Source organism: Armatimonadota bacterium, from assembly GCA_028871815.1.
Lineage (GTDB): Bacteria > Armatimonadota > Chthonomonadetes > Chthonomonadales > Chthonomonadaceae > REEB205.
In genome coordinates this window covers 57,672-173,014 of the sequence record JAGWMJ010000007.1, presented here as the reverse complement: position 1 = coordinate 173,014, position 115,343 = coordinate 57,672, and the positions used below count along the sequence as shown (strand labels likewise).

97 protein-coding genes (2 of these 97 cut by a window edge) are annotated in these 115,343 nt (G+C 61.4%); 40 read left to right on the top strand and 57 right to left on the bottom strand.

From position 1 onward, the window contains the following. Nucleotides 1-2,897 carry the 3' portion of a hypothetical protein gene (locus tag KGJ62_10055; GenBank protein ID MDE2126921.1) on the top strand. 247 nt of this gene lie to the left of the window's left edge, so only the last 2,897 of its 3,144 coding nucleotides appear in the window; its start codon lies beyond the left edge, outside the window; it ends in the stop codon at nt 2,895-2,897. Further along, nucleotides 2,894-3,772 carry a phytanoyl-CoA dioxygenase family protein gene (locus tag KGJ62_10050; protein ID MDE2126920.1) on the top strand — a complete coding sequence of 293 codons (879 nt, stop codon included), beginning with the start codon at nt 2,894-2,896 and terminating at the stop codon, nt 3,770-3,772. Before KGJ62_10055 ends, KGJ62_10050 begins: the two co-directional genes overlap by 4 nt. Here the strand turns inward: KGJ62_10050 and KGJ62_10045 are convergent. Beyond that, a complete protein-coding gene (locus tag KGJ62_10045; GenBank protein MDE2126919.1) occupies nt 3,769-4,107 on the bottom strand; it encodes a hypothetical protein in 339 nt (112 codons plus the stop codon). The genes KGJ62_10050 and KGJ62_10045 overlap by 4 nt on opposite strands. Before the next feature lie 564 nt (nt 4,108-4,671). On the opposite strand from KGJ62_10045, the gene KGJ62_10040 reads away from it, so the two are divergent. From KGJ62_10040 to KGJ62_10030, 3 genes are all read left to right on the top strand, one after another. Then, nucleotides 4,672-5,082, top strand: a complete 411-nt coding sequence (locus tag KGJ62_10040; protein MDE2126918.1) for a hypothetical protein — start codon at nt 4,672-4,674, stop codon at nt 5,080-5,082. Between the two features lie 166 nt (nt 5,083-5,248). Further along, nucleotides 5,249-6,610 (top strand): DUF2961 domain-containing protein, encoded by a 1,362-nt coding sequence (locus tag KGJ62_10035; GenBank protein MDE2126917.1) that lies wholly within the window; start codon nt 5,249-5,251, stop codon nt 6,608-6,610. A 28-nt stretch (nt 6,611-6,638) separates the two neighbouring features. Next, nucleotides 6,639-7,226, top strand: coding sequence for a DUF899 family protein (locus tag KGJ62_10030; protein ID MDE2126916.1), 588 nt, complete (start codon nt 6,639-6,641; stop codon nt 7,224-7,226). A gap of 68 nt (nt 7,227-7,294) precedes the next feature. On the opposite strand, the gene KGJ62_10025 is transcribed toward KGJ62_10030, so the two are convergent. Then, nucleotides 7,295-9,031: a gluconolactonase gene (locus KGJ62_10025; GenBank protein ID MDE2126915.1), complete on the bottom strand. Its 1,737-nt coding sequence runs from the start codon at nt 9,029-9,031 to the stop codon at nt 7,295-7,297. A gap of 107 nt (nt 9,032-9,138) precedes the next feature. Beyond that, entirely contained in the window at nt 9,139-9,897 is a 759-nt protein-coding gene (locus KGJ62_10020) for a hypothetical protein (GenBank protein ID MDE2126914.1), read from the bottom strand. A 338-nt stretch (nt 9,898-10,235) separates the two neighbouring features. Between KGJ62_10020 and KGJ62_10015 the strand changes: the two genes are divergently transcribed. From KGJ62_10015 to KGJ62_09970, 10 genes are all read left to right on the top strand, one after another. Beyond that, on the top strand, nt 10,236-11,213 hold the full coding sequence (locus KGJ62_10015; GenBank protein MDE2126913.1) for an AAA family ATPase: 978 nt from the start codon (nt 10,236-10,238) through the stop codon (nt 11,211-11,213). Further along, complete coding sequence (locus KGJ62_10010; protein ID MDE2126912.1) at nt 11,206-12,429, top strand: hypothetical protein; 1,224 nt, start codon at nt 11,206-11,208, stop codon at nt 12,427-12,429. The genes KGJ62_10015 and KGJ62_10010 overlap by 8 nt, the downstream gene beginning before the upstream one ends. Before the next feature lie 64 nt (nt 12,430-12,493). Next, nucleotides 12,494-13,150, top strand: a complete 657-nt coding sequence (locus tag KGJ62_10005; protein ID MDE2126911.1) for a response regulator transcription factor — start codon at nt 12,494-12,496, stop codon at nt 13,148-13,150. 89 nt (nt 13,151-13,239) lie between these two features. After that, on the top strand, nt 13,240-15,267 hold the full coding sequence (locus KGJ62_10000) for a carbohydrate binding family 9 domain-containing protein (protein ID MDE2126910.1): 2,028 nt from the start codon (nt 13,240-13,242) through the stop codon (nt 15,265-15,267). A 243-nt stretch (nt 15,268-15,510) separates the two neighbouring features. Further along, a complete protein-coding gene (locus tag KGJ62_09995; GenBank protein ID MDE2126909.1) occupies nt 15,511-17,241 on the top strand; it encodes a chloride channel protein in 1,731 nt (576 codons plus the stop codon). A gap of 69 nt (nt 17,242-17,310) precedes the next feature. Next, entirely contained in the window at nt 17,311-18,591 is a 1,281-nt protein-coding gene (locus KGJ62_09990) for an alpha-glucosidase/alpha-galactosidase (GenBank protein ID MDE2126908.1), read from the top strand. 186 nt (nt 18,592-18,777) lie between these two features. Then, nucleotides 18,778-19,917 (top strand): hypothetical protein, encoded by a 1,140-nt coding sequence (locus tag KGJ62_09985; GenBank protein MDE2126907.1) that lies wholly within the window; start codon nt 18,778-18,780, stop codon nt 19,915-19,917. Between the two features lie 39 nt (nt 19,918-19,956). Further along, nucleotides 19,957-21,006, top strand: a complete 1,050-nt coding sequence (locus KGJ62_09980) for a hypothetical protein (protein ID MDE2126906.1) — start codon at nt 19,957-19,959, stop codon at nt 21,004-21,006. 12 nt (nt 21,007-21,018) lie between these two features. Next, entirely contained in the window at nt 21,019-21,663 is a 645-nt protein-coding gene (locus KGJ62_09975) for a hypothetical protein (GenBank protein MDE2126905.1), read from the top strand. After that, a complete protein-coding gene (locus tag KGJ62_09970; protein MDE2126904.1) occupies nt 21,660-22,133 on the top strand; it encodes a hypothetical protein in 474 nt (157 codons plus the stop codon). The genes KGJ62_09975 and KGJ62_09970 overlap by 4 nt, the downstream gene beginning before the upstream one ends. A gap of 22 nt (nt 22,134-22,155) precedes the next feature. Here KGJ62_09970 and KGJ62_09965 read toward each other — a convergent pair whose 3' ends face one another. Continuing rightward, a complete protein-coding gene (locus KGJ62_09965; protein MDE2126903.1) occupies nt 22,156-23,313 on the bottom strand; it encodes an exo-alpha-sialidase in 1,158 nt (385 codons plus the stop codon). Nucleotides 23,314-24,127: 814 nt separating this feature from the next. Here KGJ62_09965 and KGJ62_09960 point away from each other — a divergent pair. After that, a complete protein-coding gene (locus tag KGJ62_09960) occupies nt 24,128-26,599 on the top strand; it encodes an MFS transporter (GenBank protein MDE2126902.1) in 2,472 nt (823 codons plus the stop codon). Between the two features lie 30 nt (nt 26,600-26,629). Here KGJ62_09960 and KGJ62_09955 read toward each other — a convergent pair whose 3' ends face one another. The 5 genes from KGJ62_09955 to KGJ62_09935 all read right to left on the bottom strand — a co-directional run bounded on the left by KGJ62_09955 (nt 26,630) and on the right by KGJ62_09935 (nt 35,948). Further along, nucleotides 26,630-29,662, bottom strand: coding sequence for a hypothetical protein (locus KGJ62_09955; GenBank protein ID MDE2126901.1), 3,033 nt, complete (start codon nt 29,660-29,662; stop codon nt 26,630-26,632). A gap of 164 nt (nt 29,663-29,826) precedes the next feature. Beyond that, nucleotides 29,827-30,969 carry a polysaccharide pyruvyl transferase CsaB gene (csaB, locus tag KGJ62_09950; protein ID MDE2126900.1) on the bottom strand — a complete coding sequence of 381 codons (1,143 nt, stop codon included), beginning with the start codon at nt 30,967-30,969 and terminating at the stop codon, nt 29,827-29,829. Beyond that, entirely contained in the window at nt 30,966-33,038 is a 2,073-nt protein-coding gene (locus KGJ62_09945; protein MDE2126899.1) for a hypothetical protein, read from the bottom strand. Before KGJ62_09945 ends, csaB begins: the two co-directional genes overlap by 4 nt. Before the next feature lie 201 nt (nt 33,039-33,239). Next, complete coding sequence (gene glmS / locus KGJ62_09940; GenBank protein ID MDE2126898.1) at nt 33,240-35,057, bottom strand: glutamine--fructose-6-phosphate transaminase (isomerizing); 1,818 nt, start codon at nt 35,055-35,057, stop codon at nt 33,240-33,242. Between the two features lie 15 nt (nt 35,058-35,072). Next, a complete protein-coding gene (locus KGJ62_09935; GenBank protein ID MDE2126897.1) occupies nt 35,073-35,948 on the bottom strand; it encodes a DeoR/GlpR transcriptional regulator in 876 nt (291 codons plus the stop codon). A gap of 401 nt (nt 35,949-36,349) precedes the next feature. Here KGJ62_09935 and KGJ62_09930 point away from each other — a divergent pair, with 401 nt between their 5' ends. Next, the gene (locus KGJ62_09930; protein ID MDE2126896.1) at nt 36,350-36,901 is read left to right on the top strand and encodes an N-acetylmuramoyl-L-alanine amidase; all 552 of its coding nucleotides are present in this window, start codon (nt 36,350-36,352) and stop codon (nt 36,899-36,901) included. An 8-nt stretch (nt 36,902-36,909) separates the two neighbouring features. Here the strand turns inward: KGJ62_09930 and KGJ62_09925 are convergent, their stop codons facing one another. After that, nucleotides 36,910-37,770, bottom strand: coding sequence for an NAD(P)-dependent oxidoreductase (locus KGJ62_09925; protein MDE2126895.1), 861 nt, complete (start codon nt 37,768-37,770; stop codon nt 36,910-36,912). A gap of 224 nt (nt 37,771-37,994) precedes the next feature. Between KGJ62_09925 and KGJ62_09920 the strand changes: the two genes are divergently transcribed. Continuing rightward, nucleotides 37,995-38,666, top strand: a complete 672-nt coding sequence (locus KGJ62_09920; GenBank protein MDE2126894.1) for a hypothetical protein — start codon at nt 37,995-37,997, stop codon at nt 38,664-38,666. Between the two features lie 94 nt (nt 38,667-38,760). Here the strand turns inward: KGJ62_09920 and trxA are convergent, their stop codons facing one another. Then, nucleotides 38,761-39,090 (bottom strand): thioredoxin, encoded by a 330-nt coding sequence (trxA, locus tag KGJ62_09915; GenBank protein ID MDE2126893.1) that lies wholly within the window; start codon nt 39,088-39,090, stop codon nt 38,761-38,763. Nucleotides 39,091-39,299: 209 nt separating this feature from the next. Here trxA and KGJ62_09910 point away from each other — a divergent pair, with 209 nt between their 5' ends. The 4 genes from KGJ62_09910 to rplL all read left to right on the top strand — a co-directional run bounded on the left by KGJ62_09910 (nt 39,300) and on the right by rplL (nt 41,413). Next, complete coding sequence (locus tag KGJ62_09910) at nt 39,300-39,836, top strand: inorganic diphosphatase (GenBank protein ID MDE2126892.1); 537 nt, start codon at nt 39,300-39,302, stop codon at nt 39,834-39,836. Between the two features lie 86 nt (nt 39,837-39,922). After that, nucleotides 39,923-40,177, top strand: coding sequence for a hypothetical protein (locus KGJ62_09905; protein ID MDE2126891.1), 255 nt, complete (start codon nt 39,923-39,925; stop codon nt 40,175-40,177). A 252-nt stretch (nt 40,178-40,429) separates the two neighbouring features. After that, on the top strand, nt 40,430-40,972 hold the full coding sequence (locus KGJ62_09900; protein MDE2126890.1) for a 50S ribosomal protein L10: 543 nt from the start codon (nt 40,430-40,432) through the stop codon (nt 40,970-40,972). Between the two features lie 42 nt (nt 40,973-41,014). Then, nucleotides 41,015-41,413 carry a 50S ribosomal protein L7/L12 gene (rplL, locus tag KGJ62_09895; GenBank protein MDE2126889.1) on the top strand — a complete coding sequence of 133 codons (399 nt, stop codon included), beginning with the start codon at nt 41,015-41,017 and terminating at the stop codon, nt 41,411-41,413. Between the two features lie 77 nt (nt 41,414-41,490). On the opposite strand, the gene lexA is transcribed toward rplL, so the two are convergent. Then, nucleotides 41,491-42,129 (bottom strand): transcriptional repressor LexA, encoded by a 639-nt coding sequence (gene lexA / locus KGJ62_09890; GenBank protein MDE2126888.1) that lies wholly within the window; start codon nt 42,127-42,129, stop codon nt 41,491-41,493. 219 nt (nt 42,130-42,348) lie between these two features. Between lexA and KGJ62_09885 the strand changes: the two genes are divergently transcribed. Both KGJ62_09885 and KGJ62_09880 read left to right on the top strand, forming a co-directional pair. Continuing rightward, the gene (locus KGJ62_09885) at nt 42,349-43,110 is read left to right on the top strand and encodes a glycosyltransferase family 2 protein (protein MDE2126887.1); all 762 of its coding nucleotides are present in this window, start codon (nt 42,349-42,351) and stop codon (nt 43,108-43,110) included. Continuing rightward, a complete protein-coding gene (locus KGJ62_09880) occupies nt 43,107-43,892 on the top strand; it encodes a class I SAM-dependent methyltransferase (GenBank protein ID MDE2126886.1) in 786 nt (261 codons plus the stop codon). Before KGJ62_09885 ends, KGJ62_09880 begins: the two co-directional genes overlap by 4 nt. Here KGJ62_09880 and KGJ62_09875 read toward each other — a convergent pair. Continuing rightward, on the bottom strand, nt 43,855-44,874 hold the full coding sequence (locus KGJ62_09875) for a polyprenyl synthetase family protein (protein MDE2126885.1): 1,020 nt from the start codon (nt 44,872-44,874) through the stop codon (nt 43,855-43,857). The genes KGJ62_09880 and KGJ62_09875 overlap by 38 nt on opposite strands. Next, nucleotides 44,871-45,653, bottom strand: coding sequence for a bifunctional demethylmenaquinone methyltransferase/2-methoxy-6-polyprenyl-1,4-benzoquinol methylase UbiE (ubiE, locus tag KGJ62_09870; GenBank protein ID MDE2126884.1), 783 nt, complete (start codon nt 45,651-45,653; stop codon nt 44,871-44,873). The genes KGJ62_09875 and ubiE overlap by 4 nt, the downstream gene beginning before the upstream one ends. 348 nt (nt 45,654-46,001) lie before the next feature. On the opposite strand from ubiE, the gene KGJ62_09865 reads away from it, so the two are divergent. Together KGJ62_09865 and KGJ62_09860 are read left to right on the top strand one after the other, a co-directional pair. Next, a complete protein-coding gene (locus KGJ62_09865) occupies nt 46,002-46,853 on the top strand; it encodes a prepilin-type N-terminal cleavage/methylation domain-containing protein (GenBank protein ID MDE2126883.1) in 852 nt (283 codons plus the stop codon). A 103-nt stretch (nt 46,854-46,956) separates the two neighbouring features. Beyond that, a complete protein-coding gene (locus tag KGJ62_09860) occupies nt 46,957-47,373 on the top strand; it encodes a hypothetical protein (protein ID MDE2126882.1) in 417 nt (138 codons plus the stop codon). Nucleotides 47,374-47,383: 10 nt separating this feature from the next. On the opposite strand, the gene KGJ62_09855 is transcribed toward KGJ62_09860, so the two are convergent. Together KGJ62_09855 and KGJ62_09850 are read right to left on the bottom strand one after the other, a co-directional pair. Continuing rightward, nucleotides 47,384-48,172, bottom strand: a complete 789-nt coding sequence (locus KGJ62_09855) for a hypothetical protein (protein MDE2126881.1) — start codon at nt 48,170-48,172, stop codon at nt 47,384-47,386. A 23-nt stretch (nt 48,173-48,195) separates the two neighbouring features. Beyond that, nucleotides 48,196-49,491, bottom strand: coding sequence for a hypothetical protein (locus KGJ62_09850; GenBank protein MDE2126880.1), 1,296 nt, complete (start codon nt 49,489-49,491; stop codon nt 48,196-48,198). A gap of 164 nt (nt 49,492-49,655) precedes the next feature. On the opposite strand from KGJ62_09850, the gene KGJ62_09845 reads away from it, so the two are divergent. Continuing rightward, the gene (locus tag KGJ62_09845) at nt 49,656-50,777 is read left to right on the top strand and encodes an alcohol dehydrogenase catalytic domain-containing protein (protein ID MDE2126879.1); all 1,122 of its coding nucleotides are present in this window, start codon (nt 49,656-49,658) and stop codon (nt 50,775-50,777) included. A 25-nt stretch (nt 50,778-50,802) separates the two neighbouring features. Here KGJ62_09845 and xylA read toward each other — a convergent pair whose 3' ends face one another. The 8 genes from xylA to KGJ62_09805 all read right to left on the bottom strand — a co-directional run bounded on the left by xylA (nt 50,803) and on the right by KGJ62_09805 (nt 60,276). Continuing rightward, the gene (gene xylA / locus KGJ62_09840) at nt 50,803-51,969 is read right to left on the bottom strand and encodes a xylose isomerase (protein MDE2126878.1); all 1,167 of its coding nucleotides are present in this window, start codon (nt 51,967-51,969) and stop codon (nt 50,803-50,805) included. A 91-nt stretch (nt 51,970-52,060) separates the two neighbouring features. Then, on the bottom strand, nt 52,061-53,398 hold the full coding sequence (locus KGJ62_09835; protein ID MDE2126877.1) for a hypothetical protein: 1,338 nt from the start codon (nt 53,396-53,398) through the stop codon (nt 52,061-52,063). 416 nt (nt 53,399-53,814) lie between these two features. Then, a complete protein-coding gene (locus tag KGJ62_09830) occupies nt 53,815-54,084 on the bottom strand; it encodes a TlpA family protein disulfide reductase (protein MDE2126876.1) in 270 nt (89 codons plus the stop codon). Nucleotides 54,085-54,132: 48 nt separating this feature from the next. Beyond that, nucleotides 54,133-54,981 (bottom strand): hypothetical protein, encoded by an 849-nt coding sequence (locus tag KGJ62_09825; GenBank protein ID MDE2126875.1) that lies wholly within the window; start codon nt 54,979-54,981, stop codon nt 54,133-54,135. A 37-nt stretch (nt 54,982-55,018) separates the two neighbouring features. Then, a complete protein-coding gene (locus KGJ62_09820) occupies nt 55,019-55,984 on the bottom strand; it encodes a M48 family metallopeptidase (protein MDE2126874.1) in 966 nt (321 codons plus the stop codon). Next, a complete protein-coding gene (locus KGJ62_09815; protein MDE2126873.1) occupies nt 55,981-56,796 on the bottom strand; it encodes a zinc ribbon domain-containing protein in 816 nt (271 codons plus the stop codon). The genes KGJ62_09820 and KGJ62_09815 overlap by 4 nt, the downstream gene beginning before the upstream one ends. A gap of 91 nt (nt 56,797-56,887) precedes the next feature. After that, nucleotides 56,888-59,275, bottom strand: a complete 2,388-nt coding sequence (locus KGJ62_09810; protein ID MDE2126872.1) for a hypothetical protein — start codon at nt 59,273-59,275, stop codon at nt 56,888-56,890. Further along, nucleotides 59,272-60,276, bottom strand: a complete 1,005-nt coding sequence (locus KGJ62_09805; protein MDE2126871.1) for a response regulator transcription factor — start codon at nt 60,274-60,276, stop codon at nt 59,272-59,274. Before KGJ62_09805 ends, KGJ62_09810 begins: the two co-directional genes overlap by 4 nt. A gap of 407 nt (nt 60,277-60,683) precedes the next feature. Between KGJ62_09805 and KGJ62_09800 the strand changes: the two genes are divergently transcribed. Beyond that, the gene (locus KGJ62_09800) at nt 60,684-61,526 is read left to right on the top strand and encodes a sugar phosphate isomerase/epimerase (protein MDE2126870.1); all 843 of its coding nucleotides are present in this window, start codon (nt 60,684-60,686) and stop codon (nt 61,524-61,526) included. 106 nt (nt 61,527-61,632) lie between these two features. Beyond that, nucleotides 61,633-62,079: a hypothetical protein gene (locus KGJ62_09795; GenBank protein ID MDE2126869.1), complete on the top strand. Its 447-nt coding sequence runs from the start codon at nt 61,633-61,635 to the stop codon at nt 62,077-62,079. A 111-nt stretch (nt 62,080-62,190) separates the two neighbouring features. Here KGJ62_09795 and KGJ62_09790 read toward each other — a convergent pair whose 3' ends face one another. Genes KGJ62_09790 through KGJ62_09770 form a run of 5 tightly spaced genes read right to left on the bottom strand, consistent with a single transcriptional unit; the run spans nt 62,191 to nt 68,045 of the window. Continuing rightward, a complete protein-coding gene (locus KGJ62_09790; protein MDE2126868.1) occupies nt 62,191-63,231 on the bottom strand; it encodes a hypothetical protein in 1,041 nt (346 codons plus the stop codon). Then, nucleotides 63,197-65,527, bottom strand: coding sequence for an O-antigen ligase family protein (locus KGJ62_09785; GenBank protein ID MDE2126867.1), 2,331 nt, complete (start codon nt 65,525-65,527; stop codon nt 63,197-63,199). The genes KGJ62_09790 and KGJ62_09785 overlap by 35 nt, the downstream gene beginning before the upstream one ends. Further along, complete coding sequence (locus KGJ62_09780; GenBank protein MDE2126866.1) at nt 65,524-66,432, bottom strand: glycosyltransferase family 2 protein; 909 nt, start codon at nt 66,430-66,432, stop codon at nt 65,524-65,526. The genes KGJ62_09785 and KGJ62_09780 overlap by 4 nt, the downstream gene beginning before the upstream one ends. Before the next feature lie 7 nt (nt 66,433-66,439). Then, the gene (locus KGJ62_09775) at nt 66,440-67,330 is read right to left on the bottom strand and encodes a glycosyltransferase family 2 protein (protein ID MDE2126865.1); all 891 of its coding nucleotides are present in this window, start codon (nt 67,328-67,330) and stop codon (nt 66,440-66,442) included. Beyond that, the gene (locus KGJ62_09770; protein ID MDE2126864.1) at nt 67,323-68,045 is read right to left on the bottom strand and encodes an HAD family hydrolase; all 723 of its coding nucleotides are present in this window, start codon (nt 68,043-68,045) and stop codon (nt 67,323-67,325) included. Before KGJ62_09770 ends, KGJ62_09775 begins: the two co-directional genes overlap by 8 nt. Here KGJ62_09770 and KGJ62_09765 point away from each other — a divergent pair. After that, nucleotides 68,038-69,201: a hypothetical protein gene (locus KGJ62_09765; GenBank protein MDE2126863.1), complete on the top strand. Its 1,164-nt coding sequence runs from the start codon at nt 68,038-68,040 to the stop codon at nt 69,199-69,201. The genes KGJ62_09770 and KGJ62_09765 overlap by 8 nt on opposite strands. Before the next feature lie 78 nt (nt 69,202-69,279). Here KGJ62_09765 and groL read toward each other — a convergent pair whose 3' ends face one another. From groL to KGJ62_09750, 3 genes are all read right to left on the bottom strand, one after another. Next, on the bottom strand, nt 69,280-70,911 hold the full coding sequence (groL, locus tag KGJ62_09760; GenBank protein ID MDE2126862.1) for a chaperonin GroEL: 1,632 nt from the start codon (nt 70,909-70,911) through the stop codon (nt 69,280-69,282). A 26-nt stretch (nt 70,912-70,937) separates the two neighbouring features. After that, complete coding sequence (groES, locus tag KGJ62_09755) at nt 70,938-71,228, bottom strand: co-chaperone GroES (GenBank protein MDE2126861.1); 291 nt, start codon at nt 71,226-71,228, stop codon at nt 70,938-70,940. An 830-nt stretch (nt 71,229-72,058) separates the two neighbouring features. Beyond that, nucleotides 72,059-73,174, bottom strand: a complete 1,116-nt coding sequence (locus KGJ62_09750; GenBank protein MDE2126860.1) for a quinone-dependent dihydroorotate dehydrogenase — start codon at nt 73,172-73,174, stop codon at nt 72,059-72,061. 195 nt (nt 73,175-73,369) lie between these two features. On the opposite strand from KGJ62_09750, the gene clpB reads away from it, so the two are divergent. After that, complete coding sequence (gene clpB, locus KGJ62_09745) at nt 73,370-75,964, top strand: ATP-dependent chaperone ClpB (protein MDE2126859.1); 2,595 nt, start codon at nt 73,370-73,372, stop codon at nt 75,962-75,964. Between the two features lie 103 nt (nt 75,965-76,067). Here clpB and KGJ62_09740 read toward each other — a convergent pair whose 3' ends face one another. From KGJ62_09740 to KGJ62_09690, 11 genes are all read right to left on the bottom strand, one after another. Next, nucleotides 76,068-78,278: a molybdopterin oxidoreductase family protein gene (locus tag KGJ62_09740; GenBank protein MDE2126858.1), complete on the bottom strand. Its 2,211-nt coding sequence runs from the start codon at nt 78,276-78,278 to the stop codon at nt 76,068-76,070. 24 nt (nt 78,279-78,302) lie between these two features. Continuing rightward, nucleotides 78,303-79,355, bottom strand: a complete 1,053-nt coding sequence (locus KGJ62_09735) for an MFS transporter (protein ID MDE2126857.1) — start codon at nt 79,353-79,355, stop codon at nt 78,303-78,305. Further along, on the bottom strand, nt 79,352-80,458 hold the full coding sequence (locus KGJ62_09730; protein MDE2126856.1) for a tellurite resistance/C4-dicarboxylate transporter family protein: 1,107 nt from the start codon (nt 80,456-80,458) through the stop codon (nt 79,352-79,354). Before KGJ62_09730 ends, KGJ62_09735 begins: the two co-directional genes overlap by 4 nt. Next, nucleotides 80,455-80,703 carry a hypothetical protein gene (locus tag KGJ62_09725; GenBank protein MDE2126855.1) on the bottom strand — a complete coding sequence of 83 codons (249 nt, stop codon included), beginning with the start codon at nt 80,701-80,703 and terminating at the stop codon, nt 80,455-80,457. The genes KGJ62_09730 and KGJ62_09725 overlap by 4 nt, the downstream gene beginning before the upstream one ends. Continuing rightward, nucleotides 80,700-81,197, bottom strand: coding sequence for a Rieske (2Fe-2S) protein (locus KGJ62_09720; protein MDE2126854.1), 498 nt, complete (start codon nt 81,195-81,197; stop codon nt 80,700-80,702). Before KGJ62_09720 ends, KGJ62_09725 begins: the two co-directional genes overlap by 4 nt. 13 nt (nt 81,198-81,210) lie before the next feature. Continuing rightward, nucleotides 81,211-81,834, bottom strand: a complete 624-nt coding sequence (locus KGJ62_09715) for a 4Fe-4S binding protein (protein ID MDE2126853.1) — start codon at nt 81,832-81,834, stop codon at nt 81,211-81,213. Nucleotides 81,835-82,235: 401 nt separating this feature from the next. Continuing rightward, nucleotides 82,236-83,258 (bottom strand): fructose-bisphosphate aldolase class I, encoded by a 1,023-nt coding sequence (locus KGJ62_09710; protein MDE2126852.1) that lies wholly within the window; start codon nt 83,256-83,258, stop codon nt 82,236-82,238. Beyond that, nucleotides 83,255-85,714 carry a phosphoketolase family protein gene (locus KGJ62_09705; protein ID MDE2126851.1) on the bottom strand — a complete coding sequence of 820 codons (2,460 nt, stop codon included), beginning with the start codon at nt 85,712-85,714 and terminating at the stop codon, nt 83,255-83,257. Before KGJ62_09705 ends, KGJ62_09710 begins: the two co-directional genes overlap by 4 nt. A 452-nt stretch (nt 85,715-86,166) precedes the next feature. After that, complete coding sequence (locus tag KGJ62_09700; GenBank protein ID MDE2126850.1) at nt 86,167-88,833, bottom strand: hypothetical protein; 2,667 nt, start codon at nt 88,831-88,833, stop codon at nt 86,167-86,169. A 138-nt stretch (nt 88,834-88,971) separates the two neighbouring features. Next, nucleotides 88,972-90,621, bottom strand: a complete 1,650-nt coding sequence (locus KGJ62_09695) for a hypothetical protein (protein MDE2126849.1) — start codon at nt 90,619-90,621, stop codon at nt 88,972-88,974. A gap of 63 nt (nt 90,622-90,684) precedes the next feature. Continuing rightward, nucleotides 90,685-92,340, bottom strand: coding sequence for a hypothetical protein (locus tag KGJ62_09690; GenBank protein MDE2126848.1), 1,656 nt, complete (start codon nt 92,338-92,340; stop codon nt 90,685-90,687). 136 nt (nt 92,341-92,476) lie between these two features. On the opposite strand from KGJ62_09690, the gene KGJ62_09685 reads away from it, so the two are divergent. Continuing rightward, complete coding sequence (locus KGJ62_09685; protein ID MDE2126847.1) at nt 92,477-94,651, top strand: DPP IV N-terminal domain-containing protein; 2,175 nt, start codon at nt 92,477-92,479, stop codon at nt 94,649-94,651. Here KGJ62_09685 and KGJ62_09680 read toward each other — a convergent pair. Then, nucleotides 94,648-95,406: a glycosyltransferase family 2 protein gene (locus tag KGJ62_09680; GenBank protein MDE2126846.1), complete on the bottom strand. Its 759-nt coding sequence runs from the start codon at nt 95,404-95,406 to the stop codon at nt 94,648-94,650. The two genes, KGJ62_09685 and KGJ62_09680, sit on opposite strands and share 4 nt — an antisense overlap. Before the next feature lie 226 nt (nt 95,407-95,632). After that, on the bottom strand, nt 95,633-96,298 hold the full coding sequence (locus KGJ62_09675) for a haloacid dehalogenase (protein MDE2126845.1): 666 nt from the start codon (nt 96,296-96,298) through the stop codon (nt 95,633-95,635). A gap of 240 nt (nt 96,299-96,538) precedes the next feature. Here KGJ62_09675 and KGJ62_09670 point away from each other — a divergent pair, with 240 nt between their 5' ends. After that, on the top strand, nt 96,539-98,383 hold the full coding sequence (locus tag KGJ62_09670) for a thioredoxin family protein (protein ID MDE2126844.1): 1,845 nt from the start codon (nt 96,539-96,541) through the stop codon (nt 98,381-98,383). Between the two features lie 77 nt (nt 98,384-98,460). Further along, on the top strand, nt 98,461-99,150 hold the full coding sequence (locus KGJ62_09665; GenBank protein ID MDE2126843.1) for an SDR family oxidoreductase: 690 nt from the start codon (nt 98,461-98,463) through the stop codon (nt 99,148-99,150). A gap of 19 nt (nt 99,151-99,169) precedes the next feature. Here the strand turns inward: KGJ62_09665 and KGJ62_09660 are convergent, their stop codons facing one another. Genes KGJ62_09660 through KGJ62_09635 form a run of 6 tightly spaced genes read right to left on the bottom strand, consistent with a single transcriptional unit; the run spans nt 99,170 to nt 103,027 of the window. Beyond that, nucleotides 99,170-100,093, bottom strand: coding sequence for a hypothetical protein (locus KGJ62_09660; GenBank protein MDE2126842.1), 924 nt, complete (start codon nt 100,091-100,093; stop codon nt 99,170-99,172). Continuing rightward, complete coding sequence (locus tag KGJ62_09655; GenBank protein MDE2126841.1) at nt 100,090-100,692, bottom strand: Mov34/MPN/PAD-1 family protein; 603 nt, start codon at nt 100,690-100,692, stop codon at nt 100,090-100,092. The genes KGJ62_09660 and KGJ62_09655 overlap by 4 nt, the downstream gene beginning before the upstream one ends. Beyond that, nucleotides 100,689-101,246, bottom strand: coding sequence for a hypothetical protein (locus KGJ62_09650; GenBank protein MDE2126840.1), 558 nt, complete (start codon nt 101,244-101,246; stop codon nt 100,689-100,691). The genes KGJ62_09655 and KGJ62_09650 overlap by 4 nt, the downstream gene beginning before the upstream one ends. Nucleotides 101,247-101,259: 13 nt before the next feature. Next, on the bottom strand, nt 101,260-101,517 hold the full coding sequence (locus KGJ62_09645) for a hypothetical protein (protein ID MDE2126839.1): 258 nt from the start codon (nt 101,515-101,517) through the stop codon (nt 101,260-101,262). Nucleotides 101,518-101,523: 6 nt separating this feature from the next. After that, a complete protein-coding gene (locus KGJ62_09640; GenBank protein MDE2126838.1) occupies nt 101,524-102,672 on the bottom strand; it encodes a ThiF family adenylyltransferase in 1,149 nt (382 codons plus the stop codon). Then, the gene (locus KGJ62_09635) at nt 102,665-103,027 is read right to left on the bottom strand and encodes a hypothetical protein (protein ID MDE2126837.1); all 363 of its coding nucleotides are present in this window, start codon (nt 103,025-103,027) and stop codon (nt 102,665-102,667) included. Before KGJ62_09635 ends, KGJ62_09640 begins: the two co-directional genes overlap by 8 nt. A gap of 298 nt (nt 103,028-103,325) precedes the next feature. On the opposite strand from KGJ62_09635, the gene lnt reads away from it, so the two are divergent. From lnt to KGJ62_09620, 3 genes are all read left to right on the top strand, one after another. Next, nucleotides 103,326-104,741, top strand: a complete 1,416-nt coding sequence (lnt, locus tag KGJ62_09630) for an apolipoprotein N-acyltransferase (protein ID MDE2126836.1) — start codon at nt 103,326-103,328, stop codon at nt 104,739-104,741. Beyond that, entirely contained in the window at nt 104,738-105,472 is a 735-nt protein-coding gene (locus KGJ62_09625; GenBank protein ID MDE2126835.1) for an alpha/beta fold hydrolase, read from the top strand. The genes lnt and KGJ62_09625 overlap by 4 nt, the downstream gene beginning before the upstream one ends. A gap of 69 nt (nt 105,473-105,541) precedes the next feature. Further along, nucleotides 105,542-106,045 carry a nuclear transport factor 2 family protein gene (locus KGJ62_09620; protein MDE2126834.1) on the top strand — a complete coding sequence of 168 codons (504 nt, stop codon included), beginning with the start codon at nt 105,542-105,544 and terminating at the stop codon, nt 106,043-106,045. Nucleotides 106,046-106,341: 296 nt separating this feature from the next. Here the strand turns inward: KGJ62_09620 and KGJ62_09615 are convergent, their stop codons facing one another. The 4 genes from KGJ62_09615 to KGJ62_09600 are packed head-to-tail and all read right to left on the bottom strand — an operon-like array spanning nt 106,342 to nt 110,143. Further along, nucleotides 106,342-107,370, bottom strand: a complete 1,029-nt coding sequence (locus KGJ62_09615) for an exo-alpha-sialidase (protein MDE2126833.1) — start codon at nt 107,368-107,370, stop codon at nt 106,342-106,344. Continuing rightward, nucleotides 107,367-108,836, bottom strand: a complete 1,470-nt coding sequence (locus KGJ62_09610) for a beta-mannanase (GenBank protein ID MDE2126832.1) — start codon at nt 108,834-108,836, stop codon at nt 107,367-107,369. The genes KGJ62_09615 and KGJ62_09610 overlap by 4 nt, the downstream gene beginning before the upstream one ends. A 14-nt stretch (nt 108,837-108,850) precedes the next feature. Beyond that, the gene (locus tag KGJ62_09605; protein MDE2126831.1) at nt 108,851-109,300 is read right to left on the bottom strand and encodes a DUF1634 domain-containing protein; all 450 of its coding nucleotides are present in this window, start codon (nt 109,298-109,300) and stop codon (nt 108,851-108,853) included. Between the two features lie 3 nt (nt 109,301-109,303). Continuing rightward, nucleotides 109,304-110,143, bottom strand: coding sequence for a sulfite exporter TauE/SafE family protein (locus KGJ62_09600; GenBank protein ID MDE2126830.1), 840 nt, complete (start codon nt 110,141-110,143; stop codon nt 109,304-109,306). Nucleotides 110,144-110,348: 205 nt separating this feature from the next. Between KGJ62_09600 and ispG the strand changes: the two genes are divergently transcribed. The 3 genes from ispG (at nt 110,349) to tdh (ending at nt 113,342) form a co-directional block, all read left to right on the top strand. Beyond that, nucleotides 110,349-111,605: a (E)-4-hydroxy-3-methylbut-2-enyl-diphosphate synthase gene (ispG, locus tag KGJ62_09595; GenBank protein ID MDE2126829.1), complete on the top strand. Its 1,257-nt coding sequence runs from the start codon at nt 110,349-110,351 to the stop codon at nt 111,603-111,605. A gap of 89 nt (nt 111,606-111,694) precedes the next feature. Continuing rightward, on the top strand, nt 111,695-112,117 hold the full coding sequence (locus tag KGJ62_09590) for a hypothetical protein (protein MDE2126828.1): 423 nt from the start codon (nt 111,695-111,697) through the stop codon (nt 112,115-112,117). 193 nt (nt 112,118-112,310) lie between these two features. Next, entirely contained in the window at nt 112,311-113,342 is a 1,032-nt protein-coding gene (gene tdh / locus KGJ62_09585; protein ID MDE2126827.1) for an L-threonine 3-dehydrogenase, read from the top strand. A 192-nt stretch (nt 113,343-113,534) separates the two neighbouring features. Here tdh and dusB read toward each other — a convergent pair whose 3' ends face one another. Both dusB and KGJ62_09575 read right to left on the bottom strand, forming a co-directional pair. Continuing rightward, a complete protein-coding gene (dusB, locus tag KGJ62_09580) occupies nt 113,535-114,578 on the bottom strand; it encodes a tRNA dihydrouridine synthase DusB (protein ID MDE2126826.1) in 1,044 nt (347 codons plus the stop codon). Next, nucleotides 114,575-115,343: the end of a glycoside hydrolase family 127 protein gene (locus KGJ62_09575; GenBank protein ID MDE2126825.1), read on the bottom strand. Its footprint extends 1,118 nt past the window's final position; the window shows 769 of its 1,887 coding nt (coding positions 1,119-1,887); the start codon falls outside the window, past its right edge — the gene reads right to left on this strand; its stop codon occupies nt 114,575-114,577. The genes dusB and KGJ62_09575 overlap by 4 nt, the downstream gene beginning before the upstream one ends.

The following is a 115,343-nucleotide window of genomic DNA, read 5'->3' as shown; positions in this document are numbered from 1 at the left end:
CAACCCTGTTCTGCATCTATCCAACCAGCGTCCGGTTTAACGGCCGTTCAGTCTTTGAGGACGAACTGCCGCCGGTCGCAAGCGGCCCATCCCTGTTTGAAGTGACGCCGACCCTCTCATCGGGCCGAAATGGCGAGCTGCTTTTTGCGATCAGCACTCCAGACCAGCAGATGACCGGTTGGGTGAACCTGCATCTCACTACGCCTGGGCTGCGCCGTATGTACGAACTGCTGGATGTTACGTGGTCGCACATGAAGTTGGCTGCGGCTCTGGCCGCAACGGACGCGGAGCGGGCCCTGGTTGACGAGGCGGCTCGCGCCGTACCGGCTGACCTGGCAGGTGTCACTCCGCCTGTGGCAGCCGAGATGGCCGACACTGTTTCGAGAATACTGGCGCCGTTCGCATCAAGAGTCTCCTCGTTGCCCGTGCATCTAATCGGACACAGCCATATCGACATGAACTGGTTGTGGCAATGGCCGGATACCGAGCAGGTGATCCTCAGGGACTTCCGGAGTGTATTGGCGCTGATGCGCGAGTTTGATGAGCTTACGTTTTCGCACAGCCAGCCGCCAACCTATGAAGTACTGAAGCGGCACGAGCCAGATCTCTTCGAGGAGGTGAGGAGGCTGGTACGGGAGGGCCGTTGGGAGCTTTTGACGACCGCCTGGATTGAAAACGACAGCAACATGTCGGGCTCCGAGGCTCATGCGCGTCAGATTCTTGAAGGGGTTACCTGGACGCGTGAACACTTCGGCATATCGCCGACGGTCTATCACGCTCCAGATACTTTTGGGCATGTCGGAAACATGCCGCAACTGGTGGCCTCCGGCGGTGCGTCACGGTACTACCACCACCGGGCGAATCCGGGTGGCGCCAACGCCTGGCCTGCGTACTGGTGGCAGGGCCAAAACGGCGACAGAGTCCTGGCTTTTTCCACACCGTCGTACAATGGTGAGATCACGGCGCATGACATCACGATGGCAGCCATCCGCGCGCACGCCTGGGGCCTGCCCGCAGGGATTCACTTTCATGGTATCGGAGACCATGGCGGCGGACCTGCGCGGCAGAGTCTGGAGGCTCGGAGGCGTTTTGCTGCCGATCCGCTACTGCCGCCCACGCTCGGCGGCACGCTGGCCGGCTGGACGCAAGCGGTTGTAGAGAGCAGCGCAGTCCTGCCGGAAGCGGTGGGCGAGTCGGCCACGATCTTCGAAGGCTGCTATACCACCCACGCCGATACCAAGCAATACAATCGCCACGGCGAAAACCAGCTGATCGCAGCCGACACCCTGGCGGCTCTGGCCGGTATGCCGGACGGGCTCACTGCAGCGTGGCGGAAGGTGTTGTTCAACCAGTTTCACGACATCCTGGACGGTTCGGCGATCCACGAGGCGTACGAGCAAAACCGCATCGATGTCCGCGACGCGTGCGACGCTGCGGCCCGCTCCATCCAGCAGTCGCTGGCGGCTTTGCAGGCCGGCGTTCCGGCAGACGCGATTGCCGTTACAAACCCACTGGGAGAGGAGCGGTGCGCGGTTGTCGAGTCTCCCGGAATGCGAGGCTCGGGCGCCGTGTGGATGTTGGGACCGGAAGGTCGGAGAGCCCTGGGGCAATACAGTGAGAGCGGGCTTCTTTTCGCGCCTCAGATGAAGCCATTCGAAACGGCGGGCTGGATCGTGGATGGTGAGGCAAATGGAGTCGAGGGAGTTACCGTGCGACCAGCGTACGCGCCGGTCGACGATCGGCCGGCGGAGTTTGACAGCGAAGGGCAAACGAGCGCTCCCTACATTAAGGTGGAGACTGCGGCCTACACGGCGCACGTCCGCAGAGACAGTGGTGTGATTGTCTCACTCTTCGACAAGCGCGTGCGTCGCGAACTGGTAGGTTTTGGGATGAAACGTGGCAGCGACTACCTGGACACGGCACGGCCCGATCTCGGATTGAACGTTTTTCAGATCGTCGACGAGCACCCGCACGGCATGTCGGCATGGCATCTCGATGAGGTGTACCGTGAGGAGAGTCTGATTCGTGGCGCCGAAACTAGCGTCACTGCCGCCGGGCCGGCATTCGTCGAGCTTCAGGTGCGCCACAAAGTGCGGAAGTCGAGCATCGTACAGCGGATGCGCTTCTACTCCGAGCTGCCACAGGTGGACTTCGTGACGAATGTGGATTGGCAGGAGTTGGGTACGCCGGAAGCGGGAGTGCCTTCACTGAAGGCTGCATTTACGGCCAGCCTGGCAGCGTGTGAGGCGTGGTTCGAAACTCCGTTTGGCGCGGCGTGTCGGCCCGCCAGTGGCCAGGAATCGCCGGCGCTTCGCTGGGCCGCCGTGGGAGAGCCGAGCTACGGGTTTGCTTTGCTCAACACCGGAAAGTATGGATACGACGCGCTCGGATCGCGGCTGCGGATCACACTCTTACGCAGCGGCTACGATCCCGACGCAATCTCCGATGTTGGCCAACACTCCATCATCTACAGTCTGCTCTTTTATCCGGAAGACTGGTGCCTGGCTCGGGTACCGACCGCTGCGGCATCGCTCAACATTCCACTAGTTGTCCGTGACCCCACCGAAAGGCGGTCTGCAGACGGCGGTGCGGCGGCTGCGACGCCGCAAGATGGCGCTTTTGCGCCCAAGCTGCTGGAGGCGCAGAGCGTGCGCATCGAGTGCCTCAAGCCGGCGCGGCACGGCGACGGCATGGTGGTGCGAATGTACGAGAGTAGTGGGCGAAGCGAGGGCGTACGGCTGTGCGGGCTGCCCGCCGGCGCTAATGCGTGGACCGCCAACATCGTGGAGGATCGAGTTGAACCGGTCCAAATCCTCGACGGCCGGATCCATCTGGACTTCGCGCCGTGGCAAGTTCGCACCGTAATCATCGAGCACGGAGCCGGTAACGCGCGATGACACGGCTGACAGTGGGTGACCACGCATTCTTTCGCGATAATGGCTACATCGTAGTACCCGGCGTGGTTGCCGAGGCCGATTGCCGGGCCGTTATTGCAGCAATCTTTGCGTTTCTCGGCATGGATCCGGACGAACCGGAAGATTGGTACCGGCCACCACTCACGCCGGGCGGAATGGTGGAGATGTACCACCACCAGAGCGAGTGGAACAACCGGCAGAATCCACGGCTTTATGAAGTGTTTGCCGAGTTGATTGGTGAGCCGCACTTATGGGTGACGATCGATCGGGTGAACATGAAGCCGCCGACTTCCCGGGCGCATCCCGAGTATGACCACAAAGGGTTTATTCACTGGGACGTGGACACCTCCGACCTTTCGATCCCGTTCTGGGTTCAGGGCGTGTTGTGCCTCGCCGATACCGATGCCTCCATGGGTGGTTTTCAGTGCATACCGGGGTTTCATCGCAACCTCGAGGCCTGGATTGCCACGCAGCCAAAGGCGAGAAACCCGCGCGTGCCGGATCTTGCCGGCCTGCACGTTGAGCCGATTCCGGCACGTGCCGGCGACCTGATCATTTGGGACCGGCTTTTAGCCCACGGAAACGGGCAGAACCGCGGGAGCGCTGCCCGGTTCGCCCAGTATATCGCAATGCGCCCGGCAGACGAGGCAAACGCCGGAGCACGGGAGGCCCGCATTGCCTGCTGGAGAGAGCGAAATCCACCGGTGGCGCCGTACTTTCCCGGCGATTCGCGACGGATCGAACAGAGCACCGGGGAACCAGCAAAGCTTACCGCGCTTGGGCGCAAACTGCTTGGGTTGGATGCGTGGGGGCCGGCGGGGCGTGCGCCGCAGCTTACACAGCCGGGCCACAACTAGGGCGCGAAGTCGGGAAACTCCATCCGCAACAGCTTCTCGACCAGTTCACCGCCGATTTGCGCCCGCTTCATGGTCTCGCGCGCCTCGGTGGCAACCTCTTCGTGTTCGGCCACAATCGCCTGGGCCACCTGGGCGTCCTTCGCGTATTCATGGTAGAGCGCGATTAACTCATTGCGCAACGCTTCGCGGTCCGGCGTCAGCATATCTGGCAATAGACGCCCAACGAGTTGCTGCCACTCCGCGTCACTCACGCTCTGACCCGCCGCGTCGGACGAGATAAGCGCTTCCGTACTTTCCACAATGGATTTGCGAGTGATTTGCGAACGCTTCCGCATGGTGTATTTCCTCAGTTTTCATTCTACCAAAAGCTGAATCGGTTGTCAAGACCAGATGTCAACTGTTAATAGGATTTTGATGATTCGATGAACCTCTTAACGGCGTTATAACTAGTTCAGTCTCCATCCATCGAACAGTTTTACACCGACATAAGTCGATCTAAGCCGTGTCGGCGGTCCGGCATGTATACGCCCTTCCTTGCCGCGAACCACACGAATCAGAAAGTCGTGGTTAAACTTCTACTCTTGCCAAAGATATAGAATCTTGGTACAGTGGTGAACGGGTTGTCGGCCCGGACTGGTGGCACAAAGGCAGCGAGAATCGAGGCATTCCGCTCTCTTTGCGCTTATACGATCCGCGTATTTGCCGGCAGGCCGTTTTGAAGCAGCCGATTGGTATGACCCCCGGTATCGACCGGTCCGGGCGTACATTCCGACAATGACTGCTGCCGGTGTTGCCGAGTATCACTGTCCGTTTCGTCACGTCGACTTCGAGGTGCGCGCATCTTGCAGCCGCGACTGTGCCGATACGGAGTACGCCCGCATGATGGGATGATTAGACAGATGGCCAATACCCCCGATCCGACTCCGCTGCGCATCGTTGAGACGCAAATGCGCACCTGCGTTCAGTGCGGCCACTCCGAAGCGGTATGTGACCGCCGTGGGCAAGGCAATGGCGCTCGCGCGGTATCGGTGTGCCCGCTTTGTGGGCACACCGAGGAGGAGGCGCCATCGGGGCCCCGTAGCTGGCCGGGATTCGGAGTTTTTGTGACTGTGGATACCGACGGTCGTTGCCGCGCGCGGGCGTTCGCACAACCCATACCGGATGCCGACGTTTGCCGATTGACCGGCTTTTTTCGGGATTGTGGAGAGGCGGTCAGATTCGTTTCACGCTGGGATCAAGCGGCGGGCCACCTGGATATTCTCATCGATGCGATGTCCGTTTCGGCCGCGCCACAGCAGCTGGCAGGCTGATTCGCCAAATCTCATGTACCGGCATTTGCTCGAGCCGTATTGGAACCCAATCGCTCTCGCGGCGGCGCGTCCTGGTTCCATGCGGCTTGCCTCGAGTTATGACCGACGAGGCGGCAACCGCGATTGGAGTAACTACGTTCGCCATAGCGGGTCGGAGGCGGTCCTCATGGAGGCTGATGGCCCCGGGGCTATCTGCCGCATCTGGACCGCCGATCCACGGTCTGGCGCAATCCGCATCCGTCTGGATGGATCACCGGAGCCGGTTCTTGACTTACCATTCGCAGAACTCTTTCGGCTGCTGCCGTTGAGTTTCGGTGTAGGCGGCGAAGGTGAACTCAACTCGCAGCGCTCGCGCTCCGAACGGCTTGCGATGGGGCACACAAGTTACTGCCCCATCCCATTCCGCAGCCACTGTCTCGTAACTATCGACCCTGCCGATGACTATCTCTACTACCATCTGGACTACCTGCAACTGCCAGACCAAACACCGGTTTCCAGCTTTGACGCAGCCGGCCTTAACAAGCCGGAGATAGCCCGGACTGCAGCAGTCTGGCAAGCTGCGCCGCCATTGGCGCCTGCGATGCGCGACGTAACCGTGGCGCCCGGCGAGTCGGTTGAGGTGACCCGCTATGACGGCCCCGGAGTAATAACCGGTCTTTGGATCGAGCTGCCGTCGGATCTAAGTCCGACGCACATGCGCCACCTTTGGGAAAACATGTGGATTGCCGGACACTTTGATGACGACGAACCACGCGATCCTTCCATCCGGGCGCCACTCGGTCCGTTCTTCATGAACTTTGGCCAGCAGAAGTTGCCGACCTCAACGTTCATCGGTACTACGGGAGTGGCCGCTGGGTGGTGTCGCTTCGCCATGCCGCACTCACATCGCGCCACTCTGACCCTTCAGAACCGAAGCATCCTGCCGGTAACCTGCAGGATCGCGGAGACCTGGGAACCCCTGGAGGCTGTTACGGCGCGAAGCCTCTTCCGATTCCGTGCCACATGGCACCACGAAACTCCTCACGGCCCCGACCATCGCGACTACGGCGGCGTGGCTTGTCGCCTGCTCAATCTGGATGGTCGCGACAACGTGGAGCTCCTGAATGCGCGCGCGGCCGGACACTTTGTCGGCACCGCATTCGAGGTGGATATGAGCGATGCGCCCACGGACCGCGCTGCCTGCGAGGGCGATGAGATGTTCTACATCGACGATGACCCCGAAAGGACGCTTTACGGTACGGGCCTCGAGGATTACCTCAACGACGCGTGGGGTATCCGAGGCTATTCCGGTCCGGTTTCGGGCGATGACGCCGAAGGACCGTGGAACGAGGGGATCAGGATCTACGGTTACCGCTTCCATGCATCTGATCCGATTCCATTTCACCGACACGGACGGTTTACGCTGGAGCACGGCACCGGCAACAACTGCAGCGGCGTCTACCGCAGCGTAGCGTACTGGTATATGGATCCAGGGTCTGCGCATATCCGTTCCGAGGAGCGGCGGTGGGAAGAACAGCGAAACGCTTAGCGCGGTGGTGCCGGCCAGAGGGGGCAAAATGGAAGCAATAAACGCCGATGCGCGCGACGCCTCGGTCGCTGGGGAACTGGAAGCGCTAGACGCACAAATAGCGGCTCTTAGGAAGCGCCAGACCGAATTGCGCCGACTGCACTCGGCGATGACCATGAGTAACTACACGTTCCGCGACAAGTCTGATGGCCCGGTAACGCTCCTCCAGCTCTTTGGTGATCGGTCCGACTTGCTTGTTGTTCACAACATGGGCCAGCGCTGTAACTACTGTTCGCTCTGGGCGGACGGTCTGAATGGCGTATTGCCCCACATCCTGAGGAGGACGGCGTTCGCCGTCTCTTCGCCAGACTCACCCGAGGAGATGAGCGCCATATCGGCTCGTCGCGGCTGGCAGTTTCCCATGGTGTCCATTGCCGGAACCACCTTCGCCGCGGACTGTGGGTTCCTCGACGATGAGGGAATGGTCTGGCCCGGCGTTTCGTCGTTTCATCGCGAGCCCCATCACGGCGTACACCGTATCTCCAGCGCAACGTTTGGTCCGGGAGACGAGTTCTGCGCAATCTGGCATCTCTTTGACCTGCTGCAAGAGGGTGCTGCGGGCTGGGAGCCGCACTAGCCGCTCCGTAAAGACGCACGTGGCCGATCCGCTTTCCGTCGCGAAACGGCGCAGTTCTGCGGCGCCGACTAGAGAATCGGCGCGGCAGGTTCCGATGGAGTTGCAAACGGCATGGCTCCAGCAATCTGGGTGGGCCAGATGTACACCGCTCCGTCTGCAGCAACTGCCACGAGCGTTTGACCGTTTCCGCCGCAAAACGCCGCTCCGGCAGCTCCCTTGCGGGCGGGAAGTGGAACGACTCCGGTTGTGCGTCCCGCCTGGTCAAAGAGATCCAAACCAGCGGGCGTGGTTGCCACCAGTTCGCCATCCGTCAGCGTGGTGAGAGCCGATACTGTGTCCTCCGGATGATCGTGCCTTACGAACAGATCGAAGTACGGCTGGCCGAAATGAAGCTGTCCCTCCTGCCCTATCTGGTACGACCAGATGTATCGGCCCGGAGACCGGGACGCGGCCAGAAGCAGCGTCTGGTCGGGACTTAGCGCGAGCGCGCCCGCTTCGTTTGCGCCCTTAACCGCGGCTGTGGCGTGACCATGTTCCGGAATGAGCCAGATGGTCGCGTGCCCGGGGTCTGATGCATAGATGTCGCCGGCATGGTTTGCCACGAGTCCTCCAGCGGTAAATCCCCTGGCTACCGTGCGGCGGTTACCGTTTCCGTCGATCTCAACGATGGACCGGTTCAATGCACCAACCACGACTCCATCGGCCTTGCATGCGAGAGCGGTATAGTTACCCGCTCGCACCAGCCAGCCGGCTGGCTTACCTTGCGGGTTGAACCGTTCGATACCGCCGCTCCGAACCGCCAGGTAGAGGCTGCCATCCGGTGCGGAGGCCACGGCCCCGGCTGCGAACCCGGCCGAGCTTACCCTCGACCAGGCCCGGCGGGGCATCAGTGCATCGGTATCATGTTGCGGCGACGTGGCTGCGGCCCGAACTGCGTCCGGGTAGCCGCGCCATAGCCACCGCAGTGCGTCGGGCATTATCGCACCACCCTGAATGCCATCGTGGCCGCCGCTGCCCACCACAAACTTCACCGCGTAGCCGGAATAGCGTAATGCGTCGGCGATGCTCTGGGCGTTCAAGTACCAACTGCCTGGGTAGATGTCCAGATCGTGAGTAGCGTCTTGCATGAAGACTCGAATTGGCCTCGGAGCGCTCTTGCGGATCAGACTCGGGTAGCGATCGGCGCCTCGCAGGTCGGTGAAGCTCCCGACGAACGATAGGACGCGCCGGAAGCAGTCGGGCCGCTCCCAGGCAGCGGTAAACGCGCAGCTGCCGCCGGAACTGATGCCGCCAATCGCTCGGTCGCTCGGGTCTGAGCTGATATGGTACTTGCCGATAAGCGCCGGCAGCAGCTCCTCGTTCAGAAACCGGACGTACCGACCACTCATGGAGTCGTATTCCAGGCTGCGATTGTATCGCGCCAGGGCGTGTGAGTTCGCTGCCGGAACCACGCCTGGGTTCACCATCACCACGATCGTCACAGGCATCTGGTGGTGGTAGATCAGGTTATCGCACACCACTGGAACCCGAAAGCTGCTGTTTGTATCGGCAAACCAGCCGCCATCCTGAAAAACCATCAGGCACGCCGGCGTTTTGCCGTCATATTCTGCGGGAACGTAGACCCAGCAGTCGCGAACTGTGCCCGGAAACACCGTTTTGCTGGTGAACGTGCTGTGCGTCACGGTGCCGTGAGGCACGCCGACCTGGACCATCGAGTCCGGGCCGAGCGGATAGGTTTGAGCATGCACTCGCGGACAAAGCGTCAGCAGAATCAGTGCGAGAGCAGTCGGTGCGGCGAGCCTCATGGTTCCTCCAGACATACCTGCCGGGCTGTTCGAGAATGCCTACCTGGCGTCGCACGCACGGGATGCCGGCCGGCGCCAGGTTGGCTATAGCGCATCACACTAGCCCGCTAGCGGGTGAATTGCATGATCGCCAGCGAATTGCACTCGGTATCGGTGCAGTAGTAACAGCTGCCAACGTGGGGAATATCCATGCGAGCGGTCACGAGGCTGCCGCCTGCTGCCGTTATTGCCCCGGCCGTCGCTTCCACATCGGGAGTCTCGATGACCGCAAGGAACATGTTCGGGCAGTTCTCGATTTCGGGCATAAGGCCGCCGTTGATGCCGGGTGCATCCTGGTCGCCACCCTTCGCGAGATAGTACGTTTGCTCGCCGCCGTGCTTGTCGAAGGTCCAGTCGAGAACCGCGGTGTAGAACTTCATGGCGGCTTCCACGTCGGTGGCGCAGAACTCGAAGTGAACAGGGCGTCGGCCCTCGGCAGGCGCGCCCGGCATCGCCTGGCCTTCAGCCCCGGGGAGAAACTGAAGCATGCCGAACGGAAGCCCCTCACGGTCCGCGACAAGTACCATGTCGCCCACGCCGGGAATCGTATGCTTGTCCAGCAACTGGCTGGCTCCCGCCGAAAGTGCGCGCTCCAGATAGGCATCCACGTCCGGTACGGCAGCTGTGAACGTTACATTACTCTTGTCGCTCTCATTTCGGAGCGACATGCCGCCGTCGATCCCGTACTTCCCAGCGCCTGTCTGAATGAGCCAGTACTCCATAGGACCATCCCAGCGATGAAACTTCCAGTTGAATACCGACTCGTAGAAGCCTCGCGCCCGCGCGGCATCCTTCGCCTTCAGATCAAAATGACCAAACTTTGCCATCGTCTTCTCCTTGTTGAACGGTCACGGTCCATTGGTTTGCCGGCTCGATGCGATAACCGATGAACACAACGTACTAGTGGACAAGTATCCACTAATTCGTTCAGGCTGTCAAGGCATTTGCCTGTTACAGCGTTCCGGGAGAATCTGCTCGTTTCTTCGCCGGAAACCTTCGCCGCTGTGCGGTCTCGACCCGTTGCCACGTTTGACACGGTGGAAGCCCACGCTGTATACTTCCAAGCTAACCCCTCGCGCACGCCTTGTGGCAAGGTATTCTGGGCATTCTGCCACGTTTGCGGCCATATTGTAATGATACTCACTCCCGTAGGGAGGTACTGCTCATGGACCTGATGGACCTGGCCGATGCGGCCGCACTGGTCCATGTGAGCGCCCAGACCTTGCGCAACTACATCCGCGAGGGTCAGCTTACGAGCTATCCAAGCGGCCGGCGTCTCCGCGTCGATCGGGCGGAGCTCGAAAGCGTGTTCGCCCGCGTTGGTACGCCAGAGCCGGCCGTACGCGGGGCGCCTCGCATTTTTTCGGTTTGCAACCATAAGGGCGGAGTGGGCAAAACGACCACGGCATCCACTCTGGCATGGCTCCTGGCTGAGCGTGGTCCCACGCTGATGATCGATGCCGATCCGCAAGCTCACCTCACGCAGGTTTATGGCATCGACAGCGACAAACTGGAGAAGACGCTCTACGAAATCCTGGTCAAGGGCATGCCGATTCAGGAAGTGATGCAGCCCGTAGCGAATATGGGTACCGCATCCGGTCCCGAGACCTCCGCGCTGCCGTTGCCACCGTCGCTCTACATCGTAGGCAGTAACCTGGAGCTGGCAGATACCACACTTCAGGTGACGGGTCGCCCCTGGTGGGTCAACCTCCTGCGCAATGCGTTGAAGCCGATTCTGCCGGAATTCGACTATGTCGTCATCGATTGTCCGCCGAGCCTGGATGCGATAACCTGCAATGCCATAGCAGCTTCAACCGACGTCATTGTTCCGGTAGATATGGGCGCATTCAGCCTGCGTGGCACCGTCAAGCTCCTGGATATTGTACGGCACGTGGCTGAACAGTTGCCCGAGCAGCCGACACATCGCTTCCTGGCTTGCCGCGTGGAATCGAATCAGTTTAGCGACGACGTGCTGGATCAACTCTGGAGGCACTACGGGTCGCGCGTCTACCATACCGTTATACGAAAGGCGGTGGACGTGAGCCGAGCGCAGATGTACCGGCAGCCACTGCCGGCCCTGTTCCCCAATAACCCGGCGACACAGGATTACGAGGCGTTGGTGAAGGAGATACTGGATGCGTAAAAAGCCGCTGGGTCCGCCGCCCGATTGGATTAATCCGGAACCTGGTGACGGCGAAGGCTCCGGCGACCCGCTGAGAAGCATCTTTTCTGAGGCGCGGACGGTACGTTCCGCCGATGATCCGCAGTCTGATGACGGTCCGCTGAAGGTGGTGCTCCACCTCGCTGCCGAACGCGCAGAGGCAGTCCGCGACGCCATGCTGCTCGCCGAAACGCGCAAACGACTGCTGTTGTCATCGCGAGATACCGGCTGTTTTAGCGCCATTCACGTGGCACCGGCGTTTACTGCCGACGTTCCCGATACGCTGGCTACGTCGTTGGTCATTCTTAGCCCGCACCATCCTCACGAAACGCCGGATGCAGCTTCCGATCCGGCACTGCACATCAGCGACAGCTTTCTCAACTTTCGCGGCAGCGGTCCGCGCCGGTACCGCAACACCCTCGTTTTTCTTGCGCCCGATTCACGCAAGGTGAAGTCGCTGTACGAGTCGATACGCGCGCTTCTGGCGTGGCGATCCATCGCGCATGAGGGCGCTGCCCTGAGCCTGGATGCGATTCAGCTTGCCCACGCTCGCGCACAGGCCGACGATGCTGATGCCGTTGTGAATCGACAGATCGGCGAGGCGTGGAAATGGCTCCTGGTTCCAACACAGGCCGATCCTGCGGCTCCGATTCAATGGCGCGAGCTGGCGCTGGAAGCCGGAGATGGAATCGCCAGCCGATGTTCCGCGCGTTTGTGTGCCGAGGATCTTCTGCTCTTGGAGCTGCCGCCGACCGTGCTGCGCGACGAATATGACCGGTTGACGGGTTGGTTGGGCTCGCCGGTTCCCATTGCGCAGTTGCCCGGCTGCTTCGCAACGTATCTCTACCTGCCACGCCTCCAGTCCAGCCGGACGTTGAACGACGCAATCCCCCACGGTTTGGCGGGCCGAACCGAAGCGCTTCCGAATCTCGCCGATATCGACGCGCGTGGGCCGGTACAGTTCCACGCGGTTTGGGATGGCACCGCGGCAGCGTTCATACGCGATTTTGGCCGCATTCGCTCGGAGGTACTGCAGCATCTTGGCGCGGCGCCTGGTGCAGCCGTAAGGGTGCGTCTCCACGTGAATGCGCGATTTCGCGAGGGCGCCTCGCCGGGCCTGGTGAAGAGTGTGGGCGAGCGTTGCCGTTCGCTAGGGTTCGTCATGGCAGAGTTTGAGAAGGAGAATCCCGCCACCTAGCCCAGCTGTGGGCGTGGCGGCACGATCTGCACGGTCCCCTTTTCGCACAACGAAAGGAACGCGCATGCCGGAACCGTTACGCGTTCTCATTGCCGATGACTTCGATCTGCTGCGCCAGATGTTGGCGGCGCACATCAACGCCGAGCCCGACATGGTTGTGTGCGGCGAGGCGATGGATGGCAGCGAAGCCATCTCATTGGCAGAGAGTTTAGCGCCGGACGTCGTCCTCATGGACCTCTCTATGCCTCTGGTGAATGGAACTGAGGCGTGCGCGGCTATTCTGCGGGCACGGCCAGAAACCGCGATCATCCTTCTGACTTCACATACGCACCTGCTCTCCGTGGCGCGGGCCGCCGGCGCCGTAGATGCGCTACCCAAAAACTGCAGCCCGAGTGATGTTACCGAAGCAGTGAGGCGTGCCGCAGCCGAGATAGTGGCGTTGCGCCTTGAGGCAAACCTGGCGGAACCGGATCGCACTATGGTAAGGTTGGGCCGAAGGATGGGGCTCTCGGCTCTCGAGCTTGCGGTAGCTCGCAAACTGGTCGGCAGCGAATTAGGCACCGACGCGATCGCGGAGGTGCTCACCGCAGAGATGGAAGCGCCTGTTTCTACCGGAGCGGTTCGGCATGCCACCGAGCGCGTTATGACCAAACTCAACGTTGAACCGCGGACTCGGTATACACTTGTCAAACAGATTATGGATGCCGCAGCTGCCGACTGATCCGACGGGTTGGGCTCAGTCGCAAACCGGGTAGACTTTCGGGACTGCAAAAACCCACGGTTTCAATGGTTTGTATACTGTAGCAACAGATGCATTTTTCCGAGTCGTACACGCCTTCTCTCAAACGGGTATTGGCGGCTGCCATCCTTATAATGCTGGCCACAATTACCTCAACGGCATTTGCCCAGCGCTGGTCAAAGCGAACTCTGGCCGCTGTAAGGTTGCCTGCCGGCGTTGCCCCGCCAGTCATCGACGGCTCTCTGCGCGATGCCGCGTGGAAGGTTGCAGCCCACGCGACTGTGTTCATAGAGACCTCCGCGCATCAACCGGCACCCGATCAGACAGAAGCCTGGTTGATCTATAACGCCACCGATATCTTCATCGCGTTCCGGTGCCGCGACTCCAAACCATCTGCTATTGTAGCCAATGAATCAATTCGTAACGTTGATCTTTCCAACGACGACAACGTTGCGTTTCGCATCGATACCTTCGACACAATGCAGTGGGCGGATGGATCGACTTTTACGGTAAACGCCATAGGCACGCAATCGGCATCGATCGCCGGCGGCCGCGCCGACAAGCTGGAGTGGCAGGGAGACTGGCAGGCAGCCACGAAGCGCGACGCCGGTGGATGGACCGCTGAGATGCGTATTCCCTGGCGCATTCTTCCCTACCCGGCGCGAGCCGCGGCGATGGTAATGGGGATCAACTTTCAGCGGCATGAGCAGCACGCTCACGTCGATTCCTGGTGGTCCGACCTCGGACCCGAAGGTTCGCAATCGCGCGAGGGAAAGTGGCTTGGCGTGGTGCCACCGCTTCGCACCTGGAAGCCGCGGCTTTCGCTGCTGCCGTACCTACTGCCATCTGTTGGCATGAATGCCGGTGGTCGCGCGGAGCTGCAGGCGGGGTTGGATGCCAGGCTGCAACCAACTCCTGAGATAACCACTGTAGCTACAATTAACCCCGACTTCCAGAGCATTGAAGGCGCTGTGGCCAGCATTGCCTTCTCGCGAAGTGGCCACTTCGTTCCGGATGAACGGCCGTTCTTTCAGGAAGGTAGCGACTTTCGCAATGTAGGAAGCAACTATGCCATCGGGCCGTTCTTCGATTCGCAGCTGATTGGCCGCATCGATGCCGGGGTGAATGCCTACGGCCAACTGAGCCCGCATACATCGTTCAGCATGCTTGGAGATGCCGCGTTTGGCAGCGAAAGCGATCTGGTGGCGTCGTTTCGCCAGAACTTCAATGCCGCCACCACCACGTCGGTGTTACTGATGCAGCACTCTGCCGCCGGCGCCGATAACACCGTGATCGCACTTACGCCATCCTGGCAGCACCGAAAGTGGGGCGCTGATGCCAACCTTGCGCAGTCGCTGGGTCCACAGGCCGGCGGCCGCGGCTACTATGCCGATGTCAACTTCAACGACACGAATCTTTTCGGCGTTATGAGTGTGGCGCGTGTTGATGGCGCATTTCTCGACCGGTTGGGATTCATTCCCTTTACCGACTATCAGGGTGCCGGTGGCTTTACCGACTATTCACCCAAATGGAAGCACGGCTTCTTCCGACGAGCTGACGTCAACGGTGGATACACCTGGAACTGGCATCTGGATGGCGTTCCATTTCAACGCGGCGTTTCGGCGGATGCCAGCCTGGTAACGCGGCGAAACTACTCCATTGAGACCTTCGGCAGCTACGCGATGTTCGACGCCCAAACCGACGCCACCTGGGGAATGGCGGTAGGTGGGGGCGCCGGCGACAACTACCGCAATTGGGGCATCAACTTTCAAACGGGCGTTGAGGCGGATCTACCCTACACCTCGGTCGGACCGTCGGTGCAAGTCCGGCTGTTTCGCCACCTCGATCTTGGCCTGATGTCGTTTGTGCAGAACTATCAGGGCGTTACACAACAGCATATCTTCACGTTTAACTACGCCATGAGTCCGCAGCGTAGTTGGGGCGGCCGGGCCGTGTGGCAAAATGGCCGGTTCAATGCATTTCTGCAGTACCACAATGCCGGCGGCCTGGGCACCAACACCTATGTGATTCTGGGTGATCCCAACGCTACGGCATTTGTTCCACGCCTGATGCTCAAACTGGTGTTCGCAATTCGCTGACCGTTCGGCCTCGTCCGGCGTCCTTTACGTCACAGGTAGAATTAAGCCACCCCACGCGTAGAACTCAGCGATGTGTGGAGTGGAGATGCCGAATTGCCATTACAAGCGGACCCGGATTCGTACAACACCGGCCATCGCGACGCTCCCGAGCCCGGTGACTTCACCCTTACGCTCCGCGTAGTGCTGATTTCAGGTATCGCCGTTTTGCTTGGCCTCGTTGCCGCTCCCGTGGCGTGGGCGTTGATGCAATTGATCCGGCTTTTCACCAACCTGTTCTTCTTCCATCAGGTCAGCTTTCTGAATCGCTCTCCGGCACTGAACCACCTGGGACCCGCAGCCATTCTGGCGCCTGTTGTTGGCGGCGCCATCGTGGGCGTGATGGCCCGGTACGGCTCGGAAAAGATACGGGGTCACGGCATTCCAGAAGCGATAGAATCGATTATGGTCGGAGGGAGCCGCGTTGAGCCTCGGGTGGCGGTGCTCAAGCCGATCTCATCGGCCATATCGATCGGCTCTGGCGGACCCTTTGGCGCCGAGGGCCCCATCATCATGACCGGCGGAGCCATTGGCTCGCTGGTGGCGCAGTTCTTTGACCTGACCGGCGCCGAGCGCAAAACGCTGTTGGTCGCCGGCGCCGCCGCGGGCATGGCAGCAACGTTCGGCACGCCGGCTGCAGCGGTCCTGCTGGCCGTGGAAGTGATGCTGTTCGAATGGAAGCCGCGCAGCCTGGTCCCTGTGGTGTTGGCCAGCGTGGTGGCTGCTGCCGCCCGGGTACCGCTGCTGGGCAGCCGGTTCGACTTCGGCCTGGTAATGCACGGCGTGAGGGTCGCGCCGCCGGATCACCTGCTGCGCGCCATTACCCCCATTGTGTTTGTTGGATGCGCCGTTGCAGGCCTGCTCGGCGGACTTATTGCGGTAGTGGCAACACGAATGGTATATGCGTCCGAAGATGTGTTCGTGGTATTCGGAAAGAGGTTCAACGTCCACTGGGCCGTGTGGCCGATCATTGGCGGAGCCGCCGTTGGCTTGGGCGGGTTGCTCTTCCCGCGGGCGTTGGGTGTGGGCTACGACACCATCGGCTTGCTGCTCACACAGTCGCAAGTTGCTTACAGCCTGATCGCTGGTGTGCTTATCGTCAAAACCGTTATCTGGTCCTTTTCCTTGGGTAGCGGCACCTCCGGCGGCGTGCTGGCGCCGCTTTTGATGATTGGCGGGGCGCTTGGGGCGCTGGAGGCACACTTTTTGCCGCCAGCCGGCGCCGGATTCTGGGCCATGGTATCCATGTCGTGCGTCCTCGGCGCGGCCATGCGGGCGCCATTGGCAGCGGTTCTGTTCTCGTGCGAAATCACGCACAACTTTTCGATGCTGGGTCCCCTCCTGGTTGCTACTGCCTGCGCCTACGCCGTGAGTGCGCTCGTTTTGCGCCGATCCATCCTCACCGAAAAGGTTGCGCGCCGTGGATACCACCTGAGTTGCGAATATGCTATCGATCCGCTCGAAGTGCTCTATACCCGTGAAGTGATGCGCGCCAACGCAGCCGTCCTGGAGCAGAATCTGCCCCTCGCAGATTTTCCCCGTCACCCGGCCCATAACGCAGACCGGAGTCAAAAGCTGTTCCCGGTCGTGGACAACGAGCGAAAGATCGTTGGCGTAATCTCTCGTGCGCATCTGTTGGAAGAGAGCGTCGCCACCGCCGGTGCCCGTACGGTGGGGGACGTTGCAAGCAACGAATACACGGTGGCATATTCGCACGAGACGCTCAAGCGCGTTGCGCAGCGCATGGCGGAGCAGGGCCGCACGCGTATGCCGGTGCTCGATAATCACGCCTCAAGACGTGTAGCCGGCATGGTCTGTCTGGAGGACCTTTTGAAGGCGCGCGTCCGCGTCATGGAGTCCGAGCAGCGCCGTGACACCTACCTGTTCCCAGGAAAGCTGTTTCGCCGGAAACGGGCAGGGATCAAGCAGAATCCATAGCCGCGTCAGCGCGGGGGGTGGCGACGGCCTCTCAGCGAGAACCAGGGGGAAGTTTTGCCCAGAATAGCAATGATCGGCGCCGGAAGTACCGTGTTTGCAAGGAATCTGCTGGGCGATATCCTCTCGTTTCCCGAGCTGGCCGAGAGCGACGTCGCACTCATGGATATCGACGCCGAGCGGCTGCTGACTTCCGAAATCGTGGCCAACAAGGTTGCGAGCTCACTCAATGCGCACCCAACCATTTCCGTGACCACCAACCGGCGCGCTGCCATCGAGGGCGCCGACTACGTGATCAATATGATCCAGGTAGCCGGTTATCGACCTGGAACGGTTATCGACTTCGAGATACCGGCCCGATACGGACTGCGTCAAACCATCGCCGACACGCTTGGCATAGGTGGCATTATGCGAGCGCTGCGCACCATTCCGGTCATGCTGGATATGTGCCGCGATATGGAAGCGGTTGCGCCAACGGCCACATTCCTCAACTATGTGAATCCGATGGCGATGAACTGCTGGGCGGTGGCAGCGAGTTCCAGCATATCTACGGTGGGCCTGTGCCACAGCGTCCAGGGAACCGCGCACCAGCTGGCCAAAGACATCGGCGTACCGATCGATCAGATTAACTACCTGTGCGCCGGCATCAACCACATGGCCTTTTACCTTCGGTACGAGCGGAACGGCGAGGATCTCTACCCGCTCATCCGTCGCGTGGTCGAAGAGGGTCGGGTTCCGGCCTGGAACCGGGTAAGGTACGAGATGCTGACGCGTCTTGGCTACTTCGTTACGGAATCCAGCGAGCATTTTGCCGAATACTGTCCGTGGTTTATCCGGCGCGACCGTCCAGACCTCATTGAGCAGTTCAATGTACCGTTGGATGAGTATATCCGGCGCTGCGAGGCGCAAATCGCGGGTTGGCACGCCATGAAGGCGCAGTTTGAGGGTGATGCGCCGGTTCATGTTGAGCGCAGCCACGAGTACGGCTCGCTGATTATTCACAGCATGGAAACCGGTACGCCCAGAGTCATCTACGGCAACGTGCCAAACGGCGACCTCATCGATAACCTTCCGCCGGATTGCTGTGTTGAGGTTCCTGTACTGGTGGATAAGAATGGACTGCAGCCAACGCGCATCGGCAAACTGCCGGTTCAACTGGCGGCAACCATTCAAACCAACGTCAATGTTCAGGCCGTCACCGTGGCTGCCGTTTTGGAGCAGTCACGCGCGCACGTCTACCACGCGGCGATGCTCGACCCGCACACCGCTGCCGAGCTGACCCTGGAGCAGATCCACAGCATGGTGGATGAGCTTCTGGACGCCCACGCCGGTTGGCTGCCGGAGCTGCACTGACCGCCGGCAAGCTTCGAACCTTGACCGGTGCTACCTGGTCATCAAAACACCGCAGGCATTGGCGAGGCTGGCGTCGAACCGGCTTCTCAAGCTGGTTGACGGGTCCGGAGCGTTCCGCGTAATCACGGTGCGAGAGTTCCGGCGACTCCTGTATTTGTACCGTCGCGTTCATTGCGGAGGTGGATCATGTCGGTTACCATAGGAGCACCGCCAGGCGCACGCCGGCGACGCTTGATTGGCCTGGCTGTGGCGGCAGCTTTGGTGCTGGTCTGGTGGGTGGCGCGGCAGCGAGCGCAACGCGTGCCGGGCCAGGTCTTTACCAACAGCCTTGGCCGCACCCAGGTAGCGGCGCTGGCTTTCGATCCCAACGGCCCCTGGCTGGCTTGTCAGGTCAGTCGACCCGATTCACAACTTGGTAACGTATACGTGGTTGATGTCCTCAATGCCAAAACCGGCGACGTCGCGTGGGAGTCGAAAGGTCCTTTCGATGTGGAGCCGGTGTGGGCGCAAACTGCAAACACGCTCTACTTTGCCGATCTGCACGGTCGAAACCTGGCCGCCGGGGTGTGGGCGCCGCCGCCGGCGGGCGCTCGGACGCCAATCCCCATGCAAGGTCCGGAATGGGCAACGCGCAATGACGGCGTGTGGCTGCCGCACGACGGCATGGTCCTGGCCGCCGCCGACGGCAAAAACGGCTGGTTGGTGGAGGCGTGGAATCCCGCGACCGGCAAGCGCACGCCCGAAACGCAAGTGACAATCCATGCATCGAACGCCGTTGCTTCCAGCGATGGCAAGTATCTGGCATTTATCGCACAATCCACTCGGCAAACCTCGTTGGCTGTGGTGGATCGCAGCGGCAAACTGCTCTACACGTCGCCGGTGAGGCAGCAGGTGTTCGATGCGACCTTCACACCAGATTCGAGGCGTATCCTGTATCTGGCCAAATCGGGCCGTGATGAGACGCTGCAGAAGCTGGACCTAAGCAGCTGGACGCGCAGCACCATCGTTCGTCGACCCTGGTTTTACCTCCCTGTGGTAGCCAATCCGAAAGGACAACTGGCCGTGTCGGTTGTGACTGTGGACCTGCACAAGCGAATTCAGATTTACGATGTCAACTCCAACAAGATGCTGGCGCAGTCTCCGCCACAGATCGACTGTCAGGCGCCAGCGTGGTCCGGCGATGGCTCACAGCTGGCATTTGGCTGGCAGAATCGGGATACCAAAGACTGCGGTGTTTCGGTAATCGACTGGAGAACGGTGCAGGCGCAGAACCTCTGGCCGGTGGGACCTGAAGCAGTGCCGATACCGGGCCGACCCGCCCCGTGATGCCTCGGCGCGCGCCGTTTTCGGCTGGTACAATGTGCCATGCGTTCGAGATTTGCAGCTGCCGCGTGGATATTGGCGCTCCTGCTGCCCGCAGGTCTCAGCCGGGCTCAAGTGGCCGGTACGCACCTGTTCAACCCGTACTCCGCGCAACTTCAACAGGTATGGAGCGGCGCCGCGCCGGACCGCACACGCCTTATCGCAATTGGCCCGTTGAAAGGCGGATCCGATAGCGAGGTGGCGTTCCTTATCGGTGGCAAGAATGCCAACGATTATCAGCGTTCGGTGGTCCTGTCGCACTGGGATGGCAGCAAATTCTCGCTGGATGAGTCGGTGTCGTTTCTTGGCGCTGCCTCTGACACGCTTCTTATTGCACACTTGCGGACGACGCCGGGCAGTGTGACCGAACTGGTGGATAAAAAGGGAAAGCAGAAGAAGATCACAACGCCTGCACGAAGTGAGCAGCTCATCACCACCGAAGGCATCTACGAGTGGAATGGCCACGCCCTCTTGAGGTTGTTTGCGGCGCCGCCACAGGGTCGCCTTGCTCTGGTGCTGGGAGCCGCCACCGACGCCATAGTTTGTGGCGATGGTGACAAAGCGGCGCCGTACGAAATCGGCGCCACCGACTGCCACCTGTCTAATCTCAATCCGCCTCACGATGGCAGCGGCTATGTGGAGTTCGGTATGGGCACCGAGGCATTTCCCGGTTCGGCGGCTATGTCGGTTGGCGAGACGAGCCGGTTTGTACAATCTTACTGGAGCGATCAGTATCGCTGGTACGTCTGCGTAAAGCAGGCTCAACCAGGACCCGATGGCGCCGAAAACACGCCGGGAGATCAGGTGGTGGTGATGACGCCACGCCTGGATGCGCGTACCAAATCGTTCTGGGCATGTTCTCGCGATGACCTCGAGACTACGTGGACGAGTGTGCCACTGAACGGGCATGTGCTGGATGTTGCCGTTGGCGATGCGCGGAACGATGGGAAGCCGGCCCTGATGGTATTGACAGCAGAGAATCACGACCTGGATCGCAAGCTCTACCTCTTCGAGCCGCCGGGACCCGTGGCGCCCGGTCACTACTCGCCCTGAGTTTCGACGCCGATGTCCACCATTTTTGTTGCTATCGCCGGTGGATCGGCGTCCGGAAAAACAACGTTTGCGGCTGAGTTGCGGCAGGCGCTTCAGGATGGCGCGCCGCCTGTTTCGGTGGACGTGATCGGCATGGACCGGTATTTCTATCGTGGAGCGCCGGGTGGTCCAACGTTTGTCTCGCCCGCCACGGGTGAGGTGCTGCCCGATAACAACCATCCTGAATCTGCAGATAACGACAAGCTCCTGGCCGACCTGGACGCAATGGCGGCCGATGACTCTGCCGCCGAAGTCGTTCTGGTTGAGGGACTAATGGCGCTGCATGTGGCGCAACTGCGGCGCCGCTTCGATCTGAGGATCTACGTGGAACTCGAGGACGATCTTCGGGCGCTGCGGCGGCTGCTCCGGGATATGCGCGGCGGTCGAGGCAGTACCGACCCGGCGTGGATCGCTACGTACTATCGTGAGTGTGCTCGCGCCGGGCACACGCTGTACGTTGAGCCTTCACGTGTGCATGCTGACCTGATCATTCGCGGAGATGGTGACTTTGGCCGCACGGCTGCGCTGGCTGCAGCCTGCGTCCGCGAGCGCCTGCGCAGCGTGATGGCGGCCGGCCAACCTGCCGGGCGCGCCGGTACCGTGGCTCCAGAAGCGTGACCGAACGCCAACCGGCCGGAGAGCACGATGGAGACCTTAGCGACTCCATAGCGCTGAACGAGCTTGTCTTAAGGTTGCAGGGACCCGAGCCCGTGACGTGGATGGAGCTGAGAGGGCCGCTGGAGCCATTTCCCACGCTCATGAGGCTCGCAGATCTGATGGAGTCGATCACGGCATCACGCGGTCTGGCAATGGTGACGGGTCAGCTGCCTGTGATGCCGTTCAGCCCCATACCCGATCTCGTGCGCTCCGCCGTGCTCGAGGCAGCGGAGCCAGCTGCGGCCGTGCTGCTTGAGGCTCCAGTGGAAGCCATTCTGCATCTGCGACGGCTCGACGTGCATGTCCGCCGGCTGTGCCAGAGCTATGCAGCGGACCCCTCCGTGCCACTGCGCACAGCCGCGCTCGCAGTTCTCTCCGAACTCGATGCGCAAGATACCCTGCTGCGGGCACGCGACGAGGATACCGCTTAACAGATCGCCCGCCAAGGCGAATTCAGTTGTCGGGTTGCTTCGGCGAGCGGCGCGGAACGGTTATTGGTACGGTGGTGTAAACGATGCGGTAACCGGCTGAACCGGCCCCAGATCGCTCGGCAACCTCATAGAGCAGTCCAACTCGCGACCGTGGCAGCACGCACATACAGGAATAGCCAAATGATCGGGGCGCTACCACGCGGATCATCTGCCATGTTCCGCCCCCGTCGTGGGAAAGCCGGATCGTGCCGTTTCGGCGGTGAACCGGGTCGGCGGGATTGCAGAACACTAATAGGTCGGGATGGAACGAGAAACGCAGCAGCGATGCCATGCACTCCGGATCGGGCAGACCAGGGGATTTTTGCAGTGGACTCCAGGTTTCGCCGCCGTCCTTGCTGATGCCGACTAGTCGCGTGTGTGAGCCGCCCTGATCGCGTGAGTTGATCAGAACGCTGCCGTCCGACCGTTCGGCAAACTGCGTCTCGTTCGGCAGCATGGCCGGCGCAGTGGGCGCCGTTTCGCCCCTCTGCCACACGCTCCCGCCGTCGTCACTATAGACCGCAAAGACACGCCATCGTCCGCCCACACCCTCATTGAATGGAAACAGCAGCCTGCCGGCATGCGGCCCATGCTGAAGCTGGATACCGATACCGGGACCGCATGCATCCGACCGCGACTCGGGGCTCCGAACCGCGGAGGTTATGTCGCGCGGCGCGCTCCAGGTTACACCATCATCGCTGCTCGATTGGAGGAGCGTGCGGCACGTCTGTGCCGAGACAGGCCCGGTGGCGGCCGTCCGCTCGGTAGTTCCCTGCGGATATCTCTGGTACATCAAGAGAATCCGGTCATGCACAACAAGCACGCACGGGTTGTTCAGCGACGCAGGCGCATCGTGCGCCACTATCTGAGCCGGTTGCCACTTAGACGAGCCAGCCAACCGCCGCCGCAAAACGATCATATTCGAGGATTGGTCTGCGACGGCTTGCCGGGCCTCCGCAAACGCCAATAGCGTTCCGGTCGACGTGCGGCACAACGCGGGTATCCGTACGATCTCCCATGGCTGTGCCGCATCCAGCGTACGGCTGACAAACACGTCCTGCACGCTGGGCTTGGCCGCTGGCGCTACCGCGCCGAGTGCATGCCGAACGATCGGTGGTTGCGAAAACCCAAACATCGTCACCTCAATTCCCGTTGCTGGTCAATACGACGCGGCAGATGACCGGCGACGACGCCGTCTCACGCGCCAGGGTACAGCGGTCAAGCTAGCCGTGTATCTACTTTACCGCCGCGGTCAACAGGAGCGCAGTCATATGATCCGGCTCCGCAGCGGCTTACGCCTCGGCTAGCTCCTCTAGTCTGCCCCCCGGATTTGAACACGGGGAACTTAGGATCCTCTCGAAACTGACAGTGGAGGATTACGGTGAAGAGGTCGAAGTTTACTGAAGAGCAGATCGCGTGCGTTCTGGGCGAGCTTAAGGCCCGCTTGTCGATGAAAGAGATCTGCGTTTCGTACCGTGCGAGCGATGCGACTGTGTACACGTGGAGGCGCCGGCACGCCGCCTGCAAGGACCGGTCGGAATAGAAAGCCGGTCTGTTTGTGTGGCTCCGATCCCTATTCCATCGCTGAGAAATAGCCGCATACCGTGGTATCCGGTTCCTCCGGCTCAAGTACTTAAGGGCCGCAGACAGGCTGTAAGGTGCTGCCGACCGATTACCACAAGGCTATCGGTCAGCCGCCAACCAGCCCACTGCCTGCGCCAATCCTACCGCGGTCACGCCGGTTGCCGGTACCCGCCAACATCGCCACCGGCCAATCGCGCTCGCACCTTTGAAACCGCAACACGTCCTCGCTGCGGTGCGCTTCCGATGCCCTATTTCGGCTGGTATCCTGATGATGGAACCACCGTGCCCAGTCACCCTCTAGTACCTCCTCCGCTGCGCGTAAAACTCAACGCATCCCGGACGATTCGCGATTGCGTCGACGGGTTGCCCCGATGACAGACAACGCGCCTCACGAACTCAGCCGGTTTGAAACGCTCCGCGCGATGCGGTTCTCGGTCTGGGAATCCGGCCTTTCAAATGCTTGGGGGACGCTGGTTTCCGGCGCTTTCCTTACAGGTTTCGGTTTGTGGCTTGGCGCGGGCAGCGTTGAGATCGGGCTTCTCACCGCCATTCCGGCGTTCGCGGGCCTGGTACAGCTCCTCGCATCCTGGTTTGCTCGCGACGTTTCAGCGCGACGGCCCTTCACTGCCTGGTACACGGCGGCGGGACGCGCACTGTGGCTGCCCATCCTGATCTTCCCGCTCGTTCTGCCGGCGCCGGCTGCGCTGATTCTGTTCCTGGCGCTGTTCACGGCTTCCAATATCCTTGTCAATGTGCCGCAAGCCGCGTTTGTGGCATGGCTGTCCGACCTGGTACCGAGCGACTTCCGCGGACGCTTCTTTGGCCGGCGCAATATGGTGGCCAGCTTAGCGGCCATGGCCGTATCGCTGCCCGCTGCGCTCTGGTTGGATCGCTGCCAGAGGCACGGGCACACCATAATGGGCTTCGGCACGGTATTTGGTGTTTCGCTGGTAGCCGCCGCTGCGGCCTTTGCTGTGACAATGCGCCAGCCTGAGCCGCCGCCAACGCCGCCCGACAATGAGAGTCGCCCATCCAATCCGTGGTCGTACCTCCTGCAGCCGCTGGAGGACAGGAACTTTCGGCGGTTCGTCGTTTTCAGTACAATGTTCGCCGTCGGGCAGTTTATAGCGGCGCCGTTCTTCAACGTCTACGCGCTCCAGGTGCTGCACCTCTCGTATTTTGCGCTGCAGGTTTACGCGGCGATCGTCTCCGGCGCAACTTTGCTGGCGCTGCCGCTTTGGGGTTACCTCAGTGACAAATTCGGCAATCGACCACTCCTGGTTATCGCCGCGCTCGGCGTCGTAACGCTGCCCGTCAGCTGGGCAGCAACGCAGCCCGGCCATGCGCTTCTCAACGCCACTCTTCTCACCGAGCTTAATATCGGGAGCGGCATCTTCTGGGCCGGAATCGCTCTGGTTCAGTTCAACCTGGTGATCGCCATTGCTCCGGCCGGCAAAATGCCGGTCTACGCGGCGCTCATGGCTGCTGCCACAGGCGTCGCAGGCGGCGTAGCCCCGATGCTCGGCGGCGCCTTGATGCAGGCGCTGGCGCATTGGCATGCGCAATTTGCCGGCCTGCACATCACGCGGTACCACATCATCTTTCTGCTGGCGTCTGCTTTGCGGTTAGCCACAATCCCGCTTCTCAAAGGCGTGGAGGATCCTGGAGCCGCTTCCACCCGGTCTGTGATCCGTCAGATCGGCGCCGTTCGACCGGGCAAGTGGCGTCACATCCGCAATCTGCAGCGCCCAGGCGGCGAGGCAACCCGCCTGCGAGCCGCGGAAGCGCTTGGCGAATCGGCAACGCGGCTCGCCTCCAACGAGATGGCGGCCGGCCTGCAAGATCCTAGCCCGGCCGTGCGCAAGGCTGCGGCGCAGGCGCTGGATCAGATCGGCGGACCGCAGGCCGTTCGGGCTTTGAGCGGCGCGCTGAGTGACGCTGCGCCAGAGGTTAGAGCCATTGCGGTCCATACGCTTTCCGAAGGTGAAACAGCAGCCAACTGGGAGCCCGAGCTTGTCGCGGCGCTGGACGACTGGGCCGTGGCCGTGCGGTTAGCTGCGGCCCGCTCGCTTGCGCGCCGCTCACTACCGAGGGCCGCGGATGCGCTGGAGAGGGCAATGGATCGGGCGCTCGCGGCTGGTATCGACGGCAGCGATGTAGCGGCAGCATGCCTTGCGGCACTCGCACGCTGCGCACCCGACCGTGCCGAAAGTCGAGCCAATGCGTTGATCGAGGACCACCGCTCGCCGGATTGGCTGCGCGCAGCGGCCATCAACGCTCTCGCGGTAGTTGCCAGCCCGTTAGCCCGCGCAACCGTGCTTGGTATCGCCGACACCGCGCAGAGCTCCACGCACGTACTCATCGCACTGGCCGCGGCACTGGAGCCGTTGGCCGCTCCAGAAGCGGTTCCACAGCTTGCCGTACAACTGGAGGGGGTGCAGTCGGCGGTCGACCGCGCTCAGATAGCGGTGTCATTAGGCGCGGCACTTCACGACCGCGAGACCCTCTACTCAGCGCTTGCGCAACTGTCGATGGGTCGGGAAGCGGCTATTGCGCGACTATTTGATCAACTGCAGCGGCGGGCGCCTTCCACGCAATCTCGGCAGGCGGTGCGCCTTGCCCGGAGGGCGTGGGAGGAGGCCGACCTCGGCCGGGCGCTCCACGCCCTGGCGCGAGCGTTGGAAAAAGCCGCAGCTGGCGACGCCGGTTCGGAGGCTGCACGTAGCGCCGTGGTGGTAATGGCGCAATCCGCGCACCGAACGAAAACGGTAACGCAGGAGGGCTTCATCCTCTCTCTTGCCGCTGCGCTCCGGGCGCTGGATGGTGCGCAGCAGTCGCTTTAGCCGGCGCCTTGCCCGGATTCGTCGCGGCGGTTAAAAGTGGAGGCCAAACTGCGCAAGCAGCGAGTTTGCGTTGTAGTTGTACTGCTTCAGCGTGGGGTCACTGTTCACGCGCGTGTTGAATTGCCAGCCAAGCGAGAATTTGAGCGCCTGGCTCAGCGCGTAGTCCATGCCCACGCGCAGGTCGCGCTGAAGGTTGCCTTCGTAGCCCGTCTGAAGATTGTTATCTACATCCACAAACAAGGCCTCGCGCGTTGCGATTGGGTAGTCCAGATGCAGGTAGATCGAGTTGAGGTTGCTGGATGTGTTGGTAAGCGGCGCGGCAGTGCCTGTTGTGCTGGGAGCCAGATTGGCGGTGCTGCTCCCCAATACCGCCTGATAGCTGAGCTGCACGCCCAGCCGCCGACCAAAAGGATGGCCCTGAAGCCAAAACTGCAGCGTGTTGCTGTTGGTTCCGCCCTGATTGCCCGTGTAGAGCACATCCATGAGGCTGTACGAGGCATTCAGCTGGAACTGCTTGGCGGGCTGCCACGAGAACACAAAGCCAATGCTGTTTCGCGTACTGTTATACTGGTAGCTGCCGAGGCTGCTGGCATGATCCAGTGAAATCGAGGTCTGCATCGCCTTGGCGATCTGGTAGGCGACGTTCAGGTGGTTGGTCAGACTGCGACCCCCATAACTGCCAATACCCGCGCCTGCGGCATAGGCGCTGCCGTAGTAGCCGCTGTAGGAGCCGGTGCCGCCATAACCAAGGCCCGAGCCGCCGCCGAGTCCCGGATAGTAGACGCTCCCGCCGGCGCCACCGCTCTGATCGGGATGCGGCGCATCGATCGGAGCGACTGCTGCCACCGGATGCAGCAGGTTCCGGAACGCGACCGTCGGCGTCACCGTACCGAGGTTGCCTGTATCGGAAAGGTCGAATCCGTAATCCAGGTGAAGGTGTGAGCTGGGCGAGTACGTGGCGTTCAGCTGGGCATCACGCGCGTCGGTGTTGGTTGCCGTGCCGGATGCAGCGGAACTAATGGAATCGTCGGAGTAACCGAGCGATAGCGTAATCCCATGCCGTGCCTGCCAGTGGGCGCCGAGGTGCTTGGTGAATGCTGTGCTGAGCGAAGGCGAGTTCGTGGCGACCGTAGAACCGGTTGAACTGGCAGCGCCGGTGGTCGCGACGCCGCCATACAGGTTTACCCCGCCGGATGCGTCGTTTACGTTCCGACCAAGCTCAGCATCCAGGGTCACCTGGTGCAGCGTTGCATTGATGCCCAGTGTATCCTGCACGTTGTCGGTGTTCCCTCCCTGCGCATAGGTGGTTGCAAGGCTGGTGCGGGAGTAGTTGATCGCGCTGTTGCGCGCCAGTGAGTAGTTGACGCCGAGGGAATACTGATTGTATTGATCGTTGCCGGCTACCGATACGGTCGGATTGGCGCCCGTGAGAAGGCTTCCGTAGTTGGGCCTCTGTGCTGTCTCCCAGTTGCCGGTGAGCCGCAGGCGCGACGTTGGCTGATAGTCGCTGTCCAGTGTGATTGACTTTTCGTTGAGCCCAAAGCCCGTACTTTCGATCGAGGTATAGGTTGGGTTTATGTCGCGCAGCACCACGTTGGTGTGCAGATTATGCGCGGGGTTGAAGTCGCCGGAGAGCTGGAACGCATGCCCGGCTATGCTCTTGCCGGAAACCGCGATACCCGAAAAGGCGCTTTCCAGAGCCAATGAGCCGAGTTTGCCCAATCCGATATGCCCATCCAGGCCCATAACGCTGCGGTTGCCGGCCGTCGCGCTGTTGTTGAGCGGTACATAGGTGATTTTTACCGTCTGTGTAGGTAGGATCGTGTTCACCATCACGATCTGGTTGCTGTATGCCGGGTTGAAGATGAAGTCGCGCCCGGCCACCAGCGGAACGCCGTCCAGTGTTACGGTATACGGCTTGGAGGAGTCGAGCGGCGCATCCAGAATGTACACCGCCCCTGGCTGGCCATACCCGGCAAACTGCTGTGTGTGCGACTGCGTCGCGCCGCCGCCGGGCTGCAGTTGGGATACGGAGGTCAGGCCAACCTGGCTTCCACTGTGAGGCGAATAGACGGTGCGCATGCCCATGATACTGCCTTCGGCGCCTGTGGAACCATACGTTTCGAAGGTGATGGCGATCGTGGAAGTCTGCAGAATCACCTGACCGTGCAAGAAGTTCAACTCGCCGCTGTATGTATCCAGGGTGTAATCCTGGCCACGAATCATGTCGTGGTTGTCAACGCGTACGTGGTCGCTGCCATCCACAATCTGCCCGGCATACACGTAGTACGGCCCGGAAGAGTTGTTTCCAGGGATTTCCAGCGTGTGCGTCTGCGCTTTGGTCTGCGACACCAGCACGGTGCTCTGCAGGTGGGGCGATATCGCATCCGAGATCATTACACCGCTGAGGTACCGGCTGAAGTCGATAAGTGAGTTGCCCTGGAATCCGGCCTGGATGTCACCAGCCTGAAACCGCAGCGTCTTGCTGTTGTAATCGATTCGCGCCCGGTTGTTGGCCGGATTGTTGAAAAGGCTGTTGCTGATCTGGGTCTGGTAGTGGAAGTACTTCAGCACCGTGGCATCAATGGTAAGATCGGTGTCGTTGTAGATTCCGTTGCTGCCCTGACCGAGATAGTTATAGCTCTGATAGGTTTGCGAAGCCCCCTGGCCGCCTGAGACCGAGGAGAACTGCAGCGAGAGCGTTTCGTGGCCGGTGGCATGAACGTGTGTTCCGGTTACCCGCTCCAGATGGTCAACCCAATCGCCCATAGCGCCAAAAATGCCGGAGCGCCGCGGCTTGTGGGTGAAAAACAGGTCGTTGGCGGCGCCGCCGCTGGTATCCGCCAGCGTAAAGCCGGGAACAGGACCCAGGCCGTGACGCACAACCACCGGTGGGGCGCCAGGTTGAATGATGGGTGCAGGCGCTTCCGCGGCGACGCCGGAGGCCAGGGCGTCCCAAAGCGTGGGAGGCGGTACGGCCGATGCGCGCCCGGCGGCAGACAACACGGCGAAGGCAAGAAGAATCGCCGGCACGCGCCAGCGTGCTTGTTGCAGGTGGGTCACCCGAGTATGCCGGATCGAGGTTCCGCCGGCCGCAGTTCGATGCCGCCGCATAGATAATGGCCTGTTTAGCTGATTGGGGGCATACGCGCCGGCAAGGTGACCGCGCAGGGGACGGCGCTGCAGCCAGCGCGGGTGAATTATACCACACCCACGGCAGGCCAGGCTCACACGTCGGCAGCACGACGCTGCACGACCCGCTGCGACGGGATGCACTCAATTGCGCGCTCAGCGCTCCGCAGCGAGCGGCGTTCCATGCGCGCTATTCTTTGCTCCTGCTCCGCCATAATCGCGTCCGACCGGTTCAGCGCATCCGCCACCTGCAAAGCAACACTTGAAGGTTCAAAGTTGTGGAAATCGGCCATCAATCCGTCTGCGCCGAGACCGCCGAGAAATGCACGGATCTTCGGGTCATACGTCAGGCCGAAGCTGGGAACCCGCATTCTGGCAGCAAAGACCAGCGCGTGAAGTCTCATCGCCACAATCAACTTCATTCGCCCTGCCAACGCCAGAGCGAGGGCTGGGTCGCAGTCATTGCGCAGAACCAGTGCACCACTCTCGGGGCCGGCACGGGCGACCACCGACTCGGCATAGAGCCGATCGCCCGGTGTATGCATCGGTATCATCAAGATTCGATATCCGGTCTCGGCATGCAGTTGCTGCAGAAGCTGTGCGGAGCGATCCAGCGCTACCAATGGCCGAGAAGTACGCCACGGACGCAAAGCCACGCCAAGGATAGGCTCTTCCGGATCGATGCCATGGTCCGTGAGTAAGGTGGCGGCAGCGCTGGGCGCCGCCGGTTGTACCGAGAGCGCCGCGTCGGCGGTTACTTCAATGTGGGCGTGCACGCCAAGGTGGTGCAGCAGGCGCGCCGATTCGTCATCGCGAACGGTGATGAACGCAGCACCGTTTGCCACCCACTTGAACAGGCGGCGAGAAATGCGCCGGCGCAGCGGCCCAACGCCCTGCGCGTAGAACATGTAACGTGTGCGGGTATAGCGCGCCATCCGGCAAATGCCGGCGTAGTACAGCAGCGATCGCAAGCTGGTCACGTCCTGAAAGAGGCTGCCTCCGCCGGAAACCAACAGATCCGACGCGCGAATCACGTCCGCAACCTGTCGGAATGACGTGCGCTGCACGCCGTCGATGGCATGCAGCCGCTGCGTGTATGCCACATCGCTCGTCAACGCCGTTAATGCCACGGGCTGTTTGGCTGCCTGGTTTAGTCCGGCTTGAACACCGGCAAGAACAGCCTCATCGCCGAGATTGGCGAATCCGTAGTAGCCGGATGCAACGATGCGGCTCGTCACTGACTGGAGGGTTCGCCAGCGGCAGGAGAACCTGCCGGATTGGGTAGGTACTTTTCAAACACAAAGAACGCAATCAGGCCAATCGCGCCGCCGACAACGAGGCCGGAGCAAACGCGCCAAACGGAGATGATGAGCGGCGTGTGAATGTGGCAGAAAGTGTTGAGGATCGATACCTGGCCGAGGCTGCCAACCACGAAAGCGCATATCGCCGGCTTGCGACGGCCACGGAACCACCAGGCCAGGGCAAGTACGAAAGCCGGATGGCCGACGAGAAACTCCTTCGTACGTGGCCGCACCGGCATCAATCGATCGAGCAGGTCGCGAAACCGCAGCTCGACCGATGATGCGCCGACACCCGAATCGTTGCCGGTCCTCGCTACGACGATCAATAGGGCAATAAGAGCAACCAAAATGAGAAGAAGGGCGCCATAGCGCGCAGGTTCCTGCATCGCCGCTTTCAGGCGGCTTTGGACGCGAGCACGGAACTCTGTCCAACGCTCCGATGGAGTCGAAACGCCACCCACCAGCGCCAGCGCCGCAACTGCCAGCACCGGCAAGGCATGCTGTGCCTTAATGCCGAGAAACTGATCGGCTTTCAGCATGAAGCTTCGTGCAGCCAGCAGCCCGGCCACCTGCACGATGCCGACCGCCGTCACACAGCTGGCAAGTAGAAGTCGGGTGATGCCTTTCAGTGCGCACCGTCCAGGCGTCTCAGTCTGCTTAACCGGCCCGGGCCAAACCAGAAGGCAAGCCGCTAGTGGCCAAACGATACCGGCAACCAATGCGACCAGCTTTTGACCAACTGATCCGCTCATCGCCACCGCCCCGAATGCCACACTCAGAGCTCCAAGTAGAGGAGGCGCCATGCCGGATGGGAACGGACCGATGAGGAACAGGCATACAACGATGCCTGCCGCGGCGCCGAGGCCGATCAGGCCGAAAGCCCACCGAGGCACAGCCGGACGATCGAACGGATGGGCCTCACCGAACAGGAGTGCGCCACCGGTCCAGGCAGGACGGGATGCAATATCCTTCCAGAGCTTTTCGAAGAATGACACATTGAGACCAACCGGATCGGCGCCGGCATACGTAAAGGGGTGTACGAACAGAAAACGAATGTTGCGCTCTCGAACCGCAAGCGCGTATCGATCGATGATCGCGTGTTCTGTCATTTGCGCCATTTCGGTGGGTTGAACGGTGTGGACACGGATGTAGTCGCCACGAAGCAGCGACGTCAGGCGTGCGTCACCGCGTTGTTTGCCGAACTCCACGGCGCCGTATGTCAGTCCGGTAGGCGAGGGCACGTTGGCGGAGGATTGTGAGGCGTCTTCGCTTGTCGAGAGCGACGAGGAGCTGAGTTCATCGGCTACGTCCTGCTCGGCGCCACTGTAACCCAAAACCTCATCGCCCTGAAAGATCACAGCGTGTGCGCCCTGAGCATGGAGCGCATTAAGCACGTTGGCCGCAGTTTGCGAACTGGCGCCGGCGAAGTTGGCGACGCGTCCGAGAATCAGGAGATGGATGCGGTGGGCCATGCTAACGGCGCTGGGCGGTAGGCCGATTCCCAGGCTGCGCAAATTGCTGTACGATACCGGCGTCCACCACGATTTCGGGTCGCCGGTGGATTGAATCACGGTGCTGCCCTGGCCCGGCGCCGACGCGGCGGTTAACGGAAGGACGCGGATCGCGCGGAGACGTAGGGCGCCAACAATACGCTGCTCGGTAGCTGCGTCGTCACAACTCAGTACCGAAACGCGACCACCGGCCCCGATCGGCGTGCGGGATGCCTTGATCGCTCCAGACTGAACGAGCCCGACTACGGTGTCTTCGCTGATGATGAGGGTAGTGACGTGCTCCGTTTTGAACCGGCGCAGAACCACCGGCAGCGGCCGCCCGCACATTTGCGCCAACTGGGTCACATCGGCCCAGTCGACGCCTATCTCCACACGCCGGTTGCGCAGTTCGCAGTGAAACCGGCGGTACACGGCGAACAGTCCCGCAACAAGCGACACACCGGTGAGAACCAGTATCGCTGCCGTCACCAGCCGCGATGTATGCAGCCGGGTCATCCGGCAGCACGTCCGCGTAGAGTTACGTTAAAATCAGGGGACGCTGGATGGGGCAATGTGGCGAAGGAACTCGGGCCAGTTGCCGGCCGGATGGCGCCGTTTTGGAGTCGGTAGCGCCACCAGAACGGTTGGCTCCGTGCGCGTTTATCCGTGGTGGCGATGTGGCGGATTATAGCACAACCGACGTCCGGCTGCTCCGCCTCACTCCACGGTAACGCTCTTGGCGAGGTTGCGCGGCTGATCGATTTCGCAGCCCGCCTGCAATGCGATGTGGTACGCAAACAACTGGAGTGGCGTCAGCGCAAGGGCCGGCATCAGCGCATCGTGTGAACCGGGTATCCGGATCACGTCGTCTGCGGAGTCGGGCGCAACGTCGGCCTCACGGATAACCGCTATCACTCGGCCGTTGCGCGCCTTCACCTCTTTAAGGTTGCTGTGCATCTTCTCAAGCGTCCGCTCTTGTGTGCATAAACCTACAACCGTCACACCGGACTCCACAAGCGCCAGAGGGCCGTGCTTCATTTCGCCCGCCGGGTATGCCTCGGCGTGCAGATACGAGATCTCCTTCAGCTTCAGCGCAGCTTCCAGCGCCGCGGCATAGTCGTAGCCGCGACCCAGGAAAAAGTAGGTTGAGCAGCTGGTAAGGGATCGGGCCAAATCCTGTAACTCGCACTCCAGCTTCAAGCAGGCGGCAACCTGTTCCGGCAGCCTGGCAAGCGCATCAATCAGGTTGGTCGCCCGTCCCTCGTGCTGGCGCTCGGCAAGGAAGGCGGCGAGCTCCGCCAGCACCACTACCTGCGCCAGATATGCCTTGGTCGAGCAGACGCCGATCTCCGGGCCGGCATACGTCAGCAGCGAGGCGTTGGCGTCGCGCGCCAAAGTGCTGCCCACAACGTTGACAATTGCCAGGGCCGTGGCGCCACGCCGCTGCCCCTCACGCATCGCAGCCAGTGTGTCGGCTGTTTCGCCGGATTGTGAGATCACGATCAGCAGCGTCTCATCATCCACGATGGGTTCGCTGTAGCGAAACTCGCTGGCAATCGTCGTTTCAACCGGCACTCGAAGAAGCTCCTCGAACAATCGCTTGCCAACCACGCCGGCGTGGTATGCAGTACCGCAGCCCACTATCGCAAGGCGTTTGAACCGCCTCCAGTCGCGGTCGGTAAACGGAAGCTCGTCAAGGCTGATGGATGAACCCATGACCCTGCCACGGAGCGCGTTCGCAACGGTGCGCGGCTCTTCGTAAATCTCCTTCAGCATAAAATGGGCGCATCCGCCTTTTTCCGCGGCGGCGTCGTCCCACGTGATCTCGGTCACCGCGCGCTCAACCGGTTCGCCATACCAATCGGTAATCGTCACCTGGTCTCGCGATATAACTGCAACATCGCGATTCTCAAGCAGAATCACACGCCGTGTGTAGTTCATCACCGCCGGAATGTCCGATGCCAGGAAGTTTTCGCCGTCGCCGAGGCCAATTACCAGCGGAGACTCGTTGCGCACCGCGAACACGGTCTCCGGCGCACCAAGGTGGATGATGGCGAGCGCGAACGAGCCCTTGAGCTGCCTCACAGCCGCAGCAATGGCATCTCGCACCGTTTCATGGTGCAGCGTTTCGTGCTCTATGAGATGAGCAATCGTTTCGGTATCTGTCTCTGAGGCGAAGCAGTGACCTTCGTTGCTGAGGCGCTCGCGGACTTCACGATAATTCTCGATGATCCCGTTGTGCACCACGGCAATGCGACCGGTGCAGTCGCGATGTGGATGCGCGTTCAACTCCGTGGGTGCACCGTGAGTTGCCCATCGTGTATGCGCTATAGCCACTGATGCGTGGATATCCTTATCCACTAACGCCGCAGACAGATTCTGAATCTTGCCGGCCGCGCGGACCAGGTTCAAGTCGCCAGCAGTCACATAGGCCACACCGGCCGAGTCGTAGCCTCGGTACTCCAGCCGCTTGAGATTGACCAATGCCGTTTCTACAGCCGAGCGCGGACCCGAATATGCCGTAATACCACACATGCTTTTGAACTCTCCTTATTGTGGTTGGATCTGGTGGGGCTGTGGCGAGTTGGGGACCCGCCACTGAAAATCGCATCGGAGCGAGGTCAGGCGCTGTCGAACGCTTTGAAGCTCGGCAACCTGCCGCTCGGTGAGGCTCTCGGTAACCAGAGTCACCTTCTTATCGGCAAGCGGCAGGTAGATACTCCAGGGATGGCGCCGGTTCAGTTTGCTGCTATCTGCCGGCACGATGATCTCCGGAACACCGGAGAGGAGATCGCGCAGAAAGGTCGCTTCATCGGCTCGTGAGGAGTAGAGCGACAGCGCATTCGTGCTCGCCTCGCTATTGAGTGTCAATCCGCTTACACCGGCAATCGCCAGGCTGGGCTGGAAAGCGCTGTGGAACGACGGTGAGTGCAGAGCACAATCCTCAGCAACGTAAATCTCGCCCAGCACGCCGGTCGCGATCTCGGCAGCAACCAGTTCGTGCAGGGCTGGCAAACTGTTGGTGAACACAATGCAGCCAGTCGGTGGACGCCCTTCGATGGCTGCGGCGCGCAATTCCTGCGCCACGTACAACAGTGTGGTGCCGCCTGTGAGCGCTATCGACGCGTCATTCGGTACCATGCCGGCGACTACACGCGCAATTGCCCGTTTTGCCTCTGTATGTATTTGCAGATTGTTACGGAACCGGCCCAATGCGTACGGAGCTGTGCATACTGCGGCGAAACCGCGGTGAACCTCCACGCTGCGAACCGTCTCGAAGAGTCGCTGCAGGGCATCCAGATCACGCCGGATCGTACGAAGATTGCAGCGCTCCTCGTCGGCAAGCAGTTCCAGACGGACGGCTTGACCTGCGCCGGCAAGCCGCGCCAGGAGTCGCATTCGACGAGCATCGGTGTTTTCAGCCATCGTCCTGTCGTCTCCCCGTGGTTCGATGCGGTGCTCACGACCGCACAATAGCTTAGCCGCATATCGTCCGTTTGTCAATATACCACGACAACATCTATTTGTAAAGTGACAGTATTCTGTGTCCTTACAGAATAAAACTGTCCTGATCCGTGCAATTCAGCGCACTGCGCGACATAATGGTCAATGGCCGCTGCGCTTGACATCGGCTGCCGGTTTAATTACAATGGAGAGGCGCCGATTCTGGAACAGGCAGGTTTTATCGTCCGTTGACCACACCGTGGCTGCAGTTACGCATCGGCGCGGGCCTACTTGCACTGGAAAGTTGCGTCGTTGTTTGCTCAGTGGGCTGCGGCCCAACCAGGCCCCGGCCGGATCCAATTCCAACCGTGCAGGTGACGCGGGTGAAGCTGGCGCCGGAACCGGGCGGGATCGTCATCCACTCCTCGGATACGCCCGCCGAGGTTGACGGCGTGCCGATCGATGCCAGGCGCATCAATATGATCCACCGCACCGATCACCCCGGATGGGCCACGCAGTACCACGGCAAAACCTACTACATCGGCTACCACTACGTCATCTTGCCGGACGGCACGATCCAGCAAGGGCGCCCGGACCACTGTCCGGGCTGCCACGCTCGGGGCTACAACAACTGGTTGGGCATCTGCCTTATCGGCGCGTTCTCCACGCGCAGCAATCCAAACTGGTGGCCGCACCGGCCAACGGTGGAGGAGATGACCTCACTCATGGCGCTGTGCCAAAGGCTGATGCTGAAGTACCACATCCCAATCGGAAATGTTCGGCGGCACTGCGACGTAAACCAGACCTCCTGTCCTGGCCGGCGCTTTCCCTGGCAGAGCTTCCGGGAGGAGCTAACGCTGTGGGCTATGGCCAATGAGGCAAATCTCGGAAACGGCGTGGCCGCCGCGCCTGCGCCCGTACGTCCCGGCGCCTGATTCCATTCTCAGTGCGAGCGCAAGCGGCGCAGGAACTGCTCAAAGTTGTATTCGGGGTCGTACCCCAACAGCGTCACGGCCCGTGTAATGTCGTATCGCGTATGAAGGTGCGGTACGCGCAAACCGTGGCTGGCGAGGATATCGGTGCAGCCGGGATAGTATCGATCCAGTACCGCAGCGGGATTGACTTCCAGCTCCGGCCAGTCCTCGTCGGTAAATGGCGTCAGCGCGTGAATGCCGAATGCCTGGCAGCCGAATGCCTCGTCCTGGACCGCGCCAAGCGCCAGCACCACCGCCTGAGCCGCGTCTTCGCGATCCAGGCCGTTTGCTAACCGCGCAAGGCCGGCGTTTTTCCAGTCGCCGTGCGAAAAGGGCCCAAACCGAAGCATTGCCACCCGCACGGCTCGCCTGCGGCTGTAGTAACGGCACATCTCCTCGGCCAGGTGCTTGGTCAAGCCCGCAACCTGACTCGGCACGCAGGCGCACAACTCAGTCAGCACCGTGCAGTCGCGCAAACCCGCCCCGTAGACCGCCTCCGAGGAGCAGTAGATAAGATTTGCCGTGTTGTGCTGCAGCATGCACCTCAGCACATTGTGGGTTCCGGTGACGTTAACGTGGTAGAAGTCATCGATATTGTGGTGATCCATGGCGCGTTGATCGTAACCGGCGGCATGTACTACCGCGTGGCAGCCCGTCATGGCGAACGATACGGCGGCGGCGTCGCGAATGTCGGCCTGCACCGGCGTGCAGTTGTCAACGGCTTCTATCGGTTCTGCGTCCATCAACACCAGTTCATTGCTGCCGGTATTCAGGCGCCGCGCCACGCACGAGCCAAGATTGCCTTTAGCTCCGGTGATAAGTATCTTCATGGATGCAATAGCCCCCTGCCGGCCGCCCAATTCGCCGCGCCGGAGTCACGTGGTAACCCGGCGGGCACTCTCCGTCGTCCAACATGCACGGCATCTTTTACGCCCCGGCGCACATGAGGCGTCGTTGCGGCATGCAGACTGTAAGCCATAATACCAGCAGATAATCGCGGCAGTCACACGTTGCCTCCGTGCGGGGCGCTCAGATATAGGAGGTTTCCATCGCCATGATAGTCCAAAGTCTCTCGCGCCGTGCTGGAATGGCCTTCTCGTGTGCGCTCAGTTTGGCGCTTATTGCCTGCGGCGCCGCGAGCGCACAGAATGCCAACCAGACCCCATCGGATCAAACATCCGCCGGCCCGGCGAGCACCTACATGGAGCTCGACCAGATCGATCGCCTCAACGCGTTGAACAAGCTGCACCTCACAGCGAAGCAGGATGGCGACATCGCCACCATCATTACGCGACAGGCAGCGCTCTACACCGTAAAAGTCAATGCGCTTGCCGAGAAGCTGGTAGAGCCGATGAAGGGCGAGATAGCCGCGCTGAAGGCTACGATGCTGGTGGGTGGCGCGATGCCGGCCGACTTCGAGAAGAGGGCTAAGGCTATCGAGGATCAGTTTCTGGCCGAGCGTACGAAGCTCAACATGCAGAATATCGTGGATGTCTCTACAGCCCTGAAGGCTATATTAACGAAAAAGCAGGTGGATACCGCTGCGGGCCTCTCCAAGGACTACCTGGTGACGCAAGGAAAAGGGGCGGGCGGAACAACCGATCAGATGTTCAACTACTTCGTACTTCAGGAGTTTGTAAGTTACGCCGGCAGCGCCGCACTGCTTACCGAGATGCAGAAGGCGGCCGGCGCGCCGGCATCGCCGCCATCTGACGGTAATCCCTGATCGGTACAATCCCTGCCCGGCATCACGGTAACGCAATGCGGGCGGGGACGGCGATTGAGCGCCATCCCCGCCCGCTGGCCAAAACTCCGGCTGGTTAGGCCGTCAGCACGGAGTCGATCTTCGCGGCGATCTGCCGTCGCGGGTACGCACCCATTATCCGATCCACCTGTTTGCCGTCTTTGAAGAACAGCAGTGTGGGGATGGACTGGATGCCGTACCGCTCGGAAATCTCCTGCTCCTCGTCAACATTCACCTTCAAAACCTTGAGCTTGCCTGCGTACTCGGTGGCAAGGTCGTCTACAGCTGGGGCTATCTGTTTGCAGGGGCCACACCAAATGGCCCAAAAATCTACCATTACCGGTATCGGTGACTTGAGCACTTCCTCCTCAAAATCGCCCTTGGTTACCGCCGCGGCACTGCTCATCTACGCTCCTCCTTTTCGCTCCGGTTTTCTAATGATACCTAAATAGTCCGGCGCGCTTGCGGTTGTTCAAGCGCAGCGCTTTTCATCAACGTCTGTCTACGTCCGTTGCGGCGCGTAAGTTCCACCGTTCTTGCCCTGGCGCTATCGGATTGCGAATTTACGGCAAAGGTATACTAAACCTCCCGCGGCCAGCGGTTCAGGAGCGTGTGATGAAGTATGACGAATTGCCGATCGGACCGCAAGCGCCGGAGATTGTAACCGTTGTAGTGGAGATACCGCAGGGCAGCAGCAACAAGATCGAATACGATATTACGACGGAGGTATTCCGGTTGGACCGGGTGCTCTACTCGCCGCTTCACTATCCGTGCGAATACGGCTTTATACCGCACACCTTGTTTGAAGATGGCGATCCGGTAGATATTCTGGTACTGGCGTCCAAACCGACGTTCACCGGGTGCGTGCTGCCGGTGCGACCGGTCGGTGTCCTGCACATGAGCGACGACAAGGGGCAGGACCACAAAATCCTCGGTGTATCTGCTCACGACCCGCGATACGAAAATGTTCTCTCGCTCGAGCATGTCTATGAACACCGCCTCAAGGAGATCAACCACTTCTTCAATGTCTACAAGGATCTTGAAGATAAGGAGGTGGATGTACTCGGGTGGCAGGATACAGCCGCGGCGCACCGATTGATTCAAATGTATCGCACCGACGGCGGCGCCGCTCTGCCTAACGTAAGAAGCTGACTTGAGCGTGCGCGGCGTCCTAAACCAGCGGAGAACCTCATTGGGCGGACGCCGGGTACCTGGCCTTTCGCCGTGACGCCGCGCGAATGAACTTTGGCGCCGGTGATGGACGCACGGTGATGCTCGGATGGCGCTGGAGCGCGCCACGGGCGTGGCAGCGGTTCCACAAGGCATTCGATGCGCTCAAGATGGGGTCCTGGTTCCACCGGTGCATTGACCCAAGCGGCCCACATGCCTTACGGCGGAGCCGCTTAACCGTGCCACTGCGACGCTGCCTGCTGTTACGAATTGAGCCCGAGGCGGCGCGAATGCTTGACGCTCCAGCGCTGGTGGTGCCATAATAGATCGTGACCGGTCGGAGAGGCCGTTCATCTACCAGCACACCGCAGACAGTCGGCGCCCGTTAAGCGGGCATAATGGCCAAGGACGCCACCGGCCGAGGCTAGCTCGGTACCCGCACAGTGCAAAAGTGGCCAGGCGTAGGCGCCTGCCCCGGGTCCGTGTCTGCGCTTCGTTATCGCAGCGGACCGCGGGGCTTTTTTGTGCCTGCCCACAGGCGCTTAACAGCTTCCGGTGCACGAGAGGATACGAGAATGGCTCAAAAGAAAACCCGCCATGCCCGCCGTCGGCAGAAGGTGGCCGCGGGTAAAGAGTGGCTGCAACAGAGCAAAGGGCTGATCTTCATCGACTATCGTGGCTTAACCGTCAGTGAGCAAGAGACGCTTGGCCGCCGCCTCCGAAAGCATGGGTCGCGCTTCCATGTCGTGAAGAATACGCTTTTCACGCGCTCTCTGGGTGAGGAGCAGGCTGGAGCGTTCGCGGACTTCCTCAAAGGCCCAACCGCCGCCGTATTTCTGGGCGACGACGCCGTGGGGGCATCGAAAGCGCTCCTCGACTTCGTGCGTGAGATACGCAAGCCGGAGATCGTGGTGAAGGCCGCATGGATCGAAGGCAAGCTGCTTTCGCCCGCGGATGTTGTGCGCATCTCCAAACTGCCATCCCGCGACCAACTCGTCGCAGAACTGGTCGGTGTGCTGGAAGCGCCCATCGCGGAGTTCGTCGGCGTGCTCGACGGCATCATTTCAGAGTTTGTATACACACTCGACGCAATCGTCAGCCAGAAAGAGGCTGCCTGATCCCGTACGATCCCGCCCCAAGGGCGGCACAGGAGAAACAGAATGGCACTCACCAAGGAAGATTTCATCGCAGCCATCAAGGGCATAACCGTCCTTGAGCTGTCGGAGTTGACCCACGAACTGAAGGAGGTGTTCGGCGTTACGGCAATGGCGCCGGTGGCTGTCGCAGCCGCGCCGGGCGCAGTTGCGGGCGGCGAAGCCGCCGCTGAGGAAGCTCCGACCAGTTTTGACGTGGTCCTGACGGCGATCGGCGAGAAAAAGATCAACGTCATCAAGGTGGTCCGCGAAGTCACCAGCCTCGGCCTGAAAGAGGCCAAGGATAAGGTGGAAGCGGCGCCCGCCGCCATCAAGCAGGGCATCAATATGGAGGAAGCGCAGGCACTGAAGGCCAAGTTCGATGCCGAAGGCGCAACCGTGGAGATCAAGCCGGCCGCCGGCTGAACAGGCAGCTCTTCCGGCGAGGCATGCACGCCACTTGCCTCGCCGGAGCGAGCAAGTCGAGAGCTCGAGCCGGGCCGTTAGCGGGGCGCCAGTCCGTCGTAACTTCGGATAAGACCTATAACTTTTCCGATAATAAGGCTGTCTTCCCGGCGAACCTCAATCGGGTCGTAGGCGTTATTCGCAGGCATCAAGCGTGCGCCGGTGGGCGTGAACTGGATGCGCTTTACAGTCGCCTCGTCGCCGAGTAGAACGGCTACCAGATCACCGCTGTCGGCGCTGGCCTGTGGACGAATCACCACCAGGTCGTGTGGCATAATGTGCGCATCAATCATGGAGTCGCCCTTCACCAGCAGGGCAAATGCACCATCCACATTTCGCACCATCTCCTCCGGTACCGGAACCTGGCCCTCAACGTTCTGAGTAGCAGTAATCGGTGTTCCGGCTGCAATGGTCCCAACAAGCGGTACGAATGATGCGCCGCGCGCTACGGCAGTGCGACCGGTTTTTCCGATCACGGTGATCGATCTCGATGTGCTGGCGCGGTTGATGTAGCCCTTGCGTTCCAGCGCGTCAAGATGAACGGTGACGCCGCGCAGGCTGGATATCTGGAAATGGTTGCCAATCTCGCGGATGCTTGGCGGGTACCCTTTGTCGTCTACAAACTCCAGCAGGAAGCTCAATATGCGTTCCTGTTTCTCGGTTAGGCCCCGTGTCATTGCGCTTTGCCCTCGCTCGTCAAATATAGGCGTACTAAAGTCTACTGTACACCGTGCCACACGGTTGTGTCAAGGTATAGTTTCTCCGGGCAACGGCCCCGCATCATTCCGTTGCCGGGCCGATCTGGCTGCGCGCTGGCCCCACCAGCGCGATTTGACCGACCGCGCGCTTACGGGTCATAGCCTTCACGGCCGTATTCGCTTACGGTGAGCACCGATATGCAGCAGAATCCGGACCCACCGCCGGCGCTCTCCGTGGTGATTCCCGCCTATAACGAGGCTGACCGCATTCTGGCGACGCTCCAGCGCGTCGATCAGTACCTCAACGCGCGAGGCGTAGCATTTGAGGTGCTGGTGGTGGATGACGGCAGCAGCGACAGCACCGCCGAAGTCACACGGCAGTTTGGAGCAGCGCATCCTGCGTTCCATCTGCTCTCATACCACGCGAATCGCGGAAAGGGCTTTGCGGTGCGGTACGGCGTGCTCCGAGCGGTTGGCGACCTGGTGTTGTTCAGCGATGCGGATCTTGCTACGCCAATTGAAGAGGTAGAGAAGCTCGAAGCCGCGCTTACCACACCGATGGAGATCGCGATCGGGTCGCGCGATATGGCCGGCTCCCAGCTCCTTCGCCACCAATCTCCGCTGCGTGAATTCGGCGGCAAGCTTTTCAATCGTATCGTGCGCGTCGTGGCCGTGCCGGGCATACACGATACGCAATGCGGCTTCAAACTGTTTCCTCGCGCCGTGGCGCATCAGGTATTCGGACTTTGCCGGGTCGATTCGTTCGCCTTTGATGTGGAACTGTTGTACGTGGCGCGCCAGGTCTTCGGCATTCACATTCGCGAGGTACCGGTGCGCTGGGCGCACCAGGAAGGCTCAAAGGTTCGCTTCTTCCGAGATGCCATTCGAATGCTGAAAACGCTCGTCCGCATTCGTATCACCCGGTACCGACCGTCCGCCGCGCCGCCCACCACGCCATGAACGAGCCGGAATATCAGCGGATGTATCGGCTGGAAGACTCGTACTGGTGGTTTGCCGGCAGGAGGCAACTGGTGGAGAGCCTGATCGCCCGGTTTGCACCCTCAACGCAGGCGGGCAGGAGCATTCTGCTGGACGTGGGGTGCGGTACGGGCGCCATGTCGTTCGCCATGCAGCGTTGGGGGCACGTGGTCTCGCTCGATTTTACGCATCTGGCCCTGCAGTTTGCGGCGCGTCGCGGACTCTCGGGCATGCTTCAGGCAGACGCGCTCGCGATACCGCTCAAGAGCGAATCGGTCGATGTAGTTGTGGCGCTGGACGTGCTGGAGCATCTACCCCATGATCGCCCGGCCGTTGATGAGTTCATGCGCGTCCTGCGTCCCGGCGGCGTGGTTGTGGCCACCGTTCCGGCTGATCCGCGTTTATGGAGCGAACATGACGTTGCGCTGATGCACTACCGGCGCTATAGAATTGCGGAGGTAGGCTCGCTGTTTGGGGATGCAGGCTTCGTGTGGCGAAAGCTGGCGCACTGCATGACGCTGCTCTATCCGGTAGTTCGCGTCCAGCGAACGCTTAGCGCGAGGCGTCCACCCAACGATCCGCCACAGGCGGCGCTGCCAATGGTTCCTCCATTTGTCAACAATCTGCTGCGCGGAATCCTATGGGCAGAGAATAAGGTGGCGGAGCGGGTTCGTCTGCCATTTGGGCTTACCATCGTCTGCGTCGTGCAGAAACCACAATCCACGGTCAGCGGTCTCGCTGCACCACAAACTCCGTCAGCATAGTCAAACAGTCTGCGGAGAGGCTGGCCGGCAGCTGCGACAGTGCCTGGTTTGCCTGGTCTACGTACTCTCGAGCTTCAGCCCGCGTTCGATCAAATGCGCCGTGTTCTTCCAAAATGGCAAACGTAGCGTGGAAGCCTGCCTCGTCCAACCGGTCATTGCCCAGGGCGCTCAATAGCTGAGCTCGCTCGCTTTCCGTCGCTGCGGGCATTGCCAGCAAAAACGGCAGCGTTGCGCGGCCGTCACGCAGATCCGTTCCGCGGGGTTTGCCAGTTACCTCCGGGTCACCGGTGTAGTCCAGCAGGTCGTCGGCGATCTGAAACGCCATTCCCAAGGAGTATCCATAACGGCCAAGTGCCTCTTCCGTGGACTCGTCGGCGTGCGCCACGACGGCGCCACACCTACAGCAACCTTCAACAAAGGCGGCCGTTTTTTTGCGCACAATCTCGGTGTACTCCGCTATCGGGAGGTCGGCGCGTCCCGTTGCTGCAATCTCCATAACTTCACCTTCGCTCATTTCGGCCGTGATCTCCGCGACAGTACGAAAGAGCCTCAGGTCGCCGTCGATTGCAAGCAGGCGCATGGCACGCGCCAGTATATAGTCGCCACTGAGTACAGCCGCCCCGTTGCCGAACACCGCATTCGCGGTCGGTTTGCCTCGGCGCGTCGCTGTATCGTCCACCACGTCATCGTGTACCAATGTCGCCATGTGAACAAACTCAACCACAGCGCCGATAACCGCAATTCGAGCTCCGTCGCAGTCCGGCTCGACGGCACGCGCCGCAAGCGCCACCATCGCCGGGCGCAACCGCTTTCCACCCGCCAGCAGTAGGTGTCGCGCAACCAGTGCAACCAGTCGATCTTCTCGACCCACGTCCTCCTGCAGCCTGGCTTCAACGCGAACAAGGTCGGGCTGAACGAACTCAAGGAATGCTGCCGGTGAAACGCCTACACACGGGGGCACCAGGAATGTCGTGTTTGTCACGATGCGCCGCCATCGGGACGAACACCGACGTGGATACAGACCGTCCCAAGGTGCATATCGTGCCAGGTTACGTTGGTAAACCCGGACAACTCCATCCGGTCGCGCAGTTCGGCCCTCGTCAAGAAGCGCTTCATCGATTCCGGAAGGTAACGGTACGCGTCCCTTCGGCTAAAAATCGCGCCGACCCGCGGCAGCAGCCGGAACAGATAGAAGTCGACAATAGGCCGCGTCCAGCCGCGCTCCGGACGGGCAAATTCCAGTATCACCAGGCGACCTCCAGGCTTTAGCACCCGGTAGAGTTCAAGGAGGCAGGTATCGATCCGCGTCACATTCCGAATGCCGAAGCCGATCGTTACTGCGTCGAACAGACCGCTATGGCACGGAATTGCGCAGGCATTGGCCGTTGAAAACACGATATTGGCGTTTTGTCGGAATTGGGGCTTGCGGCGTGCGGCTGCCAGCATTGGCAGGCAGAAATCCATTCCGAGCACGGCGCCGCTAGGTCCAGTGGCGTGCGCAGCTTCCAACGCGAGGTCTGCGGTCCCGGAGCACATGTCCAGACATACCTGGCCGGGCGAGATGCGGGCGAACCGGACAGCGGCGCGACGCCACGCGTGGTGCCGGTTAAAACTGAGTAGCGCGTTGAGCAGGTCATAACGCGGCGCGATGGCTGCGAACATCGCGCGGACCGACTGCTCGCGGCTCGCCGGGCTCGCGTCGAGAAGCGCTGCGAGACTTGAGCCCGGCATATCACCCGTGTTTGAGGCAGTGTCGTGCATAGGCGCAGAACGCGAACGGCACGCCTAACCTGCCGGGCGCAGGGCGTGGCCTTTCCAGCAGGCATCAGCCTGCCCGCGGTGGCGAGTATACCTGCCGGGCGTGCCACCAGTCAATAAAGCAACCAAGACCTGTGAACTATTGTGGGCCGGACGACAGCCGTACCGTTCGGCGTAAAACAGGCGGTATGGCCGGCGCACAAAACGGCGCCAAACTCCTTGACATCCACTTTGCAAGCTGATACGATTCAACTGCCGCGCCGATGATGAAGCGGTATCCGCTTCTCCGGCTCGTTGGCTGTGGCAGTCTGAAACCATCCGCATTGGTGGCTTTGAAGAAAGGCTCCAACGATGACGACGTCGCCCGCCCGCGGAGGAACCCGCTCCGCATTCACGCTTATCGAGTTGTTAGTAGTCATAGCGATCATCGCTATTCTGGCTTCGATCCTGTTTCCCGTATTCGCCCAGGCACGAGAATCGGCGCGCAGGATCGCATGCATATCGAACATCCGGCAGATCAATATCGCCTCGGCGATGTACGCTGAGGATTTCGATGAAACCGTGGTGCCGGCCGGCATGCGCTATGCCCACACACCGAGCATCTGCTACGAGTGCGACAACAACACCCCATGCCTGACCAGCAGCTACTGGACGTCGCCCCGTGCCTGGGTCGACTGGGGTGTGCCGCTGATACCGTACATCAAGGATGAGCACCTGTTCAGCTGCCCGGACCGTCCTCAGTATGGATGTAACGGGTACGCCATGAATACCGACTCCTCCGACGATGACTTTCCAGGTCCTCCGACGCCACCGGGCTCGTTCATGGATAATCCTGGCGATGGTCCCGTTGCCCTGACGGAAGCTTCCGTCTCAGCACCGGCCGACTGCCTGTTCCTCTACGACTCACACGACCAGGCGCTCGAGACCGCTCCCACCACCAATTGCGGCCCGTCGCAAGGCTGGGACACCGAGGCGTGGGAGACCATGAACTCGTGGATCGTCGCAGAAAAGAGTGGGGAAGGCGTGCAGGAGGCGTGCCAGGCGCAGGGGGTGGAAGACCCATGGCGGCACACCAACGGGTTCAACGTTGCCTGGCTGGACGGGCACGCCAAGTATGTCCACCTCACCCAGCTCTATCAGCACAACCTGGATATCGAAGATATCGACTACACGCCTGCCAACGACCCGAACTGGCCGGAATAGCGCCACAACGCCGGCTGTGTTCGACCTGCCGGTGCTTTCGCGTTCGGCATCGCACCGGCAGGTCATCTGTCTATAGCTTCTCGATTGGAGGTTTGAAACCGCCATGGCAGAGACAATCAACCTGGGAGGAGGCTCCTCGTCCGGGCCGGGCGCGCCCAAGCCGAAATCTCAAACGCCCAACGGACTGCGCCGCGAAGCGCCGCGTGGCGTGGTGATCGCAGCGGCCGTGCTGCTCGCCGGATGCCTGTTTGCCGGCGGCTGGTACGCGTGGAACGGTGGCTGGAAGACGAAAGCTCAAAAGGAGTGGGAGTACCGGCACGTCTACGGCCCGATTCACCAGGCCCAAAAAGGGATGATGGATGCGTTCAATGCCGAAAACGCGCGCCGTAAAGCCGATGGCGAACCGCTTCTGAAGATGCCGCCTGACCGCCATCAGAGCTTTCAGGATGCAAAGGCGAAGCTGGCCGAGATGCGGCAAAAGTACGGTAGCAAAGCGGGCCCGCCTGCGCAAAACCCGTAGCGAATAAACGCTAGAAGAGGCGGCCCAGAAAGAAAGTTCGACCGAACAGTAGCTGCCAAACCGGACCGTCGCCGTGCAGTTGCCACTGAAGGGCGACATCGTATACGTCCCACGCATGCACGGCGTAGCTTACGCCGTGCATCGTAGTAACCTGGCTGCGCTGGCCAGCAATTGGAGATTGGTACACCAGTTCGTTGGTGTATTGCCAGCGTCCGCCGGGTAGAGGAAAGGTGAATGAGGCGGTGCCGAGCAGTTCCGTGTCGCGACCGCCGGCGGATTGACGCGCCAGATCTGCCACTCCCATGTTGAGATCCACGTGCGCCGTCACGTCGCCGTGATGGGAGTGGGCGAAGTCGCGGCTGGCAAGCAGCAGAATCGCGTGGTCCACTTTGCGGCTACCGAAACCGCTCGGCGCCGTTGGCAGCGTCAGCGTGTAGCGTGCTGTAAGGTCCCACCCAAAGTGTTGTTGATCGCGAAACAGGTACTCGCCGGCCAGGTAGGTATTGCCGATTGCGTCGGCGCCGTGCGGCACAATTAGCAGGCCGTCGCTGCTTAGCCGATACTCCACCCGCTGGTTCTTCATCGTCAGCTTGAAGACGACCGGCGTGCTCCACAGCTCGCCGCGATCCCAGTTGTCCTGCCCACCAAATTCCGTCTCCAGCCATCCAGGCGCCGTGAGGCTGGCGGGGTCCGTGACGGTGGGCCGGCCGGGATTAACCGCCGGCGGCGACGCCTTTCCGCCCGGGCTCTGCGCGAACGCGGCTGCCGGCCAGGCCAGGGCTGTGGCAAGCCAGATCATCCTGAGTGGATGCCTGGAATGCTTCAACTGCCGGCTTTCAGAATGCGGATTTGGGTGGACAGCGTGAACGTCTTATGCCGGATAGTGTAGGTGATCTCGGCAAATGTCGCGCGATAGCCGGTGGCGGGGTTATCCATATGACCCGTAAAGGAGCTGCCGTTCACGTCTACGGGTGTGGAGCTCCAGTGAGACTCACGGAAGTCTTGCGTGGGAGCGTCCGCGTGAAACATCCGCGCCGAAACCATTGGCGTATCACTAGACACCGTGAGATCTGCGCCGTTAGCCACGGCGGAGTAGGCCCACTTCATCGTCGGCCACGGCGTACGTGACGCTATACAATCGGCGAACGAAGTGAGTGCATTGTACACTCGAACGCGGTCCTCCAGCCCATGCCCACTGTTCGGGTCGTACATCACCCACTTTGGGCCCTCAAGGCCGTTCCAGTACAGGTTGAGCGCATCCTGCGCCCAGTAGTGGTCGTTTGTGCCGAGGATCAGCAACTTTGGCAGCGTCAGTATTTTGCGGTAGGAGTATGGGTCCTCCAGCCCGAGCAGTTTGCGGCCCATTGGGGTCTTCAGCTTGGGAAAAATGCCGGCTCGCGTGTAATCATCGATCTCGGTGCTGAACGCTCCATAGGCTGCAAGCTGATGGGGACCCTGGGCGGCCACGTTCAGCGTGTCGATTACCATAGGGGCTATAGCTTTTATCCGTTTGTCCTGGCTGGCGCCGGCCAGCCACGTAGTCCAGCCGCGCTTGGAGGCGCCGGTGATGAGAAACTGGGTAACGGCCGGCTGCTTCTCGGATTTCATGAACTGCTGTATCGCGTCCATCGACTTGATCACGGCCTTGCACATCGGGAAGTGCAGCGGCCAACTGTCGTCGCCGGTTTCCATATACTTCAGCCAGGTGTACACAACCAGCGCATCTTCCGACTTGCCGCCGAACAACGGCTGGTTGGGGATGTTGAAAAGGATGGCGAACAGGCCATGCGAGGCGCGCGCAGCCATCATGCCCACCGCCGCGTCCGAAGGTCCCCCGTTGCCGCCCGTGTTCAGCAGCGTGCAGAAGTGCGAATGCTCCACGTTGTCGGGCTTGAATATCTGAAGGTGGTGCTCCCACGTGATGCCGTGCCAAACCTGCGACACCATGTGAAGGTCGTACACGGTGCCGCCTTCAACATGCTGTTCTCCCAGCTTGGTCCAGTGAAAGGCCGGGTCGGGCTCGGCCAAAAACGAGTGCAGGTCCGCGCGGGATGCGGAAACGGTTCCTGCAACCATCAAAACGGCAGCTAAACAACCCAGCATAGTTCGAGCAAGCATCTTGGCACCTTCCTCGTGGCATCAACGCGATTGAACGTTCGCCGCCCGTCGCATCGGTTCCTGCAAGCCCGAGCGGCGGCGGTTCCGGACTCACGCAGGAAACCGCGGCCCTCACGCTAAATCAACCCGGCGTAAACTGCGGTGGTTAACCAGGAGGCTGCGAGATGGCACCGTTGCACGGGCGTGCTTCATTGCTGACAGAGGCCGGAGCTCCGGCCAGAGTGGAAGATATTCTCATCGATGCGCCTGGGCGCGACGAGGTGCTCATTCGCCTTGCTGCCAGCGGCGTTTGTCATACCGACCTGCATACCAAGACCATGAATGGCATGGGGATGGCGTTCCCGATTGTGCTCGGCCACGAGGGCGCCGGCTGGGTGGAGGAGGTTGGTGAAGGTGTTACGGGGCTCGAAAAGGGCGATCCGGTCGTTATCGCCTACCGCGCGCCGTGCGGCTCGTGTCCCGCCTGTTTACGCGGTGATCCGCGCCACTGTTATCGGGCGTTGCGACCCGGTACGCGTATCCACCGTGCTTCGGATGGGGCTGCGTGTGCCCAGGTGCTGAGGTGCGGAACCTTCAGCACGCATACCGTGGTCCACAGCAGAGCCGCTATCAAAATGCCTGCACAGATGCCTCTCGAAAAGGCCTGCTTGATCGCGTGCGGTGTCGTTACCGGCGTCGGCGCGGTGTTCAACACCAGTCCGGTGTTCCGCGGCGCTCGCGTTGCCGTAGTTGGCTGCGGCGGGGTAGGGCTCAGCGTGATTCAGGGGGCGAAGTTGGCGCACGCCAGGCAGATCATCGGCGTCGACGTGAATCCGGTGAAGCTCCAGTGGGCGCGCGATTTCGGCGCTACCGACGTGGTGAACGCAAAGGAGTGTGACGCAGTTGCGCGTGTGCGGGAGTTGACAGCCGATGGATGGGACGGCGGCGTGGAGTTTGCTTACGAAGCGGTCGGGGTGCCGCAGACGATAGATCAGGCGGTCCGAATGCTCTCGTACGGCGGCACAGCCACGCACATCGGCCTGCCGGAAGGTGACGCTGCTGTAACGCTGAACCTGGGCGATATGGATACCGGCGTCTACTGGAACAAGGCTTGCCTACGCGTTTGCCACGCCGGTGATACGCTGCCGAGCGATGACTTTCCACTGCTGGCGCAACTCTACCTGCAGGGAAAGCTCAATCTCGACGGAATGGTTACGCGCGAAATCCGGCTTGAGGATGTGGAGGACGCGTTCCACGAGATGGAGACGGGCAACGTAATCCGATCGGTCATCCGGTTCGACAGCTAGCGGGTACACCGGCCTGGCCGGATGACTATCGGACCCCCATCAGTAGTTCGCTTACCAGTTGATCCAGGCGCTCGTATCGCAGTCCGCGCGCACCAACCGCATCGCGGTTGATCGCCAGAGCCTGGACGGCGACTGCCCGATCCCGCGAGTATTTGCCGATCAGCCCGGCGTGCCCGTTGGGATCCGCGGCGGATTCGGCAAGCAACGCCGAAATCTCAGGATCGGAGTCCATCTGGCGCGCCTTCTCCTTCAGGATGAGGTAAGTGCGCATGCACCCAGCGGCAAAATCCCAAACGCCTTCCTGATCCTCCGTCCGGTAAGCGTGTGCGTCAAAGTGCCGCATTCCGGTGTAACCGTGACTCTCAAGCAGTCGTACCAGAAAGAGGTTGGTTTTCAGGTCTTCGGCCCCAAACCGGTAGTCCTGGTCGTAGCGTCCGGGCTTTTGACCATTCAGGTCCACGTGGAACAGCTTGCCACAATCCAGCGCCTGGCCAACCGCGTGCACAAAGTTGAGCCCTGCCATCGTTTCATGCGCAAATTCCGGGTTGACACCAAACAGCTCAGGCCGGTCGAGAGTTTGGATAAAGGCAAGCGCGGCGCCGACCACCGGCAGGTAGATATCGCCGCGGGGCTCGTTGGGTTTCGGTTCCAGCGCAAACTTGAGCCCATAGCCCTGGTCCTCACTGTATGCGGCCACAAAGTTCAGGCATTCGCGGTATCGCTTCAGCGCGTCGATCGGGCAGCGGGCGGCATCGGTCTCGGCGCCCTCGCGTCCGCCCCAAAAGACATAGACACCGGCGCCAAGTTCCGCGCCGAGGTCCATCGCGCGCATCGTCTTCTGGACCGCGTATGCGCGTACCGTAGGGTCGTTGGAGGTAAAGGCGCCATCCTTGAAGATGGGGTCGAAGAACATATTGGTAGTCGCCATCGGAACGCGCATGCCCGAGGCGGCAAGGGCAGACTTGAACTCGCGAACTATCCGGTCGCGCTCTGATGCGGTGCTGTCAATAGGCACCAGATCGTTATCATGCAGGTTTACGCCATACGCGCCGAGCGCCGAGAGCTTGTGCACGGCATCGATCGGACTGACCGGACCGCGAACGAAATCGCCGAATGGGTCGCGTCCCCGGTTGCCCACAGTCCACAATCCAAACGTAAACTGGTCGCTCTTGCGCGGAGTGTAATCTGCCATCTGGCCCGCTCCCTGTGACGATGTTTGTCGCAGGTTCGGCAGTCTGTGCGGTATCACCTGCCCCGGGCGGACCGCATACGTGGTGGGCTGCTTACCAGCGGTTGATATGCTTGGCCTGAATGAGATGACTGGCGGTCTGACTGTCGGTGACCAGGTCATGAACCAGCGGCTGCCGCCAGCCCATCTTCGCCCACTCCAATACGGAGCGGATCGCCTCCACCTTTGTCTTTCCTCCGGCCACGGCGACCACTTTTGGAATCATCTGCAGTTGGTCGAACGAAACAGATACAAGGCGGCAATTGATTTCGGCAACGCAGCGCTCAAGCTCTGCCAGCAGCCGCTCCGGCAGCGTCCGCTGCGCCGTGAGTGTAACAAAGAGGCGATTACATATATCGCCCACGGCACAGCCTATATCTAAGTGATGCTTGTGAATAGCTCTGGCGATCTCAATGAGGCGGACCATGTGCTCGCGTACCGGCTCCAGATGCGGTTCACTACAGCCGGTTATGTATCGGTGGCCCGAGTCCGGGTGCGCGGCCCCCACTCCAACCAGCGCCAGTGTGGGCACCACCACCTCATAGTCGGATACTGGCGCCAGAGCGGGCTGGCTCCGGAGACGCTGCTCCCATAACTGCGGCGAGATCATCATGCCCGGTCCGTGCTGCAAGCTGCTGGTGACATCGGCCGGCGTTGCCAGGGCAGCGGGAAGCGAAAGGCGAACCTGCGCAACATCGGCAAATGCACGAGCCAGCCATGAGGCGCTGGCATCTGCATCCATGGCGACGCGGGCATTAGGGCTCTGTACACTCCACGGAGTCGCCGTGATGCTCCCGTTCAGTGACATCACTCGAATGCCACGCAAATTGCGCTTATCAAAAATGTGACTCTGGAAGAGGCTCTCGCACGTATAGAACACCGCCCGACCCGACGACAACCCGATAACTTCATTCTGACGGAAGATCGTGTCGAGGTACACAGCGGCAACCTGGCCCAGGACGCGTTGCACCAGATCGTCGGCGACCATCGGTTCGCCGTCTCGGTCCGGCGTTGGCGGCATCTCCGCAACAATCGCCGACTGCAGGCCGTAGGCCACCACAAGCTCCCGTTCGAGGGTTTCGTCACGCGGTGGCTGAAACGGTGCGGCCTCGTCAATAAAAACGCGTACGATACCGCTATCCAGTGCGTATCGGTACAGCCGCGATACCGTACTTGCATCCAGATGGGGCAAATCGGGTTCGGCCTGCTTCAGGTGCTGCAGAACTTCCTTCTGCTCGCGACCGTCAACCAGTACCATGCGCGCGATCAGCGCCGCCAGCCGTCGCCGTTCGTCCGCATCCAGCGCGGGACGCCTACCCCGTCGACCAGGAGCCGACGGACGGCCCGCTACGTCGGACTCGGTGGTTGAGACACTGCGATTAGCCTGTGGCATCTACTTCCTCCCGCGCATCAGCATACCACCATTCGCTTCGTCCGGCAGCATGAGCACGCATTGCAAAGGGTAGCACTATCAGCGGGAGAAGCATGCGCTTCCGGCGCGCTCGCGCTGGGCCTGAATCGGCGCCGACCACTTACCGGCACGTCTTGATGGCGACGAATAAGGCAACCAATCGTTACGCATGCTGTAGCATATCTACTTGACAGCAGGTGCGTGATTCGGTATATTGCTTACAGTGGGAACGCTCATTCCCGTACTCGTTCGAGCGTCCCCAGGCGGTTCATTGCCGCTTGAGGTCCGGCCCGGCTTCAATGACGCAGCTGGGCCGGTCTTTTTGCCCACCAGGTAAAAAAGGGCGGGTGGCTGAGCCACCCGCCCTTTTCATGCCTCGCGCCGACGCGATCGAAGAACTACTTTACGCCTAGCTTTGCTAGCGCCGATCGGATTGCGCCTTCGTCAAAGCCAACGCCGTGCCAGACCACCTTGCCCGTGGAATCGAGCACGTAGTTCGTAGGAAATGCCTGGACGCCGTAGTGGCTGAACACGGGGAACCCGGGATCCTTCTCGCCGCCGCCCATCACGATCCGGAATGTCCACTTGCTCGTCTCGATGTATTGCCGGATTGTGGCGGCAGGGTCGCCGTAGTTAATCGCAACCAGCTGCAAACCCTTGGGCGCCAGCTCCGAATAGAGAGACTGGAGATGAGGAAACTCCTCATGGCATGCTGGTCAACTGTAGAACCAGAAGTTCACCAGCACCGCTTTTCGTCCATCCAGCGCCTGCTTCAGTGAGTAGTCGCCGCCGCCAGGCAGCGGGAGTTGGAACGGTGGCGCTTGCGCTCCGATCGCCACGAGCGATTTGTCGTACGGGTCGGCCGGCGCCGCGGATGCTGACTGAGCGTCCGCCGGTAGCGCGAAGTGGAGTTGCGCTGACGAAACGTTGTTCACATGGATGTTGGAAAGCGTGGAGGTTAGCACAATTCGGTGCTTACCCTCGGTGATGATCGTCTGGCTGCGCACCACAACGCCGTCGCTCCGCGCATACGTGCGTTGCTGCAGGTGGAGCACCGCCGCTGCCGTGGATTTGGAACCACTTTCAATCAATATGGCTGTCCGCACGCCGCCGACAACGCCGGTGCCAACACCAGTGGGCCGCACTGGCACACTCAGCAGACTCTTCAGGGGTCTGAAGAACACCTGGACTGGGAATACGGATGCAACCTGGATGTCGGCGCCGTCCGGGGCCGCAGATGCCTGCGAGTACTGGCGGGATTTGGTCATAAATCGCGTCAGGGTTTTGCCGGTGTCGGCCAACACCTCGTTGTAGGGTGCGCCGACGACCAGCCGGCATTCATTCGGCTTGCGCAGCCAGATTCGAACCGGCGTGGTGATTGTGCGACCATCCACCACCTGCGTGAACGTGATCGATGCCGAAAGTGACTGGAGTCTCCTCATCGCGGCGTGGATGCGCGCCGCTAGCGCTGCCGGGCTTTGACCCGCCGTCGATGGTACCGCGCAAAACACCCCGCAGCAGCCGCAGGCAACCGTGAACCAGCGCGCACTACCAGGCTTCATCATCTCGTTTCCTTTTGCCGTCGTCCCCGGCGGTCAACCGCTAGACTGTTGGCAGCTCCGCTCCGCACTCCTGGCAAAACTTCCAGGTTACGTTGGTTACTACCGAGCCGCATGTTGGGCACGTGCGCCGGCCTGCATCGGGATCGGCATGCGGGTAATCGCCCCGCAGCAGCTTCCGATACGAATCGCTCGCCGCCCACTCCTTGAGCTCGCGCGCCCGCAACGCCGGAAATGGATGCGTTTGGTGTTGGACCATCAAATACTTGTAGTAGAGGCTTACCCAGCTTTCGTCCAGGTCTTCAAACTGGTCGGCTTGCAGGGCAAACTCGTCGGGATCCAACTCGGATGATAACTTCGGCGAGCCGCCAGCCAGCTTGAGCAGGGCCATAATGCAGACGCTCTCGTTTTGCACCGTCAACAGGCCCGCGCGGTCCGCAGTCAACTCGCTCCTGCGAAACCAGACAAACAGAGCGTAGAGCATCGCTGAGCTCAGGAGCGATCCCAGCGGTGTTATCGAGCCGATGACCTCGTTCATCAGTCGAGCGATAATGATCGCCATCGTGCGATACACCATATGCTCGGCTTTGATGTGGCCCAACTCGTGTCCGATAACAGCCAGCCGCTCCTCCGGCGTCAATAGCTCCACCAACCCGGTTGTCATGACGATGGTGTACTTCTTCATTCCGAACGCAAAGGCATTTGGCCTCGGATCCTGCATCAAATACAGCTCCGGCTCCTTCACGTCGAGAATCGCGCAGGCTTCCTGAAGGTCGGCATAGATCGATGGCGCCTGTTTGGGTGAGACCCGCACAGCGTCCCCGGTGAAGAGGATCCGCAGGAACCGCTCGCCGCTCAGATTAGACAACTGCCGCAGCACCCTGTCAACGCCAAAGGTCCGGCGAAGTACCTCGAGTGCAGCGCGATCAGCGGGGTGTTCGATCGCGGCGCTCGACAGCCCAGGAAACCGCACCCGCTCGGCTTGAGGGAGTTCCATCGTCTGCGTCACTCGGAGCCTCCCTCAGGGCGCGGGCCCGGATCGCCCGAGGCTTCGTGTCGTCGCGCCCAGCTGTCGATCAACTCAGAAATCTTCTGCTCTGCCGGATGTCCCTCTGTGGCGCCACCCGGATTTGAGTCCTCACCGGACGGTGATGGCTCTATGGGCGCTGACGTCTCACTCGCAGCCACATCGTCCGGGTCGGCCACTTCCTGAACGTCGACAATTCTGGTAGATGGCGCCGGCTCAGGCTGTTTAGCGCCACAGTAAGGACAGAATCGCGCGCCGGACGTCACCTCCTTATGGCAATGGATGCAGTGAGCGTCAATTGAAGGAGAAACAGCCCGCTCCGCTGCGGTAAAAGCTGCGAACACGCCGCACATTGCGCGCGCGTTGCCGCAATTGTCGGCCGACTCGGTGCGCAATCGAACCGGGTCGCCATCTGCCAGCCGGATTGTAAGGCTGCACTCGGGCGGACCGCCAAACGACTCGATCTCGGAATAGGTGAGCGCGGAAATCTGTGCCAGCTCAAACGTGTGCGGCTCAATCTCACTGGGCCGCAGCGTGTCGGGGTGGATGTGCTGGAGTATCAGTCGCTTGTCGGTAAGGCCGATATTGACGTATGGCGCAAAAAATGCCTCCGGCCCAATCGCCAGCTTACCGCGCCAGCCACCAGCCACGCGTCCGCGGAGGAACGCCAGCAGTTGCTCATGCGGCTGGAGCTGAGAATGGAGGCCGCTGATCAGGGCAGCGCGCGCCGCCCGCCGCTCCGCCCTTTGAGAGGCAGCGCGCTGATCCTCGGCTGGTTCCGAAGCATTTACCATCTTACACCCCCGTGACAAACCGGTACTTCCCTAAGTGGTGTGACGGAAGTGACAGTGGTGCGGTTTCGCGGAAGCATCCCAACCACCAGTTCTAGCGCGTCACAAACCGCCGGACGCACGGTCCCGTAATTGTTACGTTTACGCGGCCAGCCTTCATGCGCGCCTTCAGGCGCCTGCCCGCCATGGTTAGCACCGAGCCTGGCAGGGATACGTCGGCGCGAACGCCGACCGGCAGCCGCACAGTGAGGCTCAGACCGTGCGGGAGGCTTACCGCCCTCACGTGAATGGGGCCGTGCGGGGTAGGCACGGTGCCTGCAGCCCAGTGCAGGCCCGACAGATGCGGCGCAATTACCGCCGTGGAAAACCCGCCGCCCGTTGGTCTTATGCCTAAAACGCACTCCGTCAGCCAGCTGGTGACACCGCTCGACCAGCCATGACACAAGCTCACGAAGTAGCCGACGCCGTCATCCGCGCCAAGGTGAAGATGCGGGTGCACCTTCGGCCACGACAGGTCATATCCTTCCCAGAATGAGGTCGCCCCCTCCTTCAGCATTCCGCCCCAGAACGCTCTGGCAAACTTCAGCGCCGCCCGCGTATGACCCAGCTTGCTCATGGCATAGAGCACGTAGTTGTCGTAATACGGAGTGGCGATTTCTTTCCACGCTGGTGAGGTTGGTGCAAACGCCGCCGTATAGATCGCGCCGTAGTCTGCCGGAACTGCCGCGCCGCTGTATACCGCCATCGCGTTTTCTTGCCGTCGTGCCCCCCAGACGCCGCTCTGCGGGTCGGCAAGGTGCGCTCGGGCCGCCAACGCGAGCGTGTGCGCCCACTGCGCTGCCCGTGTTGCGTTTGTGGGATCGCCCATGGCGCGCAGGAGAAACGCGGCCTGGCGCGCGGCATAGATAATAAAAAGATCGGTAGCCGCGCGGGCCAAAGGCGTATCACCATCGAATCCCGGCGACCAATCTACGAAGGGCCACTGGTGGTGCGCGTTCACAAACAGGTTGTCGGCATCCATCTCGCCATGGAGATACGTCAGCATTCCCAGCAACGGTAGATGCTGCTTCAGGAGCCAGCGCTTATCGCCAGTATGGCGGTACAGATCCGCCATGCCGCCAATCCATGCACACGAGTACCCCGGAATGCCATTCACGTTGGATTTAGGCGGATCGCTATATGGAAGGCCACCCTGCGCATCGCTGCGCAGCCGGTCCATCGTTTGCTCCATCAGAAATCGATCCAGGAACACGGTATCGATTACGCGCCCCGACACATGCAGGTCGCCCATCCAGCGGGCTCGATCACGCTTCGGCGCATCCCAGATGTCCTCTTGCATACACAGGTGAGCGGTGTATGCGCCGGTATACCAAATCCGGGTGAGAAGTGGATCGGAACAATCGAAACTGCCAAGGTACCGCACCGGATAGTACTTGTGGTTGAAACTCATCCGCGTCAACCGGAGGGTGCCCGCGCCTCCGGCGTCTTGCGGCACAAACACCAGTCGCACAAATCGCCAGGCGCTCCATGGCGTTGCCGCGCGCCGGGCCGGAGTGTTCAGGTTGTGAATGCCGCCCCACGGCTTGACCATGGCCTCGCCGAGGCTCTCGCCCGTACCGGCCTGAACCACGCCGGTGCCCGAGCCCGTGATTTCGAGCCGGCCCGCCAGTTCCTTGCCGAAGTCCAGGACCAGAGATGGAGGATTTTTGGATCCTTGAGGGGCGAGGTGGATTACCAGGTTTTGCCCGCCGGCGCGGCATACGGTCTCAGCGCCGGTAATCGAGCCGTCGCCGGCGTGAACCTGTACGACGCGGACGGGCGGCAGCCAGATGTGCGCCAGGTACGGCGCGTCGGTGATGCCCGGCCAGCCGCTTAGACCGGTGGACCATGGCCCTCCGCCCAAAGGCGCGATAACGGCGGATGAAGTCCAGTTGGTCGCCGGATAGCTCGGCGAAAGCCAATCTGAGGTCGGCTGCTCTTCCGTCGCCCGCCACAGGGAGTTGGTGGTCAACAGGTTGTGGCTGCCGCTTTCCACCACGGCCACGGCGCCGGCGCTGCCTTCCTGATTATGACCTTCAATGCACACGACGTTCGTGCCGCGCCTCAGCCAGCGCGCCACAGGGACCACCGAGGCGTTCTGCCATGCATATCCGCCCGGTGGGTCTTTGGTGGTTGCAGCTGCTGCGTGCCCGTTCACCCATACCTTCAGGAAATTATCAGCCGCAGCTCGCAGCAGTGCCATCTGAGGCCGTTGATGCAGCTGGAAGGTTCCGCGCAGCCAGACCGTCTGATTGTCACGGGTGTGCTGCGCCCAGATCCAGTCGGGCTGCGGGCTTATTCGCTGCGACGGTTTCGCTGCTTTAGGTATCGGTAAGCCGAACGTGGGGTCCAGCGTCGGTGGACGCTGCGCTGTCGCGGCCGCAGCGAAGCACAGGATCGCCGTACAGGAGGCAATGCGAATAATAGTGGCGTTTCGGTTCATGGTTTGGTGGTGGTGCTCCGAGCGCCAAGGCGACTCGGCCATACCGGCGCGGCCGGTGGCCTTGGCGCATAGGCTCTCAACTCTTCAGGGTGATCGCGCAGGTAGCGCATCAAACGGCGGCGCTTCTCGGTACCACGCACGCCGGCCGTTTGGTATGGCAGCAGTTTGTTATCGATGTCAGACACGCGCCGATAGATGTTGGTCCAACGCTTTTTGACGGCGGCTAAACTGATGAACAGAGCCTCCGCCAACTCCTCGTCAGAGAGGCCCTGGCGAGCGTGAAGCAACAGCGCCTGATCGTCGCGGTCGAAGCCGAACCGCGGCGGCGTATAGAGAAATGGCCGGCAAATTGCCGCGCCGTCTTTGCCGAGTATCCGCTCTCGCACTGCTTCAAACACGTATGGATGCATCTCGGGGTTAGGCTTCGGATGATTCGTGAACCACTTCGAGTAGTCATTCAACAGGTCGAATCCTACAGCGCTGCAGCGTTCGTAACCCTCAGTGCCCACGGTTTCGATGAGTATTTGCCGGACATTGAACCCAGCGTGAAGCTCCAGGAACCTGTCCATAAGCAGCGTCCGGATATAGAGCGAGTCAACGGGACTGTAGTGCACGGTATCCCATACCCAGTGCGTAACCAGACCGTTGAGGCCGGAGCTTGCGTTGGCGCGATCAACCCCGGCCCCGTTCAGAATGGCGGGCGAACACTCTGTCGGCGGATGCGCCGCATGGCGATTCAGACATGGTGGCTGGCCCTGCCTGAACCAGGCCACAAATTCGTCGCTGACAAAGACAGCGCCGGCAACGCCAACAAGCCTCGGTCCGGTCGGTACGTCGATGTCCTCAATAACCAGCGTCAGTGCCGCATCCGTCAGAAAAAGCAGGCCCCATTCCGTGGCGCCACCGGCCGGCGTATCACCATCAAAGCCAAAGCAAGCGGTCTCCAGTTGGAGCCACGCCGTAAAATCGTCCGGAACGGCCTCGCGTGTACAAAGGTTCAAGCAGTGCGCCCAGTATCCTCAAGTCCGCCGGCGCACCGCAACTGGCCGCCGCGGCAGCACACAATGTCAGAGAAGAATACAAACGTCTACGTAAAAATGTATCCTTTTAGGGTATTGCCTCCTGCGCTGCAGGCCGATACAATACTCGGCGGAGACCTGATCCGTCATGACGCGGCGGCCTTCACCTTCACTGCGGTTCGGCCCGCCAAGTCGTGCCTGGCGGGCCGAGCCAATTAATGTTGAAACAACTGTACCCCCAAGTGGCGTGCAATTTGCCTGCCTGATTAGGCCTCTGACCGGATGGGCAGGAGTTCGCGCACTCCCTGTCTAATTGTTGGTGAGTAATGCACGCGGCCAGCGCTTTCGGTGGAGTTTAATAACTACCCAAACGCTGACAGGAGTAGGTAATGAATGTCGGGATTCTAACCGGTCCGTTTGGTAATGAGCCTCTTGAGGCCGTAGCGGCGTTTGCCGCTGAGTACGGTTTCCGCAGTCTGGAAGTAGCGACCGGGCCGGGCAGCAAGCACATCGACACAGCAGCGTGGACCGTCGATCGATCCGCGGAGGTCTCGCAATTGATGGAGCGCCGCGCCCTGCAAATCTCGTCGCTGGCTGCCTACACCAACCTGACGGATGGCGACGCCGGTCGCCGCGCACGCAATGTTGAAACCGTGATGAAAGCCATCGACATCGCGGCCGATTTGAACGTGGAGGTTGTATGCACCCTTGCGGGCCTGCCACCAGCCGGCAAGGACCGCTTCAAGGTTATTGCCGAGGACTGCACCGTCGTGTTTCCTCCGATTCTAAAGCACGCTCGCTCCAAGGGCATCAAAATCGCGTTGGAGAACTGGTATGCAACCAATATCCAGCACCTGGGTCACTGGGATGAGCTGTTCCGGGCCGTACCGGATGACAACTTCGGCCTCAATTTCGATCCGTCGCACCTGCTGTGGCAGGGAATCGACTATATCGCAGCCGTGGATCATTTCGCCAGCCGCATCTTTCATACGCATGCCAAGGATACCGAGATATCGGAGCGCAAGCGCGATTGGGTGGGCGTGCTGGGTGATGGATGGTGGCGCTATGTCATTCCCGGTCTCGGCCAGGTGCGGTGGGGCGAATACATCGCAGCGTTGCGACGAAACCAGTATAATGGCGTCCTCTCCATCGAGCACGAGGACGGGGCAGTGGAGCGGGAGGAGGGGTTTCTGATTGGTAAGAAGTACCTCGAGCAGTTTATCGCCGGCTGAGGCTTGCCTGCAGGAACCGCTGCTTCCGCGCTATCGTCTAAATCAACATGCTCGTCAGTCATACGATCCGCATCACACAAACGAGATTCCACGAAAGGAGTCAATCATGAAGTGGCTTCTGGTTGCGGCTATCGCCGCAATAGTCGCTTTTCCAAGGGCCGCCTCCGCGCAGACCAAGCTCGAGATCGGGACCATTCCCGATATCAGCGACTCATCGCCCACCTTCTGGGCAATGTCGGGCTACGAAATCATCCACATCGGGGCTTCGGCCGGACGGCTGACGCCGATTATGCGTACGGAGACATTTGACGCACGCACCGTCGAAATCCTCAGCCGTACCCAGGCGCCCCGCCTCACCGCCAAGGATGTCGCCGTAGTACACGAGGGTGGGCGAGATCTGATTACCGTGCGAGGCTATTTCCTTGGAGAGGTGCTGCCGCAGGATGCCAGGTCCGCAGGAATGAGCAAATCCGCCCTGGCAGCCAAGTGGGCCGCGGCAGTGGCACGTGTGCTTCCAAGGGTAGCACCGCTGCCCAGCCGCTTCGGCATTTAGTAGCGATCGGCTGCCACCGGTCAAAGAGCTATCGGATGTAGGCCTTGCCGCGAACCATCGTGCGCGGCAGGGCCTATATCTTCGTCTATTCCGTCTGGATCGCGTTTGCAGCTAACCGCTGTGTCTTGCCGCCGGTGTCGTCGATTGAGTCCGTACCGCATCAAAGGCAAGGCTCTCGACGAGAGTCTTCAACAGCGGTAGGCGTGCCGTGTAGTTCCACACTGCCGTTCGTGCGCTCACTACGTACGCCTTGCCGCCATGCATCAAGGTGAGGATCAACGACCGCGTTCGCACTCCGGGATGCGATTCGTCTCCGCCGGTGAAGCCGGACCATATTGCCGGCATGGCGTGAAACGTGGTTGGCACCACTGCAGCCAGTTTTATGGCCGTGTAGTGGTTTGGGATATCCTGCTGAATCTGCTGTACCACATCGGCGCATGAACTGCGCGTCTCCGGAATCACAGCTACGGTCAAACGCTCCACGCTGTCCATCGCCTGTTGAAAGTACACGAGTCCGTCCGAGCCCTCACCCGCCACATACTGGTTATCATGCCGCCAACCGCCAACATATGAGATCGACCAACCGTGGGAGTCGTGGTAGGTAGCCAGCTTTACGACCGGTACGGTGACGCTGTACTGTACATGCACGGGTACAGTCGCCCTGGAGCCGGCACCGGCTACCGTCGCCGGCGCGCGATACCAGGCGTCGAATGTGTACGTGGTCGTTACCCGCGGATGGTCGGTAACGCTCGTGAGCCCGGTCACGACCTTGCCGACGCCAAATCGGCCGCCACGGACGGTAACGCGGGAACCCGTGAAGTACCAGTGCAGAGTAACCAGCTGGTTCGGAGCCACAATCGCGGGCGTTGCCGCAACTTCGCCGGTTGCGGAGGCGACTATCGGCGCCATTGACAGCGCGACCAGCGCCAGCACCCACCATAGAGTCTTGCACATCGTTACCAGTCCGTCTGGCGCTTCCGGGATCCCCCGGGTCGACTGCGTCGGTCGGCGTCGCCTAAGCTCAGTTCGCAGATCGAGTTCTGCTGTCAGCATCGCCCGGTTAGACACATAGCCGCCTGCATAGTGACATGCAGAGCCCTGGGTGTGCACCAGTCGCCTAGCCGGATCCGGGCGGCTTGGGGTTGGCGGCATCCTGTGCGCGCTGCTGCAGAAACGCTGCCTGCTCGCTCCGAACCGCCCGAATTTGGCTGGCCGCAGTCGCGCCCAGATGCATCAAGCAGCTGGCCCAACCGTCTAGTACATGGGCATAGAGGTCCGTTAACCGCTGTCGTGTGCTGGCCGGAGTCAGTGCGTTGATCAGCAGGTTGCGCGTGGGCCACCACAACTTCATTACGGCATCCGCCTTGGCATACTCACCAGCAGCAGCCGGCCAGCTGCCCTGGCTGGCCGCGTAATCGCCTAACTGCGCGTGTGCCCAGGCATATTCCGTCTCAACGTGCTCCGGTACCGCCAGCACCTGGCCATAGGGCGAGTTTTCCAGAGCAGCCATCTCGCGGCAAATCCCCTGCCACTCTGCGATGGCGCCCTCGTTCCGCATCTCGGCGGCAAGCGCGTGAAGCGTCTGGAGGTTGTGAGGCTCGGCGACACGTGCGTTGCGATACGCGGCCACCGCTCTCCGTGGGTGGTGCATGGCAAGGTATTGGCTTCCAAGGCGGTACCACGTCTTTCCGATCGACGCATCCAGCACTGCGGTCCGTAACTGCCGCAGCGCAGCGTCGGCGTCGGTGCGGTTCAAAACCTCAGCCAGATCCATCCTGGTTTCCACATCCAGCGGGTCGAACCATACAGCAGTCCTATAGGCATCCAGAACTGACTGCTGCGACTGGCCAGACGCTACCAGGGCCGCGCCCTGCATCCTCCACAGCCGTGCCGTGCCGGTGGCTAGCGCCCGCCAAGCTATTACAACGATGAGCGCTGAGGCAGCCAGCCACACTTCCCGGCCCGGCTTGCGCCGCGATTCTGAGCGATCCTCCAGGAAGCTTCTCGCTATGCCGATCGCCAGCGCCACAACGCCGACCAGCGTGATCAGCGTGCCCGTGACGTACCAATCCGAATCGATCAGCGTGTGCAGCAACGATCCGGCTATACTGGCTATCAACCCAGACAGGAGAACCGACCACGACGAGAACAGGCGTGCTGCCGACGCCTCAAAGCCAGTCAGTCCGTCACTGGCGCTCCGCTCCACGTCCTCGGCGCCACCCGATCTCCCAATACGCAGCAGCATGTGGGTGGTGTATGCCGCGGCAGCCGCTAGCGCGGTAAGCAGGCACACGACTCCGACCAAACCCGTTTCATCCATCCACTGGAGCAGGCTGTTGTGCGCATGCGCGGTGTAGCCGGTTATGGAGTAGCGCGGGTAACTCACCTCGAACGTGCCTACGCCAACACCGATAATCGGATTTGCTTCAGCCACCGCCATCGCGCCCAGCCAGGTGTACCGGCGGAATGCCACGGAGTGCGTTTCCTCTGCCGCCGTATGCGCGATGTCCTGTTCGATGCCGGCCGGTTTGCCGGCAGCCGCCGGCGCTGGTCCAACAACGCGCAGCAGCGTTGGAGCGGATGCAAGAACAGCGAAAATGCCAACTGTAAGCAGCGATGCGCCGATCCGTCGCCTGCGACGCGCTGTGCACCTGCCGGCCATCATCAGCGCTAGCCAGAGGAGCATCGCGAGGAAGGTGATGCCGGCGCCGGCGCGCGAGCCGGTCAGGAGCAGGCACGAACTCTCTGCCGCAAGGGCTACGCCGCATCCCCACCGGCACAGCGTATCGCGCGCAGCCACCACCGCCGCTCCCGTAAGGGGAATGGCGATCGTGAGGTAGCCGGCAAGAAAGTCCGGATTGATAAATGTGGAAAACGTGCGATGTTGCGGAGCGCCAAGTTTCCACTGGTAGAGATACTCCTGTATGCCAAGCAGTGCGGTAATACCGGCTGCTGTAACAATGGCCAGAAGAAGTAGGGCGCAGAAGGCACGGTTACGGCTGAGACGCAAAGCAGACCACACAAATGCGATGCTGCTGAACAGTACGCCAAGCGTGTCGAGGCTCATGGCGAGGTCGCGGCTTCGAATCAGCGAGAGTGCGGCCCACCCACAGAGCATTGCGGTGGCCGGCACCAGCGCCGGCACGGGGTGCTCGGAAACCGGGTGGCGCTGCGAGTCGATAACGCAGATAGCCAGTGCAGCGGCCGCGCACAACTCACATACCGGACCGCCGGCGGCCTGTAGCCATGGAACCAATCCCTGCGGCGCCATGAACGAAAAGTGGGGTGGGTAGGCAAATGTACCGGCCAGCAGCGGAGCCAACGCCGCTGCCGCCCACAACAGCGCCGCTGCCCACCACTCGCGTGGTGAGAGTGTGTTGTGATCCACCACCAGGACCTTCAGAGTAACCGCAGTTGGTGGCGTCGGCTGTTTACGCTTCTGGCTCATTGCTGGTCGCCACCCGGTTTGCGGCGCTTGCGCAGGCGTCGGCGCCAGTAGTTTACGCGATAGCGCGTCATCTGACCCGTGGCGCGCAGAACAATGCCAAGGGGTATCAGCGGCCGCGCGAAGAAGAGTGTGGTTGCGCGGTAGTGCTTGCGGTAAAAAAGGTACTGGCTGCGATGAAACTCCCAGGTCATCCGCGTCGGCGCCTTGTCACTACTGCGCCCGATCGAGTGTGTCACCACCGAGTGCGGATAGTAGCTCACCTTCCAGCGCCCACTATGGTTGACCCGCCAGCACAGTTCGAGGTCTTCGCAGTAGAAGTAGAACTCTTCGTCAAAACCCTTAGTTTCGTCCAACACCTCCCTGCGAATCATCAGCGCCGCGCCCGAGACCCAGTCCACATCCATTGCTTCCTGATGTGGCCAATTCTGCATCAGGTAGTCGGACGCAAACCTGTTGTTGGGAAACAGTCGTCCCAGCGGGGTGTTGCGGAAGAATCCGGCGCCTAGAGTGGGGTATCGGCGGCACGAATACTGCAGGGATCCGTCATCGTTCAGCAGCTTCGGTCCCACGATTCCCACGACGGGGCGCGCGTCGGCATATGCGATGAGGCCGGCCAGCGCGCCGGCGTGCACCAGGGTGTCGGAGTTAAGAAACAGTACATAGCGTCCGAGCGCCACGGGTATCGCCGTGTTGTTACCCGCGCCAAAGCCGAGGTTGACCGGGTTTACCAGCAGGCGCACGTTCGGAAACTGTTCGCGAACCATCTCGCGGCTGCCATCTTCGCTGGCGTTGTCAACCACAATCAACTCGTGTGGCGGCGCCTGTGGATCGGCCGCAATCGAGCGGAGACACGATGCGAGCAGGTCGCGTGTATTCCAGCTCAAGATGACGATGCTCACATCCATAGTAGGCTTAACTGGTCCGGGAAATCCTGGCGCGCCGGTTCGCGAGAACCGCTGCACGCAACCACGATGCGGCGCCGATCAGCCATCGGACCGGAGCGTGGAGGGCGCCGCCATAGTGTTTGCGATAGTAGTGCATGAGCCCGTAGTGCGATTCCCAAGCCATTTTGGCGCCCACCTGCGAAGTACTGGCGCCACCGTAGTGTACGATCTCGACGTCTGGTGTGAACCAGACGCTCCAGCCACGCTGTTTGCACCGGTACAACCAGTCCACCTCATTAAAGAAGATTGGGAACGCCTCATCCATCGGGCCAACCTCAGCGGCCACTTCCGTGCGGAGGAGCAGAAACGTGCCCATCGGCTGATCCACCTCCGCTTCGTGCGAATAGTTGAACCACGGCATGCGATACGCGGCAATCCACCGGCTGTTCGAAAAAACTGCGGCCAGACCGGTCATTTCGCACAACAGCGCCACGGGGCGTGGAAAGCCGCGCACCGAACGCTGCACTTCACCGTTCGGGTGCACCAGCCGTACGCCAAGCGCCCCACATTTCGGATGGCGCTCCATACGGGCCAGAGCCACATCCAGGGCTCCCGGCGGTACGATTACATCGGGATTGAGCAGAAGAGTATACGGTGATCGTGCCAGAGCAAGTGCCTGATTGTTGCCGGCCGCGTATCCCACATTAGTGGCATTGGCAACAAGCCTCACCTCAGGAAAGCCGGCCGCCACCGCGTCGGCGCTGCCATCGCTGGAGGCGTTGTCCACGACAATGATGTCACATCCGCCTTGCGGCGGCGCGGAGATAATGCTGCCAAGCGCCTGCATCAGCAACTCGCGCGTATTCCAGTTGACGATGGCAATCGACAGGCGCGTAGCGCCGAGCTTCTCCTCACACATATGTTGGAGCAGACGCGAGCACCATCTCCAACATCGCCTGAGGACCCTCGAACAGCAGTTCGGGCATCTCCCGTGCAAAGAACTTGGCGTCACGCCCACGAAGAAATCCGACGGTTAGCATACCGGCCGCCCTGCCAGCCCGAACGTCCATCGTGTGATCTCCTGCCATTGCACTGTTGCCGGCATCGACTCTCCGGCGAGTGGCGTGCGAAATTGCCTCCAGCGCACGGAGCAGGTGGTCAGGGTTTGGCTTTACGGCCGGTACGTCATTTCGGGCCAGTAGCACGTCCGGTACGAGGTCGCCGGCCGCAAGCAGCGCGTCGGCAACGGCACGGCAGTTGCGCGTCACCACACCCACACCAACGCCAAGGCTCCGCAGCAGTCGCAGGAGGTCGGACGCGCCCGCCAGTTGCACCGGAGCGGCGCACTGGCGCCGCTCAATCTCCTCAATCGTGCGTAGAGCAGCGCTTTCGAACCGTACCGATTCGGCAATGCCGCGCTCGGCTCTGACCGCGGACGCTCCTGCAGCCACCAGTCCCAGCACGTCACCATCATCCGGAAGGCTCACACTATACTGTTTTGCCACCACTCGCACTTCGGCCTTCATCGCTGGGAAGTCGATGTGCGTCTCGATAAGCGTATTATCCAGGTCAAACAACACGGCGTCCAAAGTTGCGAAAGGGGGATTAAGCCGATCGATGGGTCGAATGGTCACGCTTCATTATAGTGTTCGGCGCCGTGCGGCGTCAAACTCAATTCGAGCCGCTATCGCGATCCTACCGCTGATCATGTCCACCAGGGTGGCTGCAGCGCATCCTCCAGAACTCCATCCGGCCGCCGTTCCGTTTTGCAAGGCTCTTTCCGACGGCTGGGCCGTGGATGATCAGCGGCATGTGCTTCTGACGGAGCCTGAAGCAAGAGAGCTCCATGGCGCCGGCGCTCGCTGGGCGCGGGTTGAGTTCCGGCTGCCGCCCGGCTGCCAACGCTGGAGTGGCGCCGTGACGGCCGCCTACCAGGTGGTGATTCGAAATCTGATCCGGGAGCATGTTCAGCCGCTTGGTCTGCTGGATGCCGGATCCTGGCACGGCGGGCAGAAGCTGTGGCTGCAGGGAAGCGCCGAAACCGGGAGCGGTGACGGCTCAAATCCGTATCTACGCGCCTGGTGCGCAGATGCGCTGCTTCCGCTGCTCAAAGCGTTTCCGCAGGTGCGCGCCTGGGAGGTGTGGAACGAGCCGAACTGCTGGACGCGCCACTCGCCCGGCGCCCCAGGCGTGCTGCCTGGCGGCTCCTACCTCTATCCCAGCAACTTCGCCTGGCTGCTGACCGAAACCTGGAAGACGGTACGCGCGTGCTCTCCAGGTTCACTGGTGGTTGCGGGCGGAATACTGACGGCAGGCTTTACGCACAGCGTGGCGGCCAACGTTGCCACCGAATACATTCGCGCCACCGTCTCGGCTGGGAATCAACTTGATGGCTGGAGTGATCTGCCGGCTGAATGTGGGGGTGCGCCCGTTGATGCATGGGGATTGCATCTCTACCCAGATTCCGACAGCCGGGTAGCCAGTGGAGTGATCGACGCCTATTACACTGCATTTCGAAAGGCGCTCGTTGCGGCGCTCCCGCGTCAGGGCGCTGCGGCTGTGTGGGTGACGGAGATCGGCTGGGCAGCGCGCACGGGTGACGTGCGTGCCGAGGCTCGGGAAGCCGCGAACCTTGTCGAGGCTTTTACGGAGCTGGCGCAGCAACCCGGTATCGGACCGGTCTTCTGGTTTACGCTGCACGACAATCCTTCAGCGGGCTTATGGTATGGATTGCGCACGGCAAATGACCAGCCCAAGCCTGCTTGGGCAGCCTGGAAATCGATTCGATAGGCGCAAAACCGGCCATGGAGGAGCATCCGGTGATGCTTCTCCATGGCCGGTGAGCCTGGAACACGGTAGGACCGTGAACTACATGTCGTAGTCCATGCCACCGCCGCCGCCACCCGGCGCAGGGGCCGGTTTCTTCTCAGGCTTTTCCACCACGAGCGCCTCGGTGGTCAGCACCAGTGAAGCGATCGATGCGGCGTTCTGCAGCGCAGAGCGGGTCACCTTGACCGGATCGCTCACGCCGGCCTTGATCATGTCGCCGTAGGTTTCGCTGGCTGCGTTGAAGCCGTGACCCTTCGGCAGCGACTTGACCTTGTTCACCACGACGGAGCCTTCGAAACCGGCGTTCTCGGCAATCTGGCGAAGCGGCTCCTCGAGGGCGCGGCGCACGATGTTGATGCCGTGCGTTTCGTCGGCGCCACCCTTGACTTTGTCCAGTGATGCCTGGACCATCAGCAGTGCCACGCCGCCGCCCGGGACGATACCTTCTTCCACAGCTGCTCGCGTTGCGGAGAGCGCATCTTCAAACCGGTGCTTCTTCTCCTTCAGCTCCGTCTCGGTGGCGGCGCCGACCTTGATGACGGCTACGCCTCCGGCAAGTTTTGCCAGGCGCTCCTGCAGCTTCTCCTTGTCGTACGAGGAGTCGGTGTCTTCGATCTGCTTCTTGATCTGGCTGATGCGGCCCATAATGGCGCTTTCGCCACCACCGCCGTTGATGATCGTGGTCTCATCCTTGCCGACAACCACCTTCTCGGCCGTTCCAAGCATCGTGAAGTCGATCTTGTCGAGCTTCACGCCGATATCTTCACTGACGAACGTGCCCTTCGTAAGAATGGCAATGTCCTCAAGCATAGCCTTACGGCGGTCTCCAAAGCCCGGCGCCTTGACTGCGACGGAGTTCACGATACCGCGAACCTTATTCAGAACAAGCGTAGGCAGTGCGTCACCATCCAGGTCCTCAGCGATCACCACCAGAGAGCGGCGCTGCTGCGCCAGCTTCTCCAGCAGCGGAATCACGTCGGCTGCGGAAGAGATCTTCTTCTCGTGGATGAGGATCAGCGGATTCTCGATAACCGCTTCCATCCTCTCAGCGTCCGAAACGAAGTAGGGCGAGATGTAGCCTTTATCAAACTGCATACCGTCTACGAAGTCGGTATAGGTCTGCAGGCTTTTGCTCTCCTCCACAGTGATAACGCCATCCTGACCCACCTTCTCGATAGCGTCGGCGACCAGGTTGCCAATCTCCAAGTCGTTTCCAGCAATGCTAGCAACGCTGGCTACCATTGCCTTGTCACCCTTGACCTCCACGGCCATCTTCTTGAGGGCCGCAACGGCAGCGTCAACCGCCATCTCGATGCCCTTTTTCACCAGCAGCGGGTTGCCACCGGCCGAAACGTATCGCAGTCCTTCATTCACAATGGATTGCGCCAGCACGGTCGCGGTGGTGGTGCCATCGCCAGCCACGTCGTTGGTCTTGCTGGCGACCTCCTTGACAAGCTGGGCGCCCATATTCTCGTACGGGTCTTCCAGCTCTACTTCTTTGGCCACGGTAACGCCGTCCTTGGTAATGGTGGGTGAGCCCCACTTCTTATCCAGAACAACGTTGCGCCCCTTGGGTCCAAGGGTCACCTTTACGGCGTTGGCCACGGTATTGGCGCCCCGCTCCAGTGCGCGGCGAGCCTCCTCATCAAACTTCAGCTGTTTTGCAGCCATCTGTGTTCCTCCGGCCTGTTCGGCAGTTAGCGCTCTACGATCGCGAAAATCTGATCCTCGTCCAGAAGCACCAGGTCCTCACCTTCCACGGTGATTTCGGTGCCGCCATACTTGGAGTAGATCACGGTGTCGCCCTTTTTCACCGAAATCTTCTTCACTTTGCCGTCATCCAGCACGCGGCCGGTACCTACGGCTACCACTTTCCCTTCCTGCGGCTTCTTTTTTGCCGAGTCGGGCAAAAAGATCCCGCCGGAGGTCTTATCTTCTTCTTCGCTGGGCTTTACCACCACTTTGTCGCGAAGCGGCCTTAATGCCATCGTATCTCCTCCTGGCAGACTGTTCAATTCGGGTTTCGGGCACGCAGCGCAGCAGAGCGCCGCCGCCTGTGTTTTTGGCACTCTCAAGTGGAGAGCGCCAAAACAAGCATACTCAACAACCGGGCGGCAAGTCAAGGGTCCGCTCTGCCTCGCCGTCCGGACCCGCTAAGAGATCTGCACCGAGATGGGTGGCACGGCGAAAACCGCATTCGCACGCGCCGCGGGAGTATCGATCCCGCTCATCTCGAACTTCACCACAACTCGGTGAAACCGGGGCGGCGCGGCACCGCCGTCGGTTCAGTAACGAAATGAAAACAGGGTGTTCTCAGAGCTAGAGGCTGAACAGACGCGAAACGCACTGCCATTGCCTATTGCCGCCCCGACAGCTGCAGCGCCGTAAAAGTAGCGGGCAGCGGCGTCGCGAACCGGCCAGGCATAGGCTGTGGCCCGATCAGGCGATGAGGTTGTAGATGGTAAACCCGCAGAAACAGAGTGAAACTTCAACACGCCGGACGGCTCTGTACACGCCTCGGTACCCACAGGGGTCTCGTGCGCCGACCTGGTCCCAACGCGGGCTTTCCAGCGCTCAGGCAGCGCGACTCCGTCACGATGTGGGACCCTTCTCAGTCACTCCGTCCACGGTTAACGCCTCTTGCGAGGCGGTGGCAACGCTCGCGTTTATAACACATATTCCTCGTACTCACAACTTTTTTCAAAAAAGGTTCGGAAAAGTGGAACTTTTTTTGCCCAAAAACTCGCTTTACCTTTTGGAAGGACATCCTTCCATTGTTTTGATGGGGGGGGCCGGTAACGGGTCGCACCGGTCCCTCTCAGCCCTTTGAGGTTTTTCCAGCCTCGGCGCCCACCACTTCCGATACGTGCCGCACGCCGCTCTCCTGCATCCGCCGCATCAGGTCGCGGTTGATCGACCGAGCCAGGTTGGGTCCCTGATACACCAGCGCAGTGTAGAGTTGAACCAGCGTTGCGCCCGCCAGGATACGCTCCCACGCGTCGGCGCCGGTACCGATTCCTCCAACGCCAATCAGCGGCATACCACCACCGGAGTGCCGGTAGAGCCAGCGGAGCGCTGCCAGTGCACGCTCGCGCAGGGGCTGGCCGCTCAGGCCGCCCTCCTCGCTGGTCTCGCAGCTCAGTCCGGCACGCGACAATGTAGTGTTGGTAGCTATAAGACCATCCACGCGGCATGCGAACGCCGCTTCCAAAGCATTGCCGAGTTCAAACTCGTCCATATCCGGAGAGAGCTTCACGAAGAGTGGCGTGGCGCGGGGAGCTGTGTCGGACACGCTGTCGTCCAGCCGCTCGCGAATGGGACGCAGCAGCTGCTCTAACCGTGCGCGGGCTTGCCATTCACGCAGACCCACCGTGTTCGGCGACGATACGTTCACCACCACGTAGTCAGCCAATGGTGCAAGCCAGCGGAGCGCCTCCATATAACTAGCCACGGTCTCTTCGTCTGAACCGGCCGACCGCTGCTTGCCGATGTTTATCCCGATCGGATGGACGCGGCGCCAACCCCGAAGCGCCAGGCGGGTCAAGCGAGCTGCGACGGCCTCCGATCCCTGACTATTGAATCCGAGCCGGTTTATGATCGCCTGATCCTGCGGAAAACGGAAAACGCGCGGTCGCGGATTGCCGCCCTGCCGCTGCGCTGTTACGGTGCCGATTTCCGTGAACCCAAAGCCGAACCGCGCCCACAATGGGGCCGCAGCGGCGTCTTTATCGCAGCCGGCGGCCAGGCCGACCACGTTTGGGAATTCAACGCCGGCCACGGTAACTCGCAGGCCGGTCGGTGAGAACGCCCGCCGCGGATCAAACCACCCGGTACTGGCGCAAAGGGAGAGGATGCGAAGCGCCAGCCGGTGCGCGTCTTCCGGGTCGAGGCGCATCAGCAGGGGGCGAATCACACGTCGGTAAGGCAGAAGCATGGGTGGTGGCAACGCTGCCGATGGTATACCCTCAAGCGAACCTCATTGCATCCGGCCAAATGCACACCGAGGGTTGTGTAGTTTTTCCGAGCTTTATGGAACATTATGGTATCACACTAAAGTAGTATGATTATAGAACAATCATTTACGGCTCCGGGGACTTGATGCTCCGTCGAGCCTACAGGACCCGACTCAATGCGACTAGACAAGTTCACGATCAAAGCACAGGAAGCGGTGCAGTCGGCACAGGCGATCGCTGAGACGGCGCGAAACAGCCAGGTGGATACCGAGCACCTGCTGGCCGCGCTACTTCGCCAGGATGAAGGACTCACGGTTCCGATTCTTCAGAAACTGGGTGCAAACACGGCGCTGCTCGATCAGCAGGTGGCGGCTGAAATCGAACGCAGTCCCAAGGTGGTCAGTGGCGGCGAGGCCGGCGCGTCAATGGCGCCGAGGATGCGCTCCGTGTTGAATGCGGCTTTTGATATTGCTCAGCGCATGAAGGATGAGTACGTCAGCACCGAACATCTCTTGATGGCGCTGGTAGAGGAGCGGCAGGCCAGCGCCGCAAACCTCTTGCGCGCGCAGGGAGTCACACCAGAGGCGCTGCTGAAGGCGCTGGCCGGGGTGCGCGGCGGTCAGCGCGTCACCGACCAGAACCCCGAAGAGAAGTATCAAGCGCTGGAACGCTACGGCCGCGACGTTACACAACTGGCGCGCCAGCAGAAACTCGATCCCGTAATCGGGCGCGACGAAGAGATTCGGCGCACCATCCAGGTCCTCAGCCGGCGAACCAAGAACAATCCCGTGCTGATTGGAGAGCCGGGCGTAGGCAAAACCGCTATTGTGGAGGGCCTGGCGCAGCGAATCATCGCCGGGGACGTACCCGAAGGACTCAAGGATAAGCGCGTGGTGGCGCTGGACCTGGGAGCGCTGATCGCAGGCGCCAAGTTCCGCGGCGAGTTTGAAGACCGCCTGAAGTCCGTGCTGAAAGAGATTGCCGACAGTGACGGCGCCATCATTCTGTTCATCGACGAGATGCACACGCTCGTCGGCGCAGGCAGCGCGGAAGGCGCCATCGACGCCTCCAACATGCTGAAGCCGATGCTCGCACGCGGTGAACTGCGGTGCGTGGGAGCAACCACCCTGGATGAGTACCGCAAATACATTGAGAAGGACGCTGCGCTGGAGCGCCGTTTTCAGCCGGTGTACGTTGACGAGCCATCTATTGAAGATACCATCGCAATTCTGCGTGGCCTCAAGGAGAAGTATGAGGTGCACCACGGAATCCGCATCACCGATTCCGCGCTCGTCGCCGCTGCCGTGCTCTCCAGCCGGTACATTGCCGATCGGTTCCTCCCCGACAAAGCCATCGATCTGGTGGATGAAGCTGCCTCAGGGCTGCGTATCGAGATCGATTCGGTTCCCGCTGAAATCGACGACGTAGAGCGTCGCGTGCGACAGCTCGAGATCGAACGTGTTGCTCTGGGCAAGGAGACCGACGCCGCCAGTAAAGAGCGCCTGGATTTCCTGGAGCAGGAGCTTGGCGAACTTCGTGAGGTGAACAGTCGTTTGAGGGCTCGCTGGGCGAACGAAAAGCAGGTGATCGAAACTATACGCGCCACCAAACAGGAACTCGAACAGACGCGCATGAACGCTGAAAGTGCCGAGCGTTCGGGAGACCTCCAGAAGGTGGCTGAGCTTCGCTACGGCGCGATGCACGAGCTGAACCTGAAGCTGGAGCAGCAGCAAGGTGAATTGGCTGCCGTGCAGACGGGCGGCAATGCACTGCTTCAGGAAGAAGTGACGCCGGATAACATCGCAGAAGTTGTGGCCAAATGGACCGGCATTCCTGTTTCGCGCCTGCTGGAAGGCGAGATGCAAAAGCTGATCCAGATGGAGGACCGGCTCCATGCGCGCGTCGTCGGCCAGGAACAGGCGGTACAGGCGGTGGCAAACGCCGTGCGCCGCTCTCGCTCCGGACTGGCCGACCCGAACCGGCCCATCGGATCTTTCATCTTTCTTGGGCCTACCGGGGTGGGTAAAACCGAGCTGGCGCGCGCCGTTGCCGAGTTTCTGTTTGATGACGACCGAGCGTTGGTGCGCATCGATATGAGCGAATACATGGAAAAGCACACCGTGGCGCGGTTGATCGGCGCTCCGCCCGGCTATGTGGGTTACGACGAGGGCGGTCAGTTGACGGAAGCCGTGCGCCGCCGGCCCTACTGCGTAATCCTCTTCGATGAGATCGAGAAGGCGCACCCAGACGTCTTCAACGCGCTTCTTCAGGTCCTCGACGACGGCCGGCTGACTGATGGCCAGGGCCGCACGGTCGACTTCCGGAATACTGTGGTGATAATGACCAGTAACATAGGCAGCCAGGTTATCCAGGAGCTGGCGCTGGTGGACCGCGACGAGATGGAGCGGCGCGTGATGGAGGAAGTTCGCGCCTGGTTCCGACCGGAGTTTCTGAACCGCGTCGACGAGGTGATTCTCTTCTCAACGCTCTCCGTTGAGCAGATCAAGCAGATCGTGGAGATACAGTTGGCCCTTCTGCGAAAGCGTCTGGCAGAGCGAAAGCTGACACTGAACCTCAGCGACGCTGCCCGGCAGGCCATCGCAGTCGCCGGATACGACCCGGTTTACGGCGCCAGGCCTCTGAAGCGCGCAATACAGAAGCTGATCATCGACCCGCTGTCGCGAATGCTCCTCGCCGGAGAGTTCAAGGATGGCGATCACATCACTGCGGACGCCGCCGGAGCCGGCGAGCTTCAGTTTCACAGCGGGTAGTACCAGCTTCCCGGAGGCGGTTCCCCGGTAACGGTCTGCCGCTCCGGCCCAAGCCGGCAGGAGAGCGCAGGAATCCTGGTTGGGGTGGGGTGGTTCCACGCCCTCAACCCGCGTCGACTGCGCGACTCCCGCCTACCTGCGCCTCTCGACCAGCCTTGCGCACGCGACAGGCGCATGACTTGAACTCAGGGATGTGTGAGACAGGGTCCAACGCGCGGATCGTCAGCACATTGGCCGACTGCTCACCGGGCCAGTGGTATGGAATGAAGATGGTGTCCTCGCGGATGGTGGTGACCACGCTTGCCTCCAGGGTCACCCGGCCGCGCCGGCTTTCTACCGTGACACGATCACCGGACTGTACGCCGATAGTCTCCGCCAGTTGTGGATGCATTTCGACCAGTGGTGCCGGATACTGGTCAACCAGTGCACCGATACGGCGCGTTTGCGTCCCGCTGAGGTACTGGCTAACGACGCGTCCCGTAGTAAGAACAACAGGATACTCTTCATCCGGTGGCTCAGCGGGCGGACGCGCTTCCACTACGTTGAAGTGCGCCTTCCTGTCTGGCGTGGAGAACTGCAGATCTTCGAAGAGGCGAGGTGTTCCGGGGTGATCCAGACTCGGGCAGGGCCAAAACACGCCCTGATTCCGCTCGATCCGATCATACGTTATTCCGTAATAATCGGCCGTACCACCCTTCGACGCCAGGCGAAGCTCATCGAAAATCTCCTCGACTGTTTCGTACTGAAAGTACTCACCGCGACCCATTCGCTGCGCTATATCCAGCATGATGTGCCAATCGACCCGTGCCTCGCCGGGAGGGTCAACGGCCTTGCGAATGCGGATTACCCTGCCCTCTGCGCTGGTCGTGGTGCCCTCATCTTCTTCCTGAAGCGAACCGGGCAGCACAATGTCGGCATGCTGTGCCGTTTCACTGAGGAAAAACTCGACGACGCTGTAATGCTCCAGCCGGTTTAGAGCCTCTCTGGTGAATTGCGCGTCTGGAAGCGACACAAGTGGATTGAAGCAGATCGAAAACAAGCCCTTGATCTCGCCTGCATGCATCGCCTCGATGATTTCCTGAGCTGTCAGCCCCTTGCCCGGCAGTTCGGATTCGGCAATACCCCAAACCTCGGCCACGTATTTACGGTGCTCAGGATTGCTGATATCCCGGTTGCCCGGCAGCTGGTCGCACTTGCCGCCGTGTTCGCGCCCGCCCTGACCATTGCCCTGGCCCGTAATGGTGCCGTAACCGCATCCTGGTCGCCCGATTCTGCCGGAGGCAAGCACGAGGTTGATGCAGGCCACCACGTTGTCGACGCCCTGGATATGGTGCTCGATTCCGCGGGCATGGAGGAGAAAGCTGGTCCTGGCAGGACCCCACATTTCGGCCGCCCGAACGATCAGCTCCGGAGGTACACCGCACATCGCGCCGGCCATTGTTGGCGTATATGCTTTCACGGCTTGCCGAACCTCATCGAAACCGGTTGTATGCGCCGCGATAAACTCCTCGTCGACCCAACCCCGCTCGATCACCACATGCAGGATTCCATTCAACAGCGCTGCGTCGCCGCCGGGTCGTACCGGAATGTGCAGATCACACGTGCGCGCCAGCGGCGTCACACGAGGATCAATCATGATGAGCCTGGCGCCACGATCGCGCGCCCGCCAGATATAATCGGTGGTGATAGGCGCGCACTCCGCAACATTCGCCCCGGTCACCAGGATGACATCCGCCAGGGGTATATCGGCCCATGAGTTCGCAGCGCGGTCGATTCCGAACGCCTTCTTGTTGCCGGCGCCGGCAGAGACCATGCACAAGCGGCCGTTGTAATCGATATTCGCTGTTTGTAGTGCAACACGCGCGAATTTACCGGCGAGGTAGCACTTCTCGTTCGTCATGGATACCCCGGAGAGCACGGCGAAGGAGTCCTTGCCGAACTCCTGCTGAATGCGTTTGATCGCTGCAACGGTGGTATCCAGCGCCTCGTCCCAACTGATCGGCACAAAACCACTATCCGTGCGCTTCAGCGGGTGGTGCAAACGATCCGGATGCTCGTTTTGCATGTACCGCTTTACGCCCTTGGGACACAGTTTTCCCCGGTTGAACGGAAAGTCCTCGCGCGGCTCAAAGCCTACAACACGGTTACCGCGCACCTTGAGTTGAATGCCGCACTGCTGACCGCAAAAACAGCAATGGGTCGCCACCAGCTTTTCCGGCGGATCTGTATCCTGCCAGCCGCCGTACGGCTGTCGCTTTGGATGCGGCCCGTATTTGGCCTCCAGTTGGTGAAGAGAGAGCGGTGGCCGTGCCATAAGTCAACCTTTCCTTACGGGTGATCAGACGAATCCGGTACCACCAACCGATTCAAGACGCTCCAGTTGGCTGGTTGCCATCAGCCGCCGTTTGCACGCAGGGCACACATCGTGGTAGTGCGTACCGTCGTCAAACGTGTAGTCCATTCCAAGCTCCGCAAGCACCGTCTTAAGGTCATTCACATGCATCTCCGAGCCGAAGCTCGAGCCGCAGCGGATGCACGCTGCCTGACAGCCGTCGGCGCCCTCGAGCTTGTAAAAGTACACGCCGAGGTTTGCCGGCCTCTGGAACACATGGAAGAACTTACCAAACGGAAGATAGAGCAGGGTCACGATAACGCTGAAGGCGTGTATCAGTGCAATAAAGCTGTAAGAGTAGCCGCGCAGCCAGAGCGAGCTGACGGTGAGCATAAGCCCTGTCATCGAGACGGCGAAAAGCAGAATGAGCGGCAGAAAATCCATGGAGAACTGCTGTACCGTCATCGCGCCGCGGTCAACCATCCGCCGCCGCATGGCCAGCACCATTCCAAGTATCACGGCGACAGCGCAGAAATCCAGCACATGGAACGTCATCCAGCCCACCACAGATGCAGCCGGGAAAGTGCCGGCATGTATGCCAAATAGAAACGCCCGATAGGCAATGGGATTATGCGGATCCGCCTCGAAATGCACCCATCCGAAGACCAGTGGGAACGTAACGGCCACAGCCACGATGCATCCCCATGAGAGCAGAAAATGAGCCAGCCACCGTGCATGGCTTCGCCGCTCGATAAAGGTCTGCACGACCATATTCCGCCAGAAGACGCCGCCAAGCGTAAGGAGATTGCGCGGTAAGCGGGTAGGACGGAGAAAAAGCTGCCAACCCCGCCGCCAGTAAAGGCGCGTAGGCGGTTTCTGCAGCCAAACCGAGTATCGGTACACAATGCCGAAAGTTGCGAATACAACGGCACTCGTGTAGGCAATAAGCGCTGGATCAAAGTCCTTCAGACGGCCCGATCCGAGATAGATGGCGACCACCAGCAGCGCTGAGGCGCAAGCTCCGTTCAAGATTGCCTTGTAGTCCAGATCGGTCATCATCCGGCCCCTGGTGTCCGATGCCGCTGCCGGTTGCCGTCTTCGGCGATGACTGCGACACGTATCCAGTTCGCGATCGAGCGCAGCAGTCCCAGCATGGTGACGGTCCAGGCGGCAGAGGCTACCCATACCATGACTCGTGGAATGGACGCCAGAAGTGGAATGCCGGCCGTAACTGCCAGACGAAACGTGGCCACTGTATACATTCCGATGGGGAACACCAGGCTCCAGAAAGAGGGGTGATACCGCAGCGGCGCACCCCGTATGCCATGCCTCCAGATTCCAAAGATCACCAGCATCGGAATCCACCACGTGCTCCAGGCCCACAAGAGCAGCGTCAACCCTTCAATCATGGGGGCGATATCATGGAGGAAAGCCACCTTCCCGGCAGCCTGCAGAAGCGTGGCGCCGGAAAGCGAACTGATTGCAGTGGCGCCCAAAACTATCCAGTACGGCGGCATCATCTCCGCAGCGTCCATGCGCACAAAGAAGAGCCGGTAGATCACCAGGGTGATGAACACAAGGTACAGGGCGACGCCTATGCCCCACATGCCGCACATCGCCACGAGAAGAGCGATCTTCTGGCCATGCACGTGAGGAGCGAGAATCGTGCCCAGCACAACCACAGATTGTGTGCCGACGATAGCTATTAACCAGCTAGCATTGATCGATTCAGGAGGCGTCTGCGCGTTCTTGAAGGTGAGGACTCCGATGCTGAAGTAGCTCAGCACCAACCAGGTGGTGGCCGCCACAGCCCACAGACCCAGCGCGATGGTGGTGTAACTCCGCAGGGCAAACTGAACGCCAAGCACGCCCGTACCTGCCACGAATGTGAAAGATAGGAATACGGTTCCGGGGTTCGTAAGGTCGCGCCAGAGTGCCCTGGGAAAGAACGCGGCACGCAGCGCCGTGGCCACGATCAGCGTTGGATAGGCGGCAGTATTAAGCGCGAAGAGCCAGCCCGAGGCCGTCTTGTACCCGGTCAGCAGAAGAGCTGTGGAAACAATGCCGGTGGCCATGACCAGGGCAAAGTAACCCGGGTACATTGCCGCGTTAGCCTGCATTGCGGTCGTCTTGAGTTTGTCGACCGAGGCCTGATAGTTCACGGCACGTCATTTTTCGCGCCGCGATCAACCCGGTAGAGCACGCGCAATATCAGGACATTGATTGCCAGGCAGGTTCCGGAAGCGACGAACGCCGGCACGGCCACCACGGTACCAGCCGCCAGGTAGTCGTCGAGTGCAATGGTCAACAACCACAGTTGAACCAGCAGGACCACCAACGCAACGGACATTAATGCGGTGAGGGCATGCAGGCGGCGCTCAAGCATCCGGCCAGGGGTGTTGGTCATGTCGCCTCGACCCCGGTTGCATAGATTCTTCCAGCCCGCAGCTGAAGTGTGATCTTGGGTAGGGGACGGGGCGGCGGTCCGTAGAGCACGCGGCCGGACGCGGCGTCAAAGGCGCCATTATGGCAGGGGCATTGCAGGTGACCCGTGGCAGCCACAAAGTAGACCGGGCAGCTGAGATGCGTGCAGCGCTGCTGATACGCTGCATAGTCGCCGTTTGATAGCCGGATCAGCATGGCCGGGCTATCGGCCGTTGGAAAGCGAAAGAGCTTGACGGTACCTGGCGCCAGTTCAGCTTGCGTGGCGATGAAAACCGGCCGCGCATGCGTCTCCCGCCGGCGTCGTGCTCGAAGCAGCACGAAGTACCCGCTGCCCGCGAAGGCCGCTCCGGAGATAAGAACAAGAAACTTGGTGAATTCGCGCCGCGCAATGTAGTTGTCGTTGCTCCACGCGATCGGGAAATCCCGGCGCCACTTTTCCTCTGCCCGGCCGCTCATGCTGGACCCCTTGTCATACAGGCGCCTTCGCTGTCTGGCCTGCGGCGACCCGGCCGGAGCGGATCGCGATGTCGCTGAGTCGTACGTCCATTACCGGCATGGCGGCATCGTCCGACTTCCCGGGCAGGACCATATAGACCATGGTGGTGACGGATTGCCGCCCAAAGCGAAACTTGTTGGTCAGCGCACCGCCGCGCCGAGCTCGCCACTCCTCCATGGAACCGTAATAGAGAGCCTCGGATGGGCACACCGTGGCGCACATCGGGCGTTTGCCCGCGGAAGTGCGATCGTAGCACCGGTCGCACTTCATCATCTGGTCCGCAGCAGACTCGTACTTCGGTACGCCAAACGGGCAGGCGAGGACGCAGTTGCTGCAGCCGATGCACCGCGGTTTGAGAGAAGACTGCACGACGCCGTCCGGTGTCTGCTTGATGGCATCGGCCGGGCAAACCTGGGCGCAGGTGGGGTTTTCGCAGTGCATACAGACCTGCGGCGTGGTTTGAACGGTCTCGGCCCGGTTGATGCTCTCCAGGTGGATCAGCGAGACGCCACGATGGGTGTCGCACTCCGCACAGGCATGAACGCATGCCTGACAGCCGATGCATCGGGCAGGGTCGATGATGAAGACGCTATCCATAACCAGCCACCCGCGTTTTGGGATCGGCGCGAAGCGTACGAACGAATCATACCTCAATCCCTATGAACCGGGCCCCAAATACCGGTGCCTCAATGGAGACGAGATAGACGGCAATTGCGGTCGCAGCCTGACGCACTGCGGCGGGCCTTCCTACCGAGTCGTGGCGTGAAACAAGCCGAAAAACCAGGCGTCATCGCCAGTCACGTGGCTGCTGTGCGCCGATGAGCTGCGCTTGTCGTTGCCGTAACCTACCCGAATGCGCTGGTCGGATCCGCAGCGCGACGACGCGCGGCGTCACTTGGTCGCGGGCTGGCGCCGCACGCGATCTCACGGTGCGTGTGGTGACTGTAGCTTAATTTGTGAGTGCACCTTGATCGCGTCGCACGGCACCAGATCGGCGGTTACCCGCGTTCCATGGCCGCGGTGTAAGTTCCGCGTCGTGCGGCACGATTGCAGTGCGTCCGATGGACCAGCGCGCGCTGCGCCGCCGGCACATTCGCGGCTTCACCCTTCCAGAGCTCCAGCGCTGGGCGCTGCACGGCGCGCGAAAACGAGAACGACACGGGCCATGGCAGTCGTCCCTTGAAAAGGAGGTTCATGGCATTCAGCCGCGCCGTGGCCAGTTCGTCGGGCTGTCCGCCAGAGAGGAACACGATGCCCGGAACGGCCGCCGGTACGGCGCGCAGGAGGCACTCCACAGTTGCGCGAGCCACGGTATCCACCGAATCCTGCTCAGGGCACGCCAAACCGGGCAGTACCATGTTAGGCTTGAGCAATAACCCCTCCAGCCGCACACGCTGTAGAAAGAGCTGGTGGAAGACCGCGCGTAGCACGGCTTCGGTGACTGCACTGCACCGCTCCAGAGTGTCCGCGCCATCCATCAGGACTTCCGGCTCCACTACCGGCGTCAGACCGGCCTCCTGGCAAAGCGCGGCATATCGGGCCAGCGCGGAGGCGTTCGCCTGGATGCACCCCTCACTGGGAATTGTCTGGTCTATCGCAATCACGGCGCGCCACTTGGCAAACCGCGCGCCCATTTTTGCGTATTCGCCCAGCCGTTCGCGGAGGCCGTCCAGCCCCTCGGTCACTTTCTCTCCCGGGTGCGCCGGCATATCGACCGAGCCGGCATCCACCTTGATCCCCGGAATGATGTCGAGGCTGGAAAGAGCCTCCGCAAACGGAATGCCTTTCAGTGTATGTTCGCGAATCGTCTCGTCGGCGAGGATCGCCCCACTGATTGCTTCGTTCAGCCCGGGCGCCGTAACGATGAGGTCGCGATATGCGCGTCGTGCCGTCTCGGTTTCGGGAATCCCCAGATCGGCAAACCGACGGTTGCACGTGGCGTTGGACTCATCCATCGCCAAAAGTCCCCGATCGTTTGCCACAAGCGCGGCGGCGGTGGTGACAATGGTGTTCTCAGTCATGCCTGATCGCCCCACTTCCAGTGCCGGATTTCGGGCATATCCTCGCCGTGCCTGCAGATGTACTGTCGATGCTCCACCAGCTTGTCCTCCAGCTGCTGTTTGAGGTAGACGCCGCCATCGCCGATTTCCGGCACACGCCGGATCACATCCATCACGAGGTGAAACCTGTCCAGCTCGTTCAGTACGGTCATATCAAACGCCGTCGTGATGGTGCCCTCCTCCTTGTACCCGTGAACGTGGATGTTTGCGTGATTCGTGCGCCGGTAGGTAAGCCGATGTATCAGGCTCGGGTAACCGTGAAACGCGAAGATCACGGGCCGTCCCCTGGTAAACATCAGGTCGAAATCGACATCACTCATACCATGCGGGTGCTCCGATTGCGGCTGCAGCCGCATCAGATCCACCACATTGACCACCCGCACCTTCAAGTTAGGCAGATGCTCACGTAATATAGCAACAGCAGCCAGTGTCTCCAGCGTGGGCACGTCTCCACAGCACGCCATTACCACGTCCGGTGCGGCGCCTTCGTCGTTCCCCGCCCACTGCCATATCCCGATTCCCTCAGCGCAGTGCGCGGCCGCCGCGTCAATGGAAAGCCATTGAGGTGCCGGATGTTTTCCTGCGACTACCACATTCACATAGTTGTGGCTCCGGAGGCAGTGATCCATGACCGATAGAAGCGAGTTTGCATCCGGCGGCAGGTATACCCGCACGACCGAGGCTTTCTTGTTCACCACATGATCCAGAAAGCCAGGGTCCTGATGCGTAAACCCGTTGTGATCCTGCCGCCACACGTGCGACGAAAGCAGATAGTTCAGCGAGGCAATTTCCCGGCGCCACGGCAGTTGTGAGCAGACCTTGAGCCACTTTGCGTGCTGATTGAACATGGAATCGATGATGTGAATAAATGCCTCATAGCAATTGAATACTCCGTGCCGGCCGGTCAGCAGATAACCCTCCAGCCAGCCTTCGCACTGATGCTCGCTCAGCATCTCCATCACACGCCCGCCCGGCGCCAGGTATTCGTCGTTTGGAGCAGATCGGGCGTCCCACTGCCGGTTCGTCACCTCGAACAGTGCCTCAAGACCATTCGAGATCGTCTCGTCCGGTCCAAACACACGGAAATTGCGCTGGTCGGCATTTTCGCGCGCGACGTCGCGTAGAAACGCGCCAAGCACGTGGGTATCGCCCACTCCGGGCGTACCGGCGACGGGTACCTCAGTGCCGTAGTCACGGTAATCCGGCATTCGCAGCTCGTGGAGCAGAATGCCGCCGTTTGCGTGGGGATTGGCCCCCATCCGCTGCTTTCCCTCAGGCGCCAACTCAGCCAGATCGGGGTTCAATCTGCCAGCCTCGGTAAAGAGTTCCTCTGGTCGGTAGCTTCTCATCCACCGTTCCAGGAGTGCCAGGTGTTCGGGATTGTTGCCAAGCCCGGTGATTGGCACCTGGTGGGCGCGGAATGTTCCTTCCACGGGCCGGCCGTCGATGGCTTCGGGACCCGTCCAACCCTTGGGGGAGTCGAGAACGATCATGGGCCAGCGCGGGCGTACGAAGCATCCCAACTTTCGTGCCTGCTGCTGGATGGCTCGGATATCTTCAATAGCCGCATCCAATGCGGCAGCCATCGTCTGGTGCATCGGGGCCGGCTCATGCCCCGCGACGAAGATCGGCGACCACCCGCAGCCGCGCAGAAACGCCTCAAGTTCCTCGCGCTCGATGCGCGCCAGTACCGTCGGGTTGCTGATCTTGTATCCGTTCAGGTGAAGAATCGGCAGCACGGCACCATCAGTAATTGCGTCCAGAAACTTGTTGCTGTGCCAGGCAGTGGCAAGCGGACCTGTTTCGGCCTCGCCATCGCCGACCACGCAGGCCACAATCAGGTCAGGATTGTCCAGCACCGCCCCAAACGAGTGGCTCAAGGAGTAACCAAGCTCGCCACCTTCGTGAATAGAGCCGGGGCACTCCGGCGAAGCATGACTCGGAATTCCACCAGGAAATGAAAACTGCGTAAACAGTCTTCGCAGGCCATCTTCATCCTGGCTGATGTTTGGATAAACCTGGCTGTACGTTCCCTCCAGGTACGTATTGGCCACTACAGCCGGACCACCGTGCCCCGGTCCGGAGACGTAGATCATATCCAGGCCAAACTTCCGGATAACGCGGTTGAGATGGCAATAGATAAAGTTCTGCCCCGGCGTCGTACCCCAGTGTCCCAGCAGCATCCGCTTCACATCACGTAATTCCAGCGGTCGCTTCAGAAGCGGATTGTCGCAAAGGTAGATTTGGCCAACGGAGATGTAGTTTGCCGCCCGCCAGTAGGCATCAATTCTCCGCAGCGTATCGCTGTCAAGCGGTTCTCGTTGTACCTCCACGATCACCCTCCATGGCCCGGATTCAAGCGCGCCCGCAGTCGACCAGGTCGCTACCGACGAGCACGGTGGCGTCCGACGGCGCATGAGGCCGTCGGGTCATACACCGCGCCTGAGTGGCAGCTGCCGATCTCGACCGACGATCGAGGTCGCCTTCATCGGCAGTCCGTTCGTGTGCAGCCCGCGCACTGGCGCTCCTGCATCGCAATGGTCTTTATAGGTGGCGACTACCGAATGTGTCAAGAACTCGGACATGGCGCATCAGCCCGTATCCCGCGCCAGGTACCGATTGGCGCCGGGACCGTCGTGTCGCCTCTTCGGGGCGTACACACTCCCGGAAATCGCAGCAGCCTGAGGCCACTGGGACCCGAGGGTGTGCGAAACGCCTCCTCGTTACCGACTACGAACGGGCGGTGGCGCTCCTCCTCATTCGGCAATGGATGTGCAGTTTTCAACAGCAGCGTGAGGCCGGCTGGCGGTGATCGGTAGCGTCCAACACCGCGCGGCCCGCTCCAGTTCGCACGGCGCCTAGCGTCCTTCTACTTGCTCAGCCTCAACGCGCCGGCGTGCTGTGCATCCAGGTGGATCTTCACAATAACGCTGCCGTTACTTGCTGTGGTTGGCAGGCTCGCACCGCTCAGCATATCGGTCACCGTAGGCGTCATGCCGGTATCGCCGAGGCCGGCCATGTCGATCGAGATCGTACTGGTCTGGCCGGAGTCGCTGTTGTTCAGCAGCGTGAAGTACCGGGAGCCGAATCGCTCGATATAGACGTTTCGGTTGGCGGATGCGGCCCATGTTACCGGCTGCCAGCCGGCGCTGGAGAGCTGGTCGATCACCGGCAGGTATCGCTTGAAGGTTGGCCTGTCGCGGTTGTACCAGGTGGGATTCTGCCAATAGGGGTTGGTGGCGGCGTTGGCGCTGAACATGCTCGGAAAAATGCCGTAGAACATCGATCGCTGGAAATAGAGATCCACATCCGCCGCGCTGAACGCATTGAAATCGGTGTTCATCAAGAGCAGATAAGGCCTTTGGAAGCTCAGCGTGCGGCGGAGGTCCATAGTCGCATCGGAGTCGGGATTGAACCCGGTCGGACCGCCCAGCCAGTTCACTTCGATCCCCATCACGTCCAGGATGGACGAGAAGATGCTGAAGCGAATTGGCGTGTAGTTGGCAAAGAGCAGCTTGCCGCGATTATGCAGGTCGCTGCTCAGGAACCGGGCAAACTCAAATGTGCTGAACCACTCCGGCAGAACCGGTGAGCGCGAGGTAGCGTCGAACGTCAGCGGGCTGGTAGCTGCCTGCAGGTCACTGAGACGGTAGTCCTCGATATCCGACCAACCCTCCAGGGAATCAAGGTATTCGCCGGCCTGGACCCCGCGTGCTGCTGCCGCTGCGGAGCCGTACATGGCGTCGCCCTGCGCCAGTGAATAGGCTAGCGAGCCGCGGGTTGGAGCCGCACTCGTGGCTGCGATCTCAGGATTGGGATCCAGTACCCATACGGCGCCGTTGGACCATGGTTGATTCTGAAACTGCAGGTTGTACTGGCCATCGGCATCCTGAGTTCCGCTGGAGAGCACGGCCTGCGCCATGGCGTGGTCCTTCTGCTTTGGATCCGCGGCAATGGACTTCATCTCGGCCACCGCGTTCGTCATGGTACGTGGTGTGGAGGGTGGCATCGCCATCCACCAACTCATCGGCTCGGTGTACCGGAACGCGAGGATCCCCAGGTTGTTATCCGCTTTGAGGCTGTTATCGCCCTCATGGTAGGCGAAGTTGAAGTCCTGAGGCTGCTGAATGGTGGATGGATCGGTAAACGGCAGCCAGGTTCCATCTTTGGTGGCCCGTCGCGTGTAATCGGGTGCGTTGATCGCGTAGAATGCCAGGGCGGCGGCGCGGAAGCCCCACGATGCTGTGGAGGCGGGCAGTGCATAGACGGTACAGCCAAACCGAGCATTGCGGGGCTGCCATGACACGCTTTTGGAGGTGAGCGCAAAGTCCCAGGCGATCACCAGCTGCCGTGACGATCCGTTGTAGAATATCCGGTACACCGTGGGCCAGTCCATCTGGTTGGCAATAGCCAGGCCCTGTCCCTGGTGTGCAACGCACCCAAACGGATAGAGCGACATGCCTCCCGTTGCGCCCTCAGGTACCCGCACCTGGTTGGTGTACTCGTCACCTCCATGAACAACGTTGCTGTGCCGGATGTCGTCGCCCCATAGCCAGCCGTCTGCACGAATTGGGATGGCAACATACACGGTGACTGCCCGGTCGGAGTGGGTGAGGTCATCGATCTCGCCGGAGACGCCGATTCCGCCGGCCACCGGCTCAAACTTGACGTTGAGCGATATGCCGAGATCGCTGTTGTGTGGGATGTCGATACTCATTCCGCCTTTGCCGTATGGCGCCGTCGTACCCGTCATGGCATTCAGGGGTCCGTCGCTGCCGACGTCACGGACGTAGATACCGCCGGTCGACTTCGGCGTCACGTCTACGCCGTTCAACTCGGTACCGTCGATAACGCCACGGCTGCTGAAATCCAGCGCCAGTCCGGCCGACGCTACCTGCAACGCATGGCCGGTGTCGCCTTCATGCGGCAGTGGCATCAACGGCTGGCTGTCGTAGATACCGTCGCCGCTTACCTCGTGCACCGAGAAGTCATCGAACCAAACGGTTCCACTGTGGAGACGGAACAGGGCGTACACCATCAGCGATTTGAGCGGCTTGGCCGGCAGGATCAGTTCCTGCCGGCGCTGCCAGTCGTGTGATCCGGCGTCGAATTCTGCTATCTGGCCGAACAGGGGCGTGCCATCCATATAGGTGGCGTCCACGTACACGGCATAGTCGCCGTTGGCCGGTCCGCTCACCGAGTCTGCCTTGCTCCAGCCCGAGACAACCACCGGGATAGCGCGGTCCTGATTCAGCACAATATTGCTGTAGCCGCCATGTATTGAGGTGGCGTTGACGCTGTCGCACCGCAGGCTCTGCTCACCAGAGCGGTAGGTGGCGCGATCGATGTCGTAACCGAGGCCGAATGCCGTCCAGGCGGGAATCCCGGCGCCTTGTCCGTCGCTGCCGCTGCCTCCCTCAAAACCTGGGTTCTGGAGGAGCTCGCCGGGAGGCGGCTGCGCTGCGCAGATCGAGTGCGCGAGGCCTGCAAACAGCAGCGTACAGAGGAGTGTTCGAGCGAGCGATATCAGCTTCATGGCGTCTCCTCCGCAAACGTCGCAGCCAGGCAGGTGGCATTACACGCCGAACCGCCGTTTCGAAAGAACCAGGTGAGGTGGTGTGGCTGCCGTCAACTGCGCTGTAATCTGGGCACGCTGCACCCCAGCGGCTGGATACTACCCGATTCCGGTTTGGCGGGACGGGGCGGTCAACAGTGGTCGCCAATCCGCCGGCACGGGCGCGGGAATGCCGGCGGACCGCGCCGCAACGGCCGGCTCGCTCCAGAGCATGTTGTGCACCATTCCGCGCTCGCGGAAGTTAATTGGCAGCAGGACGAAAAGCAGCACCACGTACGCCAACCCGGCGATCGTAGAGGCCGCAAGTGCAACACCGCTCAACTGCTCTACAGCAGGCCGGTTCGCGCGGGTAGCGGAGGCCAGCGACCCGACCAGAACTGCTACAGGAACGGAGCCCTGCAGCACTACCAGCAGCGCCGCCGAGGTCGTTGTTGAGGCTGCAGTCGCTACCCATCCGCAAAACGCGGTCAACGCAGCAAGAGCTGCGACCAGTACAAGTCCGCCAACCGCTTCGGTCCTCCACCTCGCGGCAAGTTTGGCGGCAGCCCACATGGCGAAAAGCCACAGCCAATCGTACAGCACGATGCGCGCTGCCAGCCAGATCACCGCCAGGCGCCTGTTCACGGGGACCGTCTCCTCGGCTGGTCCCGCTGAGCCTGATGCCACCGTGGCAATAGCACGCATGCGTTCGACCGCAACCATTTCTGTCTTCCACGGCGCAGCCCGGTTCGACCAGCCGTGCCGACTGAGATATGCCATAAAGGCGGCCAACCGCGCCGCCGGCTGTGCTTCGCCAGAACCCACTGCCGGAGCTGGCGCACCGCCGGGACGGGCCATTGCGATTTCGAAAATCGCCGAGCCTACCAGACGACCAACCGGGGTCCTGGCGCCGACGATCATCAGCGACGCACAAGCTGCCGCCTCCTCACGTATCCTCAATCCGCCCGCGAAATCGCCCTTCTGCTCCAACTCAATTGCCCGAGCCGTTGCCCAGCGAACCAGGTCTCGGATGCGAACGTACTGCCACATGTGAATATTAGTTAGCAGTGCCATCTGATCGGTTCCGGTCAAGCCGCCGTACGTTAGTGCAGCCGCCGCCCACACTGCGGTTACTGCATCGGCGGTTGCAGCACTGAACCGGCTGCAGCGCGCCGCGTCGGACAGGGCTGCGAGAGCCCGATCATCCGCTCGGCCGGCGCACCATCCAGCGGCAGCCATCAACGGGAACCACGCATTATCGGGCTGAAGGCGCCGACCGGCGGCGGCATCGCGTTCAAATGCCGATAACTGGGCAGAGTCCGGCCGGGCGGGCGGAGAGCCCGCGCGGTATACCATGCCGGTAGGGTCAAGAATGCCCTCTTCCAGCCGGTTGATCACAATATCGTGTGCTGCGGCAAACCGCAGGGCAAGCGCCGGCGCAGATGCTCTATCCGGGAAGGCCAGCTCGAGTCGCCGAAGGCGCGGCAGCGCGTAGGACGGCTGCCAGGTGGCGATGGCTGCGCCGAGCTGGATACGATAATCGCTAGAATGAGCAGCCGCGGCCTCGAACTGACGGTTAGCTAGCGTCAGCAGCGCCTTACGGTCGGCCATCTGGTTGAGCGGCAGGCTTTCAGCTCGGGTGATAGGCAGTGAATCGTTGCCGGGCGCCGCTTGCCGAGCGAGAATCCAGCGTGTGGCTGGTGCTGCCGCAAGGATGACTAGCAGTGCCGGAGTAGCCGCCGGCAGCAAACGGCGGACGCCGTCCATCATAGAGTGGCCTCTTCGCTGGCGCGTCGGTTTACTCAGCCTGCCATCGCCCGTTTGCTCCACATGTCACTGTGCGCCAGGCGACTGCTGCGTCGCGCCACGGGCGGCAGCCTGCATCGCCATCCACGCCGGCTCGCCGGCCGCGATGGCCACAGCCTGTGCGGCGCCCTGTCTCTCAAGGACCGCCGTGTGGTAAACCGCGCCACACCAGGCGCCGGCGGCAAGCGGCGCCATGGCAAACAGAACCAGGGATGCAGCCATGCCTGCCGTCAGCCTCAGCAGCAGGATGCCGGTGACGGTCGCAGCCATTATGACCAATAACACGCCAAGAAAAAGCCCGCCCGTGAACCATATCGGGCGTTCGAGTTGTGCGCTGGAGACCCTGGCCGCGCACCAAAGTGCGATCAGCAACCCCGATAAACCGACGCCGAGTAAGGGGCCCGCCACCGATTTGGCGCTGCGAGCCAGCATCGCACAAGCGCCGGCGACCAGCAGCCAAACCGTGCAGATACCCGCTGCGGCGCAAAGTTCCCAGGAGTAAGCGAGGTTGGTGATGAGATGATCGGCCGCCTCCGTCGCATCCGGGTTTCGCCCAATCTCAGCCAGGCGGTCGTCGGCCCGGAACTCATCCATCACGGCGGCAACGTTTGCCGAGAGGTGCCGTCGCTTCAGCCATCCAACAAAGTTGCGCCGCTGTTGGTTCACCTCGCCAAAGTTGCCGGCTTCGTCTACCACTGCCTCCGTGAACCGATCGTACCCCGCCTCCACGCCCTGGACGGCCACGTTTACGATCTGGCAGCCCACACCAGCGCCGTACCAGGTGGTGCTGTGTTTGCGGATTTGGCGGCCCAGGCCAAGTATCGCCAACCGGATTGCCGCCTCGGCGTGTTCATTGCCCAGTCTTCCTTGCTGCGTCGCCAGCCAGCTTGCGTAGGCGGCAAAATCGAGGAATACGTGGAGTTGTGGCGACATCAGTTGCTGCGTCAAGCCCAGCTGAATCATGCTGCTCCAGTTCCACCCAAGCGACCGGTAGAAATGCCACATACACTGGATGGACTGCTCGGAGTAGTCGTCGAATCGCGGAGCCACTGCGGCTTGCTGGAGCAACCAGACCGCGCCGGCGTCATCATGGTTCAGCGAATCGCCGATCGCCTCCATCAGCGTAAAGTAGCCGTTACCGGCGTCAAGAAGCGCTCCACGATGCGCGGCCGCGCCAAATGCCGTAACCGTTGCTTCAGAAGCGTGCTGAGCCGAGCCGAATAGGGAAAAGCCGCCGCCGACGGAGGTAAACCGGAAGTCGGAGTTGATGGCGAGGCGGAGTTCCAGCGCCAGAGGCATTGGATTATTGGGATTGGCCAGCCCTTCAGCACGTAGCATGCTGAGTGCGCTCACCTCGTCCGCCGACATCATCGCCGCACCTAACTGCAGCCGCATATCTTCGGGATGGCTGCGCAGTACCTGGCGGATGCGATCGGCCAGCGGACCGCCGTCCCCGGTTCCGGCATTGTGCACCGCTGCCCGTACGCGTGGAAATGCGCGATATGCCATGGAGGCCGAGTTGGGCTGAGATATCGACCGCAGCGCAATCCAACCCGTGAATGGCGCCAGCATCAATGCGGCAGCGATCAGCACCGCCGCGCGGGCAGGCCACGTAGAGAAGCGGCGCACCCATGTCAGCGTGTTCGGTCCTTCGATCGTTGGCGCGGGAAGAGCCTGTTGCACTGCTTGCATAGCCTTGAACCCCAGTCGAGTTTACGGTTGGTGCGCGCTTGCGAGCAAGTCTTCCTATAGTGCCCAGTTTGCTGTGCGCAGATCCTTCGCAGGAGTTGACCGCGCTCCTACGGAATCATTTACCATTATGAAGTCTACAACGCCCCGCCGAGCCACTCTCCTCACCCTGGAAGATCTCTTCCTCAAGCGGCGCTTCGATACCGCTACGATCAAATCGCCCTGCTGGATCTCCGGCGGCGCAAAGTTTAGTTACCTGGATGCCGCTCCGGGTTCAACCGTTCAGACAGTCTGGGTTTACGACGTGGAGAAGCGCGCCGCTGAGGTCCTGATCGCACCGGAAGCACTGAACGTACCGGGCAAAACAGACCCAGCCGCAGAGCAGCCGCTCACGATAAGCGGTTACATCTGGTCACCAGACGAATCGGCGATCCTTTTTTGCGATCCGCCGCGCGCGCATGCCGTCGAACCGGGCTCGGAATGCCTGTGGGTGTATACGCTCGCTACCGGCCGGTTGACAGCCGTTGGCGAGACCCGGACAAGGAAGCGGAATGTGAAGTGGTCGCCCGATGGTTCCCGGATCGGCTATGTGAAGCGCGACGAGATTTGGGTGCTCAATCTCGCCACCGGGTCGGAGCAGCAACTCACGGATACGGCCACCACTCGCCGCTACAATGGACGGTTTGGCTGGGTGGTTGAAGAAGAGCTCGGCCTTGTCGACGGCTGGATATGGTCTCCGGACTCGCGCAGCATCGCCTATTGGAGCGTTGATGAATCGGCCGTGCCCGAGATCGGCATCACGGACTACGAAAGCCGCCTCCTTGAGCCGGTGCGGATGCTCTATCCAAAGGCAGGCGACCCAAATCCGCTAATGCGCATCGGCGTCGTCTCGGTACCACGTGGCCGACATAAGAGCGTGCCTAAAACACGGTGGGTGCCCGAGTCGCGAGATGCAGAGTACTACGTGACGCACCTCCAATACGCACCAGATGGCTCTCTTCTCCTCTCACGGGTGCCGCGCCGCCAGTCTCGGTATGAGCTGTTCCGGGTACGATCCGGCCGGATGCACCCGGAGCGCGTGATTGTAGAGCGCGACGATGCGTGGGTGGAGGGCCATGGCCAGATCACGTTCGTGGGCGACTCCAACCGGTTTCTGTGGCTCTCCGAGCGAGCAGGGTACCAGCATCTCTCGCTGCGCAGCCTTAGCGGGAAGCGGGAACGATGGCTCACGGGAGGCGATTGGGACGTTGTGCGCGTGCTGGCGGTAGATGCCACCGAAAAGCGCGCGTGGATTCTGGCAGCGTCACCCTCGCCGATGGAGCGGCAAATCTACTGCATACCACTGAAGCACGGTGATATGTGGCGGATTAGCGAAGGCGCGGGCGTGCACTCCGCACTCTTTGCACCAAATTGCGAGCACTACATCGGCGCCCACTCCAGTCGGAAGCAGCCGCCTATGGAGCGTCTTCACCGTTCGAATGGAGAAGAGTTGGCTGTACTCAAGCAGAACAGTCCTCCCGCGATTCGCGGATTTCGGCCGGCACAGTGGCGATTTCTCGCGATTCCAACGAGGGACGGCATCACCCTGAACGCGGTGATACTGCAGCCGGCCGATTTCGATCCGGGCCGTCGCTACCCTGTGCTGATGCACACATATGGCGGTCCCGGCTCGCAGGTGGTGATGGATGCGTGGGGCGGTGGGGCGGGATTTGAGCAGATGCTGGCGCAGAAGGGCATTATCTCGGTTCTGGTGGATGGCCGCGGTTCCGGTGGGCGCGGGCGCGAGTTTATGAAGGTGGTCGCCGGCCGTCTCGGCCACTTCGAAGTGATCGATCAGATAGCGGCGGCGCAATGGCTGGCGGAGCAGCCGTTTGTGGATGGAGGCAGAATAGGCATTTGGGGATGGAGCTACGGCGGCTATATGGCTTCGCAGTGTATTCTGCGTGGCAGCGGGACCTTCAGATGCTCGATTGCCGTGGCGCCGGTGACGGATTGGAAGCTGTACGACTCCATCTACACGGAGCGGTATATGAAGGTACCCGATGAGAATCCGGACGGCTACGAGACAACGGCGTGCATGCCACTCGCCGAGAAGCTTGCCGGCGAGTTCCTGCTGATCCACGGAATGGCCGATGACAATGTGCACTTTCAAAACACGGCATGTCTTGCCGCGGCGCTGCAAAGGGCCGGCAAACCTTTTGAAACCATGTTCTATCCGGGCAAACACCACGGCATCGAGGGAATGAGCATGCACCTTTATGCGTTGATGACGCGGTTCATCGAGCGTACTCTTCTCGGCGCTTAGGGCGGACCAAATCGCCAGCGCACCAGCGTCCAGATGGCCTGAACGCCATCGGTCCAGCGGATTTTCTTGCCCTGCGCCACGGAGCGGGCCTCGTACCGGATCGGCGTTTCGACAATGCTGAATCCACGCCGCAGAACCCGCGCAGTTACCTCCGGACAGAACTCAAACCGGCGGCACCGCAGAGGTATCGTTTGCAGCAGCGCAGTCCGGAATGCCTTGTAGCAGGTTGCCTCATCCGTGATCCGGGCCCCGTACAGAACGCGTACCATCCAGGGCAGCAGGCGGTTGATGAGGCGATTTGCGAGCGCCATCCGCGGCCACCCATTCAGGAAGCGAGAACCGTAGACGACGCTCGACCCGGTTACGGCGAATGCGTTGATGATCGCTGGGAAGTCTTCCGGCCAGTACTCCATATCACCGTCCTGGATAATCGTGATTGGCGAGCGTGCGTGCGGTATGGCAGTCCGTATCGCAGCGCCTTTGCCGCGGTTCTCAGTGTGGTAGTAAACCCGCACATTCTCGCGCCTTCCCTCTACCGTGTTTCTAAGCAGGTCCGTTGTGCCATCATTGGAACCATCGTCCACAATGATCAGTTCCAGATGGAGCGGAACGGCACAGACCCTCTCGATAAGTGCGAGAGCGCTCTCACGTTCGTTGTAAATCGGTAACAGTACTGAGAGCTCCGGCGATTCCAGCGTTGCCGTTGCGCCGGCCACCGCTGCAGCTTTACCCTCGTCCTGGGTTGCGTTACTCATCGGTTGTGAGCATAGTCAACGGGTTCCACCACTGCCGCAGCGCCTGGGCAAAACCCGGCACCGGCCGGTACGCCTCATCGCGAGCGCCGGCCAGGCAGTCGTGTGCACATCGCAGGTCTCGGCGTCGACCGACGATTGCGGAAGCGCCGGCGGCGCCAAGCCGACTTCGGATTGGTCGATCGTGGTACAACCGAAATTGTATCGCTCGTGGCACAATCACGTCACGTCAGTCTCCCGCTGCATGCTCCGGCAACGCCAGAGCATGCATCTCTCGCACGGCTTGCTCCAGTCGACGCTGCACCACGGCCAACGTCACGTCTCCACGCGTGCGCTCCAGCACCGCACGAAACTGGTCGGTTGTCGCCCGCAGGCCGCCGGTAATGGCATCAGGAAAGTCGAAGGTGATCAACATCGAATATACGGCTTCCATCACATCCAACGTGGCGTCAGCCGTGTCAAGTTCGCCATCGCGAAGCCGGTCCAGCGCGTAACGCCGGCACTCGCTTGCAGCCTCGGCAAGGCCGCGGAGCCACGCCGCAGGATCGGCGCCCAGGTCGTCAGCGCCCGGCAGCGGCTTACCACCGACAATCGCCAAAAACAGCGCGGCCTCCGCCACCTCCTTTTCGGCGTCGTGCATATAACCGGCATGCAGTAGCTGCGGCTGCCCGGCCAGTTTTCGCTTCGCTTCATCAAACGCCCGCGAGCAATCTTCCAACTGTGCGGTCGCGCGCTCCATATCCCCTCGATGAGCCGCTCGAATGGATCGCGCCGCTCCCTGAATGGTGGTTCGGCACACGCGCAGCGCCGCCTCGCGAGCGCCATTCGTTGCGGCCAGTTGGTCGCGGAGGCCGGCACAGATGCTCTCCAACTGAACGTCGATGGACTCGCTCATGTCACAACGTCTCCTCGCTTTCCGGGCGGTACGGTTGCATGATACTGTACCTTTGGGATGACGTGGGGCCGCCATCGCTGTGGCAGAACAATGCGCAGCCAGCACTCGTATTGGTTAGCAGGGGCGGGCTGGGCGTGGCGCCGGGGGCGCGGTGCTCATCGTCCACCCGCTCTTCCACCTGCAGCGGTATACTGCAATTCAGCAATAATCCCATGGACTCCGGAGGGAGGTAGGCTGCCAATGAGGCAACTCAAAACCGGTGCGTTTCTCCTCGCGGCCTTGGCAATCGGTACGACGTCGGCTGCAGCCGCTCTTGCACAGGCACCGCAATTTGTCCACGCTTCGGCATCGGCCACGCATGTTCTGCCCGGCAAGCCGTTCACGGTGCTCGTGCACGTTCGTGTCGACAAGCCGTACCACATTCAGGCGAATCCGCCCAAGGCGGGCTACATCGCCACCGAGGTGGTGATGGGCCACGTCAACGGCCTGAGCGTTAAAAAGGTGATCTACCCCAAGGGGCAGATAGCGCATATCGCTGGCGACATTCTGCCCGTATATGAGGGTTCGGTGACGATAAAGGTGCTTGCGGTGGCGTCACGACCGCTCAAGGGGCAGATTCCTTTCGAGTTGAAGTATCAGGGCTGCAACGATGTGACCTGCTACCCGCCGTCGGATCTGGATCTGCATGTCGCTCTTACGGCACCCGCAAAGGCACACTCAAAGGCGAAAAAGGCGCGCCGGCATGCAGGCATCTACGATGGATATCTGATCCTCGCGCAGTCACAGAAAGGAGTCCAGACCGGGAGCGATTCGCTCTCGGTCCCGGGCTTTCGCACAACCAAAATCACGCAGTTTCTTGCGCCGGCAGATTTCATATCGTGGTTGCGCCATGGGGGGTCGCAGCAGGGAAAGGCCGGATATGTTGCCGCGCTGCTGACCCGCGGTGGCGCTGGTAACTTTGCAGTGGCGCTCAGCCTCATCTTCCTGCTCGGCCTTGCGCTCAATCTCACTCCATGCGTCTATCCGATCATTCCCATCACGATCGGCTACTTCGGCCGACAGGCAGCGTCGGGCATGCGGACCGGCGGATTGTCGGTCTGTTACGCGCTCGGCATTGCGGTGATGTACACAGCCCTCGGCCTGGTGGCAGCTCTTTTCGGCAAGGTCTTCGGCTCCCAACTGAGCAATTCCTGGGTCCTTCTTGCGTTTGCCGTCCTGATGTTTGGCCTCGGCCTTTCAATGTTCGACCGGCGTAATGGCACGCCGATCTGGGAACTGCAGTTGCCATCATTTCTGCGGGGCAAGGCTCAGTCGCGAAGCGGTTACGTGGGCGCTGGATTGATGGGCCTGATGGTGGGTGTTGTTGCGGCCCCGTGTATCGGGCCGATCGTCGTCGCTCTGATCCAGGTGGTGTCCAGCAGCCACAGCGTGGGACTTGGGGTGGTCACCTTCTTTACCCTCGGCGCCGGCCTGGCGCTGCCGTACCTGCTGCTCGGTTTTGGGCTGGTAAAGGCGCTGCCACGCGCCGGCGAGTGGATGGTATCGGTAAAGCACATCTTTGGACTGCTGCTGTTCGGCATGGCGATCTACTATCTGCAGGGCTTGCTGCCGGTTGGGCTCTACCGCACGCTCTTTATTACCTTCGGCGTCGCCGGGGGCCTCTGGTTGGCCATTCTCGACAAGGCCGGAAACGCGTCTCGTGGGTACCGCGTGTTCAAGCGCGGCGCGGGCCTGGTGATGGCGGCCGGAACTTTGGCATTCTTTGTACGGCCGGCTGCCCCGCCCACCGGCAGCGAAGTGCGATTTCAAGCTCCGGCCGATTACGCGGCGATGCAGAGGATGCTGCAGCAGGCGCGTGCCCACCATCAGGAGGTACTCATCGACTTTTCAGCGAGTTGGTGTGCTGCGTGCAAGGAGCTCGACGAGAAAACGTTCCACAACGCGCAGGTAGCCACCGCGACGCGCAACTTTGTTGCAATGCGGTTTCACCTGGAGGATTTCAGCAGCCCTTATACGAAGCCTTTCCTCAAAACATTTGGAATCGCCGGACTCCCGACCGTTATTCACCTGGTGCCCGCTGCTTGAACACGCTCTACAAAGCGTTTGACCTTACGGGCCGGACAGCCCTCGTCACTGGCGGTACCAAGGGTCTGGGCCGGGCGATGGCTGTTGCTCTTGCCCAGGCTGGAGCGTCTGTGGCTATATGCAGCCGCCATTTGGATGAATCCGGTGACGCGATAGCAGAGATTTCCAGCTGCGGCGGGCGAGCAGCCGCATTTGAGGCCGATGTGACTCTCGCCGACTCGGTGCATGACCTGATACGCGTCGTTACCGATGGTTTCGGAGCGGTCGACATCCTGGTGAACAATGCCGGCTCCAACGTGCGGAAGGCCACCGCTGACGTGACCGCGGAGGATTGGGCAGGCGTGCTCAATACGAGTGTTACCGGTTCGTTTCTCTGCTCTCAGGCGGCGCTGCCAGGCATGATCGAACGCGGGTGGGGCCGGATCGTCATGCTCGGCTCCATCATGAGCTTTGTTGCAATACCCGGCCGTGCGGCATACGCCAGCGCCAAGGCTGCGCTCTTGGGCCTTACCCGTGCGTTGGCTCTGGAGGGCGCGCCGCACGGAGTTACGGTGAACTGTCTCTGCCCGGGCCCGTTCGAAACTCCAATGAACCGTCCGCTAATGGATGATCCCGATGCCTACCGGGCGTTTCTCCAGAAGATACCGGTCGGAAGGTGGGGCCAGCCATCGGAGCTGGGCCCAGCGATCGTCTTCTTATGCTCGCCGGCATCGGCATATATGACCGGCCAGGCTTTGACCATCGACGGTGGATGGACGGCAGCCTGAGGCATCACTCCTGGTGCAGCTACGGTTTGTTGTTGAGCACCTCAACCGTCCAGTGCAGCATATCCAGCGAGGGATCAACCTGGCTGCCATTGGGCTGAAACACAAACACGTCGCCTTCTGGTTCGGCAATCTGCTGGCCGAACTGCGAAACCCCGCCGTTCATCGTGTCGCTGTATGTCGCCGGCTGTATGGCGCCGTTGACCGAGATTGGAATCGTGAGGAAGGCGCCACGGCCATCGGAGGTATTTCCCATTGAGTCGGTCTGTTTGTTGACCTGCGTCGCCAGGTCGGTAGCCACCAGGTTGGTGCTGATCAGATTGAGCTGCAGAAACTGGATGCTCCTGGCGGCCGCATCGGCCTGCGCTGCGTCGGCCAGGGGGCGGCCGGTGTCATCCAGAATCAACTGAGCCAGGTCGATGGTGAACTGAAGCGTATAGGGCGAGCCGACACCGGCGCTATCCTGATTCGATCCCGGTGGGGTAAAGGCGATCGGCAGGCCATTTGGCTGGAAGCTCTGTGGAGGTGAGTCGGCCGACTGCTGGTTGGGTACGTGATAGAGGGCGATGCTGCTCTGCGACGGTCCAAACTGATTCGCCGGATTGGTAAAGAGCACGAGATCGGTGAATCCTCCCAGCGCCTTGCCGTTGGTATCGGAACCGGACTCGGTGGCAAATCCGTTACTCGGCAGTCCGCTGGCCGGCGGTGGGCCCACCACCGGTACCGGTCCAGGAGCGGTTAGCTGCGCGACGTTCTTCGCGTCGTTCAGCAAGAAGAAGTAGTAGTTTGCGCTGCTCATCGGCCCTGCGTATGTTACCGTGACCCTCAACTGCACGCCGGAGAGCGAGCTGCTGCCCGGCGGCATCCGTGCACAGCCAAACTGGCCTGCCGCCGCGGCAAGCCCGACCGCTCCCAACAGCCAGCGCTTCGCCGGTTGTCGTATCATCTGCTCTTCTCCGCCTTCGTGTCGGGCCGGCAGGCTACGCACCAGTCCGGGCACCGCTTGCCCTGCTCACCCAGAAACACGCCGCCCTCATCGCGAACCGGGTCTACCACCAGCGCAATTTGCCACGGTTCCGGGAAGAGTCCACGCTGCGTCTCGAGGTCCAGTTCGGAAAGATAGACCCCATGTCCCGGATGCGAATGGTAGCTGCCTACGATGGTGGTTTCGGCAGTCATTGTCTTCAAGCGCGGGAGCATCTTCTCCCACGATTTCGGCGTCCACTCCACCGAGACCAGCGTCTCCTCGGCTTCCTCGGCCGGCAGCGCTTCATCTACCACCACCAGCCAGCCGCCATGCAGCGAATCTGAAAATGCCCGACCGATCAGGAGCCCGCCCTGCTCAACCTGCAGCTTGGCTGCCAGATGCCGTCGGAGATCGATCCATGCCGCGTGCTGCAGCACCACCACATCGCGGCCCGGTCGGAACCGTAGCGCCCCGGCGCCGAGCAAGCCTTCCAGCACCCGGCGCGTCTCTGTGTGCCTTGGTCGGTATGCGTCATCCGCTTCCTGCCATTCAATGTCGCCTTCCCGATGGGCTATCAAGTCGATTCCATCCAGAATACCGTGTCGCCGCGGACCGCCTCTTGTGGCGCGTCATCCGTGGCTTCCGGTGGCGCCGGCCCCGCACCAAACATCTGAATGTCGGTTGGAAGCAGCGCCAGATTGTGATGCGCCCAGGCAACAGCCGTCTCATTCGCGGGATCCAGGACGTTCAGATATCGCCGGTCGTACTGGAGCAGGGCGCCGATGCGCAGCACAAAGTCATCGAGAAACTCGGTAGTTTGCCATCCGCCCATGCACACATCCGAGTTTGGATAGACATGCGGATGGAAAAGTGGCGTCATCATCCGAACGTGTGGTGCGCCGGATGGAGCCGGGTACCGCGCCGGTAGTCGCACGTGAACGCGGTGGTGCAAGCGGTATATCGGGCGCTCGCGCTCCAAACGCTCAATGCCGCGACACTGGTAGGCCAGCACGTACTCGTGCGGCGGGTTGCCGCGCGTGCTCTCTACAATCAAACTCCCGCGGCTGGCGCGCGCCAGCCTCACTACGCTGATGTAGTCGTTGCGCAGCCGGCGTTCACGTGCGGAGAGCATATCACTACAGATGTTACCCGTGGGTGGGCATCGGCTGCAGTACCAGAACGTCGTTGTCGTTAACCAGCTCGCCATCCAGGCGGTCTTGCCCGAGAAGCTGTCTGCCGGTGGTGAGGTTCGCTACCTGGTAGTGAACGCCCAATCGCAGCGACCAGCGCCGCAGAGCCGTTTTGATCACGTCGGAAACGCGCATGTCACGCGGCACGGTCAGACGCGCCATGCGGGTGCGATCCGCGGTCTGCAGCGTTATCGAAACGGTTCGCTCCGCCATAGTTGGTCAGCCCTCCGTACCGAACTGAAACGGGCCACCGAGCTCGGCATAAAACCTGCGCCGGCCGCAGCGTAGACGTAAAAGCCCTCCCTCCGGCACGCCGAGCCGATGTAGTGCGATATCAGCCTCCGGCTCGCCGCTCTCGATGGTGCTGGATACGTCAAGCTGAAGCTGGCGTGAGCCGCATCGGCACTTCAGCCTGGAAGGTCGAATTGCTTCCAACGCGCCAATCTCAGTCCGCAGGTAGCCACATTCCGTACACCGCCAGCCCATCAGGGCGTCATGGGGCAACTCCACCGAACCATCGGGGCAGCCAAAAAAAGTCAGCAACTCGGCAGTTGTCCATTCCTGGGCACCGGGCGGTGTGGCCGCGATGGGAGCTGCCAATTCATGGGCATTGCACTGTGGATTCTGTGCCGGTTTGGTGGTATCCATATGCCATCCGTTGGCGCTTACCATAATCCGTCGCCCACAGCGCGCTGCCTGCTTTGCGCGTGGTGTCATCAGCATCCACAGGACTTCATGTGCTGCAATTGCTCCGGCCAGGGCTGCCATTGTAATAGAGACGCCGGCAGGAGCATCGGCGGCACGCACCGGTGCGCCGGTACACGAGTGGCGTCGGCTCCGCGCTTGCCACATCTCCTCCGTCATTTCGCACTCGTAACACGCGCCACTCCGGCCACCAAAAAGAGTTACCGCCGCCGCATCGGCCTCTATTCCCACGTCGACCCACGGCGTTCCGGCTGCCCGGCACATGCGATTCAGAGCAAGCCGCGCCTCCACGCTATCCAGGCAGCCCACAGCGATATCCATGGCGCGAAGCGTACCGGCGCCCACGGATGTCTGCAACCGGCCAGCGAAGGCTGTCGCCAACAGTTCCGGATGGATTTTGAGCAATGCCGCCACGGCTGCTTTGGCCTTGTTGGCGCCAACGTCGCATTCGTCGAAGAGCGATGTCCGTGACAGGTTCGAGCGCTCAACCTGATCAAAATCAACAACGGCGATGTGCCCCACGCCGGAACGAGCCAGCAGTCGCAGCACTTCGTTTCCGGTAGCGCCGGCTCCTGCTACCAGAACGCGGGCACCGGCAAGGCGCGCCTGTCGCCAGCCTGGGATTCGCCGCTGTCGATGGTACAAGTCCGTGCGTTCAGGCATCGTTGCGGCTACCCATCGTACACGGTTCAGCCCGCTGGTTGGCGCCGCATCCGCAGCAGCAGCCGCCGGCATTCCGCTCCAGGAAGGCCCACCCATCTACCGAGAACAGCATCCCGCACGCGGCACAGCGCATTGCGCTCTCGCCGGGTTTCAGCGGTTCGCGCGTTACCGCGCAAACCGCTGCGCCCGGCAGCGGCAGCCACTCCACGATGATCGGCTCGGAATCTCCGTCTATCGCCGGTGGCTCCGCCATATGGATCGACGACGCCTCGCCGACTTCCTCGAAGGCGATGCGTGTTGATCGCCGGCGTCGCGGCATGAGGCGGCGTAAGATCTCCATGATCGGGTAGGGCATATGCCAGCGCCCGGCGCACCGGTTCCGGATTACCGTCGCCTGGCTGCGGGTATTATACGGCAGAGCCGCTTCGAGAACGGCTGATCGCCGGCTGAGGTTTGGCAGTTACCAGCATTTCGCATCGCGCCGGACCGTTGGGGAGTTAAGAATAGCCACCAGCGGAACACAGCCCAACCAGGCGCAGGCTCTACCAGCGTGGTTGCATCGGTTTGGCGCACCAGCCTCTGCGCTGCTCCTTTGGTCGGCTATGCCGCCGCTGGGGCTTTGGCCAGTGGCATGGCTGGCGCTGGCGCCGCTTGTGGCGGCTATAACGGAGGCGCCAACCGTGTGGCGCGCCGCCGGACGAGGCTATCTGTTTGCATTCCTCTATCTTGGCGCCGTCTGGTACTGGACGGGCGTTACCATTACCACATGGTCGCACTCATGGATCGGCTGGTTTGCCTGGCTTGGTCTAACGGCAATCGAGGCCGTGTACTATTCCGCGTGGGCAGGCGCGGCCTGGTTTGCCGCGCAGCGGCTCACCGGTGGCCGCCGAATCCTGACGCTGGCCGGCATGTGGGTGGTCATGGAGTGGCTGCGGGCGCAAGGCGCCCTCACGATGCCCTGGGCGCAGCTCAGCTACTCCCAGTTCCGGTTTCTGCCGCTGATACAGATTGCAGATTTCACCGGCGCTTACGGCATCTCGTTTCTCATCGTCTGCTTCAATACGGCTCTGGTGGTTGGCTGGTTGTATCGCAGCCGCCGCAGCGCATGGCGCCATGCGTGGATGGCTGCGGCAGCGGCTGTTGTGCTAAGCCTGTATGGTCTGGCGAGAATGCAAGTGGCGGAGCACGGCCGGAGCATGGTGGTAGCCGTTATGCAGGGGCCGCCACAGGTTGGCGACACGACCCCGACCGTGGACGCACAACTCCAATTGATCTCGCACCTGACGCAGCAGGCTGCATCGGCGCGGGTACGCCCGGCGCTCATTCTTTGGGGAGAATCGGCCGCCCCGGATGACCCGGTGTACAACGCCGATATGCGTCGCTGGTTTCAAAACCTTGCGGACGAAAGCGACGCCGCACTGTGCGTTGGAGCTCGAATCCAGAATCCGCTTACCCTTAAGAGCTCCAATGGCGCAGTCACATTCCAGCCATACCATGCACCGGTTGAGCGCTATAACAAGATGCAGTTGGTGCCGTTTGGTGAGTACATTCCCTACCGCCGGCTTTTTCCACCGTGGCTCTCCAACTCGTTCAGGTTTTTCCAGCACGACGTGACGCCCGGCGCGGCGCAGAAACCGATGTCGATCATGCTACCTGCGGGACCCGTGGAGGTTGGCCCGTTCATCTGCTACGAGTCGATGTACCCACGGTACGCTCGCCGAATGACGCAGCAGGGCGCCACGATGCTGATCACCCAGAGTAACGACGCGTGGTTCCAGAGCAGAGCGGCGATGTGGCAGCATGTAAGCGCCGTCGTGCTTCGCGCCGTGGAGAACCGCAGATGGATTGCGCGCGCCACCTCCACCGGTGTAACCTGCATCGTAGACTGCGATGGACGTATCGTGCGCCGTGCGCCAGTGGGTGCGCCAGGCTGGATTGAAGACCGGGCCACGCTGCAGCAGGGAAAGACGATCTACACACGATTTGGCAACTGGTTTGTGCTGCTCTGTGCGCTGCTCTGTGCAGCGCTGCTGTTCGCCGCCGCGTCCCGGCGCCGGAGAAACATATGAAGCTCGACGCTCTGCATATTCCGGGTCGCTCGCACCATATTGCAGCGGCGTACTACCAGCCGGAGGGGAACCGGCGTGATCTGGCCGTGGCGATTGCGCATGGCTACACCGCCGGCAAATACAGTGTGGATGGACTGGCGAACTACCTGGCCCATCACGGCTATCCGGTGCTCACGTTCGACTTCGCCGGCCACAAACTTGGTGGCACCACCGGGGAGCTGGAGAGCATGCTCACCGCGGACGCCAACCTGAAGGACGCGGTGCACTGGCTGCGACGCAACTCCGCCGCCGGCGGCGTCGTTATCGTCGGTCACTCGATGGGTGGCGCCGTGGCTATTCAGGTGGCGGCCGAGGAGATGGCCGCCCCGCAACCCGCAGAGCCGCCGCTGCGGGGTGTGATCGCCTTATGCGTCAGCGCCGAGCCCGAGCGCAGCTTCTCCAGTCCGGTCGGCAGCGCGATGCTGGCGCAGAGATCGGCCTATGTGAACGGAGCGTCATCCGCGGAGCTCTATCCGCAGATACGCGCCCGGGCCCTGGCTGCGGCCAACCTGAAGCAGCTTCCGACTCTCTTCATTGCCGCCTTGCGCGACGTGATCGTTGAACCGGATCGGCTGAAAGAGCTGTGCGAACTCGCCGGGCCCTATGCAGAGTACGCCACTGTGGATGCCGCGCACATGGATGCGCCGGACCGGGCGCGCGGTCTGGTCGGCGCCTGGCTCGACAGGCTTTAAAGCGACGCCTGACCGCCCGTCGCGTTTGCGGATACAATATCATCACACTCGGTAAGGAGGGAATGCCCCATGTTCCTGCAATTTGCCTGTTTGGCCGCCGCACTCGTGACGCCGATTCCACCGAAGCGCGTGCCGCCGAAGCGTGACACGTCAGTGCTGAGCGCACTGAATGCCCGGTACGCCGCCATGTCGCGTGATTTTATTCAGGGCAATATTGGCGCGCTCGGTAAGATCATGGTACCGGGTTACGAGTTCACGCAGGGGAAGGCGGCGCCACAATCCCGCAAGCAGGTGCTGGCGATGCTCAGTCATGAAGCGCATGCGTTGAAGGTGGTGTCGTGGAAGCGGACCATCACGCAACTCAACGTAGCAAAATCCAGGGCCGTGGCAACCGTCTCCGGTGTGATGGTCGCGTCGCAGAGAAGCGCAACCGGCAAGGCGGCAACCTTTGTACTCACGGCAGTATCGCACGATACCTGGCAGAAAGGTGGCGGCGGCTGGATGCTGCAGTCCACCGCTGTGGACCATGCTGGTGTCAACGTGCAGCACGGCGCGCCTCACAAGGGTAACTAGCGCCTGCCGTTGGGCCGTGAATCGGTTGACGCCGGGCCGCGTTCCGAGGCTCTGATGCAACTGCGGGCGCTTACGCGAGCCGGCCGAGTGCAGTCCTCGCCGGCATTCCCGGCTGGACGTTGAACGCATTCCCCTTCAGCGTGCGGGTGTTATTTCTGTCCCGCGGTGCGAAGGCGTCTGCCGCGCGCTGGGCGGACGTAGCCATCGCGCTAATGCCGACGCAGAGATGCCGGCCGTGACGCCCTCATAACCGATATATGGTAGGTCGGCAAAGAGTGCGCCGATGCGGCGCCTACCTAGACCGGCGGCGCCTGCATGACCCACGACTCGCTAAACGTTGCGTGGTTGACCACGGTTCGGGAGTGTGATGTGTAGATGAGGTGCACCGCACCGGCGCGGCCCTGGATGGCGTACGGATACGCATAGTCGTACGGTCCGGTGGCAATGTTGCGCCGGAACGGCCAGGTCGTGCCGTCATCCGCGGAGATCGCGGCGGTGAGAGGCGTACGCTCGTTCATGCTGTCGTTGAATACCAGCAGGAGCCGGCCGGAGGTCAAGCGCAGCAGGTCCACAGCCGCATTGGGGTTTGGAAACGTCGTATCGAGCCCGGCGCTCCAGGTGGCGCCGCTATCCAGCGACTGGGAGGCCACGATATATCCGTCCGTAACGTGGCCGTACCCGCCGGCCCGTCTGCACCAGGCCAACAGCCTGCCATCTTGCAGTTGGACTACCGCCGGCTGGATATTGCCTTTCCGTGAGTGAATTTCGCCAGCGGGAGACCAGTCCGACGAATGAGGCGCACGGATCAGAAAACAGGAGCAGCTCTCCGGCGGCACCATTTCGATATCATCGCCTGTTTCGCGATATATTGGGAGCAAGATACTGCCGTTGGCCAACTGGAGCGGGCGTCCGCGCACCAGGGTGCCCGGCACGTCGGATACCACAAAGCTGTCGCTCCAGGATCGGGCGCCATCATGCGAAACCTTTGCCTGTATCCGCGACGTGGACCATGTTGCGCCCCAGCGGACCACGTAGAACAGCCACACCGGCCCGCCCGGCTGCTGCCAGATAACTCCGTTGCCGGCCGACCGGAACGGGTCGTGAGCGGCGATTGCGGGTGCTGACCAGACCGTTTCACCAGCATTCCGGCGACTAATGAACACCGATGTATTCACGGCATATTCGGCCGCGCCGCCGTACCACGCAGCCAAGAGGTCGCCATTCTGCAGCTCGGCAATCGTGGCGGGATGCTTATATGCCTGTTCGTCCGTTTCTGGCCCGGCGATGCGCTCAATCGTGAGGTTTTGTTCGCCAGTCACGTTCATGGTGTCCGCGCGCCGGTCAAGGACGCGGCAATGTGCGCCGGCAGCGTTGCGGCGTTCAGGATGCGCGGGTTCAGATACGTGGCCCGCAGTGCGGCCGGAGCCAGGTCGCGCGTAGTGCCGCTCCAACTCACAAAGTAACTCCACCGCACTCCGAGCTGCCACATCGTGGCGAGGTTTGGAGCGCCACCAAACTCCGAGAGGGCCAGGAGCTTTCGGCCGCCGAACTGCTTCACTTCGGCGGTCCACTCTCCCGAGAGCGGGTCCCATGCATCCTGTGGATATGCATCGATTCCCACTACATCCACATAGGCGTCACCGGGGTACCACGCCATGTTCGAACCCGCGGTGTAGACCCAGATCAGATTGTGGAGATGATCGACGGTGGTAAAGCGCCGAAACATGAGGCGCCAGAGCTGTTTGAACGCCTCGGGACCGTGCGCGCCCCACCAGAACCAACCGCCCTCGGCCTCATGAAGCGGACGCCACAGCACGGGCACACCGGCTGCGGCGAGCTTGCGCAGGTGGGCGGCAATGGCGTCGATATCGCGTACAAGCAGGCGGTAATCACGCGATTCCGGATGAGACAGCGCCTCAGCGAGGTTGAAAGTCGTGGCGTTGGTATTGAACCCCTTGTACCATCGTTCATCAATGGGCTGGCCGGCAGCATCCTTGCCCATCCGGTCCAAGAGACCCGACGGTGCGTTCCAGTGCCAGCTCAGCGTGATAATCTGGCCGGCGCGGGCGGCTGCAATGTCGCCGGTAACCGTGCCCTGCGGTTTGCTGCCGTGCGCCAACCGCGATGGCGAGTAGTCCATGAGGTCATCGCCGAAGATGGCCGGCGTCTCGCCGGTCGTGCGATGGATAGCGGCAATGTCGGTCGTGTCGTACTGTCCGGACAGGGTACGGCGTCCGTACTGGCTCACCAGATAGCGCATGAGGCGTCTCGCCGCCGCCGAGGCGTGTGCATCGGCCAACCGATCTGTCGGCGGAAGCAATCTGGTGGGCGCGGGCGCCGGCGCAAGATCCAGTGCATCTACGTCGAAGTAGCCCCAACCACGATCCACCTCGATCGTATTCGCACCGTTTTTGAGGAGCACCTCACCGGCGTCGACGGTGGCGAAATGCGGCCCCGTTGCCGCAAACATGCCGTTAATGGTGTGGCCGTTAACCGATACCGCGAAGCCCTTAGGGCCAAACGGAGTTGCGTATCGAATAGTAAGGCGGTAGGCGCCGGCACGGGCAGCAAACGGAAGCGTGACGTGCGCGTCTGCGGCGGTGAAGCCGGTTACATACCCAGCGCCGGAGTAGCCCGGTACGCTGGCTGCCACAACCACGTCGGTCAGACGTCCGCTCTCGGCCTCCAGGTGGATGTTCCGGATCTTTTGCGCCACCGCTGCTCTGGGAGCCGCGCTGCCCAGGGCAAACCATAGAACGGCGGCCGTGGCAACTCGCTTTGGCGCAAGCACCTAACCGGCCTGGTCTACCCGCCGCCCTTGCCCGAGAAGAGGCTGAACAGGAGTATAGAGAGGACAATGAGCGTCATCACCACGTACATGCGATCGCGCTCGCGAGCAAATGCGTAAACGGAAAACATAACGCGCGCGATCGGTGTGGCGATCAGCAGCAAGAGGCCCAACTGCATGATGCCGCGCGCGCTTCCGTGAAAGGCCGCGCCGATGACGCCGGCCACGGTACGCAGCGCGTGAGGCGGAGGCTGAAACTTCTTTGCGAAATAATACTTCTCGGGACTTTGGAGACCGTGGTGCACCAGGTACATCACCGCGCCTACCAACAGAACTCCGGCGGCAAGCAGCACACCGGCGCGAAGGAGGTTGCCGATGATCTGTTCGATACCGTAGTCGGTCCACTCATCCGGCTCGGCTGCGGCCGCAGCGTGGCCGTCACTCAGGTTTGGCGGGGGTTCAACCATTCTCTATATCTTGCCCGTCACGCCGTTGTAAATCATCTCTACTGCCAGGGCGAATATCACCATGCTGAACACCATGCGAAGGGGTCTGACCGGCACGTGCACCAGGATTTTGGCGCCGATCAGTGCGCCGGCAAGCACCCCCAGCATCACCGGCATCGCGAGCGCCGGGTGGATGTAGCCGCGGCTGAGGTAGATACCGGCGCTGGCGGCGGCAGTGACACCGATCATGAAGTTGCTGGTTGTGGTGGAGACCTTGAACGGAATGCGCATCATGTGGTCCATAGCCAATACCTTGACGGCGCCGGAACCGATTCCCAGAAGGCCGGAGAGTACGCCAGCGCCCCACATCAGGCCAAAGCCGGCGGGAACGTTGTGGACGTTGTACTTCAACTGCACGCCGTTTTGATCCGGATAGCTGGAATCCAGTTTGAGCCGCGTCGCCAGCGCGTCCGGCTGGTCGGTGTAGATATGGTCGTGCTTGGTGCGAAATGAGAGAAACGCGGAATAGACAAGCACGAGACCGAAAATGATGGCGATCGTTCCCGGAGCCACAATGGTTGCAAGTCCCGCGCCGACTATCGCGCCGATAGTCGTGGCGATCTCCAGAAACATTCCGATGCGAATGTTGGAAAAGCCCTCCTTGACATACGCTGCGGCAGCCCCGGAGGAGGTCGCGATGACCGAGATCAGTGAAGCACCGATGGCAATGCGGATGTTGACGTGGAAGACCAGTGCGAGCAGCGGCACCAGTACCACGCCTCCGCCCAGACCGGTGATAGCGCCGAGCAGGCCGGCGGCAAACGAGCCGACAAGCAGAAGCAAGGTGAAGGTCAGGATATTCAGGCCAGCCGATCCTCTTCCGATGGTCGCGCGCTGCCGGCGGGCAGTTATCCCTGGGGCCGCGTCCGGTGCGCAATAGCGCGTCCATCACAAAATCCGTCTTATCTATTATAGACGCGAAGCGGCGCCGAACACAATAGCCGCGGGAATGGTCCGGTGCGCCGCGGGTATAATCGTCCAAAGCTTAACCGGCTCGGAGTTTGCCGATATGTCTCTGCCTGCCGTCAGTTATCCGCGTCGCGTCACCCGGGCCGTAAAGGTCGGCGGCGTGCACATCGGCGGTAGCTGGCCGGTTGTGGTGCAGTCGATGATCACCGAGGAGACGCACAACGTCTCCGCCGCTGTCGAGCAGATTATCGCCATGCATCGGGCGGGCGCCGAAATTGTGCGCGTTACCACCCCGAACATGGCCGAGGCGAAATGCCTGGCCAGAATCCAGAGCTTGTTGAAGGAGCGGTACCAGGAGGTGCCGCTTGTGGCCGATGTGCACCACCAGGGCAGCGATATCGCCGTTGAGGTTGCCCGATACGTACAGAAGGTGCGGATCAACCCCGGGCTGTTCGTATTCCGCAAGCGCGTGCAGCGCACCGAGGAGTACAGCCAGGTAGAGATCGATGACGAACTGCAGGCCATCGAGCAATCGCTGGTTCCTGTCATCGAGGCCTGCCGCGATAACGGCGCCGCGATGCGCATCGGCGTCAACCATGGCTCATTGGCCGAGCGGCTGATGGTGATCTATGGCGATACGCCGGAAGGCATGGTTGAGAGCGCGCTGGAGTACGTGCGCATCTGTGAAAGGCACAACTTCCGCGAGCTGGTGATCTCGTTGAAGGCATCACGGGTTGCCATCATGCAGCAGGCAAACCGGTTGATGGCGGCCCGGATGGCGGACGAGGGTATGGACTACCCTCTGCACCTTGGCGTGACGGAGGCGGGTGACGGACAGTACGCCCGCATCAAGAGCACTGCGGGGATCGCCACGCTGCTCTCCGAGGGCCTCGGCGACACCATCCGCGTATCTCTGGCCGAGGATCCGATCAACGAACTCCCGGTCTGTTACGACATTTTGCAGGCGCTTGGACTTCGGCGGACCAAGACCGAGTTCATCGCCTGCCCATCGTGCGGGCGGACGAAGTTCGATCTGCCCACGGTACTTGCCCAGGTCAAGGCGGCAACCGGCCACCTGGCCGGCCTCAATGTTGCGGTGATGGGCTGCATTGTGAACGGTCCCGGCGAAATGGCGGACGCCGACTACGGCTATGTTGGCAAGGCGGGCGGAAAGATATCGCTCTATCGTGGGCACGATGAGGTCAAGTCGGGCATTCCGCAAGAGCAGGGCGTTACCGAATTGATTGCGCTTATTCAGGCGGACGGCAAGTGGTACGATCCTCCGGAAGGTTGGACGCCGCCGGAGCCGCCGCAGAAGTTCCATGATCGCATCACGGTGGCGCTGCCGGTACGATAGAACTCCGATCCGGCGCCGGACTGCCACCGAGATGGTTCTGGCCGGCAACCGTATTCATCGCGGGTGGCGCCGACTTTATTGCCTACCAGATGTACACGCGGGGCCACGCAATCTCGGGCAGGTACCTCTACCGCGATCCGCTAAGCCACCGATACCTCGCCGCCAGGTTTCATGCCGGCAAGGTGGCGCTGAGCGCTTCAATCGACGATCTGGAAAGTCCGCAAGAACGCCATACCACGGCGTACACGCAAGATGGCAATGCAATTAATATCCAGTGGTACAGCGGCACAGCGCTGGCCGGCGCCTGTAGACTGGCGCCGAACCACTCGACGCTTACGTGCAGCGACATCACGCTGAGGCACCAGGTGGGGCAACCCACAGCCGCCGCGGCACTGTACACGGAAACTTTGGGGCGCTTTCCGTGGGCGATTCCGCCTGCCCTGGCATTTGTAGCGCTCTGGTTCATCTGGAGGCCGTGGGTACTGAGGTTTCGTCGGAGGCAGGCTCACTGAAGTCGCCGGATTTGGCCGTTGTGGGCGCCGCACGCGCTTGCCGGATCGGCTGCGACTGTCCGGTGCGGCTCGCAACGTTGCCGTTATCGGGAGCCTATTAGATGGGTGGGTCGCTGAGCCGCTCGGGCGGTACAATGTGCGGCGACCTGCGGCGGTTGAGCAATTCCGCAGTCCAAAAGGGAGTGTTTGTATCGTGAAAGCCATTGTCAAAACGTCCGCGGCGCCTGGCGCCGAGCTGATCGAGGTGCCTGAGGCGGCGATTACGCAGAGTAACCAGGTGAAGGTTCAGGTTATGGCTACGGCAATCTGCGGGACCGACTACCACATCTATGCCTGGGACGCCTGGTCAGCGGCACGTGTCAAGCCGCCCCGCGTAATGGGACACGAGTTCGCGGGTGAGGTGGTTGAGGTTGGTTCCGACGTCTCCGGCGTGGCCGTTGGTGACTATGTGAGTGGCGAAAGCCACTGGACATGCGGCCACTGCCTGCAGTGCCGGCTCAACCAGCGCCACGTATGCGCCAACACGCGGATTCTCGGCGTGGATGTGGATGGATGCTTCGCGCCACTGGTGGTTGTGCCCGAAGGCAGCGTTTGGAAAAACGACCGCTCCGTGCCGCCCTGGCTGGCATGCGTGCAGGATCCACTCGGCAACGCGGTGCACGCCACCCTCAACGGCGAGATCATCGGTCAGACCGTTGTGGTGCTTGGGTGCGGACCGATCGGGCTTTTTGCCATTGCTGTGGCGAAGGCTGCCGGCGCGAGTAAGATTGTGGCCACCGATACGCGAAAGTACCGTCTCAATCTGGCTGGCGAACTCGGCGCGACACATACGGTCGACGTGACGGAGCAGGATGCGGCCGTTACGGTAGCGGAGATAACCGCCGGTTGTGGCGCCGACGTGGTGCTGGAAATGTCTGGCGCCGTGCCCGCGATTCAGCAGGCCATGCGCTTTTGCCGGCCCGGCGGACGCGTTTCCCTGATGGGCATCCCCACCCGCACCGTGGAGATGGATATCGCGGAGATCATCTTCAAGGGCATCACGGTCAATGGCATCGTGGGCCGCCGCCTCTACGAAACCTGGTCAACCATGCGTGCTTTGCTCGCATCGGGGCGACTGGACGTCGCGCCGGCCATAACCCACCGGCTTAAGTTCGACCAGCTGCACCACGGCATGGACCTGATGCGCGACGGCCTTTGCGGCAAGGTCGTGTTTACCATGGATTAGTGCGCGGCTCGCGGGCTGGAGGTTTACGCTCTCGGGCTCGTGGCGGCCACCGCCTGGTTCTCGCTCGGCGGATCATGCGTTGGTCGTTAGAGGCCGGATCAAGCCTGTGACCCATACGTCGCCTATGTCCTATTCTCTGGGGCAGGTCACCTTTGCCGCCAGCCTCTCGGCGCAGCTCCCGCACACCCTGCCTCATCCGGCCCCTTGCAGCGCCTCGGCAAAAACATGCCGCACTTCTGCAATGGTGTTCGACCGCACGATCGCGTCCCGTACTTTGCTGGCGCCGGACATGCCCTTGACATACTGGGGAAGCTGTCCACGCAGATGACGGACGGCCACATCCTCGCCGGCTTGAGCGGCGAGGTCTGTCAAATGCTCCAGCGCCGCGGCCACGCGTTCGGGCCAACCCGGTGGCGGTGGCGCTCGGTTACCCTGAACGGCTGCGACCACATCTCGCACCAGCCACGGATTACCGATGGCCGCCCGACCCACCATCACGCCGTCACACCCGGTCTGCCTCAGCATCCGGATGGCGTCTTCCGGGGAGCGGATATCACCGTTGCCGATGAGCGGTCGCGTGAGCTCCTGCTTCATCTCGGCGATCAGATTCCAGTCCGCCGAGCCGGTGTGGCCCTGGCTGGCAAATCGTCCGTGGAGCGCGAATCCGGCTACGCCCTCCAGCTCCAGTTTCCGAGCCAGCCCGGCCGTCGCCAGGTGCCCGTAGTGCCAGCCGGCGCGCATTTTCACCGTTACCGGCAGAGGAGTTGCGCGTACCACGGCCCCAACGATCCGGCACGCCTGCGGCTCATCCTGCATCATCGCCGCGCCACCGCCAGTTTTGCAGACCTTGGGCACCCAGCATCCCATGTTGATATCGATGATATCTGCGCCCTCGCCGGCAGCCACGCGCGCCGCCTCCGCCATGATATCGACGTCGGAACCGAACAGTTGAACGGAGAGCGGACGCTGATCCGGCGTCACATCGAACATGGTCATGGTGCGTCGGCTGCGGTAGTGAACCGCCATGGTACTGATCAGCTCAGTAACCACAAGGCCGGGCGCGGCAATGCGCTTGACCAGGCGGCGGTACGCCCCGTTAGTCACGTCGGCCATCGGTGCCAGAACGACCGGAGGGCTGATCAGCACGCCGCCGATGGTGAACGCCGGCCACGCATTGGTCTCCCGGTCGAGCTGTGCGCCGGCGAGTTCTACCTCTGGCGCAAATAAGGCGCTCATGTTTCCGGCAGCCAGACCTGCATCGGGCCTGCCGCGCGATTGGCCCACATGAAGTAGGGTACCAGCGTCAGTGGAAATCTCTCGTGACCCGGCGCCGGCGGCCGCATCGCATAGAGCGACGGTCCGTGCGTCAGCTTCACGCCTTCGGTGTGCACCGCGTTTGCCTGACCGGGAAGACCTGAGAAGCCCTGCCGGTAGAGTGGGGCGTCCGCCGGAATCGCGACATCCCATACGTCTTGGTCCGGCAGGTCGACCTGTTCGGCACAGTAGATCAGTGGACCGCAGATGACGGCGGTTCGGCCGTGGTTGGAGAGGACGAATGGATGGCTGCGGACGCGGACAGGTCGAAATGGGACTTGAAGTTCGAGCCGATCGCCGGCGCTCCAGGCATGAACGGTCCGCACAAAAGTTCCGGCGGTAACCTCCTGCTCGCCTGCAGCGCCGGAAATCGTTGCGCCATCGGCCCATTGCGGCACACGCAGGGTGATGCCAAATCTCGCGTCCTCCGGGCAGCGAATCACGGTAGCCGTGACGGCGCCCTCCCAGGGCCACTGGGTCTCGATCCGCAAATGGACTTCGCCGACATCGGCAAGCTCCACCCGAATGTCACAATTGGTATAGAGGTTAATCTGCACGCACGGCGCGGCGCCGGCGGCTGCTTCGGTGCTGGCCACGTAGCCAGGCAGAGAGGCGATCATTCGGGCCACGTTTGGCGGGCAGCACGCGCAATCGAACCACGGCTGGCGGCGGTGCGCTCCACGGTCC

Bases quoted from the DNA above. Each gene is read 5' to 3' on its own strand.
- KGJ62_10050 (MDE2126920.1), top strand. From the start codon at position 2,894: ATGACACGGCTGACAGTGGGTGACCACGCATTCTTTCGCGATAATGGC.
- KGJ62_10045 (MDE2126919.1), bottom strand. From the start codon at position 4,107: ATGCGGAAGCGTTCGCAAATCACTCGCAAATCCATTGTGGAAAGTACG.
- KGJ62_10040 (MDE2126918.1), top strand. From the start codon at position 4,672: ATGGCCAATACCCCCGATCCGACTCCGCTGCGCATCGTTGAGACGCAA.
- KGJ62_10035 (MDE2126917.1), top strand. From the start codon at position 5,249: ATGGAGGCTGATGGCCCCGGGGCTATCTGCCGCATCTGGACCGCCGAT.
- KGJ62_10030 (MDE2126916.1), top strand. From the start codon at position 6,639: ATGGAAGCAATAAACGCCGATGCGCGCGACGCCTCGGTCGCTGGGGAA.
- KGJ62_10025 (MDE2126915.1), bottom strand. From the start codon at position 9,031: ATGAGGCTCGCCGCACCGACTGCTCTCGCACTGATTCTGCTGACGCTT.
- KGJ62_10020 (MDE2126914.1), bottom strand. From the start codon at position 9,897: ATGGCAAAGTTTGGTCATTTTGATCTGAAGGCGAAGGATGCCGCGCGG.
- KGJ62_10015 (MDE2126913.1), top strand. From the start codon at position 10,236: ATGGACCTGATGGACCTGGCCGATGCGGCCGCACTGGTCCATGTGAGC.
- KGJ62_10010 (MDE2126912.1), top strand. From the start codon at position 11,206: ATGCGTAAAAAGCCGCTGGGTCCGCCGCCCGATTGGATTAATCCGGAA.
- KGJ62_10005 (MDE2126911.1), top strand. From the start codon at position 12,494: ATGCCGGAACCGTTACGCGTTCTCATTGCCGATGACTTCGATCTGCTG.
- KGJ62_10000 (MDE2126910.1), top strand. From the start codon at position 13,240: ATGCATTTTTCCGAGTCGTACACGCCTTCTCTCAAACGGGTATTGGCG.
- KGJ62_09995 (MDE2126909.1), top strand. From the start codon at position 15,511: ATGCAATTGATCCGGCTTTTCACCAACCTGTTCTTCTTCCATCAGGTC.
- KGJ62_09990 (MDE2126908.1), top strand. From the start codon at position 17,311: ATGATCGGCGCCGGAAGTACCGTGTTTGCAAGGAATCTGCTGGGCGAT.
- KGJ62_09985 (MDE2126907.1), top strand. From the start codon at position 18,778: ATGTCGGTTACCATAGGAGCACCGCCAGGCGCACGCCGGCGACGCTTG.
- KGJ62_09980 (MDE2126906.1), top strand. From the start codon at position 19,957: ATGCGTTCGAGATTTGCAGCTGCCGCGTGGATATTGGCGCTCCTGCTG.
- KGJ62_09975 (MDE2126905.1), top strand. From the start codon at position 21,019: ATGTCCACCATTTTTGTTGCTATCGCCGGTGGATCGGCGTCCGGAAAA.
- KGJ62_09960 (MDE2126902.1), top strand. From the start codon at position 24,128: ATGACAGACAACGCGCCTCACGAACTCAGCCGGTTTGAAACGCTCCGC.
- KGJ62_09945 (MDE2126899.1), bottom strand. From the start codon at position 33,038: ATGACCCGGCTGCATACATCGCGGCTGGTGACGGCAGCGATACTGGTT.
- glmS (MDE2126898.1), bottom strand. From the start codon at position 35,057: ATGTGTGGTATTACGGCATATTCGGGTCCGCGCTCGGCTGTAGAAACG.
- KGJ62_09935 (MDE2126897.1), bottom strand. From the start codon at position 35,948: ATGGCTGAAAACACCGATGCTCGTCGAATGCGACTCCTGGCGCGGCTT.
- KGJ62_09925 (MDE2126895.1), bottom strand. From the start codon at position 37,770: ATGAAGATACTTATCACCGGAGCTAAAGGCAATCTTGGCTCGTGCGTG.
- KGJ62_09920 (MDE2126894.1), top strand. From the start codon at position 37,995: ATGATAGTCCAAAGTCTCTCGCGCCGTGCTGGAATGGCCTTCTCGTGT.
- trxA (MDE2126893.1), bottom strand. From the start codon at position 39,090: ATGAGCAGTGCCGCGGCGGTAACCAAGGGCGATTTTGAGGAGGAAGTG.
- KGJ62_09910 (MDE2126892.1), top strand. From the start codon at position 39,300: ATGAAGTATGACGAATTGCCGATCGGACCGCAAGCGCCGGAGATTGTA.
- KGJ62_09905 (MDE2126891.1), top strand. From the start codon at position 39,923: ATGAACTTTGGCGCCGGTGATGGACGCACGGTGATGCTCGGATGGCGC.
- KGJ62_09900 (MDE2126890.1), top strand. From the start codon at position 40,430: ATGGCTCAAAAGAAAACCCGCCATGCCCGCCGTCGGCAGAAGGTGGCC.
- rplL (MDE2126889.1), top strand. From the start codon at position 41,015: ATGGCACTCACCAAGGAAGATTTCATCGCAGCCATCAAGGGCATAACC.
- lexA (MDE2126888.1), bottom strand. From the start codon at position 42,129: ATGACACGGGGCCTAACCGAGAAACAGGAACGCATATTGAGCTTCCTG.
- KGJ62_09885 (MDE2126887.1), top strand. From the start codon at position 42,349: ATGCAGCAGAATCCGGACCCACCGCCGGCGCTCTCCGTGGTGATTCCC.
- KGJ62_09880 (MDE2126886.1), top strand. From the start codon at position 43,107: ATGAACGAGCCGGAATATCAGCGGATGTATCGGCTGGAAGACTCGTAC.
- ubiE (MDE2126884.1), bottom strand. From the start codon at position 45,653: ATGCACGACACTGCCTCAAACACGGGTGATATGCCGGGCTCAAGTCTC.
- KGJ62_09865 (MDE2126883.1), top strand. From the start codon at position 46,002: ATGACGACGTCGCCCGCCCGCGGAGGAACCCGCTCCGCATTCACGCTT.
- KGJ62_09860 (MDE2126882.1), top strand. From the start codon at position 46,957: ATGGCAGAGACAATCAACCTGGGAGGAGGCTCCTCGTCCGGGCCGGGC.
- KGJ62_09855 (MDE2126881.1), bottom strand. From the start codon at position 48,172: ATGATCTGGCTTGCCACAGCCCTGGCCTGGCCGGCAGCCGCGTTCGCG.
- KGJ62_09850 (MDE2126880.1), bottom strand. From the start codon at position 49,491: ATGCTTGCTCGAACTATGCTGGGTTGTTTAGCTGCCGTTTTGATGGTT.
- KGJ62_09845 (MDE2126879.1), top strand. From the start codon at position 49,656: ATGGCACCGTTGCACGGGCGTGCTTCATTGCTGACAGAGGCCGGAGCT.
- xylA (MDE2126878.1), bottom strand. From the start codon at position 51,969: ATGGCAGATTACACTCCGCGCAAGAGCGACCAGTTTACGTTTGGATTG.
- KGJ62_09835 (MDE2126877.1), bottom strand. From the start codon at position 53,398: ATGCCACAGGCTAATCGCAGTGTCTCAACCACCGAGTCCGACGTAGCG.
- KGJ62_09825 (MDE2126875.1), bottom strand. From the start codon at position 54,981: ATGATGAAGCCTGGTAGTGCGCGCTGGTTCACGGTTGCCTGCGGCTGC.
- KGJ62_09815 (MDE2126873.1), bottom strand. From the start codon at position 56,796: ATGGTAAATGCTTCGGAACCAGCCGAGGATCAGCGCGCTGCCTCTCAA.
- KGJ62_09810 (MDE2126872.1), bottom strand. From the start codon at position 59,275: ATGAACCGAAACGCCACTATTATTCGCATTGCCTCCTGTACGGCGATC.
- KGJ62_09800 (MDE2126870.1), top strand. From the start codon at position 60,684: ATGAATGTCGGGATTCTAACCGGTCCGTTTGGTAATGAGCCTCTTGAG.
- KGJ62_09795 (MDE2126869.1), top strand. From the start codon at position 61,633: ATGAAGTGGCTTCTGGTTGCGGCTATCGCCGCAATAGTCGCTTTTCCA.
- KGJ62_09790 (MDE2126868.1), bottom strand. From the start codon at position 63,231: ATGCCGCCAACCCCAAGCCGCCCGGATCCGGCTAGGCGACTGGTGCAC.
- KGJ62_09785 (MDE2126867.1), bottom strand. From the start codon at position 65,527: ATGAGCCAGAAGCGTAAACAGCCGACGCCACCAACTGCGGTTACTCTG.
- KGJ62_09780 (MDE2126866.1), bottom strand. From the start codon at position 66,432: ATGGATGTGAGCATCGTCATCTTGAGCTGGAATACACGCGACCTGCTC.
- KGJ62_09775 (MDE2126865.1), bottom strand. From the start codon at position 67,330: ATGTGTGAGGAGAAGCTCGGCGCTACGCGCCTGTCGATTGCCATCGTC.
- KGJ62_09765 (MDE2126863.1), top strand. From the start codon at position 68,038: ATGGTCACGCTTCATTATAGTGTTCGGCGCCGTGCGGCGTCAAACTCA.
- groL (MDE2126862.1), bottom strand. From the start codon at position 70,911: ATGGCTGCAAAACAGCTGAAGTTTGATGAGGAGGCTCGCCGCGCACTG.
- groES (MDE2126861.1), bottom strand. From the start codon at position 71,228: ATGGCATTAAGGCCGCTTCGCGACAAAGTGGTGGTAAAGCCCAGCGAA.
- KGJ62_09750 (MDE2126860.1), bottom strand. From the start codon at position 73,174: ATGCTTCTGCCTTACCGACGTGTGATTCGCCCCCTGCTGATGCGCCTC.
- clpB (MDE2126859.1), top strand. From the start codon at position 73,370: ATGCGACTAGACAAGTTCACGATCAAAGCACAGGAAGCGGTGCAGTCG.
- KGJ62_09740 (MDE2126858.1), bottom strand. From the start codon at position 78,278: ATGGCACGGCCACCGCTCTCTCTTCACCAACTGGAGGCCAAATACGGG.
- KGJ62_09735 (MDE2126857.1), bottom strand. From the start codon at position 79,355: ATGATGACCGATCTGGACTACAAGGCAATCTTGAACGGAGCTTGCGCC.
- KGJ62_09725 (MDE2126855.1), bottom strand. From the start codon at position 80,703: ATGACCAACACCCCTGGCCGGATGCTTGAGCGCCGCCTGCATGCCCTC.
- KGJ62_09720 (MDE2126854.1), bottom strand. From the start codon at position 81,197: ATGAGCGGCCGGGCAGAGGAAAAGTGGCGCCGGGATTTCCCGATCGCG.
- KGJ62_09715 (MDE2126853.1), bottom strand. From the start codon at position 81,834: ATGGATAGCGTCTTCATCATCGACCCTGCCCGATGCATCGGCTGTCAG.
- KGJ62_09710 (MDE2126852.1), bottom strand. From the start codon at position 83,258: ATGACTGAGAACACCATTGTCACCACCGCCGCCGCGCTTGTGGCAAAC.
- KGJ62_09705 (MDE2126851.1), bottom strand. From the start codon at position 85,714: ATGCGCCGTCGGACGCCACCGTGCTCGTCGGTAGCGACCTGGTCGACT.
- KGJ62_09700 (MDE2126850.1), bottom strand. From the start codon at position 88,833: ATGAAGCTGATATCGCTCGCTCGAACACTCCTCTGTACGCTGCTGTTT.
- KGJ62_09695 (MDE2126849.1), bottom strand. From the start codon at position 90,621: ATGATGGACGGCGTCCGCCGTTTGCTGCCGGCGGCTACTCCGGCACTG.
- KGJ62_09685 (MDE2126847.1), top strand. From the start codon at position 92,477: ATGAAGTCTACAACGCCCCGCCGAGCCACTCTCCTCACCCTGGAAGAT.
- KGJ62_09680 (MDE2126846.1), bottom strand. From the start codon at position 95,406: ATGAGTAACGCAACCCAGGACGAGGGTAAAGCTGCAGCGGTGGCCGGC.
- KGJ62_09675 (MDE2126845.1), bottom strand. From the start codon at position 96,298: ATGAGCGAGTCCATCGACGTTCAGTTGGAGAGCATCTGTGCCGGCCTC.
- KGJ62_09670 (MDE2126844.1), top strand. From the start codon at position 96,539: ATGAGGCAACTCAAAACCGGTGCGTTTCTCCTCGCGGCCTTGGCAATC.
- KGJ62_09665 (MDE2126843.1), top strand. From the start codon at position 98,461: ATGGCTGTTGCTCTTGCCCAGGCTGGAGCGTCTGTGGCTATATGCAGC.
- KGJ62_09660 (MDE2126842.1), bottom strand. From the start codon at position 100,093: ATGATACGACAACCGGCGAAGCGCTGGCTGTTGGGAGCGGTCGGGCTT.
- KGJ62_09650 (MDE2126840.1), bottom strand. From the start codon at position 101,246: ATGCTCTCCGCACGTGAACGCCGGCTGCGCAACGACTACATCAGCGTA.
- KGJ62_09645 (MDE2126839.1), bottom strand. From the start codon at position 101,517: ATGGCGGAGCGAACCGTTTCGATAACGCTGCAGACCGCGGATCGCACC.
- KGJ62_09640 (MDE2126838.1), bottom strand. From the start codon at position 102,672: ATGCCTGAACGCACGGACTTGTACCATCGACAGCGGCGAATCCCAGGC.
- KGJ62_09635 (MDE2126837.1), bottom strand. From the start codon at position 103,027: ATGCCCTACCCGATCATGGAGATCTTACGCCGCCTCATGCCGCGACGC.
- KGJ62_09625 (MDE2126835.1), top strand. From the start codon at position 104,738: ATGAAGCTCGACGCTCTGCATATTCCGGGTCGCTCGCACCATATTGCA.
- KGJ62_09620 (MDE2126834.1), top strand. From the start codon at position 105,542: ATGTTCCTGCAATTTGCCTGTTTGGCCGCCGCACTCGTGACGCCGATT.
- KGJ62_09615 (MDE2126833.1), bottom strand. From the start codon at position 107,370: ATGAACGTGACTGGCGAACAAAACCTCACGATTGAGCGCATCGCCGGG.
- KGJ62_09605 (MDE2126831.1), bottom strand. From the start codon at position 109,300: ATGGTTGAACCCCCGCCAAACCTGAGTGACGGCCACGCTGCGGCCGCA.
- ispG (MDE2126829.1), top strand. From the start codon at position 110,349: ATGTCTCTGCCTGCCGTCAGTTATCCGCGTCGCGTCACCCGGGCCGTA.
- KGJ62_09590 (MDE2126828.1), top strand. From the start codon at position 111,695: ATGTACACGCGGGGCCACGCAATCTCGGGCAGGTACCTCTACCGCGAT.
- dusB (MDE2126826.1), bottom strand. From the start codon at position 114,578: ATGAGCGCCTTATTTGCGCCAGAGGTAGAACTCGCCGGCGCACAGCTC.